We start from the raw sequence: 114051 nt of genomic DNA on the forward strand, positions 1-114051 counted from the left end.
TGCATCGCCGATGGTAGTGTGGGGTTTCCCCATGTGAGAGTAGGTCATCGTCAAGATTAAATTCCAGAACCCCATTTGCGAAAGCAGATGGGGTTTTGTTTTTGCGCGCGATAAAAGAATAGAGCAAAAAAAACCACCCCGTAGGGTGGTCTCCATTTCCAACGCTGATCAGTCACCACGATAGACGCAACCGCTAGTACAGGTTTCGTGAATCCGTATAGCGGACAACTCTGGCAGCAGCGGCTTAAGCTCTTTCCAAATCCACTTCACCAGCACTTCACTGGTCGGATTTTCGAGGCCGGGGATGTCATTCAGGTAGTTATGGTCCAGGCGCTCGTACAGAGGCTTGAAGATTGTCTTGATCTCGGAGAAATCGCGAATCCAGCCGGTATGCGGATCCGGTTCGCCCTGCAGATAGATCGCTACACGGAACGAGTGACCGTGCAGACGTCCGCACTTGTGTCCGTCCGGCACGTGAGGGAGCCGGTGAGCGGACTCGAACGTAAATTCTTTAAAAATTTCCACGGTGATATAAGCCTTGAGAAGTGGCGATCGCCTGCGCGATAAATGCAAGCTGCGAGTTTATCAGCAATGGTTTGGCGAGTGACAGGCTGAACCTGACCACGTGGTTAAACCAGAGGCTCCAGCCGTTCGGCGAGACGGCCCGTGTCTACGAGCTCCAGAAACTCATCCCCCAGCCGCTGGCTGCTTTCCATTGCAGTGCGCCAGTACCGTTGCCGATCTGCATCCCTCCCGACGAACCGTTTGAAATCGCTTCTATCAGGCAGCTTGCGGTAGGGCAGCGTAGCCACGTACGCGTGTGAGGGAGCCAGCAGCACCACGTCTTGAAGCCGAGTCTGGTCGCCTCTGCGCCATGGCAGTGCCTTGTCAAACCAACCCGGAATGATTTTGTCGGTGAAGTGCGGATACAGCACAATGTCGCTTCCGCTGTACGGAAGGTCCAGATGGTAGTCGAGCAGGCCGCCGTCGCGGAACATCCCTGCGCCAACACCGGGTATCTCTCCAACGCCCTCCATGACCATCGGAATGGAGCCAGACGCCAGCAATGCCTGGCGCAGGTTCAGTGTGTCCAGCGGCAAGCAACACGATGGGAAGTCAGTCAATGGCAGCAGGGGAGGGACGAGGCGTGGGTCGTGCATGACCAGTCGTTCGAAATGTCGCGACAGGCGTGCGCGCCCGATCAGGTTATCAGCGACGACAGCCCCTAGCCCCAGGCTTAACCCTGCGCGATGATCCCGGGCAAGCAAGCCCCGACTTCTGACGATCATCACGTTAAGACGGTAATGAGCATTCGCCAGAACGTGTGCATCATTCGCCTGCAAAAGCGCATCAAGCATCGTCACGCAGCTTCGGGTGACCTGTGCCATCGTCACGCCTTTGGCGAAACTCTGCTCGTTGTACAGGTGGCCAAGTCGCCGGATACCTGCAACCGGGTCCGGCAGGCAGGCGCTAGCAAATCGCCACGAACCGATAGAGGCGCCAATCAACGATCGCTCCCGTTGAGCCCGGGGCAGCCATTCACCGAACAGCGCCAGATCCAGGCCCTGAATGCCCAATGCTTTCGGACCACCCGCGGCGCCAGGGATGATGCCGACATCTATCGGCGATAGGCCTTGCTCCCTGATCCGCGTCATCGCACGCCTACCGGCCTTGATAGTCAATGCCGGGTATTTGATGTGAATGTTGCTCATGGCCCCTCCGGGTTGGACAGGGGCGAAGTATATCGTGGGTCCCGCTTTCATCCACTGGAGGCTCGACGGGTAGTGGCACGTAGCCAGATAAATTCAGCTTCAATTAAGTTCGCCCGTTTATGGTGGGTTCCGTGAACAACCAGACCCCTACGGAGATCCACCATGAAAATCCTGACTGCCTTTATCGCTGCCACTGCACTCACTGTCACAGCCGGTTATGTCCAGGCCCGGGATTTAGGTCCTGATGAGGCGCTGAAACTGCGCGATGCAGGTACTATTCAGTCTTTTGAAAAACTCAACGCTGTCGCCTTGGCCAAGCACCCTAAATCCACCATTACTGATACCGAGCTGGAACAGGAATATGGCAAGTACGTTTACCAGATCGAACTGCGCGATGCGCAAGGTGTGGAGTGGGACGTTGAAGTGGACGCCATCAGCGGGCAGATTCTCAAAGATCATCAGGACGCCTGATGATCGCCAGTAAGCGTCCCGCCAAGCGTTTCGTTTACTGTCTGGTGGCCGTATGTGCGGTCACCTCGAGCCTGGAGTGCCTGGCTCGGGACCTGAATCAGGACGAGGTGCTTGAGCTGCGAAGGAAAGGCGTGATTCTGCCGCTTGAGCAGTTCATTGATCAGGCATTGGGGCGTTACCCCGGCTCTAAGTTGCTTGAGGCCGAACTTGAGGAAAAACACGGTGTGTTGGTGTATGAGATTGAGCTTCTCACTGCCGATCATGTGGTACGCGAGCTGAAATTCGATGCCGGTGACAGCCGCCTGTTGCAAGACAAGGAAGACGATTGATGCGTTTGTTATTGGTTGAGGACCACGTTCCTTTGGCGGACGAGCTCATCAGTACGCTGGGCCGGCAGGGCTACGCGATCGACTGGCTGACCGACGGCCGCGACGCCATTCATCAAGGTGCCACCGAGCCCTACGACCTGATCGTGCTTGACCTCGGTCTGCCGGGGGTTCCGGGGCTTGAGGTCCTGCAGAAATGGCGCTCCGGCGGGCTGTCCACGCCTGTCCTCATTCTGACCGCGCGGGCCTCTTGGGCCGAGCGTATCGAGGGCCTCAAGGCCGGCGCCGACGACTACCTGACCAAACCCTTCCATCCCGAGGAACTGCAGTTGCGCATCCAGGCGCTGCTTCGCCGTGTCCGAGGTCTGGCCAACCAACCGAAACTCGAAGCCGCAGGCCTGCACCTGGACGAGGGGCGCCAGTGCGTCAGTCGCGGTGAGGAGGACATTCAACTGACGGCGGCGGAATTTCGCCTGCTCCGTTATTTCATGCTGCACCCCGGGCAGATACTCTCCAAGAGCCACTTGGCAGAGCACCTTTATGATGGGGAGAACGAACGGGACTCGAACGTCATCGAGGTCCATGTCAATCATTTGCGTCGCAAGCTTGGCCGCGCCGTTGTCGAGACGCGGCGTGGACAGGGCTATCGTTTTGCCGGGACGGGCGAGTGAGGTCCATTCAGCGACGGTTGAGTCTGGGCCTGATCAGCGTGCTGTTGATTGTCGGGTTGGTCTTGGCGCAGATCAGCCTGTGGCTGTTTGAAGTGGGCTTGCAGCGATACCTCGAGTCTGGCCTGCGCAATGAAAGCGAACTGCTGCTGGTGGCACTGGTTCGCGGTCCGGACGGCTTGCAGCTCGACGAGCATCGGCTGTCGCCCGGCTACCAACGACCTTATTCCGGCCATTATTTCCGGATTGATTTCGACCAGGGTCATTGGCGGTCGCGCTCGTTGTGGGATCTGGAGTTGCCGCATCCCGGACAGCCCGGCCTGCATGCCGATCTTGCCCTGGAAAAGACCGATCAATCGCTGTTGTTGCTGCACACCGATTACCGCAAGTTCGGCCAGACCATCTCCATCACCGTCGCTCAGGACTACACCCCGGTGCGAGACAGTTTTGCACTGGTCCAGCGCATCGGTCTCGGGTTAGGGCTGATGGCCCTGATCTTGATTCTGGTGTTGCAGCGCGTCACCGTTCGCCGCGCCTTGCGCCCCTTGGAAAGGGCCAGAGAACAGATTTTCCAGCTGCAACAAGGGCAGCGATCGCAACTTGATGAGCGAGTGCCGGTGGAACTCGAGCCCTTGGTCGCGCAGATCAATCATCTGCTGGCCCACACCGAGGACAGTCTCAAACGTTCTCGCAATGCCCTTGGCAACCTGGGCCACGCGCTGAAGACGCCGCTCGCGGTCCTGATGAGCCTGGCCGAAGGCGACAAGCTGGCCGGCCACCCGCATGTGCGCGACACCCTGCGCGATCAGTTGCAGCACATTCAGCAGCGTCTTGAGCGTGAGCTTAATCGTGCGCGGTTGTCAGGCGATGCCTTGCCGGGCTCGCGGTTTGATTGCGCTGCGGAGATTCCCGGGCTGTTCTCCACCTTGCGGATGATTCATGGCGAGCACCTTGAGCTCAGCAGTGAAATCGGTGCGGGTCTGTTTCTGCCGTGGGACCGTGAGGACATCCTCGAATTGCTCGGCAACATCATGGACAACGCCTGCAAGTGGGCCGACAGCCAGGTCAGCCTGACCATTGCCAAGCACGCTGACGGCTACTGCCTGCTGATCGACGACGACGGCCCGGGCATCCCCGTGGAGCATCGCGATGACGTCATCGGCCGTGGCAATCGCCTGGACGAGCAAGTGACCGGCCACGGTCTGGGACTCGGCATCGTCAAGGACATCGTCGAGGCGTGGGGCGGGCGCATTCAGTTGCTGGACAGCCCCATGGGCGGGTTGCAAGTGCGCATCGATTTGCCCGAGCGAATCAGCCCGCAACTGCCGGGGAGCGAAAGCGCACGTCAATCTTCATGACCTCAACTTTTTGCGCGCCGGGCCGTTAACCGTAAAGGAACCCCAACGGCTCAACGCACAAAAACAAAGGGTCATGACTGCTATGCGGCTAAATCTCAAAGCCAAAGTACTTTCGCTCGCGGTGCTCCCGGTATTGGTGTTCGCACTGATCATCAGCGCCAGCACCGTCATCATGCTGCGTGAACAGGGCAAGCGCGAAGTCGAGGAAACCCGCCAGCACCTGCTCGCGGAGGCCAAAGCCACGTTACAAAGTTACGTGGCTGTCGCGCTGGGCACCATCAAACCGCTGTATGACGCCTCGGCCCCGGGTGACATGGAGGCCCGCGCGCAAGTCATCAAAATGCTCTCTCAGGTCAACTACGCCAAGGACGGATACTTCTTCGGTTACGATTCTCAGGCGGTGCGGCTGTTCAAGGGCAATAGTCCGGACGGCATCGGCAAGAGCTTCAAAGACGCCCGCGATCCGAACGGTGTTTTCGTCAATGCTGGTCTCGTTGACGTCGCGAAAGCAGGTACTCATTACCTGGAATATTCCTCGGCGCTGCCCGGTTCGAGCGAACTGGTGCCCAAACTGGGGTATACCGAATACCTGCCCAAATGGGACATGGCATTCGGGTCGTCGATCAACCTGGACAACATCGATGCCAAAGTCATGGAGCTGCAGAAGAATGTCTCCGAGCGCCGGCAGAGCATGCTTGTCAGCATCATCGGAATCACGCTGCTGGTACTGGTGATCATCGCGGCGGCGGGTTTCTGGATCGCGGGCGGTATCCTGCGGCCCCTGCGCCTGATGAAAGCCAACCTCGATGACATCGCCGCCGGTGAGGGTGATCTGACCCGGCGTCTGGCGGTGACCTCCCAGGACGAACTTGGCGATCTGGCGGGTTCGTTCAACCGCTTCGTCGACAAGATTCACGGGCTGGTCCGGCAGATCGCCGAAATGACCTCTCAATTGACCGGGCTTGTGGGTGAAGTGACCGATCAGGCGCAGCGTTCCGAGCAGGCCATGGAGCGTCAGCGTCACGAGACCGATCAGGTGGCTACGGCGATTAATCAGATGTCGGCCGCGGCCCAGGAAGTCGCGAAGAGCGCGCAGGGTGCCTCGGTGGCTGCGCAGCAAACCGATGCCGAGGGTCAGGCCGCCAAGCGAGTGGTCGACGGCAGCATTCAGCAGATTCACGCGTTGGTGAACGACATCCGCGACAGCGGTACGTCACTGGACAGCCTGCAGAATGACGTGTCGTCCATCGTCGGCGTGCTCGGGGTGATTCGTTCCATCGCCGATCAGACCAATCTCCTGGCGCTCAACGCCGCGATCGAAGCCGCGCGTGCCGGGGAAGCGGGTCGCGGGTTCGCAGTGGTAGCGGATGAGGTGCGTGCGTTGGCCAGCCGCACGCAGCAAAGCACTCAGGAAATTCAAGGCATGATCGACCGTTTGCAGCAGGGCACCCACGGCGCGGTGCAGGCCATGAAACGTTCGAGCGAGGCGGGCGACGGGACTTCCGCTCGCGCCAACGAAGCCGGCGCGTCGCTGGACACCATCGGTCAACTGATCGGCACTATCAACGCGATGAACGCGCAGATTGCCAGCGCTGCAGAAGAGCAGACGGCCGTGGCGGAAGAGATCAATCGCAGCGTCCACCAGATCGCCGTGGCGGTCGAAAGCGTGGCCGATGAAACCCGCCACAGCGCCTCCACGTCACGTAACCTCACGGCGCTTAACCAACGCCTCGGCCAGTTGGTTCGGCAGTTCAGAATCTAAACGGGGCGGCGGGCCTCGCTCGGGGCCCGCTGTCAGCGCTTCCTCCACTGAACGTGCACTTCAGGCGCGGCACTCCTGCGGCGATTGACTGACTAAGCATCAGGCCGTGTGCTTGGCGCGGTGTAATGACATGGAAGAAACATGAACGAAACCGCGCTGCAAAAGAAAACCCTCCTGCTGTTATTGATACTGGTCACCATCGCGTTTATCTGGATTCTGCTGCCGTTCTACGGCGCGGTGTTCTGGGCGGTGATCCTCGGTATCATCTTCGCGCCGCTGCAACGCCGTCTGTTGGCCCGCTTCGGCTGGCAGCGCAACCTGACGTCCCTTTGTACGCTGATGATCTGTCTGGTCATCGCGATTCTGCCGGTCATCGTCATTGCGGCGTTGATGGTTCAGGAGGGGGCGACGCTCTACAAGAATGTGGAAAGTGGTCAGCTCGACATCGCCAAGTACCTGGCTGAATTCAAAGTGCTGCTGCCGCCTTATGTGCAGCATTGGCTTGATCGTCTGGGCATGGGAGATTTCAACGGGCTGCGCGACAAGATTGCCAAAAGCGCGATGCAGGGCAGCAATTACCTGGCGACCCAGGCGTTCAGCTTCGGGCAGGGTACGTTCGATTTCGTGGTCAGTTTTTTCTTCATGCTCTACCTGCTGTTCTTTTTCCTGCGTGACGGACAGGACCTTACCCGCAAGATCCGCATCGCGATTCCGTTGGCCGAGCCTCAGAAACGCCGATTGCAGTTGAAATTCACGCGTGTTGTGCGTGCAACGGTGAAGGGCAATATTGTCGTGGCCGTGACGCAAGGCGCGTTGGGCGGGTTTATTTTCTGGGCACTGGATATCCCGAGCGCTTTGCTGTGGGCGGTGATGATGGCGTTTCTGTCGCTGCTGCCGGCGGTGGGGGCGGGGATTGTCTGGGCGCCGGTTGCGCTGTATTTCCTGCTCAGCGGGATGATCTGGCAGGGTGTGGTGTTGGGGCTGTTTGGGGTGTTTGTGATCGGGCTGGTGGATAACGTTTTGCGTCCGATCCTGGTGGGCAAGGATACGCGGATGCCCGATTATCTGATTCTGATTTCGACGCTGGGCGGTATGGCGGTGTTCGGGTTGAACGGGTTCGTGATCGGGCCGATGGTGGCGGCGTTGTTTATGTCGACGTGGGCGTTGTTTACCGGCGACAAGAAAACCGTTCGATTGCCTGGTTAACCTTTAAAGGTATCTGCCTAGGGGCAGATTATTTCGCCTTCGGCGAGTTACTTGGAAAAGTCGAAAGTCGCACCATCCCCAAGTAACCAAGGGTGCTTGCTCCTGGCTAGGCCCCTCGTTCCTCGGGGTTCCTTCACTCCGGTCTCGCTCCGTGGGCCCGCGCCGAACGGACATCCATGTCCTGACGGCGCTCTCGCCGCATCCATGCGGCTCGGCCCACTGCGCGAGACCTCCGTTCAGCCTGCACCCAAGTCGCGATTGGCGGTGTTTGAGCCTTTTGCGTGTGAAGATCAAAAGCACATCTAAAGCAGATCAAGGGCTTCCCGGCTAAAGCCAGTCCTACAGGTATTCGCGCACGGTCAGTAGGACCGGCTTTAGCCGGGAAGCTGTTGATCTTGATCTTCATACAAAGCCAGTCCAGACGACATCCATCGCGACTTGGGTGCAGGCCGAACGCAGACGACGCGGAGCGGGCCGAGCGGCATGGATGCCGCGAGAGCGCCGTTAGGACATGGATGTCCGTTCGGCGCGGGCCCACGGAGCGTCGTCGAAGTGAGGGAACCCTGACGAAGGAAGGGCCTAACCGAGAGCAAGCACCCTTGGTTACTTGGGGTGCTTTTCCAAGTAACTCGCCGAAGGCGAAACCGAGGCCGTTAGGCCGACGCTCTTGATCCTCGGCTCTTCCAAAGTACTAAAGCCAAAGCCATAAAAAACCCTGCTCGAAAGCAGGGTTTTTTGTGCATCACTCAATCATCACAAACCCGCATGGCCCACCAGGGTCAGCAGCGGTTGCGGGTACACGCCCAAGAAGAACGCCAGCAGCGTAATCCCCAACAGCATCACGCCACCTGCACGCTGTGCCCAGTTGAATGGGGCGTCGTGGCGCTGGATCTTCGAGTCTTGCAGATACAACGTAACCATCACACGCAGGTAGTAGAACACGCCGATGGCGCTGCCCACGACCAGCGAACCGGTCAGCCACCACAGGTGCGCTTCGACGCCCGTCGCGATGATGTAGAACTTGCCGATGAAGCCTGTCGTCAGCGGGATACCGGCCAGGGACAGCATCATCACGGTCAGCACCGCCGTCAGGTACGGACGACGCCAGAACAGGCCGCGGTATTCGAACATTGCGTCGGCATCGCGGCCGCTGTACGGCGACGACATCAACGTGACCACGCCGAACGCGCCCAGGCTGGTCAGCACGTAGGTGACCAGATAAACGTTGATCGCCTCGACCGCCATGCCTTTGCTCGCCACCATCGCGATCATCAGGTAACCGAAGTGCGCAATCGACGAATAGCCCAGCAGACGCTTGAGGTTGTTCTGCGTCAGGGCCAGCAGGTTACCGACCAGGATCGACGCCACGGCAATGACCGACATCACGTCGGTCAGCACACCACTGGTGGCCGCCGGAGATATCTGGAACAGGCGAACCAGCACGCCGAACACCGCGACCTTACTGGCCGTGGCAAGGAAAGCCGCCACCGGGGCAGGGGCGCCTTCGTACACGTCCGGTGTCCACAGGTGGAACGGCACCAGCGACAGCTTGAAGCCCAGACCCACCAGCATCATGCCCAGACCCAGGCTGGCGATCGGGCTTGGCATACCGGTGGCCGCGATAGCCTTGCCGATCTCGCTGAAACCCAGGCTGCCGGATTCGGCATACAGCAGCGCCATACCGAACAGCAAGAAAGCCGAACCGGCGGCTGACAGCACCATGTACTTGATGCCGCCTTCCAGCGAACGCTTGTTAAAGAAGGCGTAAGCGACCAGACCGTAGACCGGCACCGACAGCAGTTCCAGACCGATGAACAGGCTTGCCAAGTGTTGTGCAGCGACCAGTACCAAGCCACCGGCCGCGGCCATCAGGATCAGCAGGTAAAGTTCTTCGCGGTTACCCGGATAGCCCGCCTTGCCTTCACCCAGGTAAGCGTGAGCCAGGGTGACGCAAGCCAGCGTGGACACCAGGATGATGCCCATGTAGAGGCAGGCGAAGCTGTCGATTTGCAGCAATGGCGTGACAACCAGCGGCGCAACTTTCAGCGCCGGGTAGATGGACAGCAAAGCCAGGTTGAGTCCCGCTACCGTCAGCAGGAATGATTGCGAGTGATTGCGACGCCATGCGATGCCCAGCATCACCACCACAATGGTGATGCTGGTAATCAGCAGCGGCGCCAGCGCAATAAAGTGTTGAATCGTCAGGTCCATAGCGCTCTTACCGGGCCGAAGCGAGTTGAGTGAAGGCGGTGCCGAGCCATTGCTGCACGCCATGCATGGTCGCCGAGGAGGTGTCGAGGATCGGTTGCGGGTAGACGCCCAGCAGAATCAACAACACCGCCAGACCCAGCACCATGATCAATTCCCGACCGTCCATGCCTTTATAGACCGCGTCGGATTTGGCCGGGCCGAAGTAGGCGCGGTGGATCATGATCAGCGAGTAGACAGAACCGAACACCAGGCCGGAGGTGGCGATGGCGGTGATCCATGGCGAGCTGACAAAGCTGCCAATCAGGATCAGGAATTCGCCAACGAAGTTACCGGTGCCTGGCAGGCCCAGCGAGGCGGCAGCGAAGAACAGGCTGATGGCCGGCAGGTACGCGATCTTGTTCCAGAGACCACCCATTTCGCGCATGTCGCGGGTGTGCAGGCGCTCGTACAGCTGGCCGCTGAGGATAAACAGCGCGGCAGCCGACAGACCGTGAGCGAGCATCTGAACGACGACACCTTGCAACGCCTGCTGGCTGCCGGAGTAGATGCCGATCAGCACGAAGCCCATGTGGGAAACGCTGGAAAACGCGATCAGGCGCTTGATGTCGGTCTGGGCGAAGGCCAGGAAGGCACCGTAGAAGATACCGATCAGGCCCAGCACCATCGCGATTGGTGCGAACTCGGCCGAAGCATTCGGGAACAGTGGCAGGGCAAAACGCAGCAGACCATACGCAGCGGTCTTCAACAGGATGCCCGCCAGGTCCACGGAACCGGCGGTCGGCGCCTGGGCGTGAGCGTCAGGCAACCAGGAGTGCAGCGGCACGATCGGCAGCTTCACCGCGAAAGCGATGAAAAAGCCCAGCATCAGGATGTATTCGGTGCCGTGGGACAGCTTGGTTTTCAACAGGTCCGCGTAACCGAAGGTGATCACGCCGGTCTGGTTGAAGTGCACCAGCACCAGACCCAGGATCGCCACCAACATGATCAGACCGCTGGCCTGAGTGAAGATGAAGAACTTGGTCGCTGCGTAGATCCGGGTCTTCTTGCCATCTGCCGAGCTGTGACCCCAGAGCGCGATGAGGAAGTACATCGGCACCAGCATCATTTCCCAGAAGAAGAAGAACATGAACAGGTCGATGGCGAGGAACACGCCAACGACCCCGCCCAGGATCCACATCAGGTTCAGGTGGAAGAAGCCGACGTTACGTTGAATCTCTTTCCACGAGCAGAGTACCGAGAGGATACCCAGCAGGCCGGTCAGCAGAATCATCAGCAGGGACAGGCCATCGAGGGCCAGGTGCACGCTGATGCCGAAGCGCTGGATCCACTGAAGCTTGAATTCAAGGGCCCAGGTCGGATCGGCGCCCGGAGCGGGAGCATAGGTAAACGTACCGGTGCTCCAGACCCACAGGCCCAGAATCGTCTCGAGAGACATGGTCAACAGCGCAATCCAGCGCGGCAGGGTAGGGCCGAAGCGCTCACCTTGCCAGCACAGCAGGCCGCCAATGAAGGGGATCAGGATTAGCCAAGGCAGAATCATGACGGGCTCAATTCCTTTTCGTAAGTCGCAAGGTTCATGTCAGATCGACTCATCAGACCAGCACAATCGCGCCGAGTACCAGTACGGCACCTGCGGCGATCGAAGCGGCGTACCAACGGAGCTGACCGGTTTCGGTGCGGGTCATCAAGCCGTTACCGGCTTTGACCAGACGCGGAATCAGGCCGATTGTGTGGTCGAGCGGGTCGGCACGCAGGAGGCGACTGATTGCCAGGTAAGGTTTGACGAACAGCACGTCGTATACCCAGTCGAAGCCCCAGGCCGCAAACCACCATGCCGACAGGAAACGACCCGGACCGCTGTTGGCGATGGCAGTGGCCAGACGACGCTTGCCGAGGAACAGCACCGCCGCCAGCAGAATACCGGCCAGAGCGATGGCGCCCGAGGCGATTTCCAGACTGTGCTTGGCTTCGCCGCCCGCATGGCCCGCGCTTTCCGGAAGCACGCCGGCCAGTGGCGGATGAATCCAGGCACCGATGAACGTCGACAGCACGATCAGCACACCCAGCGGCAGCCAGTGGGAAATCCCGTGGCCGGCGTGGGCTTCGGTCTTCGCTTCGCCGTGGAAGGCGATGAAGATCAGGCGGAAAGTGTAAAGCGAGGTCATGAACGCACCGACCAGACCTGCATACAGCAGGTACTGATGGCCGCTGGCGAAGGCTTCCCAGAGGATTTCGTCCTTGGAGTAGAAGCCCGCGGTGACCAGCGGCAAGGCCGACAGCGCAGCGCCGCCGACGATGAAGCTGGCGTAGGCCAGTGGCAGTTTCTTCCACAGGCCGCCCATCTTGAAGATGTTCTGCTCGTGGTGGCACGCAACGATCACCGCACCGGACGCGAGGAACAGCAGCGCCTTGAAGAAGGCGTGGGTCATCAGGTGGAAAATCGCGCCGTCCCAGGCGCCCACGCCCAACGCCAGGAACATGTAGCCAATCTGGCTCATGGTCGAGTAGGCGAGGATACGTTTGATGTCGGTCTGCACCAGTGCGGCGAAACCCGCCAGTACCAGGGTCACGCCGCCGACAATCCCGACCAGATGCAGGATGTCCGGAGCGAGGATGAACAGGCCGTGGGTCCGTGCGATCAGGTAAACGCCTGCGGTTACCATGGTCGCGGCGTGGATCAGTGCCGACACCGGGGTAGGACCGGCCATTGCGTCTGCCAGCCAGGTTTGCAGCGGCAGTTGCGCGGATTTACCGACCGCACCGCCCAGCAGCATCAGCGTGGCCAGCACGATCCAGAAATCACCGACCTTGAAGTGCTGTGGCGCACGAACCAGCAATTCCTGAATGTTCAGCGTGCCCAGTTGCTGGAACAGAATGAACAGGCCGATGGCCATGAACACGTCGCCGATGCGGGTCACGATGAAGGCTTTTAGTGCGGCGTTGCCGTTGTTGCGGTTGCTGTAATAGAAACCGATCAACAGGTACGAGCACAGGCCCACGCCTTCCCAACCGAAGTAGATGAACAGCAGGTTGTCGCCCAAGATCAGGAACAACATGCTGGCAATGAACAGGTTGGTGTAGGCGAAGAAGCGCGAGTAGCCGTCTTCACCGCGCATGTACCACGAGGCGAACAGGTGAATGAGGAAGCCGACGCCGACCACCACACCGAGCATGGTGATGGACAGGCCATCGACATACAGGGCGAAGTTGGGCTCGAAGCCGTCCACCGACATCCAGCGCCACAGCACCATGGTCAGATGACCGCCTTCCGGTGGTGAGACGTTGAATTGCCAGATCACGTACGCGGCAACGATGGCCGACAGGCCAATGGAACCTACGCCGATCAGGGCTGAAAGGTTTTCCGACCATTTGCCGCGCGAGAACGACAGCAGCAGGAAACCGATCAGGGGGAATACGAAAGTCAGAAAGAGTAGGTTCATCCGCGCATCTCGCTGGCAGCGTCGATATCGAGCGTGTGGAAGCGGCGATACAGTTGCAGCAGGATCGCCAGGCCGATACTGGCCTCGGCTGCGGCAAGGCTGATCACCAGAATGAACATGATCTGGCCGTCAGGCTGTGCCCAGCGGCTGCCCGCGACCACAAAGGCCAGCGCGGCTGCGTTCATCATGATTTCCAGGCTCATTAACACGAACAGTATGTTGCGGCGTACCAACAGGCCCGCCAGGCCGAGGCAGAACAGGATGCCGGCGACCGCCAGACCATGTTCCAGAGGAATTGCTGAGTTCATGGCTTTACTCCTTCGCCTCGTTGCGGCCGACATGGAACGCCGTCACGGCTGCCGCAAGCAGCAGCATCGAGGCGAGTTCGACAACCAGCAGGTAAGGGCCGAACAGGCTGATGCCGACCGCTTTGGCGTCCACCGTGGTGTGCCCGATGGAAGCGCCGGTGGAGTTGGCGAACAGCACGTAGATCAACTCCGCCAGCAGCAGGCCGCCCAGCAGAATCGGACCGAGCCAGATGCCGGGTTTGAGCCAGGCGCGTTCTTGTTGAACCGAGGCCGGGCCCAGGTTCAGCATCATCACCACGAAGACGAACAGCACCATGATGGCGCCCGCGTAAGCGATGACTTCCAGGGCGCCAGCAAACGGCGCGCCGAGGCTGAAGAAGGTCATGGCCACGGCGATCAGCGAAATGATCAGGTAGAGCAGGGCGTGCACCGGGTTCGTGTTGGTGATCACCCGAAGGGTGGCCACCACAGCGATGCCGGATGCGAAATAGAAAGCGAATTCCATCTTTCTTCCTTAAGGCAGCAAGCTCTTGACGTTGATGGGCTGGGCTTCGTTCTGGGCATCGCCTTTCGGCTTGCCGGCGATGGCCATCCCTGCAACGCGGTAGAAGTTGTAATCAGGGTTCTTGCCGGGGCCGGAGATCAGCAGATCTTCCTTCTCGTACACCAGATCCTGACGTTTGAACTCGGCCATCTCGAAATCCGGTGTCAGCTGGATCGCGGTGGTCGGGCAAGCTTCCTCACACATGCCGCAGAAGATGCAACGCGAGAAATTGATGCGGAAGAACTCCGGGTACCAACGACCGTCGTCGGTCTCGGCCTTCTGCAGCGAGATGCAGCCCACTGGGCACGCCACGGCGCACAGGTTGCAGGCCACGCAGCGCTCTTCGCCGTCGGGGTCGCGGGTGAGGACGATGCGGCCACGGTAACGTGGCGGCAGATAGACCTGCTCTTCCGGATATTGCAGGGTGTCACGCTTACGGAAACCATGGCCGAAGACCATGATCAGGCTGCGCAGCTGGGTACCCGTACCCTTAACGATGTCGCCAATATATTTGAACATGGGTCAAATCCTCACTGAGCCGCCAGGACGACCGCAGCGGTCACCAGCAAATTGATCAGGGTCAGTGGCAAGCAGAACTTCCAGCTGAAATCCATCACCTGGTCATAACGCGGACGAGGGATCGAAGCACGCAACAGGATGAACAGCATGATGAAGAACGCGGTTTTCAGGGCAAACCACATGAACGACAGTTGCGGCAGGATATCGAACGGGCCGTGCCAGCCACCGAAGAACAGGGTCACCAGCAGCGCCGAGATCAGGATGATGCCGATGTACTCACCGACGAAGAACATGCCCCATTTCATGCCGGCGTATTCAATGTGGTAACCGTCGGCCAGTTCCTGTTCCGCTTCCGGCTGGTCGAACGGGTGACGGTGAGTCACGGCAACGCCAGCGATGAAGAAGGTACAGAAGCCGAAGAACTGCGGAATGATGAACCACAGGTGATCGGCCTGGTACTTGACGATGTCGCCCATGTTGAACGAACCGACCTGCACCACGATGCCCATCAGCGACAGGCCGAGGAACACTTCGTAGGACACGGTCTGCGCCGAGGCACGCAAGCTGCCCAGCAGGGCGTACTTGTTGTTCGATGACCAGCCGGCGAACAGCACCGCATAGACCGACAGACCGGCCATGGCGAAGAAGAACAGCAGGCCGATGTTCAGGTCGGCGACCACCCAGGTCTGGGTCACCGGGATAACCGAGAACGCGATCAACAGCGCGCTCATGGCCACCACCGGCGCCAGGGTGAAGATCACCCGGTCGACGAAGGGCGGGTTCCAGTCCTCTTTAAAGAACATTTTCAGCATGTCGGCAGCAATCTGGAACATGCCGAACGGCCCGACGCGGTTCGGCCCGTAACGGTCCTGCCACCAGCCCAGCAGACGGCGCTCGACGAAGCTGAGCAGCGCGCCGCAGACCACCACGGCGAGCAGCACCACGATGGCCTTGACGACAGCGATGATCGAGTCGATCACTTCAGGGGTGAACCAGGTCATTGAGCGGCCTCCTGCACTGCATCAACGGTTTTGCCGAACAGCGCCGGAGGAATACCGGCCAGACCGGACGGCAGCGCCACCAGGCCTGCGCCCAGTTCCTCGCTGATGCGCAGCGGCAGACGCAGGGTCTGGCCGGCAACACTCAGGCTGAGCAAGGCACCTTCGTTGACACCCAGACGGTCCGCTTCGGACTTGGCCAGCGCAACATAGGCCTGGGGAATACGCTCTTGAACCGGCGCGGCTTTGGAGGAGGTTTCTTCGCTGCCGAACAGGTGATAGAACGGCACAACCTGCCAGGTCCCTTGTGCAGGGGAGAAGGCACGCGGCACGTTGGCGAACCAGCCCAGCTTGTCGCCGCTGCTTTCGATCAGGCGTACGCCTGGATCGCCAGCACGCAAGTGACCGCCGACTTCGTCCTGAAACTTGTTCCACGCTTGTGGCGAGTTCCAGCCCGGCGACCAGGCAAATGGCACCTGAGAACGCGGTTCGGCAGAGCCCGAATAACCTTCCATCGAGAAGGCGAACGCGGTGTCGATGTCCTGCGGCATACGGGGTTCGTGCACGCTGATGTTGGCGCGCATGGCGGTCCGGCCGCTGTAACGCAGCGGCTCGCGAGCCAGTTTCAGGCCCTTGATGCGAAACGCGGCAGACGGCGCGGCACCGACGATGCCCGCCAGTTGCGGATTGCTCGCGGCGCAGGCAGCGGTGACGTGGTCGAGCTGGGTCCAGTCAACCGGCTGATTCAACAGGGTGGCGCGCAGGGCATGCAGCCAGCGCCAGCCTTCGTGAACCAGAATGCTCGCGTCCAGATACGTCGGATCAAAGACCTGGAAGAAGCGCTGGGCGCGGCCTTCCTGGCTGACCAGCGTACCGTCGCCTTCGGCAAAGCTTGCGGCCGGCAGTACCAGGTGCGCGCGGTCGGTGGTCGCGGTCTTCTGATGATCGGCAACGATCACCACTTTGGCGGCCTTCAGTGCAGCCTCGACCGTCGCAGCGTCAACGCGGGTGAACAGATCGTTTTCCAGCACGACGATGGCGTCGGCCTGGCCCGAAATCACGGCCTGCAGCGCAGCGTCGACCGAGTCGCCACCGAACAGGGTCAAGCCCATGCTGTTGGCTTCCGGCACGATCAGGCTCAGCGAACCCTGCTTGTCGCGCAGCTTCAAGGCCTTGGCGATGTTCGCCGCCGCTTCGATCAGCGCGTTCGAGCCCAGCGAGGCGCCGGACACGATCAGTGGGCGCTTGGCTTCAAGCAACGCAGCAGCAATGCGCTCGGCCAGTTCCAGCGCTTCGCTGTCCAGACCAACAACGGCCGGGGCGCTCGGGTCGATGGCGTGGGCCACGGCGAAACCGATGCGCGCCAGATCATCGGGCGCCGCGTGTACGCACTCTTCGGCGATGTCGTCGAGGCGGGTGTCGGTCAGGCTGGCGATGAACAGCGGGTTCAGCTCGTGCTGACCGATGTTTTTGACCGCAGCGTCCAGCCACGGTTGGACTTTCATCGCAGCGGCCATGTCTTCGGCTTTGTTCTTCACCGACTGACGCAGGCCGAGGGCCATGCGCGCAGCGGTCTGGGTGACGTCTTCGCCAAGGATGAACACGGCGTCGTGCTCCTCGACTTCACGCAGCGTCGGGATCGGCAGCGGGCTGTCTTTCAGCACCTGAGCGATCAGGCGCAGACGCTCCAGCTCACCGGCTTCGATGCCCGAGTAGAAGTGCTCGGCACCGACCAGCTCGCGCAGGGCGAAGTTGCTTTCCAGGCTGGCGCGCGGCGAACCGATGCCGACGATGTTGCGCCCGCGCAGCAGGTCAGCGGCTTTGTCCAGCGCAGCGTCCAGGCCCAGCTTGATGCCTTCGGCCAGCGGCTGGCGCGGACGGTCCGTGCGGTTGACGTAGCCATAACCGAAACGGCCACGGTCGCAGAGGAAATACTGGTTCACCGAACCGTTGTAGCGGTTCTCGATACGGCGGATTTCGCCATAGCGCTCGCCCGGGCTGATGTTGCAGCCGCTTGAGCAGCCGTGGCAGATGCTCGGCGAGAACTGCATGTCCCATTTCCGGTTGTAGCGCTCGGAGTGGGTCTTGTCGGTGAACACACCGGTCGGGCAGACCTCGGTGAGGTTGCCTGAGAACTCGCTTTCCAGGGTGCCGTCTTCAACGCGACCGAAGTACACGTTGTCATGGGCGCCGAACACGCCGAGGTCAGTACCGCCGGCGTAGTCCTTATAGAAGCGCACGCAGCGATAGCAGGCGATGCAGCGGTTCATCTCGTGTGCGATGAACGGCCCCAGTTCCTGATTCTGGTGGGTGCGTTTGGTGAAGCGATAGCGGCGCTCGTTGTGGCCGGTCATCACCGTCATGTCCTGCAAATGACAGTGACCGCCTTCCTCGCAGACCGGGCAGTCGTGCGGGTGGTTGGTCATCAGCCATTCGACGACGCTGGCGCGAAACGCCTTGGATTCGTCGTCTTCGATGGAGATCCAGGTGTTGTCAGTGGCGGGCGTCATGCAGGACATGACGATACGACCACGGGTGTCGTTCTCGTCGGTGTACTGCTTGACCGCGCACTGGCGACAGGCGCCAACACTGCCAAGTGCCGGATGCCAGCAGAAATAAGGGATGTCGAGGCCCAGCGACAGACATGCCTGTAACAGGTTGTCTGCGCCATCGACTTCGAGCGCTTTGCCGTCTACGTGGATAGTGGCCATGGTTCAAAGTTCTTCGTTGGCCCGGTGTCAGCGGGCGTGGCTAATGGAATCTCGGTGCCATCCGACTCAAACAGCCTCGCGGCGTCGTCGGATGCAGGGAAGGCGACCTTGTGAGCCGCCAACCGTTTATCGTGTTATGCGCCGACCACGGTCGGACTGATGACCTGATTGAGGTCGCCCGCACGTGCCGGTGCGATGCCTGCCTCGAATTCCGGCCGGAAATACTTGATCGCGCTGCCCAGAGGTTCCACGGCGCCCGGTGCGTGGGCGCAGAAGGTTTTGCCTGGGCCGAGGAAGTTGACCAACCCCAGCAGCGTCTCGATATCGCCCGGTTGACCCTGGCCATTCTCGAGGGCGCGCAGCATTTTCACGCTCCACGGCAAGCCATCGCGGCACGGCGTGCAGAAACCGCACGACTCCTGGGCGAAGAACTCTTCCATGTTGCGCAGCAGCGAAACCATGTTGACCTTGTCGTCCACCGCCATCGCCAGACCGGTACCCATCCGGGTGCCGACCTTGGCCACGCCGCCGGCGTAGAACTGGCAATCGAGGTGTTCCGGCAACAGGAAACCGGTACCGGCGCCGCCGGGCTGCCAGCACTTGAGCTTGAAGCCGTCGCGCATGCCACCGGCGTAGTCTTCGAACAGCTCGCGAGCGGGGAGGCCGAACGGCAGTTCCCACAGGCCAGGGTTCTTCACCTTGCCGGAGAAGCCCATCAGCTTGGTGCCGTGGTCTTCGCTGCCTTCGCGGGCGAGGGACTTGTACCAGTCGTTACCGTTGTTAACGATGGCCGGGACGTTGCACAGGGTTTCGACGTTGTTCACGCAGGTCGGCTTGCCCCATACGCCCACCGCAGCGGGGAAGGGCGGCTTGGAGCGCGGATTGGCGCGACGGCCTTCGAGGGAGTTGATCAGCGCGGTTTCTTCACCGCAGATGTAACGCCCTGCACCGGTGTGCACGATCAGCTCGAAATCAAAACCGCTCCCGAGGATGTTCTTGCCCAGCAGGCCGGCGGCTTCGGCTTCTTTCACCGCGCGGCGCAGGTGCACCGCCGCAGTGGTGTATTCGCCGCGCAGGAAGATGTAACCGCGGTAGGCCTTCAGCGCGCGCGCACTGATCAGCATGCCCTCGATCAGCAGATGGGGCTGTTGCTCCATCAGCATGCGGTCTTTCCAGGTGTTCGGCTCCATCTCATCGGCGTTACACAGCAGGTAACGGATGTTCATGGATTCGTCTTTGGGCATCAGCCCCCACTTCACGCCCGTGGGAAAACCTGCACCGCCGCGGCCTTTAAGGCCGGAGTCTTTGACAGCCTGGACGATTTCGTCCGGCGACAGCGTCGCAAACGCTTTGCGCGCCGCGGCGTAGCCGTCTTTCTTCTGGTATTCATCGAGCCATACCGGCTCGCCGTCATCGCGCAGACGCCAGGTCAGCGGATGGGTTTCCGGGGCGCGAGTGATGAGGTTGGCGGGGCCGAAGGAAGTGATGGTCATACGTAACCCTCCAGCAGCGGGGCGACGCCCGCGGGCTGCAGATTGCCGAAAGTATCGTCGTCGATCATGACCGCCGGCGCCTTGTCACAGTTGCCCAGGCAGCAGGCCGGCAACAGCGTGAAGCGGCCGTCGGCGGTGGTCTGACCCAGGCCGATGCCCAGCTTGCTCTGAATCTCGCTGACGATGTCTTCGTGACCGGCGATGAAACAGACCATGCTGTTGCAGACGCGAATGATGTGGCGGCCCACCGGCTGACGGAAGATCTGGCTATAGAATGTCGCCACGCCTTCAACGTCGCTGGCAGGGATGCCCAGCACTTCACCGATGGCGTAGATGGCGCCGTCCGGCACCCAGCCGCGTTCTTTCTGGACGATTTTCAGGGCTTCGATGGACGCCGCGCGCGGGTCCTCGTAGTGATGCATTTCGTGCTCGATGGCCGAGCGCTCGGATTCGCTCAGGGCGAAACGGTCTGTCTGGATAAGCGTGCTGTTCATGCTTAGCGGTCCACGTCGGCCATAACGAAGTCGATACTACCCAGGTACGCGATCAAGTCCGCGACCATGCTGCCTTTGATCACCGAAGGGATCTGCTGCAGGTGCGGGTAGCTTGGGGTGCGAATCCGGGTACGGTAGCTCATGGTGCCGCCGTCGCTCGTCAGGTAATAACTGTTGATGCCCTTGGTCGCCTCGATCATCTGGAAGGATTCGTTGGCCGGCATGACCGGGCCCCACGAAACCTGCAGGAAGTGCGTGATCAGGGTTTCGATGTGCTGCAGGGTGCGTTCTTTCGGCGGCGGCGTGGTCAGCGGGTGATCCGCCTTGTACGGCCCGGCCGGCATGTTGCGCATGCACTGCTCGATGATCTTCAGGCTCTGGCGCATCTCTTCGACACGCACGATGCAGCGATCGTAGGCGTCGCCATCGTGGGCCAGGGGCACTTCGAACTCGAAGTTCTCGTAACCCGAATACGGACGCGCCTTGCGCAGGTCGAAGTCCAGACCGGTCGCCCGCAGGCTAGGTCCGGTGACGCCCCATTCCAGCGCTTCCTTGGTGTTGTACGCGGCAACGCCGACGGTACGACCTTTGAGGATGCTGTTTTGCAGTGCCGCTTTGGTGTACTCGTCCAGACGCTTGGGCATCCAGTCGATGAAGTCCTTGACCAGTTTCTCCCAGCCGCGGGGCAGGTCGTGGGCAACGCCGCCGATACGGAACCAGGCCGGGTGCAGGCGGAAACCGGTGACGGCTTCGATCACGGTGTAGGCGCGCTGACGGTCAGTGAACGTGAAGAACACCGGGGTCATGGCGCCGACGTCCTGGATGTAGGTCCCCAGGAACAGCAGGTGGCTGGTGATGCGGAAGAACTCGGACATCATGATGCGGATGACGTTGACCCGATCCGGCACGGTGATGCCGGCCAGTTTCTCGACCGAGAGCACGTACGGCAGGTTGTTCATCACGCCGCCGAGGTAATCGATGCGGTCGGTGTACGGAATGTAGCTGTGCCAGGACTGGCGCTCGGCCATCTTCTCGGCGCCACGGTGGTGGTAACCGATGTCCGGCACGCAGTCGACGATCTCTTCGCCGTCCAGCTGCAGGATGATGCGGAATGCACCGTGGGCCGAAGGGTGGTTCGGGCCCAGGTTGAGGAACATGTAGTCCTCGTTGGTGCCGGAACGCTTCATGCCCCAGTCTTCCGGACGAAAGCGCGCGGCTTCCTCTTCCAGCTGCTGCTTGGCGAGGGTCAGGCTGTAGGGGTCGAATTCGGTGGCACGGGCCGGGAAATCCTTGCGCAGCGGGTGACCTTCCCAGGTCGGCGGCATCATGATGCGGGTCAGGTGCGGGTGGCCCGGGAAGTCGATCCCGAACATGTCCCACACTTCACGCTCGTACCAGTTGGCGTTTGGCCAGATGCCGGTCACGGTCGGCATGCTCAGGTCGCTTTCGGAAAGCGCAACCTTGATCATCACGTCACTGTTACGTTCTATCGACATCAGGTGATAGAACACGGTGAAGTCGGCGTCCGGCAGGCCACGTCGCTTGGTCCGCAGGCGTTCGTCGACGCCGTGCAGGTCGTACAGCATCACGTACGGCTTGGGCATCTGACGCAGGAAGGTCAGGATCTCGATCAGCCGGGCGCGTTGCACCCACAGCACGGGCATGCCAGTGACGGTGGACTGGGCGCTGAAGGCTTCAGCGCCAAAACGGTTATGGAGTTCAACGACGACCTCTTGGTCGTCAGCCTTGTGAGGCGGGATGTACAGAGCGGTGTCTGCAGTCATAGGTCTCGATCGCTATCGGTCAACGTACAGAATGAACCCAGGTTCAGGCTTCTTTTTGTAAAAGAAAAACTGGATCAGACTTCGTCGGGGCTGCGCAGGTTGGTCACCGCAATACGCTGTTCGCGGCGCTGTTCCTTCTGCGACGGCATCTCGGCGCGATAAACGCCCTGGTCACCGACGACCCAGGAAAGAGGACGACGCTCCTGTCCAATGGATTCCTGCAACAGCATCAAGCCTTGCAGAAATGCCTCTGGGCGGGGCGGGCAGCCGGGCACGTAAACATCCACGGGGAGGAATTTATCCACGCCCTGAACCACTGAGTAGATGTCGTACATGCCACCGGAGTTGGCACAGGCGCCCATGGAGATCACCCACTTGGGCTCCAGCATCTGCTCGTAGAGGCGCTGGATGATCGGGGCCATCTTCAGAAACGGTGTACCGGCGATCACCATGAAATCCGCCTGACGCGGCGATGCCCGGATGACTTCGGCGCCGAAGCGCGCGATGTCGTGGGGGGCAGTGAAGGCGGTGGTCATTTCCACATAGCAGCACGACAGACCGAAGTTGTACGGCCAAAGGGAGTTCTTGCGACCCCAGTTGACGGCACCATTCAGTACGTCTTCGAGCTTGCCCATGTAGATGTTTTTGTGGACTTGATCTTCTAACGGATCGGAAACGACTTCGCGTTCGCCGATGGGGTACTGCTCGTTAGGAGCATCCGGGTCGATCCTGGTGAGATTATATTGCATTGCCAAAGCCTCATTGTTTTAGCTTCGCCTGCCGGTTACGACGACCAACGGGAGCCCAATCGAGCGCCCCTACCCGCCATAGGTAGACAAGACCTGCCAACAGAATTGCTATGAAAACGAGCGCTTCGGCGAAGCCGGTCCAGCCGCTTTCGCGGACGGACACAGACCAGGCGTACAGAAAGAGGGCTTCAATGTCGAAAATCACGAACAGCATCGCGACCAGATAGAATTTTGCCGAGAGGCGCAGACGGGCGCCGCCGGTGGGCAGCATGCCGGATTCAAACGGTTCGTTTTTGCTGCGGCCCCAGGCTTTGGAACCCAGCAGGCTGGAAAGGCCGAGCATGAAGGCGCAGAGGCCGACGACACCAAGGAGAAACACGGCGAAGCCCCAATTGTGGGCAATCAATCCTGTCGAGTCGGGCATGCTGGCAGTCCTTAACAGAGAGCAAAGGTCTCTGGGCTTGAAAGAAGTAGAAGCAGTGACGATATGTCGCAGTGCGATCAATCCCGGGATTTTATGTGCAAAAGGAGGGCAAGTAAATTTTCTGCATCAAATTTATTCGCAGGATTAATGAGATAGGTCACGGTTTTCATGCTTAGCCCCAGCAGGGGCGGGCGTCGAAGGCGCTTTGGAGAAATATTTATCGTAGGGCAGGCCGGCAATTAGCCACGACTTAAATGATAATAAATATCATTTGGAGAGGGTGATTATCATGTGTCACTGCGACGTGACGAAGTTCCCGTTAATTATCGCGGGGAAGTTATCCGGTTATTGATGGCCTGATTAATTAACTTTTATCGGCTGATGAGAGTTGTCTATCGTTAATAGTTGACTGTCAACGTAGGTTAATTCCGGACAGTCAGCAGAAAGCCGCCCGAAGGCGGCTCCTGTATTCGGTAGGACCGTCGTTCACCGCGAAGCAGGGGCTTCGAACAGTGTTAATGAAACTGCTCTTCTTCCGTCGAGCCGGTCAATGCGGTCACCGAAGACTTGCCGCCCTGAATGACCGTGGTCATGTCATCAAAGTACCCGGTGCCCACTTCCTGCTGGTGCGCCACGAACGTGTAGCCCTTGGCGGCGTCGGCGAACTCCTGTTCTTGCAGCTTCACGTAGGCAGTCATGTCGTTGCGGGCGTAGTCATGGGCCAGGTTGAACATGCTGTGCCACATATTGTGGATACCGGCCAGGGTGATGAACTGATGCTTGTAGCCCATTGCTGACAGCTCGCGCTGAAATTTCGCGATGGTCGCGTCGTCCAGGTTCTTCTTCCAGTTGAAGGAAGGCGAGCAGTTGTACGACAGCAGCTGATCCGGGTATTCCTTCTTGATCGCTTCGGCGAAGCGACGGGCCTCGTCCAGATCCGGCTTGGCGGTTTCACACCAGATGAGATCGGCATACGGCGCGTACGCCAGGCCGCGGGCAATGGCCTGGTCCAGGCCGGCACGTACTTTGTAGAAGCCTTCCGGCGTGCGGGTGCCGGTGACGAACGGCTGGTCGTACGGATCGCAGTCCGACGTCAGCAGGTCCGCCGCGTTGGCGTCGGTGCGCGCCAGAATGATGGTCGGCACGCCGGCAACGTCAGCCGCCAGACGTGCGGCCACCAGTTTCTGTACCGCCTCCTGGGTGGGGACCAGAACCTTGCCGCCCATGTGACCGCATTTTTTCACGGACGCCAGTTGGTCTTCGAAGTGCACGCCGGCAGCGCCTGCCTCGATCATGCTCTTCATCAGCTCGTAGGCATTGAGCACGCCGCCGAAACCGGCTTCGGCGTCGGCCACGATCGGCGCGAAATAATCGATATAGCCTTCGTCGCCCGGGTTCTTGCCGGCTTTCCACTGGATCTGGTCCGCGCGGCGAAACGAGTTATTGATGCGCTTGACCACGGTCGGCACCGAATCCACCGGGTACAGCGACTGATCGGGGTACATCGATTCGGCGGAGTTGTTGTCCGCCGCGACTTGCCAGCCAGACAGGTAGATCGCCTGGATACCGGCTTTGACTTGTTGCACGGCCTGACCGCCAGTGAGAGCGCCCATGCAGTTGACGAAATCCTTGTCGGGACGAAAGGACGGCTTGGCGCCCTGGGTCACCAGGTTCCACAGCTTTTCAGCGCCCAGCTTTGCAAACGTGTGTTCAGGCTGAACCGAGCCACGCAGGCGGACGACGTCAGCAGCGGAGTAGGTGCGGGTGACGCCTTTCCAGCGTGGATTCTCGGCCCAGTCTTTCTCGATGGCTGCAATGTGTTGTTCGCGTGTCAGTGCCATGGGGTAAACCTCGTTGCTTGATGTTGTGGGTCTTGAGGTGAAGCGCCTTGCTTCGCCGCCGCCGGTCTTTCTTCAAGGCGCGCGGATGGCTGCTCGCTGATCCGGGGAGCATTGTTTCAGTCAGATTTATTCGCCATCGAGATGATGAGGCGATGAAACAGCCTTGTGGGCGTAAATGACGCTAATCGGCGCGAACGTGTTGAGTCCGAGCGCGATCAGGGAGAGTTCTGTACAACCCTTGATCAGCGGGAGCGAGGCCATCATGCCTCGGCAATTTTGCCTCGTCAAACAATTTGTAGTGCTTTTTTTGCTGCACTACATCTTTCGCATAATGGGACTTGTGGGTCAGTTTCAGGCGTGTGGGTGCTGGGAAGGGGAAGTCAGCGTGGATACTGGGTGGATACGGGAGTGGGGGCAAGATGTAGTGCCGGATCGGGCACTACATAATTAGCGGTATAACCGAAGCGGCACAGATGGACACGGTCCGTGTGGGAGCGACCGGGGTGGCGCTCCACCTTGCTCGCGAAGAGGCCACTACATCCGCTGAATCTTCATTGGCTGAGATAGAGCCTTCCTGAGCAAGCTCACTCCCACAAGATGCGCGCAGTAACTCGCGATCACATCATGTCAATCCAGGCTGTCGACCTTCACCCGCAGTTGCATGTCGTTGCTGCCCTGAGTCGAGTAGCGCCGGGCCACGCCGTGCTCATCGGCGTGGGACTGACCGCTGGCGCCCGCCAGCGTGATCCACTCGCCCAGCCGACCACTGACTTGCGTGTCGGTGCTCTGCACCTTGATCGCGTCAGCCTGTTGCTGGCTCATGCGGTCGTTGTTGGTGCTGATGCTCAGATGGACGATATCGCCGGTGACCGTCGCCGTGACATAGAAGCCCTGGGTCACGTTGCGGTATTGAGTATTGGTCTGCGGGTAGCCATAGCCATCGGACTGCACCGAGGTGATCGGTATGCTCTGGCCCATCTGGATCAGCGCCGGCGTCCCTTCGCTGGCCTGAACCTGCTGCACGCCGCCGTCGCGGCTCGCGGTGCCGTAATTCTGGATGCGCGTCCGGCCGTCGGCACTGAGGCGTCCGTCCTGCGAACGCACGGTGCCGTTGACCGAGTAGCCCTGGTCGCTCTGCACCGTGCTGTCGCTGGTGTCGACGCTGATCATCAGACGCTTGGGCGCAGTGTCGAGCTGGCCGAGGAGGTCGCGCAGTTCGCTGATCTTGTCCGGCTCGGCGTTGACGATCAGTTTGTTGCCGTAGGCATTGACGCTGCCTTCGTTGCCCAGGAACGACTTCACAGTGGGTAGCAAATCGTCGCTGGTGCGGTAATTCAGGGGGATGACTTCAGTGGCGGCCGCGGCCGTGAAGCTGCAAGCCAACAGCAGTGAAGCGAGCAGGGTGCGTAATGACATCGGTGTGGTCTCCGCGAGGGGCGCGTCTGAACGACGAGTTTGCCAGTGTGTCGGCCTGGGCAGCACCAAGTTGAATCGCAGACAGCAAAACGCCCCGGTGCTTTTGTTTCAGCTTAGGCAGCTGAAGCGCGAACGCCGGGGCGCAAATGTCGCCAGGTGCAGTCAGTGCGAGTTGCGCACCATGTCCACGTGGGGCAGGCCGGCTTCAAGAAACTCGTCGCTCACCACGGTAAAGCCAAAGCGCTCATACAGCGCCGTGGCATGAACCTGTGCGCTGAGCCGCGTCTGTTTCAGGTCGCGGCGCTCTGCTTCGGCGAGGATCGCGGTGATCAACGCCTCACCCACGTTCAGGCCGCGCCAGTCCTTGAGCACGGACAATCGGCCGAATTCACCATCGGGCAGCAAGCGCGCGGTGCCCACGGCGTAATCCCCTTCAAGCGCCAGAAAGTGCAGGGCGCCTGCATCTTCCGAGTCCCATTCCAGTTCGGGTGGAACCGACTGTTCAAACACGAACACGGCGTCACGAATTCGCCGAATGTCGGCGTTGTCTTTCTGCCAGTCGGCTACCCGTACGTGGATCTTATTCATCAGCAAACCCCAGACTTCCTTGTTTGACCAGCTCACAGAGCAGGTTACGTCCATCATCATCTGCCAGCCATTGGCCCAGATTGTCGATGTGCAGCGCATCGGCCGCGCAGATCATTTTCAGCAGTTCACGCAGATGGCCCGGCAACAGACGGCTCTGACCGCTGGCGAACAGCAGCAGGTCGTCGTCGACTTCCGACCACGCCAGTCGCGCGCTCGGGTTGCGGATCAGCACGGCGCCCTGTTCCAGGCTGTCGAGTAACTCGCTCTCGGCCAGTTCCGGGCCGACCACCAGTTCAGGATAGCGCGGTTCGGTCATGAACTGGCCGAACCAGGTCAACAGCAGGCGCTCGTCACCCATGTGCTCGGCGAGCAAGCCCTTCAGGCGGTCAAGGGCGTCGTGTTGAATCTGGTGCGGATCGCTGACCGGTTGCGCGTCGGCGTCGGTGTAACGCTCTTCTTCAGGCATGAACTGGCTGAGGAAGTCCGTGAAGTGGGTCAGCACTTCGGCGGCGCTTGGCGCGCGGAACCCGACGGAGTAGGTCAGGCACTCATCCACCGCGACGCCGCAGTGGGCGAGGCGCGGCGGCAGGTAGAGCATGTCGCCCGGTTCCAGCGTCCACTCGTCGGTACCCTGGAAGTCGGCAAGGATGCGCAGGTCGGCGTGCTCGAGTAGCTTGCTTTCGGAGTCGCACATCTGGCCGATCTGCCAGTGACGCTTACCATGGCCCTGCAGCAGGAACACGTCGTAGTTGTCGAAATGCGGACCCACGCTGCCGCCCGGCGCGGCGTAGCTGATCATCACGTCATCGATGCGCCAGCTCGGCAGGAAGCGGAAGTTTTCCAACAATTCGCTGACTTCGGGAACGAACTGATCAACCGCCTGGACCAGCAGGGTCCACTCGCGCTCTGGCAAGGTGCTGAAGTCGTCCTCGGCGAACGGGCCGCGACGCAGCTCCCACGGGCGCTCGCCTTTCTCGAGGACCAGGCGCGATTCAACTTCTTCTTCCAGTGCCAGGCCGGCCAATTCGTCAGCATCGATCGGGCTCTGGAAATCCGGAATGGCCTGACGGATCAGCAAAGGTTTCTTCTGCCAGTAGTCACGCAGGAACTCGCGCGCTGTGATGCCACCTAGGAGCTGAAGAGGGATGTCAGGATTCATGTGTAACCTATTGAAAAAACGGATTTTTACGACGGGAATAAAAACGCCCGGCTCAGCCGGGCGTTCAGAGCGGGTGCAGTGCGGTCAGATGCGCTTGGCTTGCGCCACGGCGTTGCCGATATAGTTCGCCGGGGTGAGCTTCTTCAGCTCGGCCTTGGCTTCGGCAGGCATGTCCAGGCCGTCGATGAAGGTCAGCAGCGCTTCAGGGCCGATGCCCTTGCCGCGCGTCAATTCCTTGAGCTTCTCGTACGGGTTTTCGATGTCGTAGCGACGCATGACCGTCTGGATCGGCTCGGCCAGGACTTCCCAGCAAGCGTCCAGATCGGCGGCGATCTTCTGCTCGTTGAGCTCCAGCTTGCCGATGCCTTTGAGGCTCGCTTCGTAGGCAATCACGCTGTGAGCAAAGCCCACGCCGAGGTTGCGCAGCACGGTGGAGTCGGTCAGGTCACGCTGCCAGCGGGAGATCGGCAACTTGCTGGCCAGATGCTGGAACAGCGCGTTGGCGATGCCGAGGTTGCCTTCGGAGTTTTCGAAGTCGATCGGGTTGACCTTGTGCGGCATGGTCGACGAACCGATTTCACCGGCGATGGTGCGCTGCTTGAAATAGCCCAGAGAGATGTAGCCCCAGATGTCGCGGTCGAAGTCGATCAGGATCGTGTTGTAGCGGGCGATCGCGTCGAACAGCTCGGCGATGTAGTCGTGGGGTTCGATCTGCGTGGTGTAGGGGTTGAAACCCAGACCCAGCTCGTCTTCGATGAAGGCGCGGGCGTTGGCTTCCCAGTCAATGTCCGGGTAGGCCGACAGGTGCGCGTTGTAGTTGCCGACGGCGCCGTTGATCTTGCCCAGCAGCGGCACGGCAGCGACTTGAGCGATCTGACGCTCCAGGCGGTAGACGACGTTCGCCAGTTCCTTGCCCAGGGTGGTCGGCGAGGCCGGCTGCCCGTGGGTGCGCGACAGCATCGGCACGGCGGCGAAACGGATCGCCAGCTCGCGGATGGACTCGGCGATCTGGCGCATCAGCGGCAGCAGCACGGTGTCACGGCCTTCGCGCAGCATCAGCGCGTGGGACAGGTTGTTGATGTCTTCGCTGGTGCAGGCGAAGTGGATGAACTCGCTGACCTTGGCCAGCTCCGGCAACTTGGCAGCCTGCTCCTTGAGCAGGTACTCGATGGCCTTGACGTCGTGATTGGTGGTGCGCTCGATCTCTTTGACACGCTCGGCGTGCTCGAGAGCGAAATCGTTGGCCAGGGCATCGAGGATGGCGTTGGCTTCGGCGGAGAAGGCCGGGACTTCAGGGATTTGCGGGTGAGCCGCCAGGCGTTGCAGCCAGCGCACTTCCACCAGGGCGCGGAAACGGATCAGGCCGTATTCGCTGAAAATCGGGCGCAGGGCCTGGGTTTTGCCGGCGTAGCGGCCATCTACAGGGGAAACCGCAGTGAGCGAAGAAAGCTGCATAGGGTGTTCTCGGACTGTCGGGCAACGAAAAGGGGCGCGTATCATACATGAAAATTCCGGTCAGCCGAGGCTGGCTGACCGTTATGAGTCGCGCGATGTCGGGTCGGAAGCGAGCTGAAGGGCGTTGGCCCCTCAGCGGTGAAGCAATGGATACAGTTCTTTCAATAACTTGCGGCGGCTGATGACCAGTTGCCAGCGGTGACCGCCCACTTGTCGCCAAAGTCGCGCGCAACGAATCCCGGCCAGCAAAAGCGCGCGGATTTTCGACGCATTGTTGGGTTGCTGCAGATTGCGCATGTCGCCGTGGACCTGAATCCGCTGGCGCAAGGTGCTCAGGGTGTCCTGATACAGCGCGCCGCTGGCGGCAATGACGTTCTCGTGAGCAATACCGAAATGCTCGACCTGGGATTTGATCTGCGGCAGGCGCTTGCCGATGGTGTCGAGCATGTCGTCGCGCTTGGACAGTTGACGCTCCAGGCCCAGCATCGCCAGGGCATAACGCAATGGTTCCCGTTGCAACGTGGCCGGATCGCGTTCCAGGGCGCTGGCGAGGGCGCGGTAGCCCTCGTGCAGATTCAGGTCGTCGCCACCGAACACGTCCAGCGTGTCTTTCGGGTCCATGACCAGCAGGGTGCCCATCATACAGCCCACGGCGGCTTCACCGGCCTGACCGGTCTTGGCGATGCGATCGACCAGCACGGCGGCCTGAAAGACCCCCGCCAGGGCGACGAGTTGTTCCTGAATCGGGGTCATCAACGTGCGTCCCTGGTGTGCCACGGCTCGGCGATTTCGATGACGCCGCCGCCCAGGCAGACCTCGCCGTCGTAAAACACGACGGACTGGCCGGGCGTGACCGCGCGTTGCGGCTCGTCGAAGGTGGCGCGGTAACCGCTTTCAGTGCGTTCCAGGGTGCAGCGCTGGTCGCTTTGGCGGTACCGCACTTTGGCGGTCAGCTGGCGCGGACTGCTCAGGTCGATCGGGTTGACCCAGTAGATCTCAGAGGCGAGCAGGGCGCGGGAAAACAGCCACGGATGCTCGTTGCCCTGGCCGACGATCAGCTCGTTGTGCTCCAGGTCCTTGACCAGTACGTACCACGGCTCATCACCGGCATCTTTCAGCCCGCCGATGCCCAGGCCCTGGCGCTGGCCGATGGTGTGGTACATCAGGCCGGCGTGGCGACCGATGACTTCGCCTTCGGTGGTCTTGATTTCGCCGGGCTGCGCAGGCAGATATTGCTTGAGGAAGTCGGTGAAGCGACGCTCGCCGATGAAGCAAATGCCGGTCGAGTCCTTCTTCTTCGCGGTCGCCAGCTGGTATTTCTCGGCGATGGCGCGCACCTGGGGCTTCTCCAGTTCGCCGACCGGGAACAGCGTCTTGGCGATCTGCTCGCCGCCGACGGCATGCAGGAAGTAGCTCTGGTCCTTGTTCGGGTCCAGGCCCTTGAGCAGTTCGGTGCGGCCGTCGATGTCGCGGCGACGCACGTAGTGACCGGTCGCGATCAGGTCGGCGCCGAGCATGAAGGCGTAGTCGAGGAAGGCTTTGAACTTGATTTCGCGGTTGCACAGGATGTCCGGGTTCGGCGTGCGCCCGGCTTTGTATTCCTCGAGGAAGTGTTCGAAGACGTGGTCCCAGTACTCGGCCGCGAAGTTCACGGTGTGCAGTTTGATACCGATCTTGTCGCACACGGCCTGGGCGTCCGCGAGGTCGTCCATGGCGGTGCAGTATTCCGTTCCGTCGTCTTCTTCCCAGTTCTTCATGAACAGGCCTTCCACCTGGTACCCCTGCTCCATGAGCAGAAGGGCGGAGACCGAAGAATCCACGCCGCCGGACATGCCGACAATGACGCGCTTCTTTTCTGTATCGGAAAAGGCTGAATCAGACATAGGAATTCGATTGGGTAGCAGCAGGAAAGGGCGCGATTCTAACAGGGAGTCGGCGCCAAGGCTAAAAGCTATTCAGTTGCGCTGGGCGGCCGGTCAGTCGCGCACAACCTCGATGCTGTGAATCGGACCTGTCAGGTAGTCGTCCACGCAGCGCAATACCAGCTCGCTGCGCCAGCGCTCCGGTTGGCTGGCGAGTTCGTCGCGGCTGAACCAGGGGGCGCCGACGATGCCGGTGTCCAGCGCACGCTCGGGGTGGTGTCGCGTCGCTTTGGCCGAAAAACACACACGCTGATAGGTCACGCCATTGCTTGGCGCAGTGTACAGGTAGATGCCGACGACGCCCGTCAGCTCGACGTCCCAGCCGGTTTCTTCAAGGGTTTCGCGGATGGCCGCTTCACGCAACGTCTCATCAGGCTCCAGGTGCCCGGCCGGCTGATTGAGCACCAGCTTGCCGTTTTTCAGTTCTTCAACGAACAGGAAACGGCCGTTGTCTTCGATGACGGTTGCGACGGTGATGTGGGGGTGCCAGGTCATGGATAGTTCGCTCATGCGGCAGGTGTCAAAGATAGGTCGTGTATTCAGATTGCAGTACTGCGCACAAACACAAACCCCGGCACGGGGCCGGGGTCTGTGGTCGAGCACTACAACCTTACTTCAACGCGTTGATCGCGTCGTTCAGGGTCTTGCTTGGGCGCATGGCGTTGCTGGCCAGTTCCGGGGTAGGGAAGTAGTAGCCGCCGATGTCCAATGGCTTGCCCTGTACGCTGTTCAGCTCGGCGACGATGGTCGCTTCATTGTCAGCCAGGGTTTTTGCAAGCTCGGTGAACTTGGCTTGCAGCGCCGTATCTTCGGTCTGTGCCGCCAGAGCCTGAGCCCAGTAGGTGGCCAGGTAGAAGTGGCTGCCACGGTTGTCGATACCGCCGACCTTGCGCGATGGCGACTTGTTGTTGTCCAGGAACTGGCCGGTGGCCTTGTCCAGGGCGGTGGCAAGTACCAGCGCTTTCGGGTTGTCGTAGACGTTGCCCAAGTGCTCGAGAGACGCGGCCAGCGCCAGGAATTCACCCAGCGAATCCCAGCGCAGGAAATTCTCTTCGTTCAGCTGTTGAACGTGCTTCGGCGCCGAACCGCCTGCGCCGGTTTCGAACAGACCACCGCCGCTCATCAGCGGCACGATGGACAGCATCTTGGCGCTGGTGCCCAGTTCCATGATCGGGAACAGGTCGGTCAGGTAGTCGCGCAGCACGTTGCCGGTCACCGAAATGGTGTCCTTGCCCGCGCGGATACGCTCCAACGAAACCTTCATCGCGTCGACGGGCGACTGGATGCTGATGTCCAGGCCTGCCGTGTCGTGATCCTTCAGGTAGTGCTCGACCTTCTTGATCATCGCCGCGTCGTGGGCGCGCTCAGGGTCCAGCCAGAAAATGGCCGGGGTGCCGCTCAGGCGCGAACGGTTGACGGCCAGTTTGACCCAGTCCTGAATCGGCGCGTCTTTGGTCTGGCACATGCGCCAGATGTCGCCGGCTTCAACGGTCTGCTCCATCAAGACCTGACCTTTGTCGTCGGTCACACGGACCACGCCATCGGTGTCGATCTGGAAGGTTTTGTTGTGCGAGCCGTACTCTTCGGCTTTCTGCGCCATCAGGCCAACGTTTGGCACGCTGCCCATGGTGGTCGGGTCGAAGGCGCCGTGTTGCTTGCAGTCTTCGATTACTGCCTGGTAAATGGTCGCGTAGCAACGATCCGGGATCACGGCCTTGGTGTCCTGCAGAACGCCGTCGTTGTTCCACATCTTGCCGGAATCACGAATCATCGCCGGCATCGAGGCGTCGACAATGACGTCGCTCGGCACGTGCAGGTTGGTGATGCCTTTGTCGGAGTTGACCATCGCCAGAGCAGGGCGGGTCGCGTAAACGGCTTTGACGTCCGCTTCGATCTGCGCTTGCTGGTCGGCCGGCAGGTCTTTGATGCGGGCGTACAGGTCGCCAATGCCGTTGTGCAGGTTGAAGCCGATTTCTTTCAGGACGTCAGCGTGCTTGCTCAGCGCTTCCTGATAGTACTCAGCGACGAACTCACCAAACATGATTGGGTCCGAGACCTTCATCATGGTGGCTTTCAAGTGCACGGAGAACAGCACGCCGAGCTTCTTGGCGTCTTCGATTTCACGGGCCACGAAAGCGCGCAGGGCTTTCTTGCTCATGACCGCGCAGTCGATGATCTCGCCGGCCAGTACTGAGGTCTTGTCCTTCAGCACGGTGGTGCTGCCGTCTTTGCCGATCAGCTCGATCTTCACGGCGCCAGCGGCTTCGATCAGCGAGGATTTTTCGCTGCCGTAGAAGTCACCGTTGTCCATGTGCGCCACGTGGGACTTGGAGTCCGCCGACCAGGCGCCCATCTTGTGCGGGTGCTTGCGCGCGTAGTTCTTGACGGAGAGCGGCGCTCGACGATCAGAGTTACCTTCACGCAGAACCGGGTTCACGGCGCTGCCTTTCACTTTGTCGTAGCCCGCCTGGGCAACCTTGTCGGCTTCGGTCACGACTTCATCGGGGTAGTTCGGGATGTCGTAGCCCTTGGCTTGCAGTTCCTTGATCGCGGCCTTCAGTTGTGGAACCGAGGCGCTGATGTTCGGCAGCTTGATGATGTTGGCTTCCGGCGTGGTCGCCAGTTGGCCCAGCTCTGCCAGATCGTCGGACACCTTCTTGTCACCCAGGCGCTCGGGAAAGCTGGCGAGGATGCGGGCTGCAAGCGAGATGTCGCGGGTTTCAACGGCGATGTCAGCGGAGGCGGTGAACGCTTCGATGATAGGCAGCAGTGAGTAGGTGGCGAGGGCTGGCGCTTCGTCAGTGAAGGTGTAGATGATCTTCGAGCGGTTGGACATATTCGGGATAACTCTCTTCTTTGCTGAGCGTACACAAAATTTCGAGATGCGCAGGGTAGGCACTTTCGCCCAAGGTATCGATGAGCCGAAAGTCGAGAATTTCGTCGCGTGATAGGGGGTGCATCTGTCGAGCGTCAAACGGTCGGACCCGGGTAGCGGTCTGGCCTGTCGAGGGCTGAAAGCCTGGTCTCAGGTGGTTCGGCCCCCAATGACCCAACGGTCACCGGCGCTGAGTATATCACTGCACCCGGCCATTACTACGGTACTCGTGTGACGGCTTTGCGGTGCCCGGGGTGGTCGCGCGGATTCAGGCAAGCGTCATGATTTCCCCGGAAAACCCTTCAGCCCTTGTACAGCGGGGCCTGCGGCAAGCTGTCGCAGTGGTCTGAAGGCGATGTGCCCGGTTCGGTCGCTCAAGGGATTTCGACTAAAGGCGCATCCCCATCACGGCAGCGTTTCTCACGGCTATATAGATGCACGTCCCGAGAGGGGAGCGGCAAAAAAAAAGCCGGTCAACCCTGAACGGATTGACCGGCTTTTCGAATCTCGCGCTTGAACGGTCCGGCTCAGGCGTGATTGTTACGCTATGCCCGCTGCTTCTCTTCCTGTCTCTGGTGTTGAGTGACGGCTTCATGGGCAGCAGCGGGGACCTGCGCAATGATCCCCACGGCGTGAAGACCTTTTGGACCCTGGATGATCTCGAACTGGACCGGCTGTCCGGCCTTCAGCGTTTTATAGCCGTCCATAGCGATCGCCGAGTAATGAGCGAACAGGTCTTCAGACTTGCCGTCTTCAACGATGAAGCCATACCCCTTGGCGTTGTTGAACCACTTGACCTTACCGCTGTGCATAGTCACATCCCTCTGCAAAGGACTCCGATGGGAGTATCATCACCTCTCATCCGCCGGACCTAAAAAATTTTGGTTGACTGCGCGGACCCTTTTTACCCAATGTGGGTTCTATTGTTTGTAACACCGATTGGCCGATAGTCAAGGTCAAGCGGCGGTCCAGTTGAAAACCGGTATCACCGCCACCACTTATTTCAATCACGTCCTCTGTGAACCTTCTTTACCATGCATGCATTCAGCAAGATTCGACTAACATTCAATCAGGATGACCCGCAGCCCCATGAGGACGATGCGTCGGGCATCGCTGTACAAGAAGCCAAGCCGACATTGCAGGTGCCGCCTATGTATAAGGTGGTTTTATTCAATGATGACTACACCCCGATGGATTTCGTTGTCGAAGTGCTCGAGGTGTTTTTCAACCTGAATCGTGAGCTGGCGACCAAGGTCATGCTGGCCGTCCATACAGAGGGACGGGCCGTTTGCGGATTGTTTACCCGCGACATCGCCGAGACCAAGGCTATGCAGGTCAACCAGTACGCCAGGGAAAGCCAGCATCCGCTACTCTGTGAAATCGAGAAGGACGGTTAACCGCCGGACACTTGGGTATGAGGTGAAGCTATGTTAAACCGTGAGCTCGAAGTCACCCTCAATCTGGCTTTCAAGGAGGCCCGCTCGAAACGTCATGAGTTCATGACCGTCGAGCACCTCCTGCTGGCCTTATTGGACAATGAGGCTGCCGCCACCGTACTGCGTGCCTGCGGCGCAAACCTCGACAAACTCAAACACGACCTCCAGGAGTTCATCGACTCCACCACGCCGCTGATTCCCGTCCACGACGAGGATCGCGAGACCCAACCTACACTCGGCTTCCAGCGCGTTCTACAGCGTGCGGTTTTTCATGTGCAGAGTTCCGGCAAGCGGGAAGTCACGGGCGCAAACGTGCTGGTGGCGATTTTCAGCGAGCAGGAAAGCCAGGCAGTGTTTCTGCTCAAGCAGCAGAGCGTTGCCCGTATCGATGTCGTCAACTACATCGCCCACGGCATTTCGAAAGTGCCCGGGCATGGCGATCAATCTGAAGGTGAGCAAGATATGCAGGATGACGAGGGCGGTGAGTCTTCTTCCTCAGGCAATCCTCTGGATGCCTATGCGAGCAACCTGAATGAGCTGGCCCGTCAAGGCCGCATCGATCCGCTGGTAGGGCGCGAGATGGAAGTCGAGCGCGTCGCTCAGATTCTCGCGCGGCGTCGCAAGAACAACCCGCTGCTGGTGGGCGAGGCCGGGGTGGGTAAAACCGCCATTGCCGAAGGCCTGGCCAAACGCATCGTCGACAACCAGGTGCCGGATCTGCTTGCCAACAGCGTCGTCTACTCCCTCGACCTGGGTGCACTGCTGGCCGGTACCAAGTACCGTGGCGATTTCGAGAAGCGCTTCAAGGCGTTGCTCGGCGAGTTGAAGAAACGTCCGCACGCGATCCTGTTCATCGACGAAATCCACACCATCATTGGTGCGGGCGCTGCGTCAGGTGGCGTGATGGACGCTTCCAACCTGCTCAAGCCGCTGCTGTCTTCGGGTGATATCCGTTGCATCGGCTCGACCACGTTCCAGGAATTCCGCGGCATCTTCGAGAAAGACCGTGCGCTGGCCCGCCGCTTCCAGAAAGTCGACGTGTCCGAGCCCTCCGTCGAAGACACCATCGGCATTCTGCGTGGCCTGAAAGGTCGTTTCGAACAGCATCACAATATCGAATACAGCGACGAAGCCCTGCGTGCCGCTGCCGAGCTGGCATCGCGCTACATCAATGATCGTCATATGCCCGACAAGGCCATTGACGTGATTGACGAGGCCGGCGCCTATCAGCGGCTGCAGCCTGTGGAAATGCGCGTCAAGCGCATTGAAGTGCCACAGGTCGAAGACATCGTGGCGAAGATCGCGCGGATTCCGCCAAAACACGTCAACAGCTCCGACAAGGAGTTGCTGCGTAACCTGGAGCGCGACCTGAAGCTGACCGTGTTCGGTCAGGATGCCGCCATCGACTCGCTGTCGACCGCGATCAAGCTGTCCCGTGCCGGCCTCAAGTCGCCGGACAAGCCTGTCGGTTCGTTCCTGTTCGCAGGTCCCACCGGTGTCGGCAAGACCGAGGCTGCGCGTCAGTTGGCCAAGGCGCTGGGTATCGAGCTGGTGCGTTTCGACATGTCCGAGTACATGGAGCGTCACACCGTATCGCGTCTGATCGGTGCGCCGCCGGGCTATGTCGGTTTTGATCAGGGCGGCCTGCTCACTGAAGCCGTCACCAAGCAACCGCATTGCGTGCTGCTGCTCGATGAAATCGAGAAGGCGCACCCGGAAGTCTTCAACCTGCTGCTGCAGGTGATGGACCACGGGACGCTGACCGACAACAACGGACGCAAGGCTGACTTCCGCAATGTGATCGTGATCATGACCACCAACGCCGGTGCTGAAACGGCGGCGCGTGCTTCGATCGGTTTCACCCATCAGGATCACTCCTCTGATGCGATGGAAGTGATCAAGAAGAGCTTTACGCCGGAATTCCGCAACCGTCTGGACACCATCATTCAATTCGGTCGCCTCAGCCATGAGGTTATCAAGAGCGTGGTGGACAAGTTCCTTACCGAGCTTCAGGCGCAGCTGGAAGACAAGCGCGTACTGCTGGAAGTGACCGAAGCGGCGAGAGGTTATCTGGCCGAAGGTGGTTACGACGCGGCGATGGGCGCACGTCCGATGGCACGACTGATCCAGGACAAGATCAAGCGTCCGCTGGCCGAGGAAATCCTCTTTGGCGAGTTGTCCGAGCATGGCGGTGTGGTACACATCGACTTCAAGGACGGCGAGATCACGTTCGATTACGAGACCACGGCTGAAATGGCCTGAGGTTTTGGCTATCGCAATAACCCTCAAAGGCGCCGAAAGGCGCCTTTTTTGTGTCTGGCTGGCTCGGGACTAAACCCGCGCACACAAAAACGCCCGGCATGTGCCGGGCGTTTTTGTTAAGACCTGTTAGCGGGCGCGGTAAGTGATGCGACCTTTGCTCAAGTCGTAGGGCGTCAGCTCAACGCGGACCTTGTCGCCGGTAAGAATGCGGATGTAGTTCTTGCGCATCTTGCCGGAGATGTGCGCGGTTACGACGTGCCCATTTTCCAACTCCACACGGAACATGGTGTTGGGCAGGGTGTCGACGACAGTGCCTTCCATTTCGAAGCTGTCTTCTTTCGACATGCAGTAAAGCCCTCGGTATCCAATGAATGGCCCGGTGCAAACGGCAGCCAGGCAAAAGCGGGCTGCATTGTGCCCGAAAACTGAGGTTTAAGCCAAGGGCTTCAGTAAAGAGTGACCCATCTTTGATTGGTGAGCAGTTCGATGGGGCGATATTGGGTCTTGTAATTCATCTTTTTGCAGTTCTTTATCCAGTAGCCGAGGTATACCGCGTGCAATTGCATGCGTGCGGCTTCGGCGATCTGCCAGAGAATCGCGTACCGCCCAAGGCTGCGGCGCTCCTCCGATGGCTCGTAGAAGGTGTAAACGGCAGAAAGACCGTTGGGCAGCAGGTCGGTGACGGCCACGGCGAGCAGTCGGCCTTCCAGACGGAATTCGTAAAAACGCGAAAACGGCAGGTCCCGGACCAGGAAGGTGGAAAACTGGTCGCGGCTCGGCGGAAACATATCCCCATCGGCATGGCGCTGTTCGATGTAGCGCTGATACAGATCGAAGTACTCCTCACTGAAATGCGGCTTAGTGCTCGTCACTTCGAGGTCGGCGTTCCTTTTGAAAATACGTTTTTGCTGACGATCGGGCACGAACAGTCCCACAGGAATGCGCGCAGGCACACAAGCGCTGCAGTTCTGGCAGTGCGGACGGTAAAGATGATCGCCACTTCGGCGAAACCCCATGTCCGAGAGATCGGCATAGACCTGGACATCCATTGGCTGGCTGGGGTCGAGAAACAGCGTAGTGGCTTGTTCCTCGGGCAGGTAGCTACAGGAGTGGGGTTGAGTGGCATAGAACTTCAGCCGCGCCAGCTCGGTCATGATCAACCCTCGAGAAAAACTGTAGACATGAGTGTATGCCAGGCCAATCAAACTCGCCTAGGTGACCAATCGGCTGAATGGCTCCCGTCGAGGTGTTTGTGCAGATAGTCGGCGAAGGTCTGGCGCGCAATCGAGCGCGCGCCAAGGCTTAGCAGGTGCTGGGTAGGCATCTGGCAATCAATGAGAACAAAACCCGATTCTTTCAGGTATTCGACCAACGTTGCGAAACCGACCTTGGAAGCGTTGTCGGCGCGGCTGAACATCGATTCGCCGAAGAACAGCTGGCCCATTGCCAATCCGTACAGGCCGCCCACCAGCGCGTCGCCGTCCCGGACTTCGACGCTGTGGGCGAAGCCGCGGGCGTGCAGTTCAATGTAGGCTGCCTGCATGGAGCCGGTGATCCACGTGCCGTCGGCGTAGGCCCGGGGTTCGGCGCACGCTTGAATGACCGCCGCGAAATCCTGGTCGAAGGTGACCCGATAACGCCCCTGACGCAGCAACTTGCCCAGGCTGCGGGATACATGCAGCTCTTCCGGAAACAGCACGGTGCGCGGGTCCGGCGACCACCAGAGAATAGGCTGGCCCTGCTGATACCATGGAAAGCAGCCATGCCGGTACGCAGCGATCAGGCGATCAGCGGACAAATCGCCGCCGCCGGCGAGCAGTCCGTTGGGCTCGCGCATGGCTTTTTCCAGCGGAGGGAAATCGAAGGTGTCGCGTTGTAACCAGGTCAGCATGGCATCCAGACTTTACGAGAGGGGAGGGGAGTCAACGCGGTGTGCAACTCCGTAGTGCAAATGCGGTCACAAGCCGCTTGATCGCGCCTGGAAACTGGAACAGTTGGCTTTTTCATCCAGGCATGGCCTTTTGATAGTTCAAGCGAGTCGCAAAAACCCGTCATAAGCCTTTGTCGGCAAAGAAAATGCGTGCTCAAATTGTCAGCGGCCGGCGAAGCTTGAACATCTGCAAGCACCGCGCCAGACTAACGTAGCGCGCGGCGCGCAAATCCGTACAATGCCGATGTTGTTTAACCTCATTTCAAGTCACCTGTCGAGCGTGCGTTATCGCAGGCGCGGTTTTCCCTGTTGCCAGGATGCTCTTCTGGCCGATGTTCGGGAAAGCCACTGCCATTTCGCCCAGGCAGTCGTACACAGTCAATCATCAGATGTTCGCGCTTGCGCGCAGGAATTGAAGCGTTTTGAAGAAATCCACCATAGCACCCACCCCCGTTCCGCTCTGGCGGCAGCACCTGCACTACCGGCTCAAGGAAGGTGCACTGATCGCGTTCGGCGCGCTGTGTCTGTATCTGATCATGGCGCTGTTGACCTACGATCAGGCCGATCCGGGCTGGAGCCACACAAGCAGCTCGAGCAATTCGGCGCAGATCCAGAACGCCGCAGGCTTCGCCGGTGCTTATTCTGCCGACATCCTGTTCATGATCCTCGGCTACTTCGCCTACATCTTCCCGTTGCTGCTGGGCGTCAAGGCCTATCAGGTGTTCCGCCAGCGCCATGAGCCATGGCAATGGAGCGGCTGGCTGTTTTCCTGGCGCATGATCGGGCTGGTGTTTCTCGTGCTGGCGGGCGCTTCGCTGGCGCACTTGCACTTTCATTCGGCGTCGGGCCTGCCGGGTTCGGCCGGTGGCGTGCTGGGCGAAGTGCTGGGCGATCTGGCCAAGCGTGCGCTGAATGTTCAGGGCAGCACGCTGCTGTTCATCGCCTTGTTTCTGTTCGGCCTGACCGTGTTCACCGATCTGTCCTGGTTCAAGGTGATGGACAACACCGGCAAGATCACCCTGGATCTGATCGAACTCTTCACCGGCTCCCTCAATCGCTGGTGGGCCGCCCGCAATGAGCGCAAGCAGATGGTGGCTCAGTTGCGTGAAGTCGACATGCGTGTCGACGAAGTGGTCGCGCCGGTGGCCCCGGATCGACGTGAGCAGGCCAAGGCCAAAGAACGCCTCATCGAGCGCGAGCAGGCGCTGACTGAGCACATGGTCGCCCGTGAGAAGCACGTGCCCGCGGTCATCGCCCCGGCACCGCCACGCGCGCCTGAGCCGAGCAAGCGCGTGCAGAAAGAGAAGCAGGCGCCGTTGTTCGTCGACAGCGCCGTGGAAGGCACTTTGCCGCCCATCTCGATCCTCGATCCGGCCGAGAAAAAGCAGCTCAACTATTCGCCTGAATCGCTGGCGGCGGTGGGCCATTTGCTGGAGATCAAGCTCAAGGAATTCGGCGTCGAGGTCACGGTAGATTCGATCCATCCCGGCCCGGTCATTACCCGTTACGAAATCCAGCCGGCTGCCGGCGTGAAAGTCAGCCGTATCTCGAACCTGGCCAAAGACCTTGCGCGTTCCCTGGCAGTGACCAGCGTCCGTGTGGTCGAGGTCATTCCCGGCAAGACCACCGTCGGTATCGAAATTCCCAACGAAGATCGCCAGATCGTGCGCTTCTCCGAGGTCCTGTCGACGCCGGAATACGATGACGCGAAATCGCCGGTCACCCTGGCGCTGGGTCACGACATTGGCGGCAAACCGGTCATCACCGACCTCGCCAAGATGCCGCACCTGCTGGTCGCCGGTACCACCGGTTCCGGTAAGTCGGTGGGCGTGAACGCCATGATCCTGTCGATCCTGTTCAAGTCCGGCCCGGAAGACGCCAAGCTGATCATGATCGACCCGAAAATGCTCGAGCTGTCGATCTACGAAGGCATCCCGCATTTGCTGTGTCCGGTGGTGACCGACATGAAGGACGCCGCCAACGCCTTGCGCTGGTCGGTGGCTGAAATGGAACGCCGCTACAAACTGATGGCCAAGATGGGCGTGCGTAACCTGTCGGGCTTCAACCAGAAGGTGCGTGAAGCGGAGGAGGCCGGCACGCCGCTGTCCGATCCGCTGTACCACCGCGAAAGCATTCACGACGAAGCGCCGCTGCTGACCAAGCTGCCGACCATCGTTGTGGTGGTTGACGAATTCGCGGACATGATGATGATCGTCGGCAAGAAGGTCGAAGAACTCATCGCCCGTATCGCCCAGAAGGCCCGTGCCGCAGGTATCCACCTGATCCTCGCGACCCAGCGACCGTCGGTGGACGTGATCACCGGTCTGATCAAGGCCAACATCCCGACGCGCATGGCGTTCCAGGTGTCGAGCAAGATCGACTCCCGGACCATCATCGACCAGGGTGGCGCCGAACAACTGCTCGGTCACGGCGACATGCTCTACATGCCGCCGGGCACCAGCCTGCCGATTCGTGTGCACGGCGCGTTCGTCTCGGACGAAGAAGTTCACCGCGTGGTTGAGGCGTGGAAGCTGCGGGGTACGCCGAACTACAACGACGACATCCTGGCCGGCGTTGAAGAGCCGGGCAGCGGCTTCGACGGTGGCGGTGGCGGCGGTGATGGCGAAGACAGCGAAAGCGATGCGCTGTACGACGAAGCGGTCAAGTTCGTACTGGAAAGCCGTCGCGCGTCGATCTCTGCGGTACAGCGCAAGCTGAAGATTGGCTACAACCGCGCCGCGCGGATGATCGAAACCATGGAAAACGCCGGCGTCGTAACACCCATGAACACCAACGGCTCGCGCGAAGTGATTGCGCCAGCCCCTGTGCGTGACTGACACTTCCCGGTCACGCGTTACCGAGCGTCGCCATCGCGACGGCGCCCGGCTTCAACCACACTCAAAGAGGAATCCCATGCGTCTTATCCGCATGCTGTTGGTATCTGCACTGGCTTTTTCTGCTGTCTCGGCCCACGCCGACAGCAAGGACGTGGCACGCCTGACCCAACTGCTGGAAAACTCGAAAACCCTGAGCGGGCGCTTCTCCCAGCTCACCCTCGACGGTGGCGGCACGCAGTTGCAGGAAACCTCCGGTCAAATGACTTTGCAGCGCCCGGGCCTGTTCTACTGGCACACCGACGCGCCGCAAGAGCAACTGATGGTGTCCGATGGCAAGAAGGTTTCCCTGTGGGACCCTGACCTGGAGCAGGTCACCATCAAGACCCTCGACCAGCGCCTGACCCAGACCCCGGCGCTGCTGCTGTCCGGCGACGTGTCGAAAATCAGCGAGAGCTTCGACATCAGTGCCAAGGAGGCGGGCGGCGTGATCGACTTCGTGCTCAAGCCCAAGTCTCGGGACACCCTGTTCGACAGCCTGCGCCTGTCCTTTCGCAACGGCATGATCAACGACATGCAACTGATCGACAGTGTCGGCCAGCGCACCAATATCCTGTTCACCGGCGTCAAGGCCAACGAGCCTGTCGCCGCGAGCAAATTCCAGTTCCAGATCCCGAAGGGCGCTGACGTCATTCAGGAATAAAAGGGGTTCGCCTGTTTCATGGACCTGTTCAGCACTGAACCGATCGCGCAACCGTTGGCCGCGCGCCTGCGAGCGACCAATCTGGACGAGTACGTCGGCCAGCAGCACCTGCTCGCCCACGGCAAGCCCCTGCGTGAAGCGCTTGAGCAGGGTGCGCTGCATTCGATGATTTTCTGGGGACCGCCCGGCGTGGGCAAAACCACGCTGGCGCGGTTGCTGGCGAAAGTCTCCGACGCGCATTTTGAAACGGTGTCGGCGGTGCTGGCGGGGGTCAAAGAGATCCGCCAGGCGGTGGAGGTCGCCAAGCAGCAGGCGGGTCAGTACGGCCGCCGCACCATTCTGTTCGTCGACGAAGTGCACCGTTTCAACAAGTCCCAGCAGGATGCGTTTCTGCCCTACGTGGAAGACGGCACGCTGATCTTCATCGGCGCCACCACCGAAAACCCTTCTTTCGAACTCAACAACGCGCTGTTGTCTCGCGCCCGGGTCTATGTGCTCAAGAGCCTGGACGAAGGGGCGCTGCGCCAGTTGGTAAACCGCGCGCTGAACGAAGAACGCGGGCTGGGCAATCGCCATCTGACCTTGGGCGACGAGGCGTTCAAGACGCTTCTGGCTGCAGCGGATGGCGACGGCCGGCGGATGCTCAATCTGCTGGAGAACGCCTCGGACCTGGCGGAAGACGGCAGCGAAATCGATCCCGAGTTGCTGCAAAGCCTGCTGGGTGACAGTCGCCGTCGCTTCGACAAGGGTGGCGAAGCGTTCTACGACCAGATTTCCGCGCTGCACAAATCCATTCGCGGCTCCAACCCCGACGCCGCGCTGTACTGGTTCGCGCGAATGATCGACGGTGGCTGTGATCCGTTATACCTGGCGCGGCGCGTGGTGCGCATGGCCAGCGAAGACATCGGTAACGCCGATCCGCGCGCCTTGCCGCTGTGCATGTCGGCGTGGGATGTGCAGGAACGCCTCGGCAGCCCGGAAGGCGAGTTGGCCGTCGCCCAGGCCATCGTGTATCTGGCTTGCGCGCCGAAGAGCAACGCCGTGTACATGGGTTTCAAAATGGCCATGCGCGAAGCCACCGAGCACGGTTCGCTGGAAGTGCCCTTGCACCTGCGCAACGCGCCGACCAAGCTGATGAAACAGCTCGGCTACGGCGAAGAGTACCGCTACGCCCATGATGAGCCGGATGCCTACGCGGCCGGCGAAGACTACTTCCCCGACGAACTCGAACCGCGTCAGTATTATCAGCCGGTCCCCCGCGGCCTTGAGCTGAAGATCGGCGAAAAACTCAAACACCTGTCGGCGCTCGACCGCGCCAGCCCTCGTCAACGGAGAAAATAGTGATTCAGTTGATTCTTGCCGTGTCCGCCGGTGGCGTCGCTGGTACATTACTGCGTTTCGCCACGGCTAACGTCGTGGCCGCGAACTGGCCGCGCTACTTTTACACAGCAACGCTGGCGGTGAATCTGGTCGGCTGCCTGCTGATCGGTCTGCTCTACGGGCTGTTTCTGATTCGCCCGGAAGTCCCGATCGAGTTGCGCGCCGGATTGATGGTGGGATTCCTCGGTGGTTTGACGACGTTTTCGTCTTTCTCACTAGACACGATTCGTCTGCTTGAGAGCGGCCAGGCTCCTCTGGCCATTGGCTACGCCCTCATCAGCGTACTGGGCGGGCTGCTCGCAACGTGGGCTGGCCTGTCTTTGACCCGAATTTAATATACGAGAGACCGATATGCTCGACTCCAAACTGTTACGTACCCAACTTCAGGACGTAGCGGATCGCCTGGCTTCCCGTGGCTTCACACTGGACGTGGCCCGCATCGAAGCGCTGGAAGCCCAGCGCAAGACGGTGCAGACCCGCACCGAACAGCTTCAGGCCGAGCGTAACGCCCGTTCCAAATCCATCGGTCAGGCCAAGCAGCGCGGCGAAGACATCGCGCCGCTGATGGCTGACATCGATCGCATGGCCGAAGAGCTGACCACCGGCAAGAAAGAACTGGACGCCATTCAGTCCGAGCTCGATGCCATGGCCCTGAGCATGCCGAACCTGCCCCACGAATCGGTGCCGGTGGGCGCTGACGAAGAACAAAACGTCGAAGTGCGTACCTGGGGCACACCGGCTTCATTCGACTTCGCGGTTCAGGACCATGTCGCCCTGGGCGAGAAGTTCGGCTGGCTGGACTTCGAAACCGCCGCCAAGCTGTCCGGGGCCCGTTTCGCGTTGTTGCGTGGCCCGATTGCGCGCCTGCACCGTGCGTTGGCACAGTTCATGATCACGCTGCACATCAATGAGCATGGTTACGAAGAGACCTACACGCCGTATCTGGTCCAGGCGCCCGCATTGCAGGGCACCGGCCAGCTGCCGAAATTCGAAGAAGACCTGTTCAGGATCTCCCGCGAAGGCGAGGCCGATCTGTACCTGATCCCGACCGCCGAAGTGTCGCTGACCAACATCGTCTCTGGCGAAATCATCGACGCCAAGCAGCTGCCGCTGAAGTTCGTCGCCCACACCCCGTGCTTCCGCAGCGAAGCCGGCGCGTCGGGTCGCGATACCCGCGGCATGATCCGTCAGCACCAGTTCGACAAGGTCGAGATGGTGCAGATCGTCGAGCCGGAAAAATCCATGGAAGCGCTGGAGAGCCTGACCGGTCACGCCGAACGCGTTCTGCAACTGCTCGAATTGCCGTACCGCGTACTGGCGTTGTGCACAGGCGACATGGGTTTCAGTGCGGTGAAAACCTACGATCTGGAAGTGTGGATTCCAAGCCAGGACAAATACCGTGAAATCTCGTCGTGCTCCAACTGCGGCGACTTCCAGGCGCGTCGCATGCAGGCGCGCTGGCGCAACCCGGAAACCGGCAAGCCGGAACTGGTTCACACGCTGAACGGTTCGGGCCTCGCGGTGGGTCGCACGCTGGTGGCGGTGCTGGAAAACTACCAGCAGGCCGACGGCTCGATCCGCGTGCCGGACGTTCTCAAGCCATGGATGGGCGGCATCGAGGTGATCGGCTAAATGGAATTTCTGCCGCTGTTCCATAACCTTCGGGGCGCTCAAGTGCTGGTGGTCGGCGGCGGCGAGATTGCCCTGCGCAAGTCTCGCTTGCTGGCTGAGGCCGGGGCGGTGCTGCGCGTGGTTGCCCCCGAGATCGGAGCGGAAGTGCGCGAGCTGATCGAGCGCAGCGGAGGGGAACAAATTCTGCGCGGCTACACCGAGTCGGACCTCAACGGCTGCGTGCTGATCATCGCTGCCACCGACGACGAGCCGCTCAATGCGCAGGTGTCTGCCGATGCACGCCAGCGCGGCGTGCCGGTCAACGTGGTGGATGCGCCTGCGCTGTGCAGCGTGATCTTCCCGGCGATCGTCGACCGGTCGCCGCTGGTGATCGCGGTGTCCAGCGGTGGCGATGCGCCGGTGCTGGCGCGTCTGATCCGCGCCAAGCTGGAAACCTGGATTCCGCCCACTTACGGGCATCTGGCCGGTCTGGCCGCGCGCTTTCGTCATCAGGTGAAAGGGCTGTTTCCCAACGTTCAGCAGCGTCGGGCGTTCTGGGAGGATGTATTCCAGGGGCCCATCGCTGACCGGCAGCTGGCCGGACAGGGCGCCGAAGCCGAGCGGTTGCTGCGAGCGAAGATCGACGGCGAGGCGCCGCCCACGACCGGTGAGGTGTACCTCGTCGGCGCGGGGCCGGGCGATCCTGATCTGCTGACCTTTCGCGCACTGCGTCTGATGCAGCAGGCGGACGTTGTGCTTTACGACCGCCTAGTAGCGCCGGCGATCCTGGACTTGTGCCGCCGCGACGCTGACCGGGTCTACGTCGGCAAGCAGCGCGCCGACCACGCCTTGCCCCAGGATCAGATCAACCAGCAGTTGGTGGACCTGGCCAAGCAGGGCAAACGCGTGGTGCGCCTCAAGGGCGGCGATCCGTTCATCTTCGGCCGTGGCGGCGAAGAAATCGAAGAGCTGGCCGCCCATGGCATTCCGTTCCAGGTCGTGCCGGGCATCACGGCGGCCAGTGGTTGCGCGGCCTACGCCGGTATTCCGCTGACCCATCGCGATCACGCGCAGTCCGTGCGTTTCGTGACCGGCCACCTGAAGAACGGCTCTACCGACCTGCCGTGGAAGGATCTGGTGTCGCCATCGCAGACGTTGGTACTCTACATGGGCCTGATCGGGCTGCCGGTTATTTGCGAGCAGTTGATCCGGCACGGCCGGTCGGCCGATACGCCGGCTGCGCTGATCCAGCAGGGCACCACGGTTAACCAGCGCGTCTTCACCGGCACGCTGGCCAATCTGCCGCAGTTGGTTGCCGAGCACGAAGTCCATGCGCCGACGCTGGTGATTGTGGGGGAAGTGGTGAAGCTGCGGGAGAAGCTGGCATGGTTCGAAGGGGCTCAGGCGAGCGTCTGATTCCACCGCAGTCTTTCAAAGGTTCTGCGGTGGAGAGCCAGGCGGGGTTTCAGTGTTAACTGAAACCCTTCAGCCGTTCTGCAAGATCCCTTTTCCGTTCAAACGCCCGCGATCATGCTCGCCGCTGAAGTCCTGCTGCGGCCCTTTTGGCACGATACCGGTCGGGTTGATGGTGGCGTGGCTCCCGTAGTAGTGATGCTTGATGTGCACGAAGTCCACCGTCTCGGCAACACCCGGCAACTGATACATCTCGCGCACCCAGTTGCTCAGGTTCGGGTAGTCGGCAATGCGTCGCAGGTTGCACTTGAAGTGCCCGTGGTACACCGCGTCAAAGCGAATCAGCGTGGTGAACAGGCGCACGTCCGCTTCAGTCAGGTACTCGCCCGCCAGATAGCGTTTCTCGCGGAGCAGCGTTTCCAGTGCATCCAGCTCGGCGAACACTCCATCGAAAGCCTCTTCGTACGCACCTTGCGACGTCGCGAATCCGGCGCGATAGACGCCGTTGTTCACGGCCGGGTAAATCCGGTCGTTCAGCCGGTCGATCTCGTTGCGCAGCGGCTCTGGATAGAGATCCAGGTGATTGCCGGTCAGTTCGTCGAACGCCGAATTGAACATCCGGATGATTTCCGACGACTCATTGCTGACAATGCGATTCAGCTGCGTGTCCCACAGCACCGGTACCGTAACCCGACCGGTGTAATCGGCGGTGTCGGCGAGGTAGCGCTGGTACATAAAGGTATGGCCATCCAGCGCATCGCCGGTAGAACCGGTCTGCTTGTCGAATGTCCAGCCGTTCTCGCGCATCAGCCAACTGACCACCGAGACGTCGATCAGGCTTTCCAGCCCTTTGAGCTTGCGCACGATCAACGTGCGATGGGCCCACGGGCAGGCTAGGGAAACGTACAAATGGTAGCGGCCGGCCTCCGCCTTGAAGCCGCCTTCACCGGACGGGCCGGGGCTGCCATCAGCAGTCACCCAGTTCCGGCGCTTGGCTTGCTCGCGCTGAAACGCGCCGTCTTTGCTGCTTTCGTACCACTGGTCTTGCCAGCGTCCTTCAACGAGAAGGCCCATGCCTGACTCCAAATTGAGCTGTACCGAAGTACGTTGGAGATCAGTCTAAAGGCAATCGTTCGAACGAATGGCGCAAAGACTGGGGAGTAGCTATCGGCTAAATCGATCTGTTCCGGTTTGCCCAATACTGCTCCGCCTGGGCGAAGGCTTCAGCCCGCGGCATCCCGAGGCCCCGCAGTGCCAGCGCCATGGTTGCGATCAGCGCCAGCTGCGGGTAGCTGTCCTCGATATCGCCTTTCCAGATCGCGACCAGATGCAGCGGGTCGAGGGTGGCAGGCTTCACGTGGCGACGATCCGACAATGCCGGCCATTCCTCATCCCACGGCTGGCCATCGGTGGTGCCGTACAAATGGCTGATGGTGTCGGGATTGATCTCGACCTCACCACCGTCGCCCTTGATCACGATGGCGTGGTCGCCGAGCAGGCTGCTGGCGTCGCGGTGCACGCCCTGATAGCCAGGATGGAAAATACTCTGCAGCCCGCACCGCGCGCCCAGTGGGTTGAGGATGCGCGCCAGCGAATGGATCGGCGAGCGCAGCCCCAGCGTGTTGCGCAGATCGATCATGCGCTGAAGCTGCGGCGCCCAGTCGCCGAGGGGGAAGAACGCAATGTTCTGCTGCTCCAGCGCTTCACCCACCGCTTGCCAGTTGCGACACAGCGGAATCCCCAACAACTCTAGCAACTGCTCGCTGTACAACCGGCCGGCGGTATGGGCGCCGCCGCCGTGCATCAATACGCGCACGCCGTTCTGCGCCAGGCACTTGGCCGCCAACAGATACCACGGCAGGTGACGCTTCTTGCCGGCGTAGGTCGGCCAGTCGATATCGACCGTCAGTTCCGGCGCATGCAGACGCTCGCGCACCGCTTCGGTGAAGCCTGCGAGTTCATCCGGGCTCTCTTCCTTGTGCCGCAGCAGCATCAGGAAAGCGCCGAGCTGGGTGTCTTCGACTTTTTCATCGAGCACCATGCCCATGGCTTCCCGGGCTTCGGCGCGGGTCATGTTGCGCGCACCACGCTTGCCCTTGCCGAGAATACGAACGAAGGGCGCGAAGGGATGCTCGGCAGGGGTTTCGGTGACGAGGGGGGTGAAGTCAGTCATAGGCAATTGGTCGGCTTGGGCAGGCCCGCCAGCTTGGCGGCAAGTTTGGCGGGAGTGCCGTTGAACAGACGATTCAGGTGCAAGCTGTTGCCTTTGTCGGCGCCCAGTTTCAGCGCGGTGTACTTGACCAGCGGCCGTGTGGCCGGGGTCAGCTGAAATTCTGCATAGAACGCGCGCAGCAATTCGAGAACTTCCCAATGCTCCGGCGTCAGGGCGATGTCTGCCTCAAGGGCCAAGGCTTCAGCGACCTCGCTGGACCAGTCGTGCAGGTCCTCTAGATAGCCGTCTTTGTCCAGCTGAATATCGCGCCCGTCGACGATGAGCTGTTTCATAGCCAGGTGTTGACCTTGTCGTAGTGCACCGAGAGCGTCACGAAGCCGGCATAGTCGACGCTTTGTGCCCAGTCAGGCAGCACGATGTGTCGAGCGGTGGCGTCTTCATCGAGCACGAACACCTTCAGGCTGCCGGTTTTCGCGTTCAGCGACTGGGCGGCAGCGGTGTCTGCGCGCAACGCATAGGTCGCGTCGCCGCAGAGCAGGATCGCGTCTTCGCTTCCTAGCACGCGCAGGCAACTGCTCAGGCGCGAGTCGGTGAAAGGGGAATGAGAGAGTACGTGCAGGGTAGCCATCAGATCGTAATCACTTGGTCGTAACGGTCAATGAGCGCGGCGATCTGCGGGTCGTCCAGCACCCGAAGCGGTTCGACGCTTAACCCGGTTGGCGGCATCCCGCGCTGATTCAGGCTGGTGCGGCAGGCGAACAGGTCTTCCACGCCGAACATCGACAACGCCTGCAGGTTGGCGCTCAGGTCTTTCTGCTGCACCTGGCTGGCGTTCTGCGCCGTGGCCAACTGAAGCACACCGTCGTCCATGAACAGCATGGCGACCGGCAGATCGAACGCGCCGCCGGCCAGGGCAATGTCCAAGGCCTCGCGGGCATCCGGACCCGACCAGGGCGCCTGACGGCTGATGATCAATAACGACTTCGCCACGTTACGGCCCTCCAAAACAGATCAAGCGATCGGCCGTCTGTACTGCGTCGTGCAGCTGACCCAGCCCCGACAATTCCCACGGTGCCGACAGGTTTGCCGCAGGTCGCGAATACCGCTCCGCCTCTTCAGCATTCAACACCCCCCGGCGCAGGGCCGCTGCAATGCAGACCACGCCGTCCAGCTGGTGGGTGGTGACAAAATCACGCCATTGCGCGGCGGTGTCCGACTCGTCCTGGGGCGACACCACATTGCTGGACGCGCTGTGCACGCCGTCCTGATAGAAGAACAGGCGCACGATTTCATGGCCCTGCGCCAAAGCCGCTTTGGCGAACAGCAATGCACGCCGGGAGGAGGGCGCGTGGGCGGGCGAATGCAGGGCAATGGCGAACTTCATGGGCGGCTCGGTCGGGCGCTGACAGGGAACATGGGCGCAATGATAAAGAATTCACGAACGCCGGACAGCAAAAAGCCCGCAGAAGCGGGCTTTTTGTTAAAGCGGGCAAACGGATCAGTCTTTGCTGCCCATGATGCCGAAGATCTGCAACAGGCTGATGAACAGGTTGTAGATCGATACATACAGGCTGATGGTCGCCATGATGTAGTTGCGTTCACCGCCGTGGATGATCGCGCTGGTCTGGAACAGAATGCAGACCGACGAGAACAGCACGAAGCCGGCGCTGATCGCCAGTTGCAGGCCGCTGATCTGGAAGAACATGCTGGCTACTACGGCCCCGAGCAACACGAAAAAGCCTGCGGTGATGAAGCCGCCGAGGAAGCTCATGTCCTTGCGCGTGATCAGCACATAGGCCGACAGACCACCGAAGACCAGGGCCGTCATCGCGAACGCGGAGGCAACGACTTCAGCGCCGCCCTGCATGCCGATGTAGCGGTTGAGAATCGGGCCGAGGATGAACCCCATGAAGCCCGTCAGCGCGAACGCCGAGACCAGACCCCACGCCGAATCGCGCAATTTGTTGGTGAGGAAAAACAGACCGTAGAAGCCGATCAGCACAACGAAGACGTTCGGGTAACGGAAGTTCATCTGTTGGGAGACGAACGCCATGACGCCGCTGAAGGCGAGGGTGAGGGCCAGAAGGCCGTAAGTGTTGCCCAGGACGCGGCTAACCTCTAGCTGCTCGACCTGCACGCGGTTGTTGACTGCGTAATCCTGTTCGCGCATGGCGCTACTCCTGGTGGTGAAAACGAAGGGTTTGAAACCTCAAGTTGCAAAGATCATAACAGAGGCGAGGCAGCGCGCTAGCCGGAGAGTTTGACAGCTTGTTTCATTACGGTATTATGGCGCCCGCAAAGCGACGGAGGGGTGGAAACCTTCGACGCCAAATGCTTCGGGGAATTGGCAGAGTGGTTGAATGCACCGGTCTTGAAAACCGGCGAACGTTAATAGCGTTTCTAGGGTTCGAATCCCTAGTTCCCCGCCAAACACAGTAAGAAGCCCTGCATATGCGGGGCTTTTTTCGTTTTCGGGGTCTGGTTTTCGCTGGGCTGCATTTGATCTTCATCTTTCGGATCATCCTGCCCGGCTTGCATGAGCATTAGCAAAGGCTAACCATGTGACTGATAGCAGACCGTAATTTACTGTATGCTAACCGGAAGCGATGATGGGACATGGACATTAACAAGCTTAGAGCCGACGCCCTGAAAGCCCTGATGGCCGGGGCCTCCCAGAAAGATTTCGCCAATAGGCACGGCCTTGATGCGTCGTATCTGTCCCAGATTCTTAACGGGCACAGAAACCTCGGCGAGAAAGCTGCTGCGAATTTGGAAGAGAAGATCGGCCTTCCTTCGGGAAGCCTGGTCAGCCCTGCTGCGTCCGAGACTTCCGCGACAGCAGTGAAGGCCGGGCTTTCGGCACTGGAACAGCTCAAGCAGTCCCTCGCCAAGGTGAAAGGCTTTTCAAATGAGGCGCGGGACCGGATTGTGGCGGCGGCTGCCGACCCGGATGACCAGAGCACAGACGTGCTTCCGGCCAATTACGCCGCGCTTCGTCCTACCCAGGAAGAGATTGTCATTCGCCAGTACGACATACGTGCAGCGATGGGTCACGGACAAGTGCCGCCTGATTACAATGAGGTAGTGCGCAACTTGGTTGTCAGAGAGGAGATTCTTCGCGAGAAAGGTGTGACCTACACCTCGAAGACAGCTCTGGCCATGATCAGTGGCTGGGGTCAGAGCATGGAAGGAACCATCAACGATAAAGACTTGGTGATCGTCGATAAAGGCGTGCAGGACTTCATCGGTGAGGGCATCTACGTACTGACTTGGCACCAAGAGCTGTACATCAAGCGCGTGATGCGACTGGACGAAGAGAATTACAGGCTTATTTCAGACAATCAGCATTATGAGAACCAGACGGCAAGGATCGACGACGTGACGATCCATGCTAAGGTTTTATTGATCTGGAACGCAAGGAAGGCCTAGTTGCGCTGACCGATCTGGCCGGCTAGTGACCGGCACAGGCGGTTTGTTGAAGCTACAGACGCCCGCTTATCAAGCGGGCTTTTTTGTGCACTCAGAAAGGCGCGGTTTCCTCCAGTGCTTCGAATTCGTCCCGCACTTGGACGCGGGGATCTTCATCTGACGGCGCTTCCCACTTCAGCGTGACCGAACTGTCTTCATCGTTGAAAACCATCTCTATCCCATCCACTTCCGCAATAGCCCCCATCACTTCGTCCCACTCTCGCTCGCCGTCGGTCTCCAGCTTATGGATCGTGACCCACATCTGATCCTGGGCGATCGGGTGGTTGATCATGCCCGCCACCCTTAGGTTCAGGCGCTCCAGGCCGGACATGGGCTCGCGCTCTTGAGACTTTTTCTTCTCTGGTAGGGACATCAGTTTCTCCTTGATTACTGTATATGCGTACAGTTCTCGTAAGCATAACGGCAGTCAGCTGTTTGCAAAACCCCTGTCAGAAATATCGACCTGCCTCGAGCGACCAGCACCCATTACAGGTACGGAAATAATTTAGCATTAGCTATTGACGTTAAATTTAGCGCTTGCTAACTTACATCCATCGCAGCGACATACCGCAGCGATACATGACTGGTGAAGCCGCCAGATAGCCAGTGACCAGCGAAGTGGTCTCCCAGCCCCGACAAGGGACCGACTGGATCAAAGCTCTTTAGCAGGACGGAATCACCGATTTCGCTGGCTGGCCTTGGCAACAGGGCCAGACGGGAAATCAACGAAGAAAGAGAGGGCAGTCAGGCGGGTGCACTAACACCCACAGGGATCGCCAGATCGCAGGCTGTACCTGCAAACCAGCCGAGGCCCTTACTCTCCGCGCGAGCGGGGCGGAGCCTGGCAGAATCCAAAAGGCTTCGCGGAATGTTGAAAGATTGCAGATGTGGAAAGTGCAAAAGACTTCTCGCCCGTATCGGTGAGATGACGGAGCTCCAGATCAAGTGTTCCCGGTGCGGGACGTTGAATCATGTGAGGGCCACGTGCCCCGAGCTATCGCCTCTGAGCGACATGAATGCGGAATTCTCCGCTAAAAATCATTCGACTCAAGGTAATCAAAATGTCCAATAGCAGCTCAGTAATCGCCCAGCTCAAAAACATTCCTCTGGTAGGAATCAACCTGGGCTCGGTCGCCAATGCGGGTCAAATCCTTCCAGGTTCGGCCGGCACTCATTATCAATGGCCCACTCGGGACACCATCACTCACTGGGTGAAGAACCTCGGTGTGCGCCTTATCCGTTTTCCGTTCGAACTGCAGCGCGCCATTGAGCTGTCGACAATCGACGGTCTGCCAGGTCAAGGCGCGAACTTGAAGCAGGAGTTCGTGGACAAGTGGAAGGTAATGCTGAAGGCGATCAGCGATGACTCTAACGGTGAAGCCAGGATCATCCCCGATCCGCATCACTACATGCGCCTGCATCGCTACCAGACCGATGCGAACGGCCAACTGACCGGCAAGCTTTACCCCAGTAAAGAGGCGGGCAATCAAGACGGCTGGAAAATTACGGAGCAGGTTCTGATCCAGGAGGGTAACTCCGCCGGTGGTGGCTCCTGGAGTGCGGTCCACTTGGCGAACTTCCACCAGAAGTTGGTTGTTGCGTGCGACGACCCCATGGTGCTTGGTTGGGGGCTCGGCAACGAACCCTACGCGAGTAACAGTGCTGGCGCGAAAGATAACATCACAGCGCCTGCGTTGGAGACGCTTTACATCAACACGATGAATACCGTGCTGAAGGCGCTGCGCAACAGCTCCAAAAAGCCAGTCTTCATCTGTGGCCTGCAATACGCTAGCGCCAAGGACTGGGCGACTGCCTCGATCAATCTACAGTCCAAAATTGTGGACCCGGCAAATTCCATTGTTTGGGAAGCGCACGCCTATGCTGACGTCGATGGCGGATCGAGCGGTGCCTACAACGGCGACAACACCCAAATTTCGCCAACGGCGCTGCGCGACCAAATCGTGGGTCCGTTTCTGACTTACGCCAAAGCCAACAAGATGGCAGCATTCATCGGCGAGACTGGCATTCCACCAACGGATGCTGGCCGCACCGCGCTGAAGAATCTGCTCGACAAAGCCAAGGCTGAGAAAATACCCGTCACCCTATGGGTCGCGGGTCCGGGCACTGACGGCGAGAAGATGAGCCTTGAAGCGAGTAACCAGGCGGCAACGGTTACGATGGTGAAGCCATACTTCGCTGAGCGCATCACTCAGTGGGGTTACGCGCAAGCGTAGGTCTGGCTGGCAGAGCCTGAGCCTCCCATTCCGGGAGGCTTTCCTTCCCATTCTTTCAGCGACCGCGGGTGTGAACACCCGATCCGGAACGCTACTTAACAGTACCCGCGCTGCTCCGACGGGCAGCGTGAACGACATGCACTTATTCAGAGCCTCGGCATTTGCCGGGGCTTTTTCGTATTCAGCCCCGCCACATTCATCGCTCCAAGTAGGGATTGCCGAGGGGCTGGCCCATTCCCGAGCCCGAGGGGGCGGACTGTCGGAGGTCGACGAAGATGCCGGAAAAAACACCTGACTTCTGGGCGCACGTCTGGCTGATCATCACGACGCCGCTCTGGCAGGGAGCGATCATGGCCGCCGCCACTTCTCTGTTGCGCGTGCTCTATGAAGGCAAAGAAGCCAACAAATGGCGCGTCGTGCTTGAGGCGCTGATCTGTGGTGCGTTGAGCCTGTCAGCCAGCAGCGTCATCGAATGGATGGCCTGGCCGTCGAGTCTGTCCGTCGCCGCCGGCGGCACCATAGGGTTCATCGGCGTGACGGCGATCCGCGAGCTGATCATCCGGTTCCTCGGACGCAAGGCGGATTCGTTATGAGCCTTGGGGCCATTGTCGCCGTAGCCAAAGCGGGTTCCACATTGCGAGCCATTGCAGCCGCCGTGGTCATTGCAATCGTGCTGGGACTGCTGATTGCGCTCCAGCAGATTCGCGTTGTCAGTCTGCAGGGCGCCATCGCCCTCGAGCGTGACGCGCGGCAGACCGCCCCCAAAAGCACATCCGGTCGTCTAGCCCGCCGCTGAGCGGGTTTTTTGTCTGGAGAATAGCCATGACCGTCACTGATAGAGATCGCGACGTGCTCGCCCGCACGCTGTATGGCGAAGCTCGTGGGGAAGGGCTTGCCGGAATGCTGGCCGTGGCCTGGACGATCCGCAACCGCGTGAACGATGGACAAGAAAGGTCATGGTGGGGCGAGGGCTATGCCGGGGTGTGCCAGAAGCCCTATCAGTTCAGTTGCTGGAACAAGGGCGACCCGAACTATCCGTCCGTGAGCGGCGCGCGACAGATTCCGTTCCGCGAGTTGGCGCAGTGCCAAATCGCTGCCGACCAGGTAATCAACGGGAACGTGCCAGACCCCACCGGCGGGGCGACTCACTATTACGCGACCATTTTGTCGAGGGCTCCGGCGTGGGCAGCCAGCGCCAAGCCGACTCTGAAACTCGGGAGCCACATGTTTTTCAAGGACGTGTCGTGATCTGCGGCACATCGTTCAGCAAGTTGTTAGGCCGCGCTCGTCTGCAAGCGCCCGGTCCTTCAGCGTATCGCTTCGCCATTTCGCGAGCCTACTAATCTATCCACCCATAAAAACACCCGCTTCGGCGGTTTTTGCATCTATGGAGTAATGAAATTGACCGTATCGACGACCGACATACCTTACGACAGCGGTACCCTGTCTGATTATCTGCGCTTTGGCATAAGTCGAACCGTGGATGCTATAGCTGTCCTGCGCACGCTAGCCTCTTCGCTGAACCAGCGGGCTCTCGTCCTGGGTTACTACACCAAGGGCGATGGCGGCGGCGGCGTGTATTTCATCGACACAGCCGACACTACCAGCTCGGAAAACGGCGGCACTATCATCGTGGCTGCGGACGGTGCCCGATGGAAGCTGGCACGCCAAACGGCAATATCGGTAAAACAGTTCGGCGCCAAGGGCGATGGCACTACTGATGATACCGCGCGCATAAATGCTTGCCTGGCCGCAGCGCAATCCACCTACGTACCGTCCACTCCTGGCGGGTATCTGATTACCAGCAGCCTGGTGATGCCTAACTCAGGCACCAACCTGTTTGGGGATGGCGGTAGTTTCTCCAGCTTTCTGGCCATCAAGAATCAGACCTTCGACCTCATCAACGTAACAGCTACGTCTGATGTGGAGATTAGAAACCTCTATGCGATTGACTCGGCTAACAGGGGCTCGACGTCTGGGCAATTGTACTTTGCCCGCTTCAACACCACTTCTCGGTTCAACGTCTTGAACATCGGCGGCACTAACATTCACTCGGGCATCCTGGCGGGCGCTGATGGTTCGACGGGCGGGGGGGCCAATAGCCGCATTGAAGGTTGCAAGTTCAGCCGCCTTGGCGCGGGAACTGGTGTCGGCGTGCATTACGGGGGTAGTGGGGAGATCCGTGAGCTTATCAACTGCACCTTCGCGGGACCAGGGTCGGGCTCGAATGGTGCGGTGAACGCCTTGGCCGGCGTCCGCATAACAGGTGGCACGGCGATCGTGATCGATGATGTCGAAGCCCCAGGCTGTGGCACGCCGCTGCTCGTTCAGCCTATAGCCGGGTCACAGGTTGCCCATACCAAGGTTAGCAAATTTTGGTGTGACTCCAGTAGCAGCGTCGGCATGTGGCTGGATGGCAGCCTTGGCAGGATTATCAACTTCAGCATTGACCAAAGCTGGTTCTCCAGCAACGGTGTGGGCATTCGGATTAGCGGCTATGCGCACGACGTAGTAGTCATGCAAGCCGAGATTTATCAGAATCGATCCGACGCCATAATCATCGATTCAAATGCCGACGTCCTAGGATTGATCATCGGTGGCGGTACCAGGATCGGGGGCAATGCGGGTAGCGGCATTTCGGTAGGACTTAACGTAGCAGGGTTTCGGGTGCTTAATTGCAACATCGGGTCGAGTTCGCACTTCGGAGCTAACGCAAACGGTATCTACCTGAACGGCGGCAACGATAGCTACGACATCAGCCATAACTCAATCTTGGGAAATACCGGGTCGCAGATCGCTGGCCATATGATGGGAACAGCTACACGTATCGTTAAAGAGAACATCGGATACTCAACTGTTGTGGAAGGTAAATTCGCCGGCAGTACTGACGCGAGTGGGCTGATCACTGTCGCCCACAACTTGGGACGCGTACCAAATATGGTGTTCCCTAGCATCTTTGCAGGGGCTAACCCTAATGCCATTGTGATTCAGCTCGTTTCATACGATGCTAACAATGCCGTATTCAAGGTGTTATCAAACAATGTCGTGTTAGGGGCTGCGTCGGTAACTGTGTATTTCCGCGTAGTTTATTAGTCAGGCGATTTATGAACCGCGGCAAATACAGTTCTGTATTTGTGGCGGCATTAGTAGCCAGTATGACAACCCTAGCCAAGGGGGGATGATCATTTCCGGTATTGAGCAGACCGGTGAGGCATTTTCTTTTCAGTCCCACTGGTGCAGCTTTGAATGACGAAATGGATCAGACCACCTGGATATTCACTGCACAGCTCCTGAGCATTCGGGCGCCTGGCACCTACCTGGTAAAGGTTGAAGGCGACAGGATGGAGGAGGGCGCAGATATTTTCTACGGTGATTTGCTGATCGTGGAGAGAGGGCTCAAGCAGGTCGGGTCATCACCGAAGTCCGCAACCAGCAACCACTGTTCAAGTACCTCGCCTTCGTGGGATATCACACGGTGCTGTGCTGGCCAACCGCAAGTATCCCGACCACTTGATCATGGGAGGGGCTATTTCGATATTTGGGGTTTGGTCGCACACAGCATCCGTGATCACGCTAGGAACTGAGCATGGACTTCAAATAGCGCGATATCGGAATCCGGCACGACTCAGCGGAAATCGCCGTGCGGCGTCAGTCCGCCGTTGAGCGCTGGTCCCGCTACGCCGAAGCGTTGAACCGTGTACGTGCTTGATAAGGGGAATACGCCGAGGCGGCTTACGGGCTCGTGGCGTAAGAGCTGACGTGCCGGATCGGTTCGAGCCTGGTGGAGCTAGAAACGATAGAAGTTTGTGCCGTCGGCAGGACGCGGTTATGGTTGAAAACCGGCGAACGTTAATAGCGTTTCTAGGGTTCGAATCCCTTCCCCGCCAAGCACAGTGTAAAGCCCCGCACATGCGGGGCTTTTTTTCGTTTCTGGGGTTTGGTTGGCATGGGTCCTGAAGCCGGCTTCAGGGCGTCAAAGCAGCCATGGGCTAAAGCCGGAACTTGCCGACCATGTCGTTGAGTCGGACCGCGAGCGTCGACAGTTCGCTGCTTGCCTCCAACGTCTGTCTCGCGCCCTCGGTGCTTTGCATGGCCAAATCCCGAATGCTCACCAGGTTTCTGTCCACATCGCGGGCAACATGGGCTTGTTGCTCCGAAGCCGTCGCGATCTGCATGTTTCGTTCGTTGATTTCAAGGACTGCGTCGGTGATCAGGCGCAGGGACGAGCCTGCGTCTTTCGCAGAGGTCAGCGTGCTGTGAACCTCCTGCCTGCTTTTGTCCATCGATTCCACCGCCGCGGCGGACCCTGACTGGACCTTGGTGATCATCTGCTCGATTTCCTGAGTAGACAGCTGGGTCCGGTGCGCCAGGGCTCGTACCTCATCTGCCACTACGGCAAAGCCGCGTCCTTGTTCCCCGGCGCGCGCCGCTTCAATTGCCGCGTTCAACGCGAGCAGGTTTGTCTGCTCGGCGATGGCGCGGATGACGCTCAGCACTTTCGTAATATCGTCAGCCTGACTGGCCAAGGCCTTGACCTGTACCACAGAGTTGTCCACGAGGTCGGCGAGGTTCGTCATGGCCGTCACCGTGTTGACGACCCGGCGGTTGCCCTCTTCGGCAGATGTGCTGGATGACTGCGCGGCCTCGGACGTCGAGTTCGCGTTTCTTGCGACTTCTTCCACCGCCGCACTCATCTCGGTGACCGCCGTGGCCGCCTGTTCGATCTCACTGTTCTGTCTTTGAAGTGTCCGGTCTGCGTTTTCGGTGATCGATGTCATTTCGACGGACGCGGTGCTCAGTTGGTCGGCCGCTCCCGATATTTCAGTCAGCGTGGTCTTCAAATTGCCGGCCATGAGATTGAGCGCAATCATCAGACTGGATATCTCATCCCGCCCTGTCACGGCGAGGACGCCGGAGAGGTCGCCCGTTGCGATTTTCTCCGCGAAGGTCAACGAACTGCCGACCGGCTTCACGATGCTTCGGGTCAGGGCATAAGCCAGGCCTATGGTGAGCACCGATGCACCCAGAACAACGGAGATAAGAACCATGATGCTGTGGTTGTAAACCTCTGCAGCGCGATGCCCGGCGTTGACGGCGTTCTGTGAATTAAGGTCGCGCAGCTTTGTGAGCTCTGCCTGATACTGCGTCGCGGTCTGCGCCTGTTCGTTGTTGGCGTAGTCCAGCGCGCTTTGATGGTCGGTTTTATTCAGCGAAATAATGTTTTTGACGCCAGCTATGTATTTCTCCATCAGGCCGTTCGCGGTCTGAAACTGCTTGTTATCTTCTTCGTCAGTAATCAGGTGTGCTCGGTAGTAGCCCGTCTTGTCTTCGAGCGTGGCGATGTCTTGAAAAATATTATCGGTGACTTTGCGTTGTGCGTCTGAGCCCGACACCGCCAGCGATCGTATGCTTTCCAGCCGGGTATGCAGCAGAGCGATCTGGATATCGTCAATCACCTGAATGCTGGGCACCACGTCGGTTTCCAGCTTTTGTTCAGTGGCACGCATTTCATCAATTTGAACGTAAGCGAACACGCCAAGGCCTAGCAGGATCAGCGTGATCAGACCGAAGCAGAGCAGCGCTCTGGTCGCAATTCTAAAGTTTTGTAGTTGCATGTGAGTTTCTCCGGAGCTCCAAAGGAAGGCGCTGAGGTCCGTTCCAGCGATCAGCGTGTCTGCCGGATTTTTGAATACTTAAGGTGCGTTCGGCGGATGGGCAGGCCTATGGCTAGCATGTCCGTGGGTTTGCTCAGTGCTAAATAATCAATTAACTAATTCTTCATTCAACGGTGCCAAGGCGTTTGCAAATGCAGCAGGCACGAGGCGATTATTGTTTCATCGGGCTCTCCCCAACTACCTGCCAACTCTTAAGGAACACCATGCCGTTTAAAGACCTTTGCCTGGCATTGCTGGTCATCATCGCGTGGGGTTTGAATTTCATTGTGATCAAATACGGGCTGGATGGCCTGCCGCCGATGCTGCTGGGCGCGTTGCGGTTCACGCTGGTTGCGATTCCTGCCGTGTTTTTCATCCGTCGTCCGCAGTTGCCCTGGTTCTGGCTGCTTGCGTACGGAGCGACCATTTCCTTCGGTCAGTTCGCCTTTCTGTTCGAGAGCATGGCCCATGGCATGCCACCGGGGCTGGCCTCCCTGCTGCTGCAGGCGCAGGCGTTCTTCACGCTGCTGTTCGCGGCGATCTTCATCGGTGAGAAATTACGAGTCTATAGCGTGGCGGGTTTGCTCATCGCCGCGGGCGGGCTGACCCTTATCGGCATGGGCACAGGGGCTGCGACACCGCTGCTGGCGGTGTTGCTGGTGTTGTGCGCGGCCTCGATGTGGGCGTTGGGCAACATCATCACGCGCCGGTTCGGCAACGTCGATCTGGTTGCGCTGGTGGTCTGGGGAGCGATCGTTCCGCCGCTACCGTTTCTCGCCATGTCGCTGTGGCTGGAGGGGCCGGCGCTCATTGAGCATTCATTGCTCAACCTGAGTTGGAGCTCGGTGCTGTCGCTGGCTTATCTGGCCTTCGTCGCCGCGCTCTTCGGCTACATCAGCTGGAGCAAGCTGCTGTCTCGCTACCCGGCGGGCAAGGTCGCGCCGTTTTCCCTGCTGGTGCCGGTGGTCGGCCTTAGCTCCTCGGCTTTGGTGCTGGGCGAGCGACTCAGCGTGCTGCAATGCGCGGGGGGTGTGCTTGTGATGTTGGGTCTGACAGTCAATTTGTTGGGCCCCAAACTCTTCGCTAGAGGACGACGCGCGGTGGCTTGATGACGGGCGACGCCGGATCACTTTCGCAAACCACGCGTATCCATTGCAGCGCTGCGTCTCTGCGCAGCGCAAGCCGTTGCCAAGCCTTCCCGGCGTCACTGCTGACCGTTTTGCTGCGGTCAGTGCCCCATTGGCGTCTCTAAACCGTCCGGTTTGTCATGAATGCCGAAGCGATCCACGAGGGTTGCGCTGGCCTGGTTCATCCCGATGACATCCACCTGGACCCCCAGTCGACGAAGCTTGAGTACGACTTTGTCCAATGCCGCAACCGCCGTAATGTCCCAGAAGTGGGCTTCGCGAAGGTCAATGGCCAGCGTCTCGAGGGGCTCTTTGAGATCAAAGGATCGGATAAACCTGTCCGCTGATCCGAAGAACACCTGACCGGTTACCTCATACGTGCGGTGAGGGTGCTCGGGATCACGGGTTGAGCTCACCTCGAGCTGATGGCCGATCTTGTTTGCGAAGAACATTGCCGCCAGCAAGGTACCCGCCACAACGCCGAAGGCCAGGTTGTCGGTGGCGACCACGACCACGACCGTCACCACCATAACGATGTTGGTTGAAAGCGGGTACTTGTTGAGGTTGCGGATCGAGTCCCAGCTGAACGTACTGATCGACACCATGATCATCACGGCCACCAGCGCCGCCATCGGGATTCTCGCAAGCCAGTCGCCGAGAAACACCATCATGACCAGCAGCGACACCCCGGCGCTCAGCGTCGACAGTCGGGTGCGGCCGCCGGATTTCACATTGATCATTGACTGGCCGATCATTGCGCAACCTGCCATGCCGCCTATCAGGCTGGACGCGATGTTCGCGATGCCTTGCCCCTTGCACTCGCGGTTCTTGTTGCTGGAGGTGTCTGTCAGGTCGTCGACGATGGTCGCGGTCATCATCGACTCCAGCAGCCCTACGATCGCCAGGGCGGCAGAGTAGGGCAAAACGATCAGCAGGGTGTCGAGGTTCAGCGGTACATCCGGCCATAGAAATATCGGCAGGCTGTCAGGCAACGATCCCATGTCGCCTACGGTGTGTACGGTCAGTCCCATCGAGATTGAAATCGCGGTGAGTACGATAATGCACACCAGCGGCGAGGGGAGCAGTTTCCCCAGCACCGGCAGTCGTGGAAACAGGTAAATGATGGCCAGCCCGCCCGCCGTCAGGGCATAAACCGGCCAGGTCACTCCTGTGAGTTCCGGCAGTTGGGCCATGAAAATCAGGATCGCCAAGGCGTTCACGAACCCGGTCACGACGGAGCGGGAGACGAAACGCATCAGCTCACCCAGGCGCAGATAGCCGGCGATGATCTGAAGCACTCCGCACAGCAACGAAGCTGCCAGAAGGTATTGAAGGCCATGGTCCCTGACCAGATTGACCATGAGCAGGGCCATCGCTCCGGTCGCCGCCGACACCATCGCCGGGCGGCCGCCGACGAAAGCGATGACGGTGCAGATGCAGAAAGAGGCATACAGGCCGACCTTAGGGTCGACGCCTGCAATGATGGAGAAGGCGATCGCCTCGGGGATGAGGGCCAGCGCAACAACGAGTCCAGCGAGTACGTTCGCTCTGGCGTCGGACAGCCAGGCGGTTCTGATGTTTTCAAACATTAATTCACCCAGGGCAGGCACGGCATGACGCACAGCGGCGGGCGCTGGGCGATACACGCGTGTCTGTTTCAATTGAGTTGTGGATTAGCCGCGGACAGAAAATCAGGCGCAGCAGGATTCGACCGCAGTCAGGTGGCGGTCAGGGTCAAGCGAGGGGGGCGTAGCGCTAAGGCGGCGTAGGCAGCCAGTTGGAACGGGGCAAGGTAGTACCTTTGGTTATTCATCGTGAGACATGGGCATGATAGTTGTGATCTCGCCGCCCGGTCCAGACTGAATTCGCCCGAGCCGACTGATGGACGTAAGAGCAGTAAAAACAAATCACACGCTTTAACAAATGGAAACGGTTTGCATTAACAATTTATAAAAAGGTTGTTACGATCGGCGCCCTCATAGCTTTTCGCCATGTGGAACGTCGCTCATCAGGGTGATGGGCCGCAGATCAGCTCTCGTCCTTTCCAGGAAGCACCCGATGCTACGTCCCGCCCTGCCAGCCTTGTCGGCACTTGTTGCCCTTGGTTTCTCCAGCCATTCCTTCGCAGCGCCGACGCAGCAGAATTTGCCGGATCAGCCACCGGCAACATCGCTCGCTCAACCGGGCAGTGCCAGCAGCAATTTGGCGTCGGGCGCCGTCGCGCTGGAAGGCTTGAGCATCAACGCCGATTACGGCATTGCGGGGCAGGCGACCACGGAGAATTCGGGCTCTTACACAACGGGTTCCATGAACACGGCAACCAAGCTGCCGCTGTCGATTCGCGAGACGCCGCAGTCGGTGAGTGTGATCACCCGCCAGCGCATGGACGATCAGGGCATGAATGACCTGAACGATGTGGTGAAATACGCGCCCGGCGTGACGTTGCACCGAACGGCGTCGGACCGTCAGGAGTTTCTGGCGCGCGGTTTCAAGATCGACAACATCATGTACGACGGCCTGCCGAGCAGCATCAGCGCCTACACCCAGGACGTGATTTCTGGCGCGGATCTGGCCATGTATGACCGCGTCGAAGTGGTTCGCGGGGCGACGGGCCTGATGACCGGCGCGGGCAGCCCGGCGGCGACGTTGAACCTGGTGCGCAAGCGCCAGACCGCCGTGCCGCAGGTCAGTGTCACCACCAGCGCCGGCAGTTGGGACCGTTACCGCACCGAGGTCGATGCGTCGAACAAGCTCAACGACTCCGGCACCGTTCGCGGCCGCGTGGTGGCGGCGTACGAAGATGACAAGAGCTTCTCCGATATCCGCAAAAATCAGCGGCAGACCTTTTACGGGATTCTCGAAGCCGACCTGAGCGACTCGACCACCTGGACCGTCGGCGCGTCCAAACAGCGTGACGACAACACCTCGGACTGGGGCGGTCTGCCCAGCGGCCCGAACGGCGAAGACCTGCACCTCAAGCGTTCGACGTTCCTCAGCAACGACTGGTCGTACTGGAACAAAGACAACATCATGTTCTTCACCGACGTCACCCACCGTTTCGACAACGGCTGGTCGGCCAAGCTGGCGGGACAGAAGATCTGGGCTGAAGCGGACACCTTCTCCAGCTACATCGGCAACTACGACGGTCTGGGTTTTCAGCAGTACCACGGCAAGTACCGCGACGACGATGACCAGACCAACCTCGACGCCTCCCTCAGCGGGCCGTTTCAGATGTTCGGTCGCGAGCATGAACTGGTCGTGGGCGTGAGCCACCGGCAGGAGAAATTTCACCAGTGGGGCGGCTGGACCGACGGCACGCCCATTGACCTCTACAACCCGACCCATTCACTGCCCAAACCTGACGTCGACACCAGCCTGTACGAAACCCGCAATGCCGCTACCGAAGAAGGGGTTTACGCCGTCGTGCGCTTGAACCCGATCGACCCCCTGCACGTCATCCTCGGCAGCCGCGTCAGCTGGTATGACTTCGACAACCGCGCCGGCAGCGGCGATTACAAGGTGGTCCGCGAAGTCACGCCCTACGCCGGCGTCATCTATGACCTGAACGACACGTACTCGGCCTACGCCAGCTACACCGAAATCTTCAAGCCGCAGACCGAGATGGATTCAGCGCGCTCGGTGTTGAAGCCAATGACGGGCAAGAACTACGAGATCGGCCTGAAGGGCGAATACTTCGACGGCGCGCTGAATACCTCGGTGGCGCTCTTTGAAATGGAGCAGGAAAACCGGGCGTACCTGGTGCAGGACCAGAACTCCACCAATTGCCCGAGCTTCCCGGCGTCCAGCTGCTACGGTGCAGCGGGCAAAGTGCGCAGCCGCGGGATTGATACCGAACTGAGCGGCGCGCTGACGCCGGACTGGCAGTTCTCGGCGTCGTACACCTACGTGCTGAGCCAGTTTGTCGAAGACGGCACCAAAAGCAACGAAGGCAAACTGTTCGCCCCCGAGCAGCCGAAACATCTGTTCAAAGCCGCGACCAGCTACACATTGCCCGGCGAGCTGCACAAATGGCGAGTGGGGGCGGACGTGCTGGCCCAGAGCAAGACCTTCAACCGCGTTGGCGACGGCCAGGCCGATCAGGACGCTTACGGCATCGTCGGCCTGATGGCCGGCTACAAGCTGAACGAGCACTGGGACGGCCGGGTCAACGTCAACAACCTGTTCGACACACGCTACTGGCAGGGCATTCCGATCGCGTCGGGTACCGGCGTTTACGGCGATCCGCGCAACCTGATGTTCTCGGTGAAGTGGACGCTCTGATCACTCCAAACCTGCCCCATTGAGTGCCGCGTGATCGCCATGTGCAGCGATCAAACGTTCTCGTCCTGATCCTCCGTCAGCAAATCGAGCCCGGCCAAGGGCTCGATCAACTGCGCACCCTCGTTGCGCACATTTCCGACCTCTTTGCCCACGGCATGCCAGTGAAAATCGCTGACCGGCCGGCAGCCTTCCTGGGCGATTTGCGCGAGCCGTGAGGCCGGTGTCTGCGGGTCGACCCATTCCCGTGCGAGCTCGGGCGTCAGCACCAGGGGGCGGCGGTCGTGGATGTCGAGCATGCCCGCGTCGCTCGCTGCGGTGATGATGACGAAGCCGTCGCGCTCATCCGGCTCAAGCCCAGGCCTGACCTGTCCCAAGGCGGCGAAGTACATCGGCCCCTGGTCTTTCAGATGAATGAAGTACGGCTGCTTGCGCTTCGAGTCGTTCGGGTCTTTCACCCATTCGTACCAGCCATTGGCCGGGGCCAGGGTGCGACCGTTCGGCCACAGATCCTTGAAGAACTTGCCTGTCATGACCGTTTCGACCCGCGCATTGATCGGGTCGGGCCGTTTACCTTTGGCCCAGTGGGGCGACCAGCCCCAGCGCACTTTGTCGACGCTCAGGCCGTCAGTCACCGGCCGGATGATTTCGACGCGGGTGGTCGGCGCCACGTTGTAACGCTCGATGGGCCAGAGATCGTAGCCGTTGATCACCAACTGCTCTGGCGCAAGCGTCTTGAGGTAATGGTCCATTGGCTCGTAGATCGAGTAGCGTCCGCACATGTGTCACCCGTCGAATTTTCCTGCTTACAACATTGACCGCGCACGGCTGAGAACGTTAACTGTATATACGTACAGTTAACAAACACAAGGTCAGTCCCATGAGTGTCACCATCCTTGGCCGGTTGTCAGCGGCGGGCGAGCGGTTCCCCCTTTATGCCTTTCAAGTACCGGCGGGTTTTCCCTCGCCAGCGGCCGATCACATCGAGCGGCACATCTCGCTGGACGAGCTCTTCGACATCCGCGCGCCCCATGTCTATCTGGTCAAAATAGAAGGCGACAGCATGCAGGGCGCGGGCATCTATTGCGGCGATCTGGTGATTGTCGACCGCAGCCTGTATGCCGAGCATGGCGACATCGTCATCGCCGCGCTGAATACCGAGCCCGTCTGCAAGCGCCTGCACATGCGTGGCAACGAGGTCATCCTCAAGTCCGAGAACACCAAATACCCGCCGCGCTACGTTATGGAGGGCGACGAGCTGCTGATCTGGGGCGTGGTGAAATACAGCGTTCGCGATCACGACAAGGTGATGCACTCGTGATGCAGAGGCTTTCTATATAAGGAAGGCGCGCAGGAGGGGTGTGACAGCACGGGCGTATTGGAACCATTCAAGCGCCCGTGCCACACAGCATAAACCTCTCAGGATGACCTCCCATGCCGCCTGCCTTCCGCCCGTATTCGGGCGTTTTGCGTGTCGTTCGACCGATGCGCATCGCTTCACTGACCGTCGCGGTGCTGTGTGCCGGGTGCCAGTCCTACGGCCCTCCCGAGGCGAGTACCGAACGCACGCCGCGCCTGGTGGCGGGGCTCCATCGCAGCGAAGAGCCGTTGGCTTACTCGCGGCCGACGCAACCCTACGACGGCAGTGATATCTGGCAGCGAATGGGGCAGGATTTCCGCCTGGCCGACGACAATGGCGTCAATGAACGCATCGTGCGTCAGCGCAACTGGCTGCTGGGCAATGCAGGGTTCATCCGCAACGCCAGCCAGCGGGCCAGCCCATATTTGCACTTCATCGTCGAAACCCTCGACCAGCGCGCGATGCCGGCGGAACTGGCCCTATTGCCGATCATCGAGAGCGCCTACAACCCCAAGGCCAATTCGATCCGTGATGCGGCCGGGCTGTGGCAGTTCATGGCGGCCACCGGGCGCGATTTTGACCTGCGCCAGACCGCCTGGTACGACGGCCGCCGGGACGTCGTGGCGTCCAGCAAAGCGGCGATGGATTACCTGACGCGTCTGCATGGCCAGTTCGGTGGCGACTGGCTGTTAGCGATGGCGGCCTATAACGCAGGGGAGGGCACGGTGAGCCGGGCCATCGACGCGAATCAACGGCGAGGGCTACCCACCGATTACTGGCACCTGAGCCTGCCGAAAGAAACCCAGGATTACGTGCCGCGCCTGCTGGCGCTGTCGTTGCTGGTGCGCGAACCCGAGACCTATGGTGTGAAACTCAGCCCGGTGGCCAACGCGCCGTATTTCACGGAGCTGGAGCTGGCGCGGCCGGTGGATCTGGAGCGCCTCGCTGTCAGCGCCGGCATCGATCGCTCGGTGCTGTTGAACCTCAACCCGGCATTTCTGCGCAAAAAAACAGCCGACGGACCCTCTCGCCTGCTCGTGCCTCGCGACCAGTTCGAGCAGCTTTCCGCCACTCTGGACAAAATGACCGACGACGTCGTGCACGGTAACGAGGCACTGGCGGTCACGACTGCCACGGCGTCAGCGGGAATTGTGCGCCCCTGAGGCGACGCCTCAGCCGTGAGGTTGTCCGCTTCGGGCCCACTTTTGGCAGCAATGGGCTCGCCGTGTACCGGCGCAGACACACATCCGCCCGCCTGCTTTGCACGTCCCATCGACCCGGATGAGCCGGGTCAGACTTATTCACACAATGAATTAACGAAAATTTCAGCGAACTTTGCCGGCGTTTTGTAAAAACGCCGATACATCATGGCCAGTCGCCTTCGAAGACACAATTCGAAACATCCACTGCCCTAGGTTGATGAGCCTTTTGGCTCGTTGAGCAGTGCCTCGCAGATCATCCTGCGCGGCGAGGAATAGTTGGATCCCATTACCGAATCGTTATTGATCCGCAAACCTTTGCTTCGCTGTTAATAGTTAAAATCACGATAGTCGGTATGTCCGACCCGCTAAACGCAAGGGGTTTGGACCTATACGCGAGAGTACAGTAAAGCGTGTTCGGAAAACCGACTTGGCTCAGTCGGATTTCCGAACGGAGTTAAACTAGCCTTCCTTGAAACTAATAATTCAGGTGTCAATGATAGGGTCGCTTTAAATAGGTGCGTGACGTTATATAAGTTATAAAGGGGCGGGATATATAAGTCAGGCGATCAAGTAAGTTCGCATTACTTGTCCGGGACGAGCGAATATTAAATACGCGGTGGTCGAGCGCGCGCGGGGAATGACAATAAGTTTGAAACGGCATGAGTCAGCGTGCTGGCTTGTCAACCGCTTCGCCGCCGCCGTAGCGATGAGGGGAAGACAGAGGGGACGCACCATGGCAGAGCATAACCTGATGATTGTTAAGCTATTGTGATGCAGGCGCCAGGCCGGCCGGGCCGTTGGACGCCTCCGACGCTTCATCGTCCAGTCGGGGGCAACGGATGATTTTAAATAGTCGTTTGAATGTTTTGCGGATAATTAGTTGTCTTCGTCAATAAAGTCAAAGTGCTATCACTGGTCGCGTGTGAAGTAGGTCTCGCGACGTCGGGGAACTAAATTTAATTGTGGGTGCCTTTGTAATGCGTGGTATTAATAAATCGCTTGCTCCCACTACGAGAGGTATCGATGAAAGAAGAAATCGATGTAAGCGACTGTTCCTGTCCGCCAGAAAATGTGGCGCTGGATATCCAGCAGATAGCATTGAATACCGCAAACCTGAGTATGGATTTGCTGCTGTGCGGGGAGACAGGAACAGGCAAAGACACGCTGGCCAAACGTATTCATGACTTGTCCGGTCGGACAGGTTCTTTCATCGGTATGAACTGCGCGGCTATTCCGGAATCTCTCGCGGAAAGTCAGCTGTTCGGGGTCGTGAACGGCGCCTATACCGGTGTCAGTCGGTCTCGGGAGGGGTACATCGAAGCGGCCTGCGGCGGCACGCTGTACCTGGACGAGATCGACAGCATGCCGCTGAGCCTGCAGGCCAAGCTGCTGCGGATTCTGGAAACCCGGGGCATCGAGCGCCTGGGGTCGACCGATTTCATTCCGGTGGACCTTCGGGTCATCGCTTCGGCGCAGCGCCCTCTGGATGAACTCGTGGAACAAGGGCTTTTTCGTCGCGACCTGTTTTTCCGGCTCAATGTGCTGACTATTCAAATGCCAGCCTTGCGCAAGCGTCGCGAGCAGATCCTGCCATTGTTCGACCAGTTCACCCAGCAAGTCGCCGCCGATTTTGGCTGCCCGGTTGCCGAGCTGGACAATCGCCTGGTGCAGGTCCTGCTCAGCCATTCATGGCCCGGCAACATTCGCGAGCTGAAGTCGGCCGCCAAGCGGTTTGTGCTGGGGTTCCCGCTGCTGGGCGGCGATGCACCTGCGGACCGTGACCTGGAAACCGGCCTGAAGACCCAACTGCGCGTTATCGAAAGGATGCTCATCGAAGACGCACTCAAGCGTCACAAACACAGCCTGGAAGCGGTGGTGCAGGAGCTCGAAATTCCTCGGCGCACCTTGTACCACCGGATGAAGGAGCTGGGGATGAATGATGCTGAAGAAGCGGTGATTTCGTAGGACCGGCTTCAGCCGGGAAGAGGCCGGTGTGAAAGGCATGAGATGTGTGGTGTGACGCCTGACGCCTTCCCGGCTAAAGCCGGTCCTACAAACGCGAGTTCCGCCCTGAAGCCCCACAAATACCTGCCTCACCAAGCGCGCTGTTTCGCAATGGACGCCTCGCAGCCAATCTCGCGCAGCCAATGTCGCGTAACCCTGAGATACCAGAGGTCGTGGATGAGTGTGTACGAGTTATTCGATGAGCAACTGGAGGACGACCATCAGGTGCCGAACCTGCGGGTGGTGGCCCGCAGTCTCGGCCAGTTGGGGATCGACCTGCTGCTGTCAGGCGAAACCGGGACTGGCAAGGACACCGTCGCCAGCCGGATTCATGCGCTGTCCGGTCGTAAGGGCCGGCTGGTGGCGATGAACTGCGCGGCCATCCCGGAATCCCTGGCCGAGAGCGAACTGTTCGGCGTGGTCAGCGGCGCCTACACCGGTGCCGATCGGGCCCGGGTTGGCTACATCGAAGCGGCCCAGGGCGGCACGTTGTACCTCGACGAGATCGACAGCATGCCCTTGGCCCTGCAAGCCAAACTCCTGCGGGTGCTGGAAACGCGCTCCATCGAACGCCTCGGCTCGACATCACCGATTGCCCTGGACGTGTGCGTCATCGCCTCGGCTCAGCGCTCCCTTGACGAGATGGTCGAACAGGGACGTTTTCGCCGGGACCTGTATTTCCGCCTGAACGTCTTGACCGTGACCCTGGCGCCTTTGCGCGAGCAGAGGGCGCGCATCCTGCCGTTGTTCGCGCGTTTTGCTGAAGCCGCGGCGCAGGAATCGGGTGTTCCGATGCCCGAGACCACTGGCGTGCTGCGCCACGTCCTGCTCAACCACGACTGGCCGGGCAATATCCGCGAACTGAAATCAGCCGCCAAGCGTCACGTCATGGGCTTTCCGCTGCTGGGCGGGGAGGCCAGCGAAGAGGGCGAATCATCGGGCCTGAGATCGCAGTTGCGGGTCATCGAAAAAGCGCTGATTCAAGCCGCGCTCAAGCGCCACAACAACAGCGTCGATGCCGTGAGTCAGGAGCTCGAAATTCCCCGTCGGACGCTCTACCACCGCATGAAAGAGCTCGACGTCTGACCTCCGTTTATCCCGCTTTCTCTGGCGACACACCCTGCGTTCAAACGGCCAGATCCGCAGCGTCCCCGCCTGCTACGAACTTTATTGAGCGACATGGGAACCGATCCTGAGGTCCGGGCCACCCATTGGCACCAAGCACTTTCGCTGGTGATGACTCAGGAGTGTTCGACATGCCAAATCCAATAGCAATGGTCGGTGGCCTCGCCAACAGCTTTATCACTGGCGCTGGGCAGGCGACTCAGCAGGGCGCCAACGCTGTGACCAAAGTCCAGCAGGAAGGCCAGATCACTGATTCCGCTGCCCCTTCCAAGGCCGAAGCGGCACAAAACGCCGCCACCGAAAAGGCCGATGCCAGCCAGGCGCGCCTGATTGCCATGCAGACCGAAGCCGACATCCGCAAGCAGACCAACGATGTCCTCAGCGCCATCCGTTCCGGCAAGGAAGACAGCGCCAACAAGGCGATCAGTGCCGAAGCGCAGAACGCCAAGGGCATCAGCTACTGATCGGTCCGAGCGCCCCCTGAAAAGGGGGGCATCCACCTAAGGATGGAGGTTTCATGCTAAGTCTCAATGCCAATACCAATCCGCTGCAAAACCTGCACATCGGCACCGTGGCTTCCCAGCCGACGTCAGGCGGCGACAAGACCCCGCAGTCGCTGAAGGACGTCATTGATCAGCTGGCTCAGGCGCTGACCAAGGACGGGCACCTGGACAAGGAATCGCCGCTGGGCCAGATGGTCGGCAAGCAGATGGAGAAGAACAATCCGTTGGCGTCCCTGATCGGCGGCAATCCGGACATGATCAAGGCGGCGCTGGGCGACCTGATCAAAGACAAGCTGGGCGACAATTTTGGTGCTGCCGCCGATGCAGGCCAGGCGGGTGCCGGCGCGCCGGACCTGATGTCAAAGACCCTCAACGGTCTGGCCAAGGCCTCACTGGACGACCTCCTGACCAAGACGGACAAAGGCACCACCTTCTCCAAGGGCGACATGCCGCTGCTGGAAAAAATCGCTGAATTCATGGACCAGCGCACGGCCCAGGATCCGGTCAAATTCCCGGCACCGGACTCGGGCTCCTGGAAGAATGAGCTCACGGCTGAGGGCGACAACTTCCTCGACGGCAAAGAGACCGCTGATTTCCGTTCTGCGCTCGACTCTCTGGGCGGTCAACTCGATCAGCAACAGAACGGCCTCAGTGATGCCGGCGGCGGATCGCAGCTGAGCAGCCTTTCTCCCGCCGATCCATCGGGCGGCGCTATGCAAACCCCCGGCAGCGTGAATCAGGACCTCGGCCAACTGCTGGGCGATCTGCTGCAGAAGGGCGTCAATGCCAGCGTCGGCGGCGGCCTCGGTACGCCGATGAACGACGCGTCTCAGTCGGGCGGTGCCACCCAGAGCGTGACCCAGGACCTGGGGCAACTGCTCAGCGGCCTGATCAAGAAAGGGCTTGAAGCTGAACAGAACGGTGCCGGCGTCAACGGCGCAGGCGGGCAAAACCCGTTCGCCCAACAGGATCAGCAAAACACCCTGGCCCAGGCCGCTGCTGCCCTTGTCTCGGCATTGGTGGGCGGTGGCAACAGCAGCAATAGCAACAGCCTGTCCTGAACCGAGCTGCGCCCCTCGACACCGTCTGCCGGAGAACCCCCGTGACCCTTTCCAATGTCAACCAACTCAAATCGCCGTCCACCGATCTTGAGCCTCGCCTGGATCAGGGATTGGTCAGCGGGCCTTCGCAGGCGGACGTCGATCTGTTCAACGCCGCCATGCGTCCCGAGCTGTCGATGCAGCAAAGCCATTTGTCCGAACAGATCGCCAGCGCGCTGTCGGACCGTCTTGGCGCCACCGACAAGCTCTCGCAGCAAGCGGCGCGCAAGATGAAACGGGCGTCCACCACCGACGACCCGCTGGAAATTTCCCAGATGAGCCGGTCGCTGTCGCAGTATTCGCTGCAAATGGCGCTGACCACCAAAGTCGTCAGCAAGAGCGCCCAGGCCCTCGATAAACTGACCAACCTGCAGTAGAGGCATGCCGTGAAATACCTGACTGCAGGACTGATCTGCCTGATGCTGCTGCTCAGCGGGTGCAGCGATGACACGGACCTGTTCACCGGGATGTCCGAGCAGGATTCCAACGACGTGATCGCCAGCCTCGCCGACCAGCACATCGACGCGCGCAAGCGCAGCGAGAAGACCGGTGTGGTCATCAGCGTGCCGACCGCCGAGATCAACCGTGCCGTGCGGATCCTCGATGCGGCCGGCCTGCCGCGTCGTTCGCGCACCAGCCTGGGTGAAATCTTCAAGAAAGAAGGGGTGATTTCCACGCCGCTGGAAGAGCGCGCGCGGTACATCTATGCCTTGTCCCAGGAGCTGGAAGCGACGCTGTCGCAGATCGACGGCGTGATCGTCGCCCGCGTGCATGTGGTACTGCCTGAACGCATCGCGCCGGGCGAGCCGGTGCAGCCGGCTTCAGCGGCGGTGTTCATCAAACACACCTCGGCCCTCGACCCCGACAGCGTGCGCGGGCGTATTCAGCAGATGGTCGCCAGCAGCATTCCCGGCATGTCCGGCGAGCCCCTGGATTCGAAGAAATTCGCCATCGTGTTCGTGCCGGCGGCGGAGTTTCAGGACACCGAACGGCTGGTGAGTTTCGGGCCGTTTCTGGTCGACAGCGCCAACCTCGATTTCTGGAACCGCATGCTGTGGCTCGCGCCGTTTGCCGCGCTGCTGCTGATTGCCCTGATCGTGTTGGCCCTGCGCGGTGACTGGCGCGATGCGCTGTTGCAACGCATCGGCCTGCGCCGCAGTGCCCGGACGAGCATGCCGGTGAGGGCGTAATGCTCAGCGCCGAGGAGCACTGGATTCGCTGGTGGTGTGCGCCATGGGAATGGGCCCATGCCGACTGGATCGACGTGTTTGCGGACCACTGTGGCGTGACGCGCGAGGATGGCACCGAGTTGCTCGGCACGCGGCACGACGTCTTTCTGCACAGCGTCGGCGTGGTCCCGAGCCAACCGCCGCCGCCCGTTGACTCGATGATGCAATGGCTGCAACTGGACGAAGCGCAGCAGCAGCAGGCGCTGTCGTTGGCCGGCCGCATCTGTTTCGGCCAGGGCGGGCAGGCGAGCGCTGATCACGCCGGGCACGTGCATGAGCCCTGGTGCCGCGCCGTGGCCAAGGCGTTGCGGCCCGGTTTATGGCTGGACGCCTCGGTGAGCGATGCGCGCGTATTGCTGGCGGCGTGGGCGGGCGAGCCTTGCTGGTCACGGCTGCGCCTGTCGTGGGCGCCGGATGTGTTGCCGACGGCGTGCGCCGAGCTGCCCGAGAACAAGCTGCAAACCCTCTGGCACTCGGTGTTGTGGCGAGTGACGACGCCTTGATGATTGCCGTTACCTCATTGTATTTCAGGAGCTGAACATGCTCGCCAAGCGTCGTCTCGTGTTGTCTTCCTCCGCCGTGCTGGTCACCGACATCCTGCGTCGCGAAGACCTGGCCGGTACCGTGCTCGCCGCTGAGGTGCTGGACAATGCCCGGGCAGAAGCCGAGCAGATTCTGGCCGCCGCCCACGCCCAGGCGCAGCACGAAAAGGATCAGGCGCTGGCGCAATTCTGGGACAGCGCCAACGGTTTTCTGCAGCACCTGGAGCAGCAGCGACTGGCCTTGGCCGAGGCGTCGATGGAGGCCGTGGAAGCCCTGCTCAATGAGGCCCTTGCCGAGTTGCTCGACCAGACCACACTCGCTGAACGCAGCCGCGCCCTGATGCGCAATCTGGCTGCCGGACAGTCCGTTGAAACCACCGCCGTGCTCAGCGCCCATCCCGACATGCTCGACAGCCTCGGCGAGTGGCTGTCGGCCAGTCGATTCGCCGGTCACTGGCAGCTCAAGCCCGACCCTGCCCTGGCGCCGCAGACCCTGCGCCTGAGCGACGCCAACGGCGCGTTCGACATCGACTGGGACAGCCTGCGCCGCGGGCTGGTGGGGTCTTCGGCGCCTTCATGAGATTTTCTTGACCCGGTTGTGACGGTTCATGGAACCGGAGCGGCCGCAGGTTCCACTCAGGGGTTGAATCCCTCAGTTGGAGCCACCGGCATGATCAGTTTCAAATCCCTGCAAAACCACCTCGATCACTCCTATTCCCGCGCCCAGGACGACATGCAGGAGGCCGCCGAAACCGCCTCGGAAAGCGGCACCATGGAAGACTTCCAGGCGTTCAGCGATGCCTCGCAGCAGACCAACGTCGCCAACATGATCCTCAACGAAGGGCTGCGCGCCAAACACGGCATCACCAAAGCGATCATCGATGGAATTCAGTGAATTCAGCACGATCCTCGCTCAGTGGTGGGAGCGACGTCCGCTCGCACCACTGGACTGCTGGATCGACGATGCCAACGCGCGACTGGCGGTGTCGGGCAACGGCATTCGCCTGAGCCTCGATGTGCTTGATCCCTACGACGGCAGCGACCCGCAACGCCTCGACGCGGTACTCGCCCAGGGCGGTGCCGGCGTGGCCTGTGCCTGTGAGGGCGGACTGGCGATCGACCCCGACACCCGCTGCGTGGTGTTGGTCAGCTGGATTCCCGACCCCTGCAATCCCACGCAACTGCTCGAACGTCTGGAGCGCCTGGCCAATCAGCGCGCCGCGATGCTCAGCCTCATGCAAACCTCGATTCGCAGCGCGACCGCCTCGTCGTCCCGCTCGACCCTCAAAACCTGGCAACCGGGAGTGTGAAATGCGCAAGGCCTTAATGTGGTTGCCTTTGCTGATGATCGGCATCGGCGCGCCGGCGCTGGCAGCGGTGCCTGACGCCTGGAAACACACCGCCTACGCCTACGATGCGCGGCAGACCGAGCTGGCCACTGCGCTGGCAGACTTCGCCAAGGAGTTCGGCATCGGTCTGGACATGCCGGCGATGCCGGGCACGCTGGACGGGCGCATTCGTGCGCAGAACCCTCAGGAATTCCTCGACCGGCTGGGTCAGGAGCATCACTTCCAGTGGTTCGTCTACAACGAGACCCTGTACATCAGCCCGACCAGCGAACAGACCTCGGCGCGGATCGAAGTGTCGCCGGAAGCGGTCGATGACCTGCAGCAGGCGCTGTCCGATGTCGGCCTGCTGGACAAGCGTTTCGGCTGGGGCGCCTTGCCCGACGAAGGGGTGGTGCTGGTGCGCGGTCCGGCCAAGTACGTCGACTTCGTGCGCAGTTACAGCAAGAAGGTCGAGGCACCGGAAAAAGCCGAGAAGCAGGACGTCGTGGTCCTGCCGCTGAAGTACGCCAACGCCGCCGACCGCACCATTCGTTATCGCGATCAACAGCTCACCGTCGCCGGCGTCGCGAGCATTCTTCAGGAGCTGCTGGAAAGCCGCTCCCGTGGCGAATCCATCAACGGTGTCAATCTGCTGCAAGGGCAGGGTGGTACAGCCGGATCCGGAGGCGGCACCACGTCGTCGGGCCTGAATTACGGCGGCATGGAAGGCCAGGGTTTCGACACCGGCGCCATCGAACAGGGGCTGGACCGAGTGCTGGGTTCCCGTGGCAAGCGCGGCGGGTCCTCCAATGAAGAGAAGGGCCGTTCGAAGATCCGCGTCAGCGCCGACGTGCGCAACAACTCGGTGCTGATCTATGACCTGCCCAAACGCCGGGCGATGTACGAGAAGCTGGTCAAGCAACTGGACACGCCGCGTAACCTGATCGAGATCGACGCGGTGATTCTCGACATCGACCGCAACGAACTGGCGCAGCTGTCCAGCCGTTGGAATTTCAAGGGCGGCAGCGTGAGCGGCGGCGCCAACCTGTTCGAGCAGGGCACCAGCACCACGCTGTTTATCCAGGATGCCGGTAAATTTTCGGCCGATCTGCATGCCCTCGAAGGCAACGGCGCGGCGTCGGTGATCGGCAATCCGTCGATTTTGACCCTGGAAAACCAGCCGGCGGTGATCGACTTCAGCCGCACCGAATACCTCACTGCCACTTCCGAACGCGTCGCCGACATTCAGGCCATCACGGCGGGCACCAGCTTGCAGGTGATTCCGCGCTCCCTGGACCAGAACGGCAAATCCCAGGTGCAACTGATCGTCGACATCGAAGACGGCCAGATAGACACCTCGCAAATCAACGAAGATCAGCCGGCGGTGCGCAAGGGCAACGTCAGCACCCAGGCGGTGATCGCGGAGCATGGTTCGCTGGTGATCGGCGGATTCCACGGGCTGGAAACCACCGACAAGGTCAACAAAATCCCGCTGCTGGGCGACATCCCGGTGATCGGCAAGCTGCTGTTCCAGTCCCGCAGTCGCGAGCTGAACCAGCGTGAGCGCCTGTTCATCCTCACGCCTCGGCTGATCGGCGATCAGATCAATCCGGCGCGCTACGTGCAGAACGGCAACCCCCACGATGTCGATGACCAGATGAAGCGCATCAAGGAACGTCGCGACGGTGGTGAACAACCGACCCGCAGCGATGTGCAGAACGCCTTCACCCAGTTGCTCGACGGCGTGACCCCGGTGGGCTTCAACAGCGGCGAGACCCTGCCGTTCGAAGCCGACAGCCTGTGTGATCCGGGCGTCGGCCTGAGCATGGATCGCCAGCGTTCCCAGTGGTTTACCCGCAAGGACTGGGGCATCGCGGTGGTCGTGGCGCGCAACACCACCAGCAAGCCGGTGCGCATCGACGAAAGCCGCTGTGGCGGTCGCTGGGTGATGGGTGTCAGCGCCTGGCCCCATGCGTGGCTGCAGCCGGGGGCGGAGAGTGAAATCTACATCGCCCTGCGTCAGCCGCAGGTGTCGAGCAAGGCCAAACAGAACCGACCTTCGCTGCTCAAGGGGGCTACACGATGAACCTGCGCGGTTTGCTTTTGCTTTTTCTGGTCACTGCCACGTTGGCGGGGTGTGCCACCCATGGGTGCTCGGGTTATTCGTGCAAGCGGCCAGATTCCAATGAGCGGGAGTTGGTGATCTGGTGGCCGCCGGACATGCGTCAGGGGATTGATGAGCGTGACCATGAGCAGGATTTTACTGTGGTGCCATTAAAGGACTGAGCATGATTCGGGTATCGGAAAAAGCAGCGTTTTATGCCCACGTCGCCGCTGAGCGTGCGGCGATCTGGCCGGTGGCGACGGGCGTGGCGTTTGTCAGTCGACGTGAGCATCGGGACTGGGGCATTGCGTTGCATATCGAGGGCCGGGCCTTGCGTCCGGAGCAGTTGCGCGATGCATTGGAGCGGCGGTTTTCGCAGGCGGAGTTGTTTAACGATTTCTTTTTGTTTTTGGATGTTCAGCGGGATTTTGTGGTCTGGCATGCGGTGCCCGATGCGCAGGGGGCGGCGGTGAGTCTGGACAGTATTCGCCGGCAGGAGCTGGAGCTGGCGGGGTTGGGGCATCTTAGCGATGTTTTGCAGTAGCGCCCTCGCGGGGGCCTTGTTTTCAAGATCAAGATCACGGGCGTCTGCCTGGGGGCAGACTGTTTCGCCTTCGGCGAGTTACTTGGAAAAGCACCCCAAGTAACCAAGGGTGCTTGCTCCTGGCTAGGTTCCTCCTTCGTCGGAATACCCTCACTTCGACGACGCTCCGTGGGCCCGCGCCGAACGGACATCCATGTCCTGACGGCGCTCTCGCCGCATCCATGCGGCTCGGCCCACTGCGCGTCGTCTACGTTCGGCCTGCACCCAAGTCGCGATTGGCGGTGACTGAGCCTTTCGCGTAGGAAGATCAAAAGCGCGCTTACGCTTAGTAGGACCGGCTTTAGCCGGGAAGAGGCCAGTGCGGCCACCACCCATTTCACTGGATGCACGCGCTGCTTTTTTGTGGGACCGGCTTTAGCCGGGAAGAGGCCCGCTCAGGCGCTGATATTTGATCGTTCCCACGCTCCAAGTGGGAACGATCAAAAGTGGCCGCAACCTCGACCGTAGGACCGGCTTTAGCCGGGAAGCCTTTGCTTTTGCTTTTGCTTTTGATCTTCTACGCAAGAAGTCCAAACGACACAAAACGCGACTTGGGTGCAGGCTGAACGCAGGTCTCGCGCAGTGGGTCGAGCCGCATGGATGCGGCGAGAGCGCCGTCAGGACATGGATGTCCGTTCGGCGCGGGCCCACGGAGCGGGACCGGAGTGAGGGTACTCCGACGAAGGAGGAGCCCAACCAGGAGCACAAGCCCTTGGTTACTTGGGGCTTTATCAAGTAACTCGCCGAAGGCGAAACAGTCTGCCCCCAGGCAGACGCTCTTGATCTTGCTTTAGATCGTGATCTGGATCTTGCCAGACGCAAGTCAAACATCTTCTATTCGAATGACTTCGTCGGTCACCTCTTCCAACTGCCGCACGATCTGATAAATATTCGCCACCGCCAACAGCGTCGTCCGCGGGATGTACTTGCCTGCCTTGACCTTATAAAGCGTCCGCGCCAGCCAGATACTCTGCACCACCGGAATCCCCGCCTTCTTCGCCCGCGCGATCAACGCCAGCGCCTCATCATCCTCACCCTTGCAATGAATCTGCGGCAGCGGCGTCGTGCCCGGCCGGTAATACAACGCCACCGCATAATGCGTCGGATTCACCACCACCATGTCCGCATCCTCCACCGGCTTGGCCGGCGCAGTCGGTGCCTGGTTCAACAACTCATGGGCCAGCTGCCGACGATGCCCCTTCACGTGCGGGTCACCCTCGGCCTGCTTGTACTCCTTCTTGATGTCCTCGTGGCTCATCCGCAGCTTCTTCGCGTGGAAATACTTCTGCAGCGCAAAGTCCACCGCGCCGATGACCAACAGCAACCCCAGCGTCGCCCGCAAAATGTGCCGGAACACCTGCAACAGCGCATGCCAATACGTCGTCAGGTCCGTGCTCGGCAGCAAAATCAGCGTGCCCAGCGACGGCTTCACCACCACGTACAGCGTCACGGCGATGGCCGTGGCTTTCAAAATGCTGAGCAGCAAGGTCGTCAGGCTCTGCGCCGAGAACATCTGCTTGGCGTGGGCGAAGGGGTTGAGCTTGTTGAAGTCCAGCTTCAATGCCTTGGGCGCAAACAGGAACCCGATCTGTATCCAGCTGCCCACCAGCCGCATCAGCATCGCGATGCCGACACTGCTCAGGATGAAGCCGATCAACACGCTTGCGCCCTCGCTGGCGACCTGCTCGACGGTGTGCATGAAGGGCTGGCCAACCCCCTTAAACGACAGGTTCAGCAAGTTCAGCAAGCGCGCGACGCTTTCATCCGCCAGGCCCAGGGTCACTTCGCTGACGACCAGCAGCACCAGCAGTTTGCTCAGGTCCTGGCTTTGCCCGACCTGACCCTTTTCGCGGGCGTCGCGCACCTGTTTGGGCGTGGCTTTTTCGGTTTTTTCGCTCACGGCATATGCACCAGTTGACCGAGCAAATGCTTCAGGTCGGCGAGTTGCATGATCTGGCCGTTGCCCAGTTCCAGCAGCGTCGGCAGGTAGATGAGCAGGAACGCGATGCCCGCCATGCTCTTGGCCGGCATGGCCAGGATCGACACGTTCAGTTGCTGCGCGTACAGGCCGATGATCGCCAGCGCGGCCTCGATCAACAGCAGCAAACCAATGAACGGCGCGGCGTAGAGCATCATGTGCTGGAGGGTCTGGTTGAGTTGTTCGAGAAACAGGTCCAGGCCGTCGACAGTCATGCCGGGCAGCCAGGCGGTGGGCGGCCAGACCTGATAGCTGTCCCAGATCACCTGCGTGATCAGCGACAACCCGCCGGACAGGATCACCAGCATGATCAACGTTTCCTGAAACAGCTCGCCCAGCGGCGTCGCGTCAGGCCCCAGCGCCGGGTTCAGCTGACCGCCGCTCAAGGCGCCGCGCTGGCTGTCGAGCAGCGCGCCCACCGAGGCGAACATCCAGAACGGCGCGTACAGCAACAGGCCGAGGAGGGTGCCGAGTACGGCCTCTTTGAGCAGCAGCGCGCCGATGGAAAACCAGTCGTCATTCATCCCCGACAGCGCGCGGCTGATGCTCGGCGCCGGCACCATCGACACCACCAGCACCACCGCGTAACGCAGCGGGCCCTTGAGGTATTTGAAGCAGAATGCCGGCACCAGAATCATGCACGGCAGGATGCGCGCCGCCGCCAGGCCCATGCCCAGCATCAGTTCGAACAGGCCTTGGGCGTCGAAGGGCATCTAGTGCGCGCCGCCGGACCGGGCGATCAGGTCGAAGGCCAGGTTGATGAACTGGATCAACTCGACACCGATCCAGCGCCCGGTCATGGCCAGGGTCAGGCCGACGGCGGCGAGCTTGATGCCGAAGGGCAGGGTCTGGTCCTGGATCTGCATCAACGCCTGCAACAGCGAAGTGATGACGCCGACCAGCACGGCGACCCCCAACGGCGGCGCCGTGAGAATCACCACCAGAAACATGCCCTGCTTGAACAACGCCAGCGCTTCCATCACCGCCTCACATGTACGAGTAGAAAAGGCTGTCGAGCAGGCGCGTCCAGCCTTGCACCAGCACGAACAGCAGCAGTTTGAGCGGCAGCGAAATGGTCATCGGCGAGACCATCTGCATGCCCAGCGCCAGCAGCAGGTTGGAGACAATCAGGTCGATGACGATGAACGGGATGTAGATCAGAAAGCCGATCTGAAAACCGGCCTGCAACTCGGACAGGACGAAGGCGGGGACGGCCAGCAGCAGGTCGCTTTTGCTGGCCTGATCGGCCATGTCCTTGGGCCACATGCGCTGGGTGTTGTCGAGCAGATGGGCAACGACTTCCGGGTCGGTGTTGCGGCTCATGAACCGTTGCAACGGCTCGATGACGGTGTTGGCGCTGGCCTGCAATTTCTCGGTGCTGCCCATCTCCAGCGGGCGGTCGTGAACCCGCTGCTGGATTTCGTGGGCGACGGGGGCCATGACGAACATGGTCGCGGCCAGGGCGATGCCGTAGAGCGCCATGTTCGGCGGCACTTGCTGCACGCCGATGGCGTTGCGGGTAATCAGCAGGGTCATGGAGATCTTGAGAAAGGCCGTGCAGACGATCAACAGAAACGGAATCAACGACAGGGCGCCGAGAAACAGCGCCAGCATCACCGGGCTCATCCCGTCCATGATCATGGGCGGGACGCCATGCGGGTGATCTGCAGACCGAGCCGGCCCTCGACGCTGACCAGCTCGCCCTCCGCGACGATGCGATCGCCATGGCACAGGGTGGCGAAGCCCGGCGTGACGCCGTTGACCGGTAATACGGTGCCGGCAGCGACGCGGCGCAGGTCGCCGAAGGTCAGTTCGAGGCTGCCGCAGCGCAGGGTCAGGGCCAGCGGCAGTTGATCGAGGGAATCGAGGGAGGGGTGGGTTTCTGTTGATTGAGGCTCGTAAGAATCGTCCGCGTAGCCACCGGCGGCGGTTTCATCCTGCCACTCGTTTTCAGTGGATTGATGCTCGGGGACGCCATGATGTCCAGGGTCCTCAAAAGCTTCCCGGCTGAAGCCGGTCCCACTCTGATCCGGCGCCTGATTCAGCGGTGGCTCAATTGACTCATCGTCGGCAAGATCCTCGATCTCGTCTTCGTACAATTCTTCATTGACCATGTCCCAAGTCTTCCTCGTGGCTGAACCGTACATACAGCTGCTCTGCGCGGCTGTCCGTCTGCACTGCCCATTGCCGACCCGCCAGTTGCAGGCGCCCGCCGCCTTCCTCGTCGAAATGACACAACGACGGCAGCAGCACGTCCCCCGGTTGCAACGACGCCAACTGGTCGAGGCTCAACGACAGCTCGCCCAGCACCAGCGGCTGGCGGATGGGCCAGTCCTGCGCGACGTTCTGCCGGTGTGGCTGCCAGTGGTGGCCGCCGAGCAGTTGCAGCATGACCCGCGCGTCGGCGCAGAGCTGTGCGTGCAACACCTGCGAACCCAGCCGCAGGTGCAATCGGCAGGTCATCGGCGCGGTAGCCGGGCGTTGGCCATCAACGGACAGCGCAGTGATATCGCTGAGTGGCCGCAAGGGGCAAAGCAGTTCCGCCAGTTCGGTATTCAGGCGTTGATTCACCAATTGCCAGTACCAAGGCTGGTGCTCGCCGCCGAGGGTAACCGGCAGTTCGCCCAGCAAACTGAGCACTGCTTCGGCGTCGCTCAGGGCGAAGGGGCCGATGGCGCTGTCGAACCAGGTCAGCGATGACGCGTTCCCGGCTAAAGCCGGTCCTACGAAGGGCGAGCCATCCCGGTTTGCATCGTCGGGTATCAATCGCAGGGTCAGTTCGCCGCGCTGGCCCTGGGCGGTGTAGCTGCAGCTCACGCCGGCGCCCAGCAAACGCGAGGCCTCGGCGACGTCGGCGCTGACTTCCCGCAGTGTCAGCGGGCTGAACGACGGGTTCCCGGCTAAAGCCAGTCCTACAGGGTTCGGGCGGCTGATGTTCAGGGGGTTCACGTCCAATCCAGCCATGTCCACGTTGTTCACGTCCGAATTTATATCCGGGTTCATGTTGCCGCCTCCTCGTGCAACGACAAATCAACGTCACAGCCCAGCGCCTGTTCCAGCGCGCTTTCACAGTTGCGTTGATGGGGCTGCAAGCGTTTCAGCACGCCCCGTCGGGCGAAACCCAGTTCGATGCTCCACTGGTTGTCGCGCTTGTTCGCGTTGACCTGCACCTTGCCCAGATTGGGCATTAGCAAGGTCAGGCTCAACGGGCCGTCCGGCTGTTGGGGCAGGCGTTGGGCGAGCTCGTCGATGAGCTGCGTCGGCACGCCTTCAGCGGGGAACAACGTGCTGAAACTGCTGCCGGTAAAACCCGATTCGCTTTGATCTTCCGTCACCGGCGGCACCAGCAGTTGGGAGAAAAACATCCCGTCTGCACTCAACGACGCAGGCGAAGCGGATTCATCGCACAGCCGGCGCAGGCGTTCGGCATCGGCGCGACGCACGTTGGGCTGCGGCTGGCGCGTTTCACTTGGGGAAGCCGGAGAGGGCGTACGGGGCGGTTCAGCGCGTTGTTGCGGTTGCGGGCGAGGCGGGTGTTGCACCGGGCTGTTCATGACGATTCACCTTGTTCGTTGAGGGCCTCGGCCAGACAGGCAAGTTTTTCCACGGCGCGTTGGGACGCTTTCGCCGCGTCTTTTGCCTGGGCGAGGCGCTGCTGTTGTTCCTCGATGCTCAACGCTTGGCGGGCCATGTCTTGGCGGATATAGGCGAGCCGGTCGAGCATGCGGTTTTCCTTCTCGTGCCAGCGTTCGAGGTCGTCCAGCGACATTGCTTTGTTGACGTGGGCGTTGCTCAATACCTGCCGGCGTTCACGCTGGTTATGGCGTTCCTGCGCGTAGGAATCGCGAGTCTGTTGCAGGTGTTCGTGCATCTGCTCCAGGGTTTTCTGCGCCTGCCGCTGCGCCCGTTCGGCGCTGGCCTGGCGATGCTGACGCAAAGGCGTGAGCACGCTGATGACCTGCTCCATGGCGAGGGTTTGCGGATCGACTTCGAGCGCTTCTTCCACGCGACTACTCCGGCAGTTGCGAGGTGAGTTGCATCAGTGCGGCCAGGGTCTCTTGCAGCGGCACCGGTTCGCGCAGGTCCTGGCGCAGAAACGCGTTGATCGGCTCGTTCAGCCGCACGGCGCAATCGGTCACCGGGTCGCTGCCGGGCTGGTATTCGCCCAGGCGCAGGAGCATTTCCACCTGCTTGTACGCGGCCATCAAGCGACGCAACCGGTTGTTCGCCTGCTGGTGCTCGCGGCCGGTGACGTTGCTGATGATCCGGCTGATGCTGGCCTGCACGTCGATGGCCGGGTAATGCCCGCGCTCGGCCAGTTTGCGCGACAGCACGATGTGGCCGTCGAGCAGCGAACGCACCTCGTCGGCGACCGGGTCGTTCATGGAATCCTGTTCGATCAGCACGGTATAGAGCGCCGTGATCGAGCCTTTTTCGCTCATGCCGGCCCGTTCAACCAGGCGCGGCAGCAGGGTGTAGACCGAAGGCGGCAGGCCGCCACGCCCGAGGGGTTCGCCGGCGGCAATACCGATCTCGCGCTGGGCCCGGGCGAACCGGGTCAGGGAGTCGAGCAGCAACAACACCTTCAGGCCGCGCTCACGAAAGGCTTCAGCGATGGCGGTGGCGGTGAAGGCCGCGCGGGCGCGCTCCATGCTGGAACGGTCGGAGGTGGCGCAGACCAGCACCGAGCGTGCGCGCAAGGTGGCGTCCAGTTCGTGGTCGAGAAACTCGCGCAGCTCACGGCCCCGCTCGCCGATCAGGCCGAAGACGATGACGTCGCAGTCCATGTTGCGCGCCAGTTCGGCCATCAAGGTGGTCTTGCCGCAACCGGCGCCGGCGAACAAGCCGACGCGCTGGCCTTCGCCGAGCAGAATCGCGCTGTCGATGGCGCGCACGCCCGTGGGCAATGCCCGGCTGATCCGCGGCCGCTGGGTCGGCGGCAGGGCGTCGGCGATCACCGGCAGGGTCACGCGCCGATCACCCGGCCCGGCGAACGCGCCTTCCGAATCCCCCAACAGCGGGCGACCGAAACCGTCGAGCACGCTGCCCAGCAAACGGTCATCGACGCCGATGCGGTGGGCCATGCCCAGGGGCCGAATGTGCGCGCCGACCTGAATCCCGTCCGGGGTGCCGAGGGCACTGAGCAACGTGCAGTCCCGGGTGAAACCGACGATTTCCGCGAGCATGGTGCTGCTGTCGGATTTGCTCACTTCACACAAGTCACCGACCTTGGCTGCGGGAATCTGGCACTCCAGCAAGATGCCGCTGACGGCGCTGACACGGCCGCTGACTTTCACCGCAGAAAAGCCCTTCAGGCGCTGAAGGTGAGCGGATTTCCATTGATCCAGCGCCGCGTTCACCAGCTCACCTCGTAGTGGCGGTCGCCGTCGAACTGGATGCGGTTGTCATCGATGCGGGTCAGGCGCAGCCCGGCCAGTTCGTCGCCGACGTACAGCCGGCGACCGTCCGCCGTGACCAGGTGGGCGTGGGGACCGGACATGATCTGCACGATGGTGAACGGCAGGCCACTGGTGCCGGCGGCGACGTTGTCGATCAACGCGACCGGCGTGTCATAGCGGTCCTTGAAACGCTGCAGCATGCGCTGATACACCAACTGCGATTCCGGCTTGAGATTGCCGCTCAACGCCAGGCCCTCGGGCGTCTGCTCCAGGGTGACGTCGCTCAGCAGGCGTTCGCTGAGCATGGTGTTGAGCTGGCGTTTGACGTCATCGACGCTGGTCAGCCGGATGCGCTTTTTGGCGGCCGCTTCGGTCGGTTTGCTCTTCTCGCTCGAAGGCCTGGCCTGCTGTGCGAGCTGCTGCGCCGGGGAGCTGATCGCCAGTTGCTCCGAAGCGGGTGCGGCGCTGCGGCTCAGGCTCCAGGCGCTGCCGGCGATGCCCAGCAACAGGCCGATGACCACGCCCGTGGTGCGGTTGAAAAACCGCGAGCGCGACTCGACCTTCTCCAGCGGCGCGCTGGCCGGCGCTTCGGTCTGTGCCGTCTGTTCGGACTGCGCTTGAGGAATTACCGCCGGCATCGAAGGCCAGGGGTCTTGCGCCGGAGACACGCACAACCACACCGAACCCAGCACAAAAGCGGTGTTGGGGGTGAGCAGGGTGCTCCCGTGAAGGTGGCCCTCTTCATCGGCAACGGCGCCGTCGGCCGCGTCGAGCCGCCAGTCTTCGCCCTGGCGTTGCAGGCGGCAGTGCAGCTGTTCGACGCCGGGATCGTGCAGCGCCAGATCCTGATCGGCGTCAGCGCCAATGCCCCATTGCTCACCCACCAGCGGCAGCGCGGCGCCCTGGTGCAGGCCGGTCAATACGCGTAATTCAAACATGTGACGCTCTCCAGGCACTCAAGCGGCGTACTCGTTATCCAGCGCGTGCGGGTCGTCTTCGTGATCGCTCTCGAAGTCGTCTTCCAGGTCGAAGCGCCCGAGCACCTTGACCTGCGCCGCGTTGCTGATCTCGGCAAACGACAGCACCGGCACGTGATAGAACTCCTCCTGCAGCAGGGTGCGCAGCGGGCTGCGCAAATCCTGGGCGACCAGCAACACCGCGCGCTGGGCGCTGCGCAGGGGGAAGGCGATGTGCAGCTGCTGCACCAGCAGCTGGCTGGTTTCGTTGTCCAGCGCGAAGAAGGTTTCGGTCTGGGTCTGGCGCAGGCCGTCGCGCAGAATGCCTTCGCTTTCCGGCGTCAGGACCCAGACCAGCAAACCCTCGGGGCCGGAGTACTGGTGGTAGATCTGCGACTTCAGGGCGATGCGCACGTAGTCGGCGAGCACCGTGACTTCACGCTCGTGCTGTCCGTGCTCGATCAGGGTTTCGGCGATCACCCGGATCGCCCGCAGCGGCACGCACTCCGAGGCCAGGCGTTGCAGCACCGCCGAGAAGCGCGCCAGTGGCAGCACGCGCTGCATTTCCTGGGCAAGCTCCGGCTGCTCCGATTCCAGCCAGCCGAGGATCGCCTTGGTTTCCTGCAGGCCGATGAACTGCGGCCCGCACGACTGCAGCGCGCGTTCCATGCGCTCAATGATCAGCGTGGTCGCGTCGATACGCTCGACGTCCCCATGCTGCAATTGCGGCGAATCGGTCGGCAGCCACAACCACTGAGCTTCTTCGCGCTCAACGCTGCCGTGCACGGCCGATTCCAGCGAGGCCGACTCCGACAAGCCTACTACCGAGCGCGCGTCCACCGCGACGTGGGTCTGGCTGAGCGTGGCGCGGAGCAGCGGCACTTCGTAAACCGAAAAACGAAACTCGTCCGGCGGCAGCAGCTCGCTGGTTTCGATGATGAAGGAGGGCAGGGTCAGGCCGTATTGCACCACCAGCCGGTTGCGTCGCTGACGGATTTCGCTGACCAGCGCTTCGATCTGCGCCGGGTTCTGGCTGGGGTGAAAATGCAGCACGAACTGGCGGCTGGGAGAGAAGGTGCGCAGGTCTTCGCGGCCGTTCATTTCCGGCGCGACGGCCACGGCCTGGGCCTGCTCGGCCTTGGGCTTGGCGCGGTGCAGCTGGAGCAGGCCGCCGACCCCGCAGATGATCGAGATGACCACGAACACCGCCGTCGGCATGCCCGGTAGTGCGGCGAATCCCAGCATGGCCACCGCCGCGATGATCCACGCCTTCGGCTGGCTGGTGATCTGCTCGGCGATCTCTCGGCCGATGTTGGCTTCGACGCCGTTTTCGCCGCTGGGCACGCGGGTGATGATCATGCCGCAGGTGACCGAAATCAGCAGCGCCGGGATCTGCGCGATCAGGCCGTCGCCGATGGTCAGCACGGTGTAGACCTGCAAGGCGTCGCCGGCGGTCATGTTGTGCTGCACCACGCCGATGGCGATGCCGCCGATCATGTTGATCGCGACGATGATCAGGCTGGCGATGGCATCGCCGTTGACGAACTTCATGGCCCCGTCCATGGCGCCGAACAGCTGGCTTTCCTTGCCCAGTTCGGCGCGGCGTTTGCGCGCTTCGTGGACGCTGATCAGGTTGGCGCGCAGGTCACTGTCGATGGACATCTGCTTGCCGGGCATCGCGTCGAGGGTGAACCGCGCGCCGACTTCCGCCACCCGCTCCGAGCCCTTGGTGATCACCAGAAAGTTGACCACGGTGAGGATCAGGAAGATCACCAGGCCCACCGCCAGATTGCCGCCGACCACGAACTGGCCGAACGCTTCGACGATGTGCCCGGCGTCCTGGTTGAGCAGGATCAGGCGCGTGGTGGAGATCGACAGCGCCAGCCGAAACATCGTCGTCAGCAGCAGCACCGCCGGAAACGTCGAGAACGCCAACGGGCGCGGCAGGTGCATCGCCAGCATGATCAACAGGCACGAGATGCAGATGTTGATGGCGATCAGCACGTCCACCAGTCCGGTGGGCAGCGGCGTGATCATCATGAACACGATGGCGATGACCACGAACGCACCGACGATTTCCGAGCGGCGCATGGCGGCGTGCGCGATCGAATTGAGCAGGTTAATGACACGATCCATCAGGCGAGGCCCCCCTGGAGCTGGTTCTGTTCCTGCCGAGTCAGTTCGGCCATGAGAATGAGCAGGTTGCCCAAGGCGTTCTGGCGGCTTTTCAGGTCGCGCCAGAGCAGAATCGGCAGCTGTTGCAGCATGGGCCGCAGCCCGTTGAGAAACGCCAGTTGATGCTTGAGCTGCTTGCCGCCGATGTGTTGCGTCAGTTGCAGGGTTTCACCCAGGTTCATGCCCTTGCCCGACAGCGCCAGCAGGTGTTTGAGAAAAGCCGCTGCATCCACTTGCAGCGCGGGGTTCTTGTTGCGCATGCGGCCCAGCAGATGCTCGCAACTGCGCAGCAGGGTGGTGACGTGCCGGGCAGTGTTCAGGCCGTGCATCAAGGTGCGCAGTTGCTGCGGCGACGTAGACGGCGTGAGCGATGAAAGATCGTCGGCGAGGGCGCTGCGCATGTCCCGCAGGTTCAGCTCGAATTCGCCGGGTTCTTCCTGCTCGTTGATCAGCGCGTCGATCAGCCCGGTGATGTTCTGCTGCCCGGCCACCGCCACGCTGTAGAGGTTGCGCAGGGCACCGCGGCGCTTTTCCGAGGTCGGCCGGGAAAACGCCTTGGCGCTGTTGATGCCCGCGCGGGTGCGTTTGCCGTATTGACGGCGCAGTTGCTTGAGCTGCTGACTCAGCACCACGTGTTCGCCCATTTCGCCGTCGGCCTGGGCCTGCTTTCTCGCTGCTTGCAGCATCACATGGGCCTTGGCCGGGTCGCCGTCTGTGTAACTCAGAATCTGCGCGAGGCTCGACGCGTTCTGCTTTTGCAGCTGCTTGCGCAGGTTACGCGCGGCATCGTCGAGGCCTTTGTCCTGACTGCCCATCAACAGCTGATACAGCTCGCCCAGTTTCACCGCCCGCGATTGCAGGGCGTTCCCGCTGGCGAGCAGCTCCCGCTGGCTGAGGCTGCGGCTCTGCTGAACCAGCGCCGACGCGAAGCGCGCGACCTGTTGCGGCGAGGTGCCGTTGACGTTCGGCGGATTGACATGCAGCGGCGCGGGCGCCTGCGTTTTTGCCGGCGTGATCGCAGGGGGTTGCAATGCCTGTGGGGCAACGGGGGCGGCGATCTTCATAAGTCGGCTCTGGATGGCTCGGTTCGGGGCCTGGTCATGGGTCCTGAGTGGAGCGCGGCGGCAAACGGTTCCATCTATTTGTGCGCAGATGTGGGAGCAGACCGATCTGTGCCAAATCTCGTCCGAGAAACAGCGTGTTCGCGCAAAGATTTGCACAGTGCCGTGCCTGAAGATTTATTTATTTATTTAAATTCAATAGGTTATGGGTTTTTTAGGGGTGGCACGCATATCGCTATAGGGCTAATACACTCAAAACAAGGAAGAGCCCTGATGTTTTCCAACCTTGCGATTCTCGACATTGACTCCCCAGTGCGCCGTCCCGCCCAAGGGATACGTCACCTGACCAGTGATCAGATCAAGATGATTCGCGGCTTCATTCAGAAGCGAGTCATGAACCCGGAAGATGTCGACGACATTCTGCAGAGCACCTTTCTGGAAGCGCTGCGCAGCGAACACAAGTTTCAACACGCGAGCAAACCCCAGACCTGGCTGTGTGGTATCGCGCTCAACCTGATCCGCAACCACTTCCGCAAAATGTATCGCCAGCCGTACCAGGAAAGCTGGGAAGACCACACCCATTCCGAACCCGATAGCCATGGCGACATCGGCCATCAGGTCGACGGCCATCGTCAGTTGATGCAGGCCGTCAGGGCGATCGGCACGCTGCCGTCGAACATGCAGCGGGTGATTGAGGTGTCGCTGGAAATGGACGGCAATTATCAGGAAACCGCTTCGTCCCTCGGCGTGCCGATCGGCACCGTTCGCTCACGCCTGTCCCGGGCGAGGGAACAACTCAAGCGGCAGATGGACCCGTTTGGCTGAGTGCCGAGTGGGACTGACGGAACGCGGACTTTGTGGGACCGGCTTCAGCCGGGAAGGCGTCGGGCGCCACGCCGCAGGGTTGATGGTGTTCACACAGGCCTCTTCCCGGCTGAAGCCGGTCCTACGCAAAGCATTGCGCGTATCCAGTGAGACTGGCTGCCCACTCGGTGGTTGGGAAACAAACTGCAACATTTATCGGAACCGACGCGGCGCGTCAGCCACACAGTCGCTATCCCTCATGCCCGGATGACGACTTCATGCGTATCTCAAGCACACCCTACAACGGCGTTGCCCCTCAACCCGCCGGCGCCGATGCCGCCCTGGGATCGCCGCTGACCGACCCCAAATCGGCGCTGTTGCTGAAGGGCGGGGTCGATCCGAATGTGCGCTTCGGCGCCTCGACCCAGCCGTCCCCGGCGAACGGTGCATTTGCCGGCGGTAGCCCGTCAGGCAAGGCTCAAAGCACTGAACAGCAGCTGCTTTCATTGCTGAACCAGCTCACTCAGCTCTTCAAGGGCCAGGCGCAATCGTCGCCCGAGTCCGCCACCTCGTCGCCCGACGCACCCGCGCAGAACGCGCCCACCGGCGGTGCCGTTGCCACTGGCAACCCCCAGCCCGTGGCTCAAGTCAACGCCCCAGCCCCCGCAGCCCCCGTCGAGGCGGCGAAACCCGCCGAAGAGCCGAAATCCACCGAAGCAGCGTTTCTCGATGACTCGAAATACTCGTCGCCCAAGGAGCTTGAGCGTTGGGCGCCAATGGTCGCCAACCTGCCGGCGGATCAACGCGATCAGGCCGCCAAAGAGCTGAACCGGCCCATCGCTGCTGCACGCATGGCCGCGGAAAAAGGCCCGGACGCGGCCAAGGCCATGGACTTCATCAACGCCAACCCGTCGCTGAAAACGGCGGTCGATACCGGCAAGCACGGCGGCAAAGCGGACGGCAAGATCACCGACGGCGACCTCAAGGCCTTTGCCAAGAACATGCAGAAAGCCGCCGACAGCGCGGACAAGGACATCTCCAACTACCAGAAAGACCATCCGGACGCCGACCCTCAATCCCTGGAAATGGTCCGCAGCGCGGCGATGATGCGGGCCAACGAACCCCTGACCAAAGCCGCCGACCCCAAGCATGCGCTGGGCGCCGACGGCAAAACCAAGGTCGACGGCCTGACCAGCGCCGACGGTCTCAAGGCGATTCAGAACGACAACCCCGGCCTGGGCGGGCCCTTGAAGCAGGCAGCGAAAACCTGGTCGCAGCCCGGCTTTCTCACCCAGATCGATCAGGGTGGCCTGAGCGGTCGCTCGCTGGCGGCTCACAGCCCGGATAAGTTGTTCAATGCCAAGAACATCAGCGACTGGATCAAGAAGCAGGCCCCCACCAACGGCGGCGAATTTGCCAGCGTGCTCAGCGATGCGGCCACGCTCAACTCAGTGGCCAACGTCGATATCTCCAAACTGGGCAAGGACGTTTTCGACAACCCGTCGGCCTACAGCGGCGAGCAGAAAGCCGCAGTCATGGTCAAGTTGCAACAGACCCAGCAGAGCGTCGTCGCCGGCCAGGACCTGCGCAAGACCGGCAAGACCGAAGATGCGCTGAACGAAAAGATCGGCCAATTACAGGCCGATCCCGACGTGCAGGCATTTCTCGACAAACAGATACCGCAGCAGTCGCGGGCGCTGGTCGACAGTACGCCGTCGTTGCAGGAAGCCGTCACCCGGCAGATGCAGAGGGTCAACAGTGGCGAGGCCCTGCAAGCGGACCTGAGCACGGCCGACAAGGCCACCAAAAAAGACAAGCCGAACGCCGATTACAGCAGCGCCCTGGGTGGGTTGTCGGCGCAGTTGCAGATGCAGAAAGACCTGCTCGGCGACGACGCGAACGTGCCGACCGAGCAGCAGGTACTCGGCCAGCGGCCTGATCTGCAGGGCAAGATTCAGGATTCGTACGTGCGCAACTTCAGTGAAGGCGGCGCCGTCAGGCAGTTGCTCGATCAGAAGAAAGCCGATGGCGAAGAGGCGCTGCAGACCGCCGACGCGCAGAAGGCCGCCTACGACAGCGTACTGCCGGGCACCTTCGTGCAGAGCCAGCAATCGCGCTATGTGGATTCGACCTTCCACCATCTGGAAGACACCAAGAGTGGTCGCAAGGTGCTGGAAAACGCCAAGGGCGACAAAGACCATGCGCCGTCGATGGCGGCTCAAGTGGCCTCAAACATGGGGCCTTCAGCGCTGCGCTCGGTAGCAGGCTTTACCTCGGTCTCGGACATGCTCGCCCGCGGCGACAAGACCGATGCCGCCAAGACGATTTACGACAGTACCAAGTCAGGCCTTTCGGCCGCCAAGACCGGTTATGACGCCGTGGCCAAGTCCGCCGGACGTGCGGGGCTGGGCGAGGTGGCGGCGAAAGTCGGCGGACGCGTTGCCGGCATGGTCGTGGGTGAAGCAGCGGGCCTGGCGGCCGGTGCGGCCATTGGCGCATCCATTCCGGTGGTCGGCTGGATCGCCGACGCGGCCATGGCCCTGGGTTTCGGCATCTCCGCCATCATCGAAGCCGTCAAGAAGCACAAAGCCCAGAAGGCCTTCGATCACAACGTCGACCCGGTCCTCGATCAGTTCGGCATCCCCAAAGCCCATTGATGTTTCCTGACCCGAAAGAGGTAAGTGATCATGAGTATCGGTATTTCCCAGAATCAGCCATTGAGCAATCCCGCCGCCCACGCGGATTTTTCGTCCCTGAGCGGCAAGCCTGGCCAGAGCAATTCGCTGGGCGGTGGCGGCGGCGCCGGTCAGGCCCTCGACGCCAGCTCGATTCTGTTTGCCCATGCCGGGCAGTCCCAGGTTAACTTCGGATCGCCTGGAAACCAGGACACGAAAACCGACGCCGCCAACCCCCTCGCCAGCGGTGCGGATCAGAATGGCATTGCTCAGCAGCTCATGGCGTTGCTCCTGCAGTTGATGCAAATGCTGATGCAGAACAACCCCAATCAAACCGGTAATCCCGCTGCGCAGAACAATGCGGTGACTGGCGGCGGCGGGGGAGGCGGTGGTGGCGCGACCGAGGGGGCTGGCGGCGGGGGCGGCGCTGCGCAAGGGGCGGGCGGTGGTGCAGAAGGCGCAGGTGCCGGCACGGGTGCTGCTCAAGCCGCCGCTTCACCCGCCGCCAGCACTGGCGCGGTGTCGAGCGACACCTCCCTCAGCGGCTCGGGGGATTTGCACTTGCCGCCCCAGCTTGAAGACTACCGCAAGGACATCATGGAGGCCTCCAGCGCCACCGGCGTGCCGCCGAGCATTCTGGCCGGGCAGATCTGGGCCGAGTCACGGGGTCAGTTGGGCCAGGACACCACCAACGTCAACGGCAAGACCGATGCCGGCGTGATGCAGGTCAACGCCGACACCTTCGCCGCCCTCAAGCGAGACAACCCCAAAGAGCTCGGCAACGCCGACGTCAACAACGCCCACGACAACATCATGGCCGGCGCGCTGTACATGCGCGACCAGAAGAAGGAGTTCGGTGACTGGGATTCGGCACTGCGTGCCTACAACTCGGGCCCGGACAAGGTCAACAAGGGCAACCTCGCGGACGCCGGCGGCATAGGCGATCCGAAGTACGTGGAGAACGTCATGAACTTCGCAAAAATCATTGAAAGCGGCCAGGGGCAATTGCCGGCCTGATGCAGGTCTTCGATCCACTGGGGGCGGGCGAGCAATCGCGCCCCTCTTGCCCCTCTTACAGGGGGAGGAGTTTTTCCATGAACACGCTGTTGGGATCATCCTGGTAATCACCAAAGGGACCCCGACGCTGATACCCGTTGCGCTCGTAAAACGAGAGGGCTTCGTGTTGCAGGTACCCGGTCTCAAGCATGACTCGCATGCAGCCTCGTCTCCGAGCCTCTTCTTCCAGAACAGCCAGAATTCTGCCGGCCAGACCCTGCCCGCGTGAGGCCGGTTGGGTGAACATCCGCTTCAGCTCGGCGTAGGTCGGGTGCACCACCAGCGCTCCGCACGCCACGGCTTGTCCATCACTTGAACGTGCGACGGCGAAGCCGGTATTAGCCGAAGCCAGCGCGTTTATGTCGATGCCATGGTGACTTTCCGCCGGATAGAGCGGTATTTGGTAGGCGTCCAGCGCTTCAATGAGCGCGATGATTTCCGGCTGGTCCGGTGATTCAAGGGAGACGGTGGGTGAGTTCAAAAGCCTGCACTCCGTTGGCCAGATGTCAGATCAATGGGTTACGACGAATATTCGCCCTGTTACGTCCCATGAATCAACCTGCGCCATTGGTGCGGTAACGGCCTTTTGTGCATTCCAGGCAGGATTGCCCTGCCCGGAATCGGTCCTCATCGATTGCGAGTGACCCGCCACACGGTGTTCGCCAGGTCGTCGGCGATGATCAGTGCACCGCGAGGGTCCACGGTGACGCCGACTGGCCGGCCGCGGGTTTTGCCGTCGGCACCCCGAAAGCCGGTCGCGAAGTCAATCGGCGCACCGTTCGGACGGCCATTGCTGAAGGGTACGAACACAACTTTGTAGCCCACCGGATTCTCCCGGTTCCAACTGCCGTGTTCGCCGATGAACACCCCTTCGGCGTACTTGTCGCCCATCGCCGGGATGGAAAAATCCACGCCCAGCGCAGCGGCGTGGGACCCGAGGCTGTAGTCGGGTTTGATGGCGGCAGCGACCATTTTCGGGTTCTGCGGCTGGGCCCGCGTGTCGACGTTCTGACCCCAATAGCTGTAGGGCCACCCATAAAACCCGCCCTCGCGAACCGAGGTCAGGTAATCCGGTACCAGATCTGGGCCCAGTTCATCGCGCTCATTGACGACTGCCCATAACTGCCCGGTTTTCGGCTGGATGGTTAAGGCCGTCGGGTTACGGATGCCGGTCGCATACGCCTTATGAGCCCCGGTCTCGGCATCGACCTGCCAGACCCGCGCCCGGTCAAGTTCGACCTCCATGCCGCGCTCGGTGACATTGCTGTTCGAACCGATGCCGACGTACAAGGTGCGCCCGTCATCGCTGACGGCCAGTGACTTGGTCCAGTGGTGGTTGATTTCAGCGGGAAGGTCGGTGACCTTGATCGGCGGGCCGCTGGCCTTGGTCTGACCCTCTGCATAATCGAAACGCACCAGTTCGTCCTGGCTGGCCACGTACAGTTTGCCGTTCGCAAACGCCAGGCCGTAGGGCGCGTTAAGGTTCTCCGCGAACACCGTCTTCGTCTCGTAGACGCCGTCACCGTCAGCATCGCGCAGCAAGGTCAGACGGTTGCCGCCTTTGACCTTGGTGTTGCCTTGGGCCTTGATGTACCCCGCGATCACGTCCTTGGGTTTGAGCTTCGCGGCGCTTCCGCCACGGCCTTCAGCGACGAGAATATCGCCGTTGGGCAGCACGAGGGTCTGGCGAGGAATCCGCAGGTCGGCGGCGATGGCCGTCACGCTGTAACCATCAGGGACTGTCGGCTTTTGATCGCCCCACAAGACCGGTTCGGCAATCTTCATGTTGGGCAGAAGGCCGCGCTGGGGGGCCGGCATTTTTGGATCAGGCCCCAGGGCCTGGGTGGCATCCCCTCCGTCACCGCAGCCGCTTAACAGCAGCGCCATGCTGATCGCGGTCAGTTTGATCGAGTGGCTCATTGTCCTTCTCCCGAACGGATGCTGGTGAGTCCCAGCCACGCCGTCACGCCAATCAACAGCGTGGTCAGTGCGGAGAGAATGAGGCCCGACGGCATGGTGGCGAAGGCATCCTTGGCGTGTTCGAAGGCGTTGACGAGTCCCAGTGCCCAGGTCACCACCAACAACACGAGGTACACCACAGGGCGCCCGGCTTTGCGATCGGCCCGGATCAGATTGACCAGCGCGAACAGCACGGCGAGTCCGCAGAACACGAGCCCCCCGGCGATAAGCCAGGAGGCGAAGTTGCTCCATTGAATCTGGTAGGTCTGAAAGTAGGTGATGTCGCTCAGCAATGCGCCGAGAAACAGCGGGACGGTGCCGGCAAGCAAGATCGCGTGTAGCGGGCCTGGCGGGCTTCGGTAGTCAAGATGGGCGGTAGTGTTCACGACGGCTCCCTATTTTACTGACGCTTATGCTGTGCAGATGAACTGACCCATCAGGGCCGCGCAGGGTGCGCATGGTTTGGGATCAACTCCCAAGGAACATAGTTCACCGCATTTAGGCGTCATGCATATGCAGTTACAACTGCCGTTCTGGTGGCCAGCTGAGGTGAACCGGACGTTACCCGTACGGCCACTGATGCTTAGCGATACGGCCGTCCCGCGCCAAACGCCTCATCGACCCGCGCCAGCTGCTCGGCGGTCAAGGTGCCGGCGTAGTAATGCAGCTTGATCCAGGCCATCAAGTACTCATATCGAGTCTTCGCCAGGTCCTGACGGGTGCTGTAAAGCTGTTGTTGCGCATTCAGTTCGTCCAGGTTGACCCGCTCGCCGCCCTTGATGCTGTATTGCGTGGAGACCACCAATGCCTCCGCCGACGCCAACGCCTTGTCGTAAGCGCGAATCTTCCGTACGCCCGTAGCACAAGCGTTGAACTGGCGGCGCAACTGGATCAGCGTCTCACGGGTTTTGCCCTCAAGGTCATACTCCGCTTGCTCCAGGCTACGACTGGCCTGGCGGCTGGAGGCGCTGACGCCACCCCCGGCGTACAGCGGCAGGCTGATTTCAAGGCCAATGGTGTTGGTGTCGTAACGCTGGTTGTAGGTGTTGCCGCTGTCGGATTCCATGCTGCGCACCGTGGCGTAGGCGTTGAGCTTGGGCAGATGCCCGGCGACGTTGCGTTTCACCTCCTGGTGCGCGACTTCCAGCAGCTGGCGCTGGGAGGCGAGGTCGGCGTTCTCACTCAAGGCGATGGCATTCCACGCCTCGTACGTGGTGGGCGTCAGGGCCAGGAAGTTGAACGGCGTCCGCAGGGGCGCCAGTTCGTCGATGCGCACCTCGGCCACGCCGATCAAGGCCCCCAGCTCACGCAACGCAGCGTCTTGCTCATTCTGCGCTTCGATTTCCTCGGCACTGGCCAGTTCGTAACGGGATTCGGCTTCCAGGATGTCGGTTCGGGTGCCTTCGCCTTGATCGAACATCTGTCGGTTTTGCTCGAACTGCCGCTCGAACGCTTTCTTCTTTGCCTCGGCAATCTCGATCTGGTCGCGACTGAACAGCGCCTGGCTGTAAGCGGACAACACCCGCACCAGCAACTCCTGACTCTTGCCTCGAAAGGCCTGGTCGGCAAACAACGCCTGTGCCACACCCTTGCGATAGTTGGCGTAGGCCTCGTAGTCGATGATCGGCTGCTGCACGCTCAGGGTTGAACCGAAACTGTTGTAGTGACGGTCCTCGCGGGAGCTGGGGCGATCGTCGCTTTTGTACGTGGCCCTGGAGTCGTTGCGTCCCTTGTTGTAATTCCAGGCCACTTGAGGCAACAGCCCGGCACGGCCGATATTCCGATTCTCCAGCCCCGCGTCACGCTCCTTCATGGCGCCGAGAAAGACCGGGTCGTTACGCAAGGCCTGCTCATAAACGTCAAACAAACCCATTGCCTGGGCCTGCATGTTGGCGCTGATCCACAGCAGCGCTGCCAGCCAGATTTTCATGTACCGAAACATCCTATTCCTCGGTCAGTGCCATGCCTGCGCGATCCATCAAAGGCTTGAACAGGTAATTGAGAAGAGAGCGCTCGCCCGTGCGGACGAACATCTGTGCCGGCATGCCGGGTTTGATCACCAAGCCCTTGAGTGTGGCCAGCGCCTGGTCGGTGACGGTGCTGCGCACGATGTAATAGGGCTGGCCACTGCGCTCGTCGAGTAACTGGTCGGCGGAAATCAGGCTCACCGTGGCGTTCACCCGGGGCGTACGACTCTGATTGAACGCGGTGAAGAGCACATCCACCGGCAGCTGTTCGGCCACCTTGTCGACCATGTTCACCGGGAGGTGGCCTTCGATCTCAAGGCCCTCGCCCTGGGGCACGATTTCCAACAGCGATTCACCGGCATGCACCACCGCGCCTTCGGTGTGCACCGAGAGGTTCACAGCGATGCCATCGGCCGGGGCGTTAATTTCACTGTGGGTCAGACTGAATTGTGCCGAGGCCAGTTGCTGGCTCAGCGTGATGCTTTTCAGCTCGGCATCGGCCAGTTGCCCGCGCACCTCCTTTTGGTACTCCTCGACACCTTGCTGCAGGCTCAGCCGCGATTGCTCGATCTGCTGAGCGACCCGCCCTGTGTCGCCGGTGTTCTGTGCCAGATCCCGTTGCACCTGGGACAGTTGCCGGTCGTAGTCCATCAAGCGGTTGCGGGCGATGTAGCCGCGCTCGGCCAGCGGCCGTAGGTTCTCCAGCTGCTGGCGCAACGACTCGGCCTGGGCCTGAAGGTCATTGCGCGCCTGGCGCATCCCGGCGAGTTGGGCAATGCCACCTTCGATGGTTGCATGGATGCCTGCCTGGGATCGCTGAAACGCCTGGTGCCGGCTGCTGAACAACTGCCGCTGGCCTTCCAGCACACCGAGCAGCTGTGCAGACGCTTGCTGTAAGAGGGCCTCGGGAAAGCGCACCTGCACACTGCCGTCGCGTTCGGCCTGGAGCCTGGCGATGCTGGCCTGGGCCAGTTCGTACTGGGCGCGCAACGATTGCACGTCGGCCTGCACCTGGGTGTGGTCAAGCTGGAACAGCGGTTGGCCCTGATGCACCAATTGGCCCTCGCGCACCAGGATGCGACTGACCACGCCGCTGTCCACCGATTGCACGGCTTTGCGCTTGCCCGAGACCACCACGGTGCCAGGCACTGCAATGCCTTGGTCGAGCGGGGCAAGTGCAGCCCAGAGGAAAAAGCTCCCGGCACCGAGCAGGGCCAGCCACCAGCCTGCGCTGACGAAAAACTGTGCGCTGCGTTCGGGTTTGAGGACGTGTTCATTCATGGCGCTGACCTCCTTGCTGCGCGCCGAGCTGGCGACTGGTACTGACCCCTTGCATCCCGTGCGGCCGTTCAGGCGCAGGCGGGGCACCGGAGAGCGCCCTCAAGACATCACCCGCGGGACCGAACAATTGCAGACGTCCGTCGTTGAGCACCAGCAGGCGGTCTGCCTGATTCAGTACGGCTGAGCCATGGGTAATCAGAATCACCGTGCAACCGCGGGCCTTGAGCTGCGCGATGGCAGCGGCCAGTGCGGCCTCGCCGTTGCTGTCGAGGTTGGAGTTGGGCTCGTCGAGCACCACCAGTTTCGGCTCGCCGTACAGCGCACGGGCCAGCGCCACGCGCTGCTTCTGACCGCCGGACAACCCGGAGCCGCCGTCGCCCAATTGCGTGTCATAGCCTTGGGGCAGACGCAGGATCATTTCGTGCACCCCTGCCAGTCGTGCGGCGGTCACCACCTGGTGCGGATCGGCGTCGGTAAAGCGTGCGATGTTGTCGGCGATGCTGCCGCTGAACAGTTCGATGTCCTGGGGCAGATAACCGACATGGGCGCCCAGCGCGTTGCGGTCCCATCGGTGCAGCTCTGCACCGTCCAGACGCACCACCCCGGCCAGGGGTTGCCAGACCCCGATCAACACCCGGGCCAAGGTTGATTTGCCGGAGCCGGATGCACCCAGCACACCCAGGGTTTCTCCGGCATTCACGGTGAAACTCAGTTGCTGCAGCGTCACGGTGGTCCGCCCCGGTGGGGCTGCACTGATTTGCTCGACACTGATGTGCCCGGTGGGAGCGGGCAGGGGCATGGGCGCTGTACGCTCGGGATGGGCGATCAGCAGGGCATCGAGCCGCTGCCAGGCCAGCCGCGCGGAACTCCACTGTTTCCAGACCGCGATGAGCTGATCAATTGGGGCCAGCGCACGACCCATCAGGATGGAGCCGGCGATCATCATGCCGCCGCTCATCTGGCCTTCGATGACCAGCAGTGCACCCAGCCCCAGCACCAGCGATTGCAGGCACAAACGCAGGCATTTGCTGAACGAACCGATCAGCGCGCCGATGTCGCTCGCGCGGTTTTGCCGCTCCAGAAAACGGCTGTGCAAGGCGAACCAGCGCTGGCGCAACGGCACCAGCATGCCCATGGCCTGGATCGCTTCGGCATTGTTCAGGTGGCTGCCGGACAACTGGCTCGATGCCACGGAAAAGTGCCCGGCCTGGGCCAGCGGCTTGCGGGTCAGCGTTTCATTCAGCCAGGCGAGGGCGATCAGTACCAGCGCACCCACCGTGGCAAACACGCCCAGCCAGGGGTTGAACAGAAAGATCACCGCCAGGTAGATGGGGAACCACGGCGCATCGAAGAAGGCGAACAATGCCGGGCCGGTTGCGAACTGCCGGACCAGGGTCAAATCGCCCAGCGCCTGTGCGGCATTGCCTTCGCCCTGGCTGAGGTTGCGTTCGAAAGCCGCCTGGTACACCTGCAGGTTCAGGCGCCGCTCCATATCGCTGCCGGTACGGATCACCACAAAGCTGCGTATGGCTTCCATGAGCCCGATGAACATGAAAAAGGCGACCACCATCACGGTCAGCATCGCCAGTGTGGTTTCGTTTTGCGATGACAGCACCCGGTCGTAAACCTGCAGCATGTAGACCGAGGGCACCAGCATTAACACGTTGATCAGCGCGGTGAAGGCGCCGATGCTGAGCAGGATGCCTTTATAGGCCTTGAGCGTGGCCCACATGGGCGCGCGCGGCAGGGGGCTTGGCCGGCCTTGGGTCATGGGGGTTCATCCTTGAAAAAGAGTCAGGAGCGTGGGGTGGCGCTGGCGGGTTCGCGTTGCAGTAAAAGGGTGCGGCCATCGGGCAGTTGGGCCATGTACAACCCTTCTCGCTGGCGACCCATGTGCACCAGGAGTTCGTCGTGGTCGTCGACCAGCGCGATGCCATCAGGCGTCGGGTACCAGGTTGCCGCTGTGCCGCCCAGCCAGTGACCGGCGCAGGCCAGATCTCCGGCGAGCCGCCCGTCCTGTTCCTGCAGAATCAACGTGCAGGGTTTCTGCGCATCGTCCTTGGGGTAAAACTGCCAGGGACCGGCCAGTTCGGCGGGGCTCGCGAGACGTAGGCTGCTGGCCATGAGGGGTGCTCCGCTTAAGGTGAAAAGCGTCGTGAACAGACACGCCGCGGTCTTCCAATTCATTGATCTGCTCCGGGTATAGGGACGGCGCTCGCACGCCGCCCCCTCAGGCTTAAACCACGATGTCAGTCGTGGCGGCCTGGCCTACGGTGTTCACCATGAAATCGGCCGCACGGTCGCCCGTGAGGTCGATCGACAAGGTGCTGCCAGTGCTGATCTGGGACAGCATCGCCTGACCTGCCGTACCGCTGAACGCACTGACGAACGTCAGCGGGATGTGGCTTGTCGCAAACTCCGGCATGGCCGACAGATCGATTTTGTCCTGACCGCTGACAAAGTCCATGAGCTGATCCGGCGCCGACGGGCGTGAGTCACTGCTGGCCGCGAATACAAACGTATCCGCGCCCGTACCACCCCACAGTTTATCGGCACCGCCGCCAACGAAGATGATGTCGTTGCCGGCACCGCCACGGAGTTCGTTGGCTGCGCTGTTGCCAATGATCAGGTCATTGCCCGAGCCGCCGATGGCGTTCTCGATGACCACACCTTTGGCAATGGACACGTTGCCCACCAGGCCGCCGACATCCGAAAACGAAGCCTCGTTGAGGTTGATTTTCTGGCTGCTGGTGTAGCCGGAGAAGTCCAGAGTGTCCTTGCCACCGCCATCCCATACCGCGAACACCAGCTTGGACGACGAGGACGTCGCCGAGTAGTAGTCACGATCTGCTGTGGAGTTGAAGCCGTAGGTGGTGTCTGCGGCACGTGTCGCGAGATTGGCACCGTACAGCTTTTGTACGGCGGCAATATCGTCGAGCAAGGGTGCCGAGGCGTAAGCCCCTTTGGCGTTCTGCCCGGTGTTGGTTTCGCTCCAGTAGCTCATCACGCTGTAGCCGCGAGTGTCCTGGGCATAGGTGGCATCGGCATAGGTCGGGTTGCCGTTGCCGGCGTTGTAATCGCCGGGGTGCGACAGGCCCAGGGTATGGCCGATTTCGTGGGTCAGGGTCTGGCGCCCGTAGTTGCTGGTGCCAGGGTTGGCGTTGACCTGATAGCTGTTGTTGATCATGTACCAGGACTGACCTGCATACGAGCCGCTATCAGGGAGGTAGGCAAACGCCGCGCCGCCGTTGTCACCGCTGTAGTTGCCGAACGTCATGTGCCCGTCACCGCCGGAATTGGCTTGGGTGAAGGTGACTTTCGCGACATCGGCCCAGGACTGCATCGACAGCTTGGCCTGGGATTGTTGCAGCGCCGAAAAGGCGCTGAACGTGCCCAGGGTGCGATCGAAATCGGCGGGTCGGCTGGTCAGGAAGGTGTAGGTCAACTCGATGGTGCCGCTCTTGTTCGAGTCTGCCCATGCGGCATGGTCGCGCAAGATGTAGTCGGCTGCCTTGTCCACCGTGTACGACGGTTTTCCGTTGATCGGGTTTCCGCCTCGATCGTATTGGTGGCTGAACGTGTTGATCTGGTTGTAGGCAGAGCTTGGACCCTGCGGCGTGACGCCGAGGGCATTGAGTTTAAGTTTCGACATTCAGACATATCCTTGTCTGCGTGAAAAAAAACGACCGAATGACCTCAGGTGCGAGGTCATCCAATCACTCGCTTGGTGCATGAAGCGAGGAAAAATTGGCACAGGGTTGGGACGATCGTCCAGCGATTTAGTTAAAAATGTATCAAGATTTCTCAAATATGTAACAAATTCGACAAACATTTGCCATCAAGTGACACGCTGGCGTTACACATGAGGCGGGGTAGGAGGGTTGCAAGCTCAGCGAGACCGCTTTGTTGGTGATGGCACATTGGGGGTGGTTGAACCGGTCTTTCCCTGACAGTTTTGAAGGGGAAAATGAGTGAGGGGCGGCCAGGCCTCTGTTGGTCTGAACTTTGCTACAGCCCTGTTACAGGCGGCCTTGATCACCGAAAATTGGCGCGAAGGCACTCCTGACATCACCTTTCGTTTTGAATCGGCATGCGCCACGACGCGCACGCCCAGGAGCCGGCCATGAGTACTCTCTCGGAAATTGCAGCAAACCTCCTGAAACGCGAAGACAGTCCCGAGATATCCGCTGCACAGGCTGGCCCCCGTGGGCCGATGGGCTGGGAACAACTGATGATGCTCTCGAAAGAGAAAGACATATTGAAGTGGCAAGCCGCATTGTCCCGCCTCATCGCCGACAACCCGGGCCAGCGTCGGGTGACCGTGATGCGCGTGATTCAGGGCGGACTGTCCTGACATAACCCGGGTTATCGCTGATCCGCTTGTCGACGCAATGTCTGGCAAGCGGCTCCCCCTGCGTCTGGTGGGACCGGCTTTAGCCGGGAATAGGTACTCGGTAGGTCCAGATCGGCCGAGGTGTCCGTTAGGCGCTATTGATCGACTTATTGGCGTTAGTCGGCACGTGCATTGCGCGCTAAAGTGACGGGCATGTTCCTGGCACCTTCGGATGACGCAGATGACCCGCCCCCGCTTTCTCCCCGACAACTTTACCCTCATGTTGATCACCGTGGTGATCATCGCCAGCTTCCTGCCGGCCACCGGGCAAGTGGCCGTTGGCTTCGGCTGGCTGACCAACATTGCCATTGCGCTGCTGTTCTTTCTCCACGGCGCCAAACTGTCCCGCGAATCGATCATCGCCGGGGCAGGGCACTGGCGCCTGCATCTGCTGGTATTCGGGCTGACATTCGTCCTGTTTCCCTTGCTCGGTCTGGCACTCAAACCCGTGCTGTCGCCCCTGATTGGCAAGGACCTGTACATGGGCATCCTGTACCTGTGTGCGCTGCCCGCGACGGTACAGTCGGCGATTGCCTTCACCTCACTGGCGCGAGGCAATATTCCGGCGGCGATCTGCAGCGCGGCGGCCTCCAGCCTGTTCGGGATATTCTTGACGCCGCTGCTGGTCACGCTGTTGCTGAACGTTCACGGCGAAGGCGGCTCGACCCTCGATGCGATCATCAAGATCAGCGTGCAGTTGCTGCTGCCGTTCATTGCCGGCCAGATCATGCGGCGCTGGATTGGCGCCTGGGTCGGACGCAACAAGAACTGGCTGAAATTCGTCGATCAAGGCTCGATCCTGCTGGTGGTCTACGGCGCGTTCAGTGAAGCGGTCAACGAAGGCATCTGGCAGAAAACACCGATCTGGGACCTGGCCGGGCTGGTAGGAGTGTGCTGCCTGCTGCTGACACTGGTGCTCGTGGCTGCGACCCTGCTGTCCAAGCTGTTCGGCTTCAATCAGGAAGACCGCATCACCATCCTGTTCTGCGGCTCGAAGAAAAGCCTGGCCACCGGCGTGCCGATGGCCCAGGTGCTGTTTGCGGGAAGCACGATTGGGTTGCTGATCTTGCCGCTGATGCTGTTTCACCAGATTCAGCTGATGGTGTGCGCGGTCGTGGCTCAGCGGTATGCGAAGCGGACGGAGCCGGTGGTGGAGTTGATGGCGCAGGTTGATCCTTGATTCTGGGGATCAACTCACTGGCGTGATGGAAAAGCCCCGATGATTCGGGGCTTTTTGCATTTGGAGCGGGGGGGGTACGCCCAAAACGGATCTAATCATACTTGCCCGTATTAACGATTTAAGCATCGGAAGGGAAGGCCCTACAAAATCCGACTAGAAGGTTTTTTGCCGTTAACTATCAGCGCCTTGATGACCTGCTGATAAGCTGCCCCCCGGTACCGTCTCCTCAGAGAGGAGGATGTCAATTCAAGCTCGTGAAAATCCATAGTGAGTTTTATAGCGTCAGTCGCGATTTTTTTTAATGCCCCTATTTCATCGTAGTCACGTTCCAGCGTCACGACCTGATACCCATCCCTCCGGTTTCTATGGCTGAATCGCACTGCCAGCGAATCATCAAAAATTATAGCGCCGTCTTTATTGTCATGAAAAAAATAGAATGTCATGCGTTTGGCAACTTCAGGGTGGTGTTGACCATATCTGATATATTCTTTTAATAGTGATGTGAGCCTCACTCCTTTTAAAACTCTGAAGCCGCTAGCTACCTGCTGGTCCTGAAAAAAATAGGGCTTCAACACCACACCTACACTTCTATTGTGGTGACTTACATTGTAAAGCTTCTCAAAAAAGTGATAGTCATCGACTTTGCCTGCTAGCTCGAAGTCTTGAGAAATAAGTTCGTTTGGTGAAAAATTTTCGAGTCCAAATACCTCAGGGTGTCTTAGTGTTGCACCCGTTAAAAACTGGATGAAAATCTCAAAAAATGATGATGCCAATACGTTCATATTGCATTCCGGTGTTATCTACTGGTCGTGAGTCAAAGTGGGGACTCGCTTTAAGTATTAAAGGAGTCCGTCCCCTTTAACCCAAAGGTTGTAGCCCGACCCGCATTTGCAGTGGGCATGCCACTGACTGTGTGGCACGTCCTGCTCTGGCGGGTCAATCCGAGTGATGTCAGTCGTAGAGCTAAAGGGGTCCGTCCCCTTTTACTAATTATGCGATCTCCGGACATATCGACATCGGCTTGATGGTTCGCTATCAAGCATACAAGCTCCCATGCACTATCGCCCACGACCAGCTATATCCACTTACGAAATTTCTCTGGGAGTCAAAGGGGCGTTCCCTTTAACTCTCCAGATCAGTTCCGTTTCGTGATTGCGGCGCCTACATGCAAGTTTGACTATTGAGACCTAATCCATTTACACATTTGTTTTTTGATTTCATCCAGTAAGGCCACTTTTCCTACTAGGACGAGTTCACAGTTCATTTCTTTGTCATGATACGACACCAACGTATCGATATCCTCATCAAGCACTATTCTTAGAATTTGACCATTGCTTTCATTTCTTGCAGAGAATATTGGATTGCCGTCTTGACACGGCGTCCCATCCGAAAATTTCGTATTGCAGTACGGCACTTTAAATTTGCCGGCGTCCAGTCCGTGCGCCTGCCCCTCCGAATAAAATAACTCATATAAATGTCGTTCCAGTCCAACGTAGGATTGCGCGTTATCTAGGTAGCTGTTGAACATATATTTACTCCACGAAAGCCTTGCCGGTTATAACCTCAATGTCGACCCGCTCATGTTTGGTGTCCTTCACCATAAACGTGCGGTTGATATAGGAATCTGCTCCACCACCTTTGGCCGCATTATCAATGTACTTAGTTGCCTTTTTGAAAGCGTCCTCTCGAGCGGCGAGATCTCTCTTATTAAGTTTATCCTTAAGCTCACACAGCTTTTGCTTGGCCTCACTCACGGTCAGGGGCTTATCCTGATTCCAAGCGACCGACTCCTCGAGCTTGGCGCCTTGAGCCTGGATCCGGCCACGGTGAGCCGCCAACCCCAAGGGATCAGTCCAACCCAGTGGGTTCGGGGCATATTGGTAGACATTAATGCCACCCTCATACCCGATCGGATCCTTGCTGATGAACCGCCCGATCCTTGGATCATAGTACCGATGCCGGTTGTAGTGCAGGCCGGTCTCGTGGTCGTGGTATTGGCCCTGGAAGCGGATCGGGTTGGTCAGGCCGACTTGTTGGGCGAATTCAGAACGCTGTTCTTTCGCTTCGCCCCACGCTTTGTATTGCGCGCTCCAGGCGGTGTTGCCGTTTTGGTCGGTGATTTCCTGCGGGGTGCCGAGGTGGTCGCATTGGTACCAAGCGAGGGCGTCGATGGGCAGTACGGCCGGCTTGCAGTTCCAGAGCGGGTCTTCTTTGAAGTTGTAGCGACCTTTGTAGGTCGGTTGGCTGACGAGTCGGATGGTTTCGTGCCGGATGGCTTGGGCCACGGGCACGAAGGTGCCGGGCTCGTGGATGTAGTGGACGGTTCGGCCCAGGGCACCGGCGTATGGCGGAGGACTGCTTTCCCACGCCAGGTTGTCGCCGTCCCAGCCATACAGGGTGAAGCCGCAGCCGAGCTCGCGCTCTTTACGGGCGTGTTCGTTTTCGTTCCAGCCGGTACCGGCTTCGGGGCGCGGTCGGTAGTGAGCCTTGGAGAGTTTGTAGAGGCGACGTCCGAGTGGGTCGTAGCCGAAGTCGACGGTGAGGCGCGGATCTCGGAAATGCGCGAGGCGATCAAAGAGATCCCAGTGCAGTTCACTGCTCAGCCCATTAGTCCAGCGCTCGGTCTGGTTCCCACGTTCGTCGTATTCGTAGTGGTTGCCGACGTAGTCGCGGAGCAGGTTGTCGACGAGTTTGTTTTGAGTCGGCTTGGGGTCAAGTGGGCGGCGGACCGGCGCGGCGGTTTCGTTGAGCAGGTTGCTCGCGGGGTCGAAGGCGAAATTTTCGATGCCGAGGCGGCTGGTGGCGCTGAGCAGGCGGCTAACGGGATCATATTTATAAGCGAGAGGACCGCGGCGACTGTCGTTGATGTCAGTGAGTTGGCCGGCGGCATCGTAGGTGTACGCGCGTTTGATGAGCGTGGATCTGTCGTCTGCTCGGCCCAACAGTTGTTCCTGGAGGCGTCCCGCCGGGTCCCATTGTTGGGTTTGCAGCAGTTTATTGCCTTGGTGGCGGGCGACTTCGCGATGCAGATCATCGCGCTCGTAACTGAGGAGTTCGTGCTCGTCCAGTTTCAGCCCCAGCAGATGACCACTGCCATAGGTCAGCCAGCTAACGCGATGGCCGTCGGGGCGAATGGTCGCGATGCGATTATTGAGCGCGTCGTACTCGTGCTGCCAGACGGCAACCAGCGGTTTATCCAGATTCGAGTAGTGCTGGTGCTCTCGCAGCAGGTTGCCAGCCGGGTCGTGAAACCATTGCAAGCGACTCACGGCGTTGGTTGCCATGACCAGATGGCCATTGCCGTCGTAGGCAAAGGTTTCGCTCTGGGACTGTTCGCCGAGGGTGGCGCGGCGTTCGGTCAGGCGGCCCATGGGGTCGAAGGTCAAAGCAATGGAGCGCTGGCCGTTGATGGTCTCGGCAAGGCGTCCGGTTTCGGGATCGTACTGATAGCGGGTCGAGCGCCCGTCGAAGCCGCGCTCTTCCAAAAGTCTTCCGACCGGGTCGTAGTGAAAGTGGGCGCGGCGTTCGTTTTCGTTTTCCAGCGCCACCAGCCGCCCAAGCTTGTCCCAGCGGTAACGCAGGGTTTGCTCGGCGGCGTCGAAGCGTTCGGCGATAAATCCGGCGGCGGTGTAGCGCCAGGTGGTGCAGCGTTCCAGGCCATCGGAGTGAGCAAGCAAGTGGCCTTCAGCGTCTCGGCTAAAGCGTTCTTCGGTCTTGTCCGGGTGCTTGATCAGCACTAACTGGCCTGACTTGTACTCGTAGGTCGTGCTGTGCCCGGCCGGATCGGTAAAGCGGATCATATGGCCGCATTCGTCGTACTCCCAAACACTGACCTTGCCCGAGCAGTCGGTGTACTTAACGAGTTGTCCGGCGTCGTTGTAGGCCAACGCTTTTGTATTGCCGTTGGCGTCCTTGATCGCCGTAGGAAGACCAAACGTGTTGTAGGCGTATTCGGTAACATTCTCTAGCGGGTCGATCGCCTCGATCAGATTTCCACGAAGGTCGTAATCCCGTTTCCACAGCCCGCCCTCGCCATCGCTGATCTTAATCAGATGGCTTTTGTCGTCGTAGGCGTAATTGATGACGCTGTGATCAGCGCGAGTGTGTTCGGTCAGATTGCTGAGCTTGTCGTAGCGATACTGGTCGGTGCTGCCATCGGTGTGGACGTGGCGGGTGATGTTCTTGGCGGCGTCGCGGAAGAACCACTCGGAACGCCCGTCGGCGTGGCAAATGCGATAGGTGTAACCCAGGCTGTCGTAGTAATGCCGGGTTTCATGACCCAAAGCGTCAGTAACGTAGGTCAGACGGATGTTTTCATCCCACGCCAATCGCGTGTCAAAACTGCCGTCGTCAGCCCATTCGCGGATGGCCTTCGCGTCGGGGCCGGATCCTTGCCATTGCAGGTTCAAACCGCGATTCGTACGGTCGGTGTAGCGAGTGATCAGGTGATTTTGATACTGATAACGCCAGGCCGAGCCGTTCGCGTCTTGGGCCAAAACAAGATCGCCGAGACCATCGTACTGATACGCACACAGTTGGCGTTTGACGTCGCCGTCACGTATTTCCCAAAGGCCGGTCAACCGCCCCTGATCATCAATCAAAGTGCCCAGGCGAAGATGGACTTTGTTTAGATCTTTCTCCGAGTAAGTCACCAACTCGGAGAGCACCAGCCGCCCAGCATGACGGTGCTCATGGTGCAGCATGACCCCGGCGCCGTTGGGCAGCATCTTGTTGATCAGAACAAAGCGCTTGCCCCGCCGAACATAGGTTTCCCTATGCTCAAGCCCTCGCATCAGCAACAGCCGATCCTTGCTGAGTCGAATAACGGTCAGATTTTCAATGGCGTCGAAGTGAAAAAGTTTGACCTTTGGAAGAGGGAATTCATGACTGCGCCCATCGGCGTCATGAAACACCAAACCATCGCCGACGAGATCAAAGCGTGTCGTAAACGGCGTAATCCAGCGTGCGCCGATAACGTCCTGATCGTAGGCATCGAGGCTCGAGCAATAAGTCCGAGTCCACTCAATGGGAAACGGCCCCGGCAGACTGAAATCGGTGTGACTGACCGACTCCGAGCCCATCGCAAAACTGATGCTGTTCCGCGTCGCCGCACACGCACACTCACAAGGACACGGGCACGCACATTTCTTCCGCTCGTTAGGCCGCCCCTTCGCAGGCCGCTCATGCTGAACAGCCTCCAGCTTGCCTTCACCCGCCTGGCGCTTGGCCTGATTGGTAACGCCAGGCTTGATGTTGAAAGACTGCCCATGCCCATTGCGCGAACGCCAACTGACAACCGCGCCGGCCAGTGTCTGCAGCAACGAACCGATGGAGTTCTGAACCTCTGGATCCGCCAGACGATTTATCTGAGTCCTGAGGTCTTTGCCCATAGCACGCAACGAGTCGGCGTGACCTTGGACTTTGGTTTCCAGCGCCTCGGGCAGCAGAGTCTCGACAACGTCATTGACCTTGTCTTTGCCTGCGGCGATGTAGAGTTCGGCAACCGCAGCGAACATGTTGCCAATCGAAGCTTTGTGGTCGTACGCCCACTGATCGCGGGAGACGCTGATCAGGTGTACCGCTTCATTTAGGTTGCTTTCGGCGTCAAGCTTGCCGACGACCTTCCTCGCGCCGTGGGCAACCTTGGCCACCTTCTCAAGGCCATCGGCGATCTCGATAAACACGCTTTCGCCCAGTGCCACGGCGCCATCGAGAATCCCGGGAAGCTTGCCCTGCGCCTGACGCACAAAGTCATCAAGGGTCCCGACAATGGTGGCATTGAGGTGCCCGATCAGAATCTCGATCAGCGCATCGCCCAACACAACCTTGCCCGACCGACGCATTTCCTGACGCACCAGAAACAGCATCGGACGAAGGCTCATCCGCGCTGCTGCCATGGTGGGCGGGATTGGCATCATCCCGATCAGATTAATGCCGAGGCTTACCCAATCCAGAAGCTCACGCTCCGGACTTTTCGAGAGGGTGGCGATGTCATTCAGCGCATCAACCAGCGCCATGACGTTGCCCACCACCGGCAGAAACCCGGCCGCGCTTTTGATTCGCTCGAGCGTGACAACCCCGCCACTGATCTCCTGCAGCCAGGCGTCAACGTTGGCCGCACCGGCGCCAACGTCTTCTAGCTGAATCTGATCAAGCGGAACGATCGCCACTTGGGGTTCGCGTTTCTCACCACCAACGGGCAGATTTAAGGGGGTCGCCAAGGATGCTCTCCGTGCTCAAAAAACCACCCGGCGGGCGTGTTTGCCGAGCCGGGGGCCACGGAGATATCAAGGGCTGTGCCAGCCACGAATTAGCCAATTAAAATCAATGACTTAAGAGAGGAAAAAGCAGGTATTAGTGAACGCCGCACCTAAAGACAAAGAAATAGTGCGCAAGAAGTTGCGCACCCCTGTGCAACTTCTTGCTCACTCGCCTGCACGCCACAAACGACGTGGCCTCCCGCCGGTCAATCACCCCATTTCCAACAAACGGGTGCGCAACTTCCTGCGCACACCGCCAAGACAGCACCCAGCCGGTCTTCACCAGAAACACCGCATCGCGAACAAGAACACGCGGCAGAAAACGCAGCCAAAAAAAAGCCCCGAAGAATCGGGGCTTTCAGCATTCAGAGCGGCTCAGGCTTCAGCCAGTTGCTCCTCGTACTCCTTCTGATACTCACTGGCCAGCGACTCTTTCTGCTTGTCGTCCAGCAGCTTACCCGCCGACTGGAAGAACTTCTGCTCTTCTTCCTTGAGGTGGTGGTGGACTTTCTCCGACAGCTTCTTGGCCGTGGCCAGCCATGAGGGGCTGGACATATCGGTCTCGTCGAGTTCTTCCATCATTTCGTCCATTTCATGGTGCTCGGAAATGGCATGGCGGCTGAGGTCGATGCCGTTGTCGAACTGCATCAACGGGATATAAAAGAAGCGCTCTTCGGCGGTTTCATGGGCCTGCAGCTCCGCTTTCAGCTGTTTGTAGGCTTCGACGCGTTCTTTGCTGTCGCCATGGGTTTGGATCAAGGCATCGGCATAGCCGCGTTGCCGGTCATGACTTTCTCTCAGGGCTTCAAAAATATTCACGGGTGCTCCTTGGTTCGGCGACGGGCTGATGTGCTTATCCCTAGACCGCAGCGGGTATTCGGCCGTTCCGT

General features: G+C 60.5%; 105 protein-coding genes, 1 tRNA gene and 2 pseudogenes. 44 read left to right on the forward strand and 64 right to left on the reverse strand.

Features of this window, described 5'->3' with window-relative positions; all coding sequences use genetic code 11:
* Nucleotides 1-168 precede the first annotated feature (168 nt).
* Together queD and SLW75_RS22225 are read right to left on the reverse strand one after the other, a co-directional pair.
* Nucleotides 169-525 carry a 6-carboxytetrahydropterin synthase QueD gene (queD, locus tag SLW75_RS22220; protein WP_074893670.1) on the reverse strand — a complete coding sequence of 119 codons (357 nt, stop codon included), beginning with the start codon at nucleotides 523-525 and terminating at the stop codon, nucleotides 169-171.
* Between the two features lie 104 nt (nucleotides 526-629).
* Entirely contained in the window at nucleotides 630-1712 is a 1083-nt protein-coding gene (locus SLW75_RS22225) for a patatin-like phospholipase family protein (RefSeq protein WP_410935457.1), read from the reverse strand.
* Between the two features lie 162 nt (nucleotides 1713-1874).
* Here SLW75_RS22225 and SLW75_RS22230 point away from each other — a divergent pair, with 162 nt between their 5' ends.
* The 6 genes from SLW75_RS22230 to SLW75_RS22255 all read left to right on the forward strand — a co-directional run bounded on the left by SLW75_RS22230 (nucleotide 1875) and on the right by SLW75_RS22255 (nucleotide 7503).
* Nucleotides 1875-2183: a PepSY domain-containing protein gene (locus tag SLW75_RS22230; protein WP_410935458.1), complete on the forward strand. Its 309-nt coding sequence runs from the start codon at nucleotides 1875-1877 to the stop codon at nucleotides 2181-2183.
* The gene (locus tag SLW75_RS22235) at nucleotides 2183-2512 is read left to right on the forward strand and encodes a PepSY domain-containing protein (protein WP_065989104.1); all 330 of its coding nucleotides are present in this window, start codon (nucleotides 2183-2185) and stop codon (nucleotides 2510-2512) included. Before SLW75_RS22230 ends, SLW75_RS22235 begins: the two co-directional genes overlap by 1 nt.
* Nucleotides 2512-3180 (forward strand): response regulator transcription factor, encoded by a 669-nt coding sequence (locus tag SLW75_RS22240; protein ID WP_065989106.1) that lies wholly within the window; start codon nucleotides 2512-2514, stop codon nucleotides 3178-3180. Before SLW75_RS22235 ends, SLW75_RS22240 begins: the two co-directional genes overlap by 1 nt.
* The gene (locus SLW75_RS22245; RefSeq protein WP_410935459.1) at nucleotides 3177-4535 is read left to right on the forward strand and encodes an ATP-binding protein; all 1359 of its coding nucleotides are present in this window, start codon (nucleotides 3177-3179) and stop codon (nucleotides 4533-4535) included. Before SLW75_RS22240 ends, SLW75_RS22245 begins: the two co-directional genes overlap by 4 nt.
* Before the next feature lie 82 nt (nucleotides 4536-4617).
* Nucleotides 4618-6297, forward strand: coding sequence for a methyl-accepting chemotaxis protein (locus tag SLW75_RS22250; protein WP_410935460.1), 1680 nt, complete (start codon nucleotides 4618-4620; stop codon nucleotides 6295-6297).
* Between the two features lie 141 nt (nucleotides 6298-6438).
* Nucleotides 6439-7503, forward strand: a complete 1065-nt coding sequence (locus SLW75_RS22255; protein ID WP_410935461.1) for an AI-2E family transporter — start codon at nucleotides 6439-6441, stop codon at nucleotides 7501-7503.
* A 753-nt stretch (nucleotides 7504-8256) separates the two neighbouring features.
* Here the strand turns inward: SLW75_RS22255 and nuoN are convergent.
* The 23 genes from nuoN to cspD form a co-directional block, all read right to left on the reverse strand.
* On the reverse strand, nucleotides 8257-9714 hold the full coding sequence (nuoN, locus tag SLW75_RS22260) for an NADH-quinone oxidoreductase subunit NuoN (protein WP_074892029.1): 1458 nt from the start codon (nucleotides 9712-9714) through the stop codon (nucleotides 8257-8259).
* Between the two features lie 7 nt (nucleotides 9715-9721).
* Nucleotides 9722-11254: an NADH-quinone oxidoreductase subunit M gene (gene nuoM, locus SLW75_RS22265; RefSeq protein WP_065989114.1), complete on the reverse strand. Its 1533-nt coding sequence runs from the start codon at nucleotides 11252-11254 to the stop codon at nucleotides 9722-9724.
* Nucleotides 11255-11306: 52 nt separating this feature from the next.
* Entirely contained in the window at nucleotides 11307-13154 is a 1848-nt protein-coding gene (nuoL, locus tag SLW75_RS22270) for an NADH-quinone oxidoreductase subunit L (protein ID WP_108122801.1), read from the reverse strand.
* Nucleotides 13151-13462 carry an NADH-quinone oxidoreductase subunit NuoK gene (gene nuoK, locus SLW75_RS22275; RefSeq protein WP_065989117.1) on the reverse strand — a complete coding sequence of 104 codons (312 nt, stop codon included), beginning with the start codon at nucleotides 13460-13462 and terminating at the stop codon, nucleotides 13151-13153. The genes nuoL and nuoK overlap by 4 nt, the downstream gene beginning before the upstream one ends.
* Nucleotides 13463-13466: 4 nt before the next feature.
* Complete coding sequence (gene nuoJ, locus SLW75_RS22280) at nucleotides 13467-13967, reverse strand: NADH-quinone oxidoreductase subunit J (protein WP_037008804.1); 501 nt, start codon at nucleotides 13965-13967, stop codon at nucleotides 13467-13469.
* Nucleotides 13968-13976: 9 nt separating this feature from the next.
* Nucleotides 13977-14525 carry an NADH-quinone oxidoreductase subunit NuoI gene (nuoI, locus tag SLW75_RS22285; RefSeq protein WP_037008808.1) on the reverse strand — a complete coding sequence of 183 codons (549 nt, stop codon included), beginning with the start codon at nucleotides 14523-14525 and terminating at the stop codon, nucleotides 13977-13979.
* 11 nt (nucleotides 14526-14536) lie between these two features.
* Nucleotides 14537-15526: an NADH-quinone oxidoreductase subunit NuoH gene (gene nuoH / locus SLW75_RS22290; protein ID WP_037008811.1), complete on the reverse strand. Its 990-nt coding sequence runs from the start codon at nucleotides 15524-15526 to the stop codon at nucleotides 14537-14539.
* Nucleotides 15523-18234 carry an NADH-quinone oxidoreductase subunit NuoG gene (nuoG, locus tag SLW75_RS22295; protein WP_410935462.1) on the reverse strand — a complete coding sequence of 904 codons (2712 nt, stop codon included), beginning with the start codon at nucleotides 18232-18234 and terminating at the stop codon, nucleotides 15523-15525. The genes nuoH and nuoG overlap by 4 nt, the downstream gene beginning before the upstream one ends.
* Before the next feature lie 134 nt (nucleotides 18235-18368).
* On the reverse strand, nucleotides 18369-19727 hold the full coding sequence (gene nuoF / locus SLW75_RS22300) for an NADH-quinone oxidoreductase subunit NuoF (protein WP_065989122.1): 1359 nt from the start codon (nucleotides 19725-19727) through the stop codon (nucleotides 18369-18371).
* On the reverse strand, nucleotides 19724-20221 hold the full coding sequence (nuoE, locus tag SLW75_RS22305; protein WP_065989124.1) for an NADH-quinone oxidoreductase subunit NuoE: 498 nt from the start codon (nucleotides 20219-20221) through the stop codon (nucleotides 19724-19726). Before nuoE ends, nuoF begins: the two co-directional genes overlap by 4 nt.
* Before the next feature lie 2 nt (nucleotides 20222-20223).
* Nucleotides 20224-22005: an NADH-quinone oxidoreductase subunit C/D gene (gene nuoC / locus SLW75_RS22310; RefSeq protein ID WP_108122805.1), complete on the reverse strand. Its 1782-nt coding sequence runs from the start codon at nucleotides 22003-22005 to the stop codon at nucleotides 20224-20226.
* Nucleotides 22006-22079: 74 nt separating this feature from the next.
* Complete coding sequence (locus tag SLW75_RS22315) at nucleotides 22080-22754, reverse strand: NuoB/complex I 20 kDa subunit family protein (RefSeq protein WP_065989126.1); 675 nt, start codon at nucleotides 22752-22754, stop codon at nucleotides 22080-22082.
* 10 nt (nucleotides 22755-22764) lie between these two features.
* Nucleotides 22765-23178, reverse strand: a complete 414-nt coding sequence (locus SLW75_RS22320; RefSeq protein WP_037008823.1) for an NADH-quinone oxidoreductase subunit A — start codon at nucleotides 23176-23178, stop codon at nucleotides 22765-22767.
* A 515-nt stretch (nucleotides 23179-23693) separates the two neighbouring features.
* The gene (gene aceA / locus SLW75_RS22325; protein WP_065989127.1) at nucleotides 23694-25019 is read right to left on the reverse strand and encodes an isocitrate lyase; all 1326 of its coding nucleotides are present in this window, start codon (nucleotides 25017-25019) and stop codon (nucleotides 23694-23696) included.
* Nucleotides 25020-25646: 627 nt separating this feature from the next.
* Nucleotides 25647-26435, reverse strand: a complete 789-nt coding sequence (locus SLW75_RS22330) for a secretin N-terminal domain-containing protein (RefSeq protein ID WP_410935463.1) — start codon at nucleotides 26433-26435, stop codon at nucleotides 25647-25649.
* Between the two features lie 162 nt (nucleotides 26436-26597).
* Nucleotides 26598-27023: a GNAT family N-acetyltransferase gene (locus SLW75_RS22335; RefSeq protein ID WP_065989671.1), complete on the reverse strand. Its 426-nt coding sequence runs from the start codon at nucleotides 27021-27023 to the stop codon at nucleotides 26598-26600.
* Nucleotides 27016-28182, reverse strand: a complete 1167-nt coding sequence (locus SLW75_RS22340) for a cupin domain-containing protein (protein WP_192134588.1) — start codon at nucleotides 28180-28182, stop codon at nucleotides 27016-27018. The genes SLW75_RS22335 and SLW75_RS22340 overlap by 8 nt, the downstream gene beginning before the upstream one ends.
* 84 nt (nucleotides 28183-28266) lie before the next feature.
* Nucleotides 28267-29637 carry an adenylosuccinate lyase gene (gene purB / locus SLW75_RS22345; RefSeq protein WP_410935464.1) on the reverse strand — a complete coding sequence of 457 codons (1371 nt, stop codon included), beginning with the start codon at nucleotides 29635-29637 and terminating at the stop codon, nucleotides 28267-28269.
* A gap of 132 nt (nucleotides 29638-29769) precedes the next feature.
* On the reverse strand, nucleotides 29770-30390 hold the full coding sequence (gene hflD, locus SLW75_RS22350) for a high frequency lysogenization protein HflD (protein ID WP_065989140.1): 621 nt from the start codon (nucleotides 30388-30390) through the stop codon (nucleotides 29770-29772).
* Nucleotides 30390-31520 carry a tRNA 2-thiouridine(34) synthase MnmA gene (mnmA, locus tag SLW75_RS22355; RefSeq protein WP_065989142.1) on the reverse strand — a complete coding sequence of 377 codons (1131 nt, stop codon included), beginning with the start codon at nucleotides 31518-31520 and terminating at the stop codon, nucleotides 30390-30392. The genes hflD and mnmA overlap by 1 nt, the downstream gene beginning before the upstream one ends.
* Before the next feature lie 93 nt (nucleotides 31521-31613).
* Nucleotides 31614-32054 carry an NUDIX hydrolase gene (locus tag SLW75_RS22360; RefSeq protein ID WP_065989143.1) on the reverse strand — a complete coding sequence of 147 codons (441 nt, stop codon included), beginning with the start codon at nucleotides 32052-32054 and terminating at the stop codon, nucleotides 31614-31616.
* 115 nt (nucleotides 32055-32169) lie between these two features.
* Nucleotides 32170-34395: an NADP-dependent isocitrate dehydrogenase gene (locus SLW75_RS22365; protein ID WP_065989144.1), complete on the reverse strand. Its 2226-nt coding sequence runs from the start codon at nucleotides 34393-34395 to the stop codon at nucleotides 32170-32172.
* A 584-nt stretch (nucleotides 34396-34979) separates the two neighbouring features.
* Nucleotides 34980-35246, reverse strand: coding sequence for a cold shock domain-containing protein CspD (cspD, locus tag SLW75_RS22370; RefSeq protein WP_410935465.1), 267 nt, complete (start codon nucleotides 35244-35246; stop codon nucleotides 34980-34982).
* 222 nt (nucleotides 35247-35468) lie between these two features.
* Between cspD and clpS the strand changes: the two genes are divergently transcribed.
* Nucleotides 35469-35831 (forward strand): ATP-dependent Clp protease adapter ClpS, encoded by a 363-nt coding sequence (gene clpS / locus SLW75_RS22375; RefSeq protein ID WP_065989146.1) that lies wholly within the window; start codon nucleotides 35469-35471, stop codon nucleotides 35829-35831.
* Between the two features lie 30 nt (nucleotides 35832-35861).
* The gene (clpA, locus tag SLW75_RS22380; protein ID WP_065989148.1) at nucleotides 35862-38132 is read left to right on the forward strand and encodes an ATP-dependent Clp protease ATP-binding subunit ClpA; all 2271 of its coding nucleotides are present in this window, start codon (nucleotides 35862-35864) and stop codon (nucleotides 38130-38132) included.
* Between the two features lie 126 nt (nucleotides 38133-38258).
* Here clpA and infA read toward each other — a convergent pair whose 3' ends face one another.
* The 3 genes from infA to aat all read right to left on the reverse strand — a co-directional run bounded on the left by infA (nucleotide 38259) and on the right by aat (nucleotide 40023).
* Nucleotides 38259-38477: a translation initiation factor IF-1 gene (gene infA / locus SLW75_RS22385; protein ID WP_002553999.1), complete on the reverse strand. Its 219-nt coding sequence runs from the start codon at nucleotides 38475-38477 to the stop codon at nucleotides 38259-38261.
* Nucleotides 38478-38578: 101 nt separating this feature from the next.
* The gene (locus SLW75_RS22390; RefSeq protein WP_065989154.1) at nucleotides 38579-39286 is read right to left on the reverse strand and encodes an arginyltransferase; all 708 of its coding nucleotides are present in this window, start codon (nucleotides 39284-39286) and stop codon (nucleotides 38579-38581) included.
* Nucleotides 39287-39333: 47 nt separating this feature from the next.
* The gene (gene aat, locus SLW75_RS22395) at nucleotides 39334-40023 is read right to left on the reverse strand and encodes a leucyl/phenylalanyl-tRNA--protein transferase (RefSeq protein WP_410935466.1); all 690 of its coding nucleotides are present in this window, start codon (nucleotides 40021-40023) and stop codon (nucleotides 39334-39336) included.
* Nucleotides 40024-40484: 461 nt separating this feature from the next.
* On the opposite strand from aat, the gene SLW75_RS22400 reads away from it, so the two are divergent.
* The 6 genes from SLW75_RS22400 (at nucleotide 40485) to cysG (ending at nucleotide 48006) form a co-directional block, all read left to right on the forward strand.
* Nucleotides 40485-42899, forward strand: a complete 2415-nt coding sequence (locus SLW75_RS22400; protein WP_065989157.1) for a DNA translocase FtsK — start codon at nucleotides 40485-40487, stop codon at nucleotides 42897-42899.
* Nucleotides 42900-42975: 76 nt separating this feature from the next.
* Nucleotides 42976-43599 (forward strand): outer membrane lipoprotein chaperone LolA, encoded by a 624-nt coding sequence (gene lolA, locus SLW75_RS22405; protein ID WP_065989159.1) that lies wholly within the window; start codon nucleotides 42976-42978, stop codon nucleotides 43597-43599.
* A gap of 18 nt (nucleotides 43600-43617) precedes the next feature.
* Entirely contained in the window at nucleotides 43618-44940 is a 1323-nt protein-coding gene (locus SLW75_RS22410) for a replication-associated recombination protein A (RefSeq protein WP_065989161.1), read from the forward strand.
* Nucleotides 44940-45314 carry a fluoride efflux transporter CrcB gene (gene crcB, locus SLW75_RS22415; protein ID WP_065989163.1) on the forward strand — a complete coding sequence of 125 codons (375 nt, stop codon included), beginning with the start codon at nucleotides 44940-44942 and terminating at the stop codon, nucleotides 45312-45314. Before SLW75_RS22410 ends, crcB begins: the two co-directional genes overlap by 1 nt.
* A 16-nt stretch (nucleotides 45315-45330) precedes the next feature.
* Nucleotides 45331-46611, forward strand: coding sequence for a serine--tRNA ligase (gene serS, locus SLW75_RS22420; protein WP_410935467.1), 1281 nt, complete (start codon nucleotides 45331-45333; stop codon nucleotides 46609-46611).
* Nucleotides 46612-48006 carry a siroheme synthase CysG gene (gene cysG, locus SLW75_RS22425; RefSeq protein ID WP_410935468.1) on the forward strand — a complete coding sequence of 465 codons (1395 nt, stop codon included), beginning with the start codon at nucleotides 46612-46614 and terminating at the stop codon, nucleotides 48004-48006. It abuts the gene before it with no gap.
* Between the two features lie 69 nt (nucleotides 48007-48075).
* Here the strand turns inward: cysG and SLW75_RS22430 are convergent, their stop codons facing one another.
* From SLW75_RS22430 to SLW75_RS22460, 7 genes are all read right to left on the reverse strand, one after another.
* The gene (locus SLW75_RS22430) at nucleotides 48076-49077 is read right to left on the reverse strand and encodes a glutathione S-transferase family protein (protein WP_410935469.1); all 1002 of its coding nucleotides are present in this window, start codon (nucleotides 49075-49077) and stop codon (nucleotides 48076-48078) included.
* Nucleotides 49078-49174: 97 nt separating this feature from the next.
* Nucleotides 49175-50176 (reverse strand): glycosyl transferase family protein, encoded by a 1002-nt coding sequence (locus SLW75_RS22435; RefSeq protein ID WP_410935470.1) that lies wholly within the window; start codon nucleotides 50174-50176, stop codon nucleotides 49175-49177.
* Nucleotides 50173-50508 carry a TusE/DsrC/DsvC family sulfur relay protein gene (locus SLW75_RS22440; protein WP_410935471.1) on the reverse strand — a complete coding sequence of 112 codons (336 nt, stop codon included), beginning with the start codon at nucleotides 50506-50508 and terminating at the stop codon, nucleotides 50173-50175. Before SLW75_RS22440 ends, SLW75_RS22435 begins: the two co-directional genes overlap by 4 nt.
* Nucleotides 50505-50804 carry a sulfurtransferase complex subunit TusB gene (tusB, locus tag SLW75_RS22445; RefSeq protein WP_410935472.1) on the reverse strand — a complete coding sequence of 100 codons (300 nt, stop codon included), beginning with the start codon at nucleotides 50802-50804 and terminating at the stop codon, nucleotides 50505-50507. The genes SLW75_RS22440 and tusB overlap by 4 nt, the downstream gene beginning before the upstream one ends.
* On the reverse strand, nucleotides 50804-51166 hold the full coding sequence (tusC, locus tag SLW75_RS22450; protein ID WP_192134566.1) for a sulfurtransferase complex subunit TusC: 363 nt from the start codon (nucleotides 51164-51166) through the stop codon (nucleotides 50804-50806). The genes tusB and tusC overlap by 1 nt, the downstream gene beginning before the upstream one ends.
* Nucleotide 51167: 1 nt before the next feature.
* Nucleotides 51168-51560, reverse strand: a complete 393-nt coding sequence (gene tusD, locus SLW75_RS22455) for a sulfurtransferase complex subunit TusD (protein WP_410935473.1) — start codon at nucleotides 51558-51560, stop codon at nucleotides 51168-51170.
* 114 nt (nucleotides 51561-51674) lie between these two features.
* A complete protein-coding gene (locus tag SLW75_RS22460; RefSeq protein ID WP_410935474.1) occupies nucleotides 51675-52346 on the reverse strand; it encodes a Bax inhibitor-1/YccA family protein in 672 nt (223 codons plus the stop codon).
* 168 nt (nucleotides 52347-52514) lie between these two features.
* On the opposite strand from SLW75_RS22460, the gene SLW75_RS22465 reads away from it, so the two are divergent.
* Both SLW75_RS22465 and SLW75_RS22470 read left to right on the forward strand, forming a co-directional pair.
* A tRNA-Ser gene (locus SLW75_RS22465) sits at nucleotides 52515-52605 on the forward strand.
* A 187-nt stretch (nucleotides 52606-52792) separates the two neighbouring features.
* On the forward strand, nucleotides 52793-53605 hold the full coding sequence (locus SLW75_RS22470; protein ID WP_192134562.1) for an XRE family transcriptional regulator: 813 nt from the start codon (nucleotides 52793-52795) through the stop codon (nucleotides 53603-53605).
* 91 nt (nucleotides 53606-53696) lie between these two features.
* On the opposite strand, the gene SLW75_RS22475 is transcribed toward SLW75_RS22470, so the two are convergent.
* Nucleotides 53697-54017, reverse strand: coding sequence for a DUF1654 domain-containing protein (locus SLW75_RS22475; protein ID WP_410935475.1), 321 nt, complete (start codon nucleotides 54015-54017; stop codon nucleotides 53697-53699).
* A gap of 495 nt (nucleotides 54018-54512) precedes the next feature.
* Between SLW75_RS22475 and SLW75_RS22480 the strand changes: the two genes are divergently transcribed.
* The 6 genes from SLW75_RS22480 to SLW75_RS22505 all read left to right on the forward strand — a co-directional run bounded on the left by SLW75_RS22480 (nucleotide 54513) and on the right by SLW75_RS22505 (nucleotide 58971).
* Nucleotides 54513-54716: a Com family DNA-binding transcriptional regulator gene (locus SLW75_RS22480; RefSeq protein ID WP_192134558.1), complete on the forward strand. Its 204-nt coding sequence runs from the start codon at nucleotides 54513-54515 to the stop codon at nucleotides 54714-54716.
* Nucleotides 54706-55878, forward strand: coding sequence for a cellulase family glycosylhydrolase (locus SLW75_RS22485; protein WP_410935476.1), 1173 nt, complete (start codon nucleotides 54706-54708; stop codon nucleotides 55876-55878). The genes SLW75_RS22480 and SLW75_RS22485 overlap by 11 nt, the downstream gene beginning before the upstream one ends.
* Nucleotides 55879-56153: 275 nt before the next feature.
* Nucleotides 56154-56471: a phage holin, lambda family gene (locus tag SLW75_RS22490; protein WP_410935477.1), complete on the forward strand. Its 318-nt coding sequence runs from the start codon at nucleotides 56154-56156 to the stop codon at nucleotides 56469-56471.
* Entirely contained in the window at nucleotides 56468-56674 is a 207-nt protein-coding gene (locus tag SLW75_RS22495) for a hypothetical protein (RefSeq protein WP_410935478.1), read from the forward strand. Before SLW75_RS22490 ends, SLW75_RS22495 begins: the two co-directional genes overlap by 4 nt.
* Before the next feature lie 26 nt (nucleotides 56675-56700).
* Nucleotides 56701-57126, forward strand: coding sequence for a cell wall hydrolase (locus tag SLW75_RS22500; RefSeq protein ID WP_410935479.1), 426 nt, complete (start codon nucleotides 56701-56703; stop codon nucleotides 57124-57126).
* A 153-nt stretch (nucleotides 57127-57279) separates the two neighbouring features.
* On the forward strand, nucleotides 57280-58971 hold the full coding sequence (locus SLW75_RS22505) for a glycosyl hydrolase family 28-related protein (RefSeq protein ID WP_410935480.1): 1692 nt from the start codon (nucleotides 57280-57282) through the stop codon (nucleotides 58969-58971).
* Nucleotides 58972-59867: 896 nt separating this feature from the next.
* On the opposite strand, the gene SLW75_RS22510 is transcribed toward SLW75_RS22505, so the two are convergent.
* Both SLW75_RS22510 and SLW75_RS22515 read right to left on the reverse strand, forming a co-directional pair.
* Nucleotides 59868-60749: a methyl-accepting chemotaxis protein gene (locus tag SLW75_RS22510; protein WP_410935579.1), complete on the reverse strand. Its 882-nt coding sequence runs from the start codon at nucleotides 60747-60749 to the stop codon at nucleotides 59868-59870.
* Nucleotides 60726-61493 (reverse strand): annotated as a pseudogene (locus tag SLW75_RS22515) (MCP four helix bundle domain-containing protein); the annotation flags it as partial. The gene SLW75_RS22510 and the pseudogene SLW75_RS22515, both read right to left, overlap by 24 nt.
* A 263-nt stretch (nucleotides 61494-61756) precedes the next feature.
* Here SLW75_RS22515 and SLW75_RS22520 point away from each other — a divergent pair.
* Nucleotides 61757-62641, forward strand: coding sequence for an EamA family transporter (locus SLW75_RS22520; RefSeq protein ID WP_410935481.1), 885 nt, complete (start codon nucleotides 61757-61759; stop codon nucleotides 62639-62641).
* 119 nt (nucleotides 62642-62760) lie between these two features.
* On the opposite strand, the gene SLW75_RS22525 is transcribed toward SLW75_RS22520, so the two are convergent.
* Nucleotides 62761-64248 carry a SulP family inorganic anion transporter gene (locus SLW75_RS22525; RefSeq protein WP_410935482.1) on the reverse strand — a complete coding sequence of 496 codons (1488 nt, stop codon included), beginning with the start codon at nucleotides 64246-64248 and terminating at the stop codon, nucleotides 62761-62763.
* A gap of 469 nt (nucleotides 64249-64717) precedes the next feature.
* Between SLW75_RS22525 and SLW75_RS22530 the strand changes: the two genes are divergently transcribed.
* Nucleotides 64718-66940 carry a TonB-dependent siderophore receptor gene (locus SLW75_RS22530; RefSeq protein ID WP_410935483.1) on the forward strand — a complete coding sequence of 741 codons (2223 nt, stop codon included), beginning with the start codon at nucleotides 64718-64720 and terminating at the stop codon, nucleotides 66938-66940.
* Between the two features lie 50 nt (nucleotides 66941-66990).
* Here SLW75_RS22530 and SLW75_RS22535 read toward each other — a convergent pair whose 3' ends face one another.
* A complete protein-coding gene (locus SLW75_RS22535; protein WP_410935484.1) occupies nucleotides 66991-67719 on the reverse strand; it encodes an SOS response-associated peptidase family protein in 729 nt (242 codons plus the stop codon).
* A 98-nt stretch (nucleotides 67720-67817) separates the two neighbouring features.
* On the opposite strand from SLW75_RS22535, the gene SLW75_RS22540 reads away from it, so the two are divergent.
* The 15 genes and pseudogenes from SLW75_RS22540 (at nucleotide 67818) to SLW75_RS22610 (ending at nucleotide 79978) form a co-directional block, all read left to right on the forward strand.
* Nucleotides 67818-68258: a LexA family protein gene (locus SLW75_RS22540; protein WP_065989204.1), complete on the forward strand. Its 441-nt coding sequence runs from the start codon at nucleotides 67818-67820 to the stop codon at nucleotides 68256-68258.
* A 113-nt stretch (nucleotides 68259-68371) separates the two neighbouring features.
* Nucleotides 68372-69457, forward strand: a pseudogene (locus SLW75_RS22545) (transglycosylase SLT domain-containing protein); the annotation flags it as partial.
* Nucleotides 69458-70522: 1065 nt separating this feature from the next.
* Nucleotides 70523-71464 (forward strand): sigma 54-interacting transcriptional regulator, encoded by a 942-nt coding sequence (locus SLW75_RS22550; protein WP_192134539.1) that lies wholly within the window; start codon nucleotides 70523-70525, stop codon nucleotides 71462-71464.
* A gap of 216 nt (nucleotides 71465-71680) precedes the next feature.
* A complete protein-coding gene (locus SLW75_RS22555) occupies nucleotides 71681-72589 on the forward strand; it encodes a sigma 54-interacting transcriptional regulator (protein WP_192134537.1) in 909 nt (302 codons plus the stop codon).
* 170 nt (nucleotides 72590-72759) lie between these two features.
* Complete coding sequence (locus tag SLW75_RS22560; RefSeq protein WP_065989208.1) at nucleotides 72760-73092, forward strand: hypothetical protein; 333 nt, start codon at nucleotides 72760-72762, stop codon at nucleotides 73090-73092.
* A gap of 53 nt (nucleotides 73093-73145) precedes the next feature.
* Entirely contained in the window at nucleotides 73146-74192 is a 1047-nt protein-coding gene (locus SLW75_RS22565) for a harpin HrpZ family protein (RefSeq protein ID WP_192134534.1), read from the forward strand.
* 41 nt (nucleotides 74193-74233) lie between these two features.
* Complete coding sequence (gene sctI, locus SLW75_RS22570; RefSeq protein WP_192134532.1) at nucleotides 74234-74608, forward strand: type III secretion system inner rod subunit SctI; 375 nt, start codon at nucleotides 74234-74236, stop codon at nucleotides 74606-74608.
* A 9-nt stretch (nucleotides 74609-74617) separates the two neighbouring features.
* Nucleotides 74618-75421, forward strand: coding sequence for a type III secretion system inner membrane ring lipoprotein SctJ (sctJ, locus tag SLW75_RS22575; RefSeq protein ID WP_369319888.1), 804 nt, complete (start codon nucleotides 74618-74620; stop codon nucleotides 75419-75421).
* Nucleotides 75421-75963 (forward strand): type III secretion protein, encoded by a 543-nt coding sequence (locus SLW75_RS22580; protein WP_410935485.1) that lies wholly within the window; start codon nucleotides 75421-75423, stop codon nucleotides 75961-75963. Before sctJ ends, SLW75_RS22580 begins: the two co-directional genes overlap by 1 nt.
* Nucleotides 75964-76000: 37 nt before the next feature.
* Complete coding sequence (gene sctL, locus SLW75_RS22585; RefSeq protein ID WP_369319887.1) at nucleotides 76001-76582, forward strand: type III secretion system stator protein SctL; 582 nt, start codon at nucleotides 76001-76003, stop codon at nucleotides 76580-76582.
* Nucleotides 76583-76672: 90 nt separating this feature from the next.
* Nucleotides 76673-76897: a type III secretion protein gene (locus SLW75_RS22590; protein WP_410935486.1), complete on the forward strand. Its 225-nt coding sequence runs from the start codon at nucleotides 76673-76675 to the stop codon at nucleotides 76895-76897.
* On the forward strand, nucleotides 76884-77312 hold the full coding sequence (locus tag SLW75_RS22595; protein ID WP_410935487.1) for a type III secretion protein: 429 nt from the start codon (nucleotides 76884-76886) through the stop codon (nucleotides 77310-77312). Before SLW75_RS22590 ends, SLW75_RS22595 begins: the two co-directional genes overlap by 14 nt.
* A gap of 1 nt (nucleotide 77313) precedes the next feature.
* A complete protein-coding gene (gene sctC / locus SLW75_RS22600; protein WP_410935488.1) occupies nucleotides 77314-79416 on the forward strand; it encodes a type III secretion system outer membrane ring subunit SctC in 2103 nt (700 codons plus the stop codon).
* On the forward strand, nucleotides 79413-79616 hold the full coding sequence (hrpT, locus tag SLW75_RS22605; protein ID WP_410935489.1) for an HrpT family type III secretion system protein: 204 nt from the start codon (nucleotides 79413-79415) through the stop codon (nucleotides 79614-79616). Before sctC ends, hrpT begins: the two co-directional genes overlap by 4 nt.
* 2 nt (nucleotides 79617-79618) lie before the next feature.
* Nucleotides 79619-79978, forward strand: a complete 360-nt coding sequence (locus tag SLW75_RS22610) for a type III secretion protein HrpV (RefSeq protein WP_410935490.1) — start codon at nucleotides 79619-79621, stop codon at nucleotides 79976-79978.
* Between the two features lie 862 nt (nucleotides 79979-80840).
* Here SLW75_RS22610 and sctU read toward each other — a convergent pair.
* Genes sctU through sctW form a run of 12 tightly spaced genes read right to left on the reverse strand, consistent with a single transcriptional unit; the run spans nucleotide 80841 to nucleotide 91589 of the window.
* On the reverse strand, nucleotides 80841-81917 hold the full coding sequence (sctU, locus tag SLW75_RS22615; protein ID WP_410935491.1) for a type III secretion system export apparatus subunit SctU: 1077 nt from the start codon (nucleotides 81915-81917) through the stop codon (nucleotides 80841-80843).
* Complete coding sequence (sctT, locus tag SLW75_RS22620; protein ID WP_065989230.1) at nucleotides 81914-82708, reverse strand: type III secretion system export apparatus subunit SctT; 795 nt, start codon at nucleotides 82706-82708, stop codon at nucleotides 81914-81916. Before sctT ends, sctU begins: the two co-directional genes overlap by 4 nt.
* Nucleotides 82709-82975, reverse strand: a complete 267-nt coding sequence (gene sctS / locus SLW75_RS22625) for a type III secretion system export apparatus subunit SctS (protein WP_065989232.1) — start codon at nucleotides 82973-82975, stop codon at nucleotides 82709-82711.
* Nucleotides 82976-82982: 7 nt separating this feature from the next.
* Complete coding sequence (gene sctR / locus SLW75_RS22630) at nucleotides 82983-83636, reverse strand: type III secretion system export apparatus subunit SctR (protein WP_410935492.1); 654 nt, start codon at nucleotides 83634-83636, stop codon at nucleotides 82983-82985.
* Complete coding sequence (locus SLW75_RS22635) at nucleotides 83633-84109, reverse strand: FliM/FliN family flagellar motor switch protein (protein ID WP_410935493.1); 477 nt, start codon at nucleotides 84107-84109, stop codon at nucleotides 83633-83635. The genes sctR and SLW75_RS22635 overlap by 4 nt, the downstream gene beginning before the upstream one ends.
* Nucleotides 84099-84998, reverse strand: coding sequence for a type III secretion system protein (locus SLW75_RS22640; protein ID WP_410935494.1), 900 nt, complete (start codon nucleotides 84996-84998; stop codon nucleotides 84099-84101). Before SLW75_RS22640 ends, SLW75_RS22635 begins: the two co-directional genes overlap by 11 nt.
* Complete coding sequence (locus tag SLW75_RS22645; RefSeq protein ID WP_410935495.1) at nucleotides 84995-85549, reverse strand: type III secretion system HrpP C-terminal domain-containing protein; 555 nt, start codon at nucleotides 85547-85549, stop codon at nucleotides 84995-84997. Before SLW75_RS22645 ends, SLW75_RS22640 begins: the two co-directional genes overlap by 4 nt.
* Nucleotides 85546-86001 carry a type III secretion protein gene (locus SLW75_RS22650; protein ID WP_410935496.1) on the reverse strand — a complete coding sequence of 152 codons (456 nt, stop codon included), beginning with the start codon at nucleotides 85999-86001 and terminating at the stop codon, nucleotides 85546-85548. The genes SLW75_RS22645 and SLW75_RS22650 overlap by 4 nt, the downstream gene beginning before the upstream one ends.
* 4 nt (nucleotides 86002-86005) lie before the next feature.
* Nucleotides 86006-87355, reverse strand: a complete 1350-nt coding sequence (locus SLW75_RS22655) for a FliI/YscN family ATPase (protein WP_410935497.1) — start codon at nucleotides 87353-87355, stop codon at nucleotides 86006-86008.
* A complete protein-coding gene (gene sctD, locus SLW75_RS22660) occupies nucleotides 87352-88332 on the reverse strand; it encodes a type III secretion system inner membrane ring subunit SctD (RefSeq protein WP_410935498.1) in 981 nt (326 codons plus the stop codon). The genes SLW75_RS22655 and sctD overlap by 4 nt, the downstream gene beginning before the upstream one ends.
* 18 nt (nucleotides 88333-88350) lie before the next feature.
* Nucleotides 88351-90486 (reverse strand): type III secretion system export apparatus subunit SctV, encoded by a 2136-nt coding sequence (gene sctV / locus SLW75_RS22665; RefSeq protein WP_410935499.1) that lies wholly within the window; start codon nucleotides 90484-90486, stop codon nucleotides 88351-88353.
* Nucleotides 90486-91589, reverse strand: a complete 1104-nt coding sequence (gene sctW, locus SLW75_RS22670; protein WP_366927161.1) for a type III secretion system gatekeeper subunit SctW — start codon at nucleotides 91587-91589, stop codon at nucleotides 90486-90488. The genes sctV and sctW overlap by 1 nt, the downstream gene beginning before the upstream one ends.
* 270 nt (nucleotides 91590-91859) lie before the next feature.
* Between sctW and SLW75_RS22675 the strand changes: the two genes are divergently transcribed.
* The 3 genes from SLW75_RS22675 (at nucleotide 91860) to SLW75_RS22685 (ending at nucleotide 96082) form a co-directional block, all read left to right on the forward strand.
* The gene (locus SLW75_RS22675) at nucleotides 91860-92411 is read left to right on the forward strand and encodes an RNA polymerase sigma factor (RefSeq protein WP_065989250.1); all 552 of its coding nucleotides are present in this window, start codon (nucleotides 91860-91862) and stop codon (nucleotides 92409-92411) included.
* A gap of 257 nt (nucleotides 92412-92668) precedes the next feature.
* Nucleotides 92669-95047: a type III effector HrpK domain-containing protein gene (locus SLW75_RS22680; RefSeq protein ID WP_410935500.1), complete on the forward strand. Its 2379-nt coding sequence runs from the start codon at nucleotides 92669-92671 to the stop codon at nucleotides 95045-95047.
* 171 nt (nucleotides 95048-95218) lie between these two features.
* Nucleotides 95219-96082, forward strand: a complete 864-nt coding sequence (locus SLW75_RS22685; RefSeq protein ID WP_065989680.1) for a lytic transglycosylase domain-containing protein — start codon at nucleotides 95219-95221, stop codon at nucleotides 96080-96082.
* Between the two features lie 55 nt (nucleotides 96083-96137).
* On the opposite strand, the gene SLW75_RS22690 is transcribed toward SLW75_RS22685, so the two are convergent.
* The 8 genes from SLW75_RS22690 to SLW75_RS22725 all read right to left on the reverse strand — a co-directional run bounded on the left by SLW75_RS22690 (nucleotide 96138) and on the right by SLW75_RS22725 (nucleotide 104980).
* The gene (locus SLW75_RS22690) at nucleotides 96138-96602 is read right to left on the reverse strand and encodes a GNAT family N-acetyltransferase (RefSeq protein WP_410935501.1); all 465 of its coding nucleotides are present in this window, start codon (nucleotides 96600-96602) and stop codon (nucleotides 96138-96140) included.
* Between the two features lie 146 nt (nucleotides 96603-96748).
* Nucleotides 96749-98041 (reverse strand): PQQ-dependent sugar dehydrogenase, encoded by a 1293-nt coding sequence (locus SLW75_RS22695; protein ID WP_410935502.1) that lies wholly within the window; start codon nucleotides 98039-98041, stop codon nucleotides 96749-96751.
* A complete protein-coding gene (locus tag SLW75_RS22700; protein ID WP_369319409.1) occupies nucleotides 98038-98466 on the reverse strand; it encodes a DUF2231 domain-containing protein in 429 nt (142 codons plus the stop codon). Before SLW75_RS22700 ends, SLW75_RS22695 begins: the two co-directional genes overlap by 4 nt.
* A 197-nt stretch (nucleotides 98467-98663) precedes the next feature.
* Nucleotides 98664-100010 (reverse strand): TolC family outer membrane protein, encoded by a 1347-nt coding sequence (locus SLW75_RS22705; RefSeq protein WP_410935503.1) that lies wholly within the window; start codon nucleotides 100008-100010, stop codon nucleotides 98664-98666.
* Between the two features lie 13 nt (nucleotides 100011-100023).
* On the reverse strand, nucleotides 100024-101328 hold the full coding sequence (locus SLW75_RS22710; protein WP_410935504.1) for an HlyD family type I secretion periplasmic adaptor subunit: 1305 nt from the start codon (nucleotides 101326-101328) through the stop codon (nucleotides 100024-100026).
* Nucleotides 101321-103099, reverse strand: coding sequence for a type I secretion system permease/ATPase (locus SLW75_RS22715; protein ID WP_410935505.1), 1779 nt, complete (start codon nucleotides 103097-103099; stop codon nucleotides 101321-101323). Before SLW75_RS22715 ends, SLW75_RS22710 begins: the two co-directional genes overlap by 8 nt.
* Before the next feature lie 23 nt (nucleotides 103100-103122).
* A complete protein-coding gene (locus SLW75_RS22720; RefSeq protein ID WP_083233121.1) occupies nucleotides 103123-103452 on the reverse strand; it encodes an AprI/Inh family metalloprotease inhibitor in 330 nt (109 codons plus the stop codon).
* Between the two features lie 112 nt (nucleotides 103453-103564).
* Nucleotides 103565-104980 (reverse strand): serralysin family metalloprotease, encoded by a 1416-nt coding sequence (locus SLW75_RS22725; RefSeq protein WP_410935506.1) that lies wholly within the window; start codon nucleotides 104978-104980, stop codon nucleotides 103565-103567.
* 471 nt (nucleotides 104981-105451) lie between these two features.
* Between SLW75_RS22725 and SLW75_RS22730 the strand changes: the two genes are divergently transcribed.
* Nucleotides 105452-105682, forward strand: coding sequence for a hypothetical protein (locus SLW75_RS22730; RefSeq protein ID WP_410935507.1), 231 nt, complete (start codon nucleotides 105452-105454; stop codon nucleotides 105680-105682).
* A 220-nt stretch (nucleotides 105683-105902) separates the two neighbouring features.
* Nucleotides 105903-106901, forward strand: coding sequence for a bile acid:sodium symporter family protein (locus SLW75_RS22735; protein WP_065989682.1), 999 nt, complete (start codon nucleotides 105903-105905; stop codon nucleotides 106899-106901).
* A 140-nt stretch (nucleotides 106902-107041) separates the two neighbouring features.
* Here the strand turns inward: SLW75_RS22735 and SLW75_RS22740 are convergent, their stop codons facing one another.
* The 4 genes from SLW75_RS22740 to SLW75_RS22755 form a co-directional block, all read right to left on the reverse strand.
* Nucleotides 107042-107683, reverse strand: a complete 642-nt coding sequence (locus tag SLW75_RS22740) for a hypothetical protein (RefSeq protein ID WP_410935508.1) — start codon at nucleotides 107681-107683, stop codon at nucleotides 107042-107044.
* Nucleotides 107684-108078: 395 nt separating this feature from the next.
* The gene (locus SLW75_RS22745; protein WP_410935509.1) at nucleotides 108079-108429 is read right to left on the reverse strand and encodes a hypothetical protein; all 351 of its coding nucleotides are present in this window, start codon (nucleotides 108427-108429) and stop codon (nucleotides 108079-108081) included.
* A gap of 4 nt (nucleotides 108430-108433) precedes the next feature.
* Nucleotides 108434-113122 (reverse strand): RHS repeat-associated core domain-containing protein, encoded by a 4689-nt coding sequence (locus SLW75_RS22750; RefSeq protein WP_410935510.1) that lies wholly within the window; start codon nucleotides 113120-113122, stop codon nucleotides 108434-108436.
* Between the two features lie 414 nt (nucleotides 113123-113536).
* A complete protein-coding gene (locus SLW75_RS22755; protein ID WP_065989270.1) occupies nucleotides 113537-113980 on the reverse strand; it encodes a hemerythrin domain-containing protein in 444 nt (147 codons plus the stop codon).
* Nucleotides 113981-114051: the final 71 nt, after the last annotated feature.

This window comes from Pseudomonas sp. W5-01, assembly GCF_046540435.1.
Taxonomy (GTDB): Bacteria; Pseudomonadota; Gammaproteobacteria; order Pseudomonadales; family Pseudomonadaceae; genus Aquipseudomonas; species Aquipseudomonas graminis_B.

Excerpts from the sequence above, each read along its gene's own strand:
- SLW75_RS22225 (WP_410935457.1), bottom strand. The coding sequence starts at position 1,712 with ATGAGCAACATTCACATCAAATACCCGGCATTGACTATCAAGGCCGGT.
- SLW75_RS22230 (WP_410935458.1), top strand. The coding sequence starts at position 1,875 with ATGAAAATCCTGACTGCCTTTATCGCTGCCACTGCACTCACTGTCACA.
- SLW75_RS22235 (WP_065989104.1), top strand. The coding sequence starts at position 2,183 with ATGATCGCCAGTAAGCGTCCCGCCAAGCGTTTCGTTTACTGTCTGGTG.
- SLW75_RS22240 (WP_065989106.1), top strand. The coding sequence starts at position 2,512 with ATGCGTTTGTTATTGGTTGAGGACCACGTTCCTTTGGCGGACGAGCTC.
- SLW75_RS22250 (WP_410935460.1), top strand. The coding sequence starts at position 4,618 with ATGCGGCTAAATCTCAAAGCCAAAGTACTTTCGCTCGCGGTGCTCCCG.
- SLW75_RS22255 (WP_410935461.1), top strand. The coding sequence starts at position 6,439 with ATGAACGAAACCGCGCTGCAAAAGAAAACCCTCCTGCTGTTATTGATA.
- nuoN (WP_074892029.1), bottom strand. The coding sequence starts at position 9,714 with ATGGACCTGACGATTCAACACTTTATTGCGCTGGCGCCGCTGCTGATT.
- nuoM (WP_065989114.1), bottom strand. The coding sequence starts at position 11,254 with ATGATTCTGCCTTGGCTAATCCTGATCCCCTTCATTGGCGGCCTGCTG.
- nuoL (WP_108122801.1), bottom strand. The coding sequence starts at position 13,154 with ATGAACCTACTCTTTCTGACTTTCGTATTCCCCCTGATCGGTTTCCTG.
- nuoK (WP_065989117.1), bottom strand. The coding sequence starts at position 13,462 with ATGAACTCAGCAATTCCTCTGGAACATGGTCTGGCGGTCGCCGGCATC.
- nuoJ (WP_037008804.1), bottom strand. The coding sequence starts at position 13,967 with ATGGAATTCGCTTTCTATTTCGCATCCGGCATCGCTGTGGTGGCCACC.
- nuoI (WP_037008808.1), bottom strand. The coding sequence starts at position 14,525 with ATGTTCAAATATATTGGCGACATCGTTAAGGGTACGGGTACCCAGCTG.
- nuoH (WP_037008811.1), bottom strand. The coding sequence starts at position 15,526 with ATGACCTGGTTCACCCCTGAAGTGATCGACTCGATCATCGCTGTCGTC.
- nuoG (WP_410935462.1), bottom strand. The coding sequence starts at position 18,234 with ATGGCCACTATCCACGTAGACGGCAAAGCGCTCGAAGTCGATGGCGCA.
- nuoF (WP_065989122.1), bottom strand. The coding sequence starts at position 19,727 with ATGACCATCACTTCCTTCGGCCCCGCCAACCTCATCACTCGCGCCCCG.
- nuoE (WP_065989124.1), bottom strand. The coding sequence starts at position 20,221 with ATGAACAGCACGCTTATCCAGACAGACCGTTTCGCCCTGAGCGAATCC.
- nuoC (WP_108122805.1), bottom strand. The coding sequence starts at position 22,005 with ATGACTGCAGACACCGCTCTGTACATCCCGCCTCACAAGGCTGACGAC.
- SLW75_RS22315 (WP_065989126.1), bottom strand. The coding sequence starts at position 22,754 with ATGCAATATAATCTCACCAGGATCGACCCGGATGCTCCTAACGAGCAG.
- SLW75_RS22320 (WP_037008823.1), bottom strand. The coding sequence starts at position 23,178 with ATGCCCGACTCGACAGGATTGATTGCCCACAATTGGGGCTTCGCCGTG.
- aceA (WP_065989127.1), bottom strand. The coding sequence starts at position 25,019 with ATGGCACTGACACGCGAACAACACATTGCAGCCATCGAGAAAGACTGG.
- SLW75_RS22330 (WP_410935463.1), bottom strand. The coding sequence starts at position 26,435 with ATGTCATTACGCACCCTGCTCGCTTCACTGCTGTTGGCTTGCAGCTTC.
- SLW75_RS22335 (WP_065989671.1), bottom strand. The coding sequence starts at position 27,023 with ATGAATAAGATCCACGTACGGGTAGCCGACTGGCAGAAAGACAACGCC.
- SLW75_RS22340 (WP_192134588.1), bottom strand. The coding sequence starts at position 28,182 with ATGAATCCTGACATCCCTCTTCAGCTCCTAGGTGGCATCACAGCGCGC.
- purB (WP_410935464.1), bottom strand. The coding sequence starts at position 29,637 with ATGCAGCTTTCTTCGCTCACTGCGGTTTCCCCTGTAGATGGCCGCTAC.
- hflD (WP_065989140.1), bottom strand. The coding sequence starts at position 30,390 with ATGACCCCGATTCAGGAACAACTCGTCGCCCTGGCGGGGGTCTTTCAG.
- mnmA (WP_065989142.1), bottom strand. The coding sequence starts at position 31,520 with ATGTCTGATTCAGCCTTTTCCGATACAGAAAAGAAGCGCGTCATTGTC.
- SLW75_RS22360 (WP_065989143.1), bottom strand. The coding sequence starts at position 32,054 with ATGACCTGGCACCCCCACATCACCGTCGCAACCGTCATCGAAGACAAC.
- SLW75_RS22365 (WP_065989144.1), bottom strand. The coding sequence starts at position 34,395 with ATGTCCAACCGCTCGAAGATCATCTACACCTTCACTGACGAAGCGCCA.
- cspD (WP_410935465.1), bottom strand. The coding sequence starts at position 35,246 with ATGCACAGCGGTAAGGTCAAGTGGTTCAACAACGCCAAGGGGTATGGC.
- clpS (WP_065989146.1), top strand. The coding sequence starts at position 35,469 with ATGCATGCATTCAGCAAGATTCGACTAACATTCAATCAGGATGACCCG.
- clpA (WP_065989148.1), top strand. The coding sequence starts at position 35,862 with ATGTTAAACCGTGAGCTCGAAGTCACCCTCAATCTGGCTTTCAAGGAG.
- infA (WP_002553999.1), bottom strand. The coding sequence starts at position 38,477 with ATGTCGAAAGAAGACAGCTTCGAAATGGAAGGCACTGTCGTCGACACC.
- SLW75_RS22390 (WP_065989154.1), bottom strand. The coding sequence starts at position 39,286 with ATGACCGAGCTGGCGCGGCTGAAGTTCTATGCCACTCAACCCCACTCC.
- aat (WP_410935466.1), bottom strand. The coding sequence starts at position 40,023 with ATGCTGACCTGGTTACAACGCGACACCTTCGATTTCCCTCCGCTGGAA.
- lolA (WP_065989159.1), top strand. The coding sequence starts at position 42,976 with ATGCGTCTTATCCGCATGCTGTTGGTATCTGCACTGGCTTTTTCTGCT.
- SLW75_RS22410 (WP_065989161.1), top strand. The coding sequence starts at position 43,618 with ATGGACCTGTTCAGCACTGAACCGATCGCGCAACCGTTGGCCGCGCGC.
- serS (WP_410935467.1), top strand. The coding sequence starts at position 45,331 with ATGCTCGACTCCAAACTGTTACGTACCCAACTTCAGGACGTAGCGGAT.
- cysG (WP_410935468.1), top strand. The coding sequence starts at position 46,612 with ATGGAATTTCTGCCGCTGTTCCATAACCTTCGGGGCGCTCAAGTGCTG.
- SLW75_RS22430 (WP_410935469.1), bottom strand. The coding sequence starts at position 49,077 with ATGGGCCTTCTCGTTGAAGGACGCTGGCAAGACCAGTGGTACGAAAGC.
- SLW75_RS22435 (WP_410935470.1), bottom strand. The coding sequence starts at position 50,176 with ATGACTGACTTCACCCCCCTCGTCACCGAAACCCCTGCCGAGCATCCC.
- SLW75_RS22440 (WP_410935471.1), bottom strand. The coding sequence starts at position 50,508 with ATGAAACAGCTCATCGTCGACGGGCGCGATATTCAGCTGGACAAAGAC.
- tusB (WP_410935472.1), bottom strand. The coding sequence starts at position 50,804 with ATGGCTACCCTGCACGTACTCTCTCATTCCCCTTTCACCGACTCGCGC.
- tusD (WP_410935473.1), bottom strand. The coding sequence starts at position 51,560 with ATGAAGTTCGCCATTGCCCTGCATTCGCCCGCCCACGCGCCCTCCTCC.
- SLW75_RS22460 (WP_410935474.1), bottom strand. The coding sequence starts at position 52,346 with ATGCGCGAACAGGATTACGCAGTCAACAACCGCGTGCAGGTCGAGCAG.
- SLW75_RS22470 (WP_192134562.1), top strand. The coding sequence starts at position 52,793 with ATGGACATTAACAAGCTTAGAGCCGACGCCCTGAAAGCCCTGATGGCC.
- SLW75_RS22475 (WP_410935475.1), bottom strand. The coding sequence starts at position 54,017 with ATGTCCCTACCAGAGAAGAAAAAGTCTCAAGAGCGCGAGCCCATGTCC.
- SLW75_RS22480 (WP_192134558.1), top strand. The coding sequence starts at position 54,513 with ATGTTGAAAGATTGCAGATGTGGAAAGTGCAAAAGACTTCTCGCCCGT.
- SLW75_RS22485 (WP_410935476.1), top strand. The coding sequence starts at position 54,706 with ATGTCCAATAGCAGCTCAGTAATCGCCCAGCTCAAAAACATTCCTCTG.
- SLW75_RS22490 (WP_410935477.1), top strand. The coding sequence starts at position 56,154 with ATGCCGGAAAAAACACCTGACTTCTGGGCGCACGTCTGGCTGATCATC.
- SLW75_RS22495 (WP_410935478.1), top strand. The coding sequence starts at position 56,468 with ATGAGCCTTGGGGCCATTGTCGCCGTAGCCAAAGCGGGTTCCACATTG.
- SLW75_RS22500 (WP_410935479.1), top strand. The coding sequence starts at position 56,701 with ATGACCGTCACTGATAGAGATCGCGACGTGCTCGCCCGCACGCTGTAT.
- SLW75_RS22510 (WP_410935579.1), bottom strand. The coding sequence starts at position 60,749 with ATGATTGCGCTCAATCTCATGGCCGGCAATTTGAAGACCACGCTGACT.
- SLW75_RS22520 (WP_410935481.1), top strand. The coding sequence starts at position 61,757 with ATGCCGTTTAAAGACCTTTGCCTGGCATTGCTGGTCATCATCGCGTGG.
- SLW75_RS22525 (WP_410935482.1), bottom strand. The coding sequence starts at position 64,248 with ATGTTTGAAAACATCAGAACCGCCTGGCTGTCCGACGCCAGAGCGAAC.
- SLW75_RS22530 (WP_410935483.1), top strand. The coding sequence starts at position 64,718 with ATGCTACGTCCCGCCCTGCCAGCCTTGTCGGCACTTGTTGCCCTTGGT.
- SLW75_RS22535 (WP_410935484.1), bottom strand. The coding sequence starts at position 67,719 with ATGTGCGGACGCTACTCGATCTACGAGCCAATGGACCATTACCTCAAG.
- SLW75_RS22540 (WP_065989204.1), top strand. The coding sequence starts at position 67,818 with ATGAGTGTCACCATCCTTGGCCGGTTGTCAGCGGCGGGCGAGCGGTTC.
- SLW75_RS22550 (WP_192134539.1), top strand. The coding sequence starts at position 70,523 with ATGAAAGAAGAAATCGATGTAAGCGACTGTTCCTGTCCGCCAGAAAAT.
- SLW75_RS22555 (WP_192134537.1), top strand. The coding sequence starts at position 71,681 with ATGAGTGTGTACGAGTTATTCGATGAGCAACTGGAGGACGACCATCAG.
- SLW75_RS22560 (WP_065989208.1), top strand. The coding sequence starts at position 72,760 with ATGCCAAATCCAATAGCAATGGTCGGTGGCCTCGCCAACAGCTTTATC.
- SLW75_RS22565 (WP_192134534.1), top strand. The coding sequence starts at position 73,146 with ATGCTAAGTCTCAATGCCAATACCAATCCGCTGCAAAACCTGCACATC.
- SLW75_RS22580 (WP_410935485.1), top strand. The coding sequence starts at position 75,421 with ATGCTCAGCGCCGAGGAGCACTGGATTCGCTGGTGGTGTGCGCCATGG.
- sctL (WP_369319887.1), top strand. The coding sequence starts at position 76,001 with ATGCTCGCCAAGCGTCGTCTCGTGTTGTCTTCCTCCGCCGTGCTGGTC.
- SLW75_RS22590 (WP_410935486.1), top strand. The coding sequence starts at position 76,673 with ATGATCAGTTTCAAATCCCTGCAAAACCACCTCGATCACTCCTATTCC.
- SLW75_RS22595 (WP_410935487.1), top strand. The coding sequence starts at position 76,884 with ATGGAATTCAGTGAATTCAGCACGATCCTCGCTCAGTGGTGGGAGCGA.
- sctC (WP_410935488.1), top strand. The coding sequence starts at position 77,314 with ATGCGCAAGGCCTTAATGTGGTTGCCTTTGCTGATGATCGGCATCGGC.
- hrpT (WP_410935489.1), top strand. The coding sequence starts at position 79,413 with ATGAACCTGCGCGGTTTGCTTTTGCTTTTTCTGGTCACTGCCACGTTG.
- SLW75_RS22610 (WP_410935490.1), top strand. The coding sequence starts at position 79,619 with ATGATTCGGGTATCGGAAAAAGCAGCGTTTTATGCCCACGTCGCCGCT.
- sctT (WP_065989230.1), bottom strand. The coding sequence starts at position 82,708 with ATGCCCTTCGACGCCCAAGGCCTGTTCGAACTGATGCTGGGCATGGGC.
- sctS (WP_065989232.1), bottom strand. The coding sequence starts at position 82,975 with ATGGAAGCGCTGGCGTTGTTCAAGCAGGGCATGTTTCTGGTGGTGATT.
- sctR (WP_410935492.1), bottom strand. The coding sequence starts at position 83,636 with ATGATCATGGACGGGATGAGCCCGGTGATGCTGGCGCTGTTTCTCGGC.
- SLW75_RS22635 (WP_410935493.1), bottom strand. The coding sequence starts at position 84,109 with ATGGTCAATGAAGAATTGTACGAAGACGAGATCGAGGATCTTGCCGAC.
- SLW75_RS22640 (WP_410935494.1), bottom strand. The coding sequence starts at position 84,998 with ATGAACCCGGATATAAATTCGGACGTGAACAACGTGGACATGGCTGGA.
- SLW75_RS22645 (WP_410935495.1), bottom strand. The coding sequence starts at position 85,549 with ATGAACAGCCCGGTGCAACACCCGCCTCGCCCGCAACCGCAACAACGC.
- sctD (WP_410935498.1), bottom strand. The coding sequence starts at position 88,332 with ATGTTTGAATTACGCGTATTGACCGGCCTGCACCAGGGCGCCGCGCTG.
- sctV (WP_410935499.1), bottom strand. The coding sequence starts at position 90,486 with ATGGATCGTGTCATTAACCTGCTCAATTCGATCGCGCACGCCGCCATG.
- sctW (WP_366927161.1), bottom strand. The coding sequence starts at position 91,589 with ATGAAGATCGCCGCCCCCGTTGCCCCACAGGCATTGCAACCCCCTGCG.
- SLW75_RS22675 (WP_065989250.1), top strand. The coding sequence starts at position 91,860 with ATGTTTTCCAACCTTGCGATTCTCGACATTGACTCCCCAGTGCGCCGT.
- SLW75_RS22680 (WP_410935500.1), top strand. The coding sequence starts at position 92,669 with ATGCGTATCTCAAGCACACCCTACAACGGCGTTGCCCCTCAACCCGCC.
- SLW75_RS22695 (WP_410935502.1), bottom strand. The coding sequence starts at position 98,041 with ATGAGCCACTCGATCAAACTGACCGCGATCAGCATGGCGCTGCTGTTA.
- SLW75_RS22705 (WP_410935503.1), bottom strand. The coding sequence starts at position 100,010 with ATGAAAATCTGGCTGGCAGCGCTGCTGTGGATCAGCGCCAACATGCAG.
- SLW75_RS22710 (WP_410935504.1), bottom strand. The coding sequence starts at position 101,328 with ATGAATGAACACGTCCTCAAACCCGAACGCAGCGCACAGTTTTTCGTC.
- SLW75_RS22715 (WP_410935505.1), bottom strand. The coding sequence starts at position 103,099 with ATGACCCAAGGCCGGCCAAGCCCCCTGCCGCGCGCGCCCATGTGGGCC.
- SLW75_RS22720 (WP_083233121.1), bottom strand. The coding sequence starts at position 103,452 with ATGGCCAGCAGCCTACGTCTCGCGAGCCCCGCCGAACTGGCCGGTCCC.
- SLW75_RS22725 (WP_410935506.1), bottom strand. The coding sequence starts at position 104,980 with ATGTCGAAACTTAAACTCAATGCCCTCGGCGTCACGCCGCAGGGTCCA.
- SLW75_RS22730 (WP_410935507.1), top strand. The coding sequence starts at position 105,452 with ATGAGTACTCTCTCGGAAATTGCAGCAAACCTCCTGAAACGCGAAGAC.
- SLW75_RS22735 (WP_065989682.1), top strand. The coding sequence starts at position 105,903 with ATGACCCGCCCCCGCTTTCTCCCCGACAACTTTACCCTCATGTTGATC.
- SLW75_RS22740 (WP_410935508.1), bottom strand. The coding sequence starts at position 107,683 with ATGAACGTATTGGCATCATCATTTTTTGAGATTTTCATCCAGTTTTTA.
- SLW75_RS22745 (WP_410935509.1), bottom strand. The coding sequence starts at position 108,429 with ATGTTCAACAGCTACCTAGATAACGCGCAATCCTACGTTGGACTGGAA.